The organism is Pseudoxanthomonas sp. CCNWLW251, assembly GCF_037402255.1.
Taxonomy (GTDB): Bacteria; Pseudomonadota; Gammaproteobacteria; order Xanthomonadales; family Xanthomonadaceae; genus Pseudoxanthomonas_A.
This window is the reverse complement of record NZ_JBBEGA010000006.1, coordinates 856-116,198: the sequence shown is the minus strand read 5'-3', so window position 1 is coordinate 116,198 and position 115,343 is coordinate 856. Positions and strand designations below refer to the sequence as shown.

The 115,343-nt window shown below is 67.2% G+C and carries 98 protein-coding genes (1 of these 98 running past the window's edge); 46 read left to right on the top strand and 52 right to left on the bottom strand.

The window, feature by feature from the left end; genetic code table 11:
• The 8 genes from phhA to WBN46_RS18420 all read left to right on the top strand — a co-directional run.
• Nucleotides 1-483, top strand: partial view of a phenylalanine 4-monooxygenase gene (gene phhA / locus WBN46_RS18455; RefSeq protein ID WP_337732851.1) — the 3' portion only. Its footprint begins 402 nt before the window's first position; 483 of the gene's 885 nt are visible here — the last part of the coding sequence; the start codon falls outside the window, past its left edge; the stop codon is at nt 481-483.
• A 45-nt stretch (nt 484-528) separates the two neighbouring features.
• Entirely contained in the window at nt 529-984 is a 456-nt protein-coding gene (gene azu, locus WBN46_RS18450; protein WP_337732850.1) for an azurin, read from the top strand.
• A 148-nt stretch (nt 985-1,132) separates the two neighbouring features.
• Complete coding sequence (gene acnD, locus WBN46_RS18445) at nt 1,133-3,748, top strand: Fe/S-dependent 2-methylisocitrate dehydratase AcnD (protein WP_337732849.1); 2,616 nt, start codon at nt 1,133-1,135, stop codon at nt 3,746-3,748.
• 43 nt (nt 3,749-3,791) lie between these two features.
• On the top strand, nt 3,792-4,256 hold the full coding sequence (locus WBN46_RS18440) for an SRPBCC family protein (RefSeq protein ID WP_337732848.1): 465 nt from the start codon (nt 3,792-3,794) through the stop codon (nt 4,254-4,256).
• A gap of 99 nt (nt 4,257-4,355) precedes the next feature.
• Nucleotides 4,356-4,874, top strand: coding sequence for a hypothetical protein (locus WBN46_RS18435; protein WP_337732847.1), 519 nt, complete (start codon nt 4,356-4,358; stop codon nt 4,872-4,874).
• A gap of 33 nt (nt 4,875-4,907) precedes the next feature.
• Complete coding sequence (prpF, locus tag WBN46_RS18430; RefSeq protein ID WP_337732846.1) at nt 4,908-6,101, top strand: 2-methylaconitate cis-trans isomerase PrpF; 1,194 nt, start codon at nt 4,908-4,910, stop codon at nt 6,099-6,101.
• An 84-nt stretch (nt 6,102-6,185) separates the two neighbouring features.
• On the top strand, nt 6,186-7,292 hold the full coding sequence (locus WBN46_RS18425) for a histidine kinase (protein ID WP_337732845.1): 1,107 nt from the start codon (nt 6,186-6,188) through the stop codon (nt 7,290-7,292).
• Nucleotides 7,289-7,918: a response regulator transcription factor gene (locus WBN46_RS18420; RefSeq protein WP_337732844.1), complete on the top strand. Its 630-nt coding sequence runs from the start codon at nt 7,289-7,291 to the stop codon at nt 7,916-7,918. Before WBN46_RS18425 ends, WBN46_RS18420 begins: the two co-directional genes overlap by 4 nt.
• A gap of 171 nt (nt 7,919-8,089) precedes the next feature.
• Here the strand turns inward: WBN46_RS18420 and WBN46_RS18415 are convergent, their stop codons facing one another.
• Nucleotides 8,090-9,325, bottom strand: coding sequence for a DUF4010 domain-containing protein (locus WBN46_RS18415; protein ID WP_337732843.1), 1,236 nt, complete (start codon nt 9,323-9,325; stop codon nt 8,090-8,092).
• Nucleotides 9,326-9,416: 91 nt separating this feature from the next.
• Between WBN46_RS18415 and WBN46_RS18410 the strand changes: the two genes are divergently transcribed.
• The gene (locus tag WBN46_RS18410; RefSeq protein WP_337732842.1) at nt 9,417-10,448 is read left to right on the top strand and encodes a class 1 fructose-bisphosphatase; all 1,032 of its coding nucleotides are present in this window, start codon (nt 9,417-9,419) and stop codon (nt 10,446-10,448) included.
• A gap of 34 nt (nt 10,449-10,482) precedes the next feature.
• The gene (locus tag WBN46_RS18405) at nt 10,483-11,196 is read left to right on the top strand and encodes a 2OG-Fe(II) oxygenase (RefSeq protein WP_337732841.1); all 714 of its coding nucleotides are present in this window, start codon (nt 10,483-10,485) and stop codon (nt 11,194-11,196) included.
• 16 nt (nt 11,197-11,212) lie between these two features.
• Here the strand turns inward: WBN46_RS18405 and WBN46_RS18400 are convergent, their stop codons facing one another.
• On the bottom strand, nt 11,213-11,746 hold the full coding sequence (locus WBN46_RS18400; RefSeq protein WP_337732840.1) for a nucleoside 2-deoxyribosyltransferase: 534 nt from the start codon (nt 11,744-11,746) through the stop codon (nt 11,213-11,215).
• Between the two features lie 92 nt (nt 11,747-11,838).
• Nucleotides 11,839-12,924 (bottom strand): PA0069 family radical SAM protein, encoded by a 1,086-nt coding sequence (locus WBN46_RS18395; RefSeq protein ID WP_337732839.1) that lies wholly within the window; start codon nt 12,922-12,924, stop codon nt 11,839-11,841.
• 57 nt (nt 12,925-12,981) lie between these two features.
• Here WBN46_RS18395 and cls point away from each other — a divergent pair, with 57 nt between their 5' ends.
• The 3 genes from cls to WBN46_RS18380 all read left to right on the top strand — a co-directional run bounded on the left by cls (nt 12,982) and on the right by WBN46_RS18380 (nt 15,525).
• Nucleotides 12,982-14,436 carry a cardiolipin synthase gene (gene cls / locus WBN46_RS18390; RefSeq protein WP_337732838.1) on the top strand — a complete coding sequence of 485 codons (1,455 nt, stop codon included), beginning with the start codon at nt 12,982-12,984 and terminating at the stop codon, nt 14,434-14,436.
• Between the two features lie 64 nt (nt 14,437-14,500).
• Complete coding sequence (locus WBN46_RS18385) at nt 14,501-14,761, top strand: hypothetical protein (RefSeq protein ID WP_337732837.1); 261 nt, start codon at nt 14,501-14,503, stop codon at nt 14,759-14,761.
• The gene (locus WBN46_RS18380) at nt 14,758-15,525 is read left to right on the top strand and encodes a pyridoxine 5'-phosphate synthase (protein ID WP_337732836.1); all 768 of its coding nucleotides are present in this window, start codon (nt 14,758-14,760) and stop codon (nt 15,523-15,525) included. The genes WBN46_RS18385 and WBN46_RS18380 overlap by 4 nt, the downstream gene beginning before the upstream one ends.
• Nucleotides 15,526-15,552: 27 nt before the next feature.
• On the opposite strand, the gene WBN46_RS18375 is transcribed toward WBN46_RS18380, so the two are convergent.
• From WBN46_RS18375 to dnaA, 12 genes are all read right to left on the bottom strand, one after another.
• Nucleotides 15,553-15,948 carry a biopolymer transporter ExbD gene (locus WBN46_RS18375; protein WP_337732835.1) on the bottom strand — a complete coding sequence of 132 codons (396 nt, stop codon included), beginning with the start codon at nt 15,946-15,948 and terminating at the stop codon, nt 15,553-15,555.
• Nucleotides 15,949-16,090: 142 nt separating this feature from the next.
• On the bottom strand, nt 16,091-16,501 hold the full coding sequence (locus WBN46_RS18370; protein WP_192203093.1) for a biopolymer transporter ExbD: 411 nt from the start codon (nt 16,499-16,501) through the stop codon (nt 16,091-16,093).
• A 3-nt stretch (nt 16,502-16,504) separates the two neighbouring features.
• A complete protein-coding gene (locus tag WBN46_RS18365; protein ID WP_192203091.1) occupies nt 16,505-16,933 on the bottom strand; it encodes a biopolymer transporter ExbD in 429 nt (142 codons plus the stop codon).
• 46 nt (nt 16,934-16,979) lie between these two features.
• Entirely contained in the window at nt 16,980-17,741 is a 762-nt protein-coding gene (gene exbB / locus WBN46_RS18360) for a TonB-system energizer ExbB (protein WP_142122860.1), read from the bottom strand.
• Nucleotides 17,742-17,838: 97 nt separating this feature from the next.
• On the bottom strand, nt 17,839-18,507 hold the full coding sequence (locus WBN46_RS18355; RefSeq protein ID WP_192203089.1) for an energy transducer TonB: 669 nt from the start codon (nt 18,505-18,507) through the stop codon (nt 17,839-17,841).
• Nucleotides 18,508-18,666: 159 nt separating this feature from the next.
• Complete coding sequence (locus WBN46_RS18350) at nt 18,667-19,860, bottom strand: tetratricopeptide repeat protein (protein ID WP_192203087.1); 1,194 nt, start codon at nt 19,858-19,860, stop codon at nt 18,667-18,669.
• A gap of 133 nt (nt 19,861-19,993) precedes the next feature.
• Complete coding sequence (locus WBN46_RS18345) at nt 19,994-20,800, bottom strand: M48 family metallopeptidase (RefSeq protein WP_337732834.1); 807 nt, start codon at nt 20,798-20,800, stop codon at nt 19,994-19,996.
• Nucleotides 20,801-20,870: 70 nt separating this feature from the next.
• Nucleotides 20,871-21,701: a CPBP family intramembrane glutamic endopeptidase gene (locus tag WBN46_RS18340; protein WP_337732833.1), complete on the bottom strand. Its 831-nt coding sequence runs from the start codon at nt 21,699-21,701 to the stop codon at nt 20,871-20,873.
• Nucleotides 21,702-21,712: 11 nt separating this feature from the next.
• Complete coding sequence (gyrB, locus tag WBN46_RS18335) at nt 21,713-24,160, bottom strand: DNA topoisomerase (ATP-hydrolyzing) subunit B (RefSeq protein ID WP_192203082.1); 2,448 nt, start codon at nt 24,158-24,160, stop codon at nt 21,713-21,715.
• Nucleotides 24,161-24,261: 101 nt separating this feature from the next.
• Entirely contained in the window at nt 24,262-25,380 is a 1,119-nt protein-coding gene (gene recF, locus WBN46_RS18330) for a DNA replication/repair protein RecF (RefSeq protein WP_337732832.1), read from the bottom strand.
• Nucleotides 25,381-25,582: 202 nt separating this feature from the next.
• Complete coding sequence (dnaN, locus tag WBN46_RS18325; protein WP_192203079.1) at nt 25,583-26,683, bottom strand: DNA polymerase III subunit beta; 1,101 nt, start codon at nt 26,681-26,683, stop codon at nt 25,583-25,585.
• A gap of 431 nt (nt 26,684-27,114) precedes the next feature.
• Complete coding sequence (dnaA, locus tag WBN46_RS18320; protein WP_192203228.1) at nt 27,115-28,446, bottom strand: chromosomal replication initiator protein DnaA; 1,332 nt, start codon at nt 28,444-28,446, stop codon at nt 27,115-27,117.
• Nucleotides 28,447-28,717: 271 nt separating this feature from the next.
• On the opposite strand from dnaA, the gene rpmH reads away from it, so the two are divergent.
• From rpmH to WBN46_RS18290, 6 genes are all read left to right on the top strand, one after another.
• Nucleotides 28,718-28,858, top strand: coding sequence for a 50S ribosomal protein L34 (rpmH, locus tag WBN46_RS18315; RefSeq protein ID WP_013536759.1), 141 nt, complete (start codon nt 28,718-28,720; stop codon nt 28,856-28,858).
• Nucleotides 28,859-28,945: 87 nt separating this feature from the next.
• On the top strand, nt 28,946-29,386 hold the full coding sequence (gene rnpA / locus WBN46_RS18310; RefSeq protein ID WP_337732831.1) for a ribonuclease P protein component: 441 nt from the start codon (nt 28,946-28,948) through the stop codon (nt 29,384-29,386).
• Nucleotides 29,387-29,399: 13 nt separating this feature from the next.
• Nucleotides 29,400-31,118 (top strand): membrane protein insertase YidC, encoded by a 1,719-nt coding sequence (gene yidC, locus WBN46_RS18305; RefSeq protein ID WP_337732830.1) that lies wholly within the window; start codon nt 29,400-29,402, stop codon nt 31,116-31,118.
• 88 nt (nt 31,119-31,206) lie between these two features.
• Nucleotides 31,207-32,547: a tRNA uridine-5-carboxymethylaminomethyl(34) synthesis GTPase MnmE gene (gene mnmE, locus WBN46_RS18300; RefSeq protein WP_337732829.1), complete on the top strand. Its 1,341-nt coding sequence runs from the start codon at nt 31,207-31,209 to the stop codon at nt 32,545-32,547.
• Between the two features lie 238 nt (nt 32,548-32,785).
• The gene (locus WBN46_RS18295) at nt 32,786-33,772 is read left to right on the top strand and encodes an energy transducer TonB (protein ID WP_192203072.1); all 987 of its coding nucleotides are present in this window, start codon (nt 32,786-32,788) and stop codon (nt 33,770-33,772) included.
• A gap of 145 nt (nt 33,773-33,917) precedes the next feature.
• Nucleotides 33,918-34,520, top strand: coding sequence for a porin family protein (locus WBN46_RS18290; protein ID WP_337732828.1), 603 nt, complete (start codon nt 33,918-33,920; stop codon nt 34,518-34,520).
• A 75-nt stretch (nt 34,521-34,595) separates the two neighbouring features.
• Here WBN46_RS18290 and WBN46_RS18285 read toward each other — a convergent pair whose 3' ends face one another.
• The 4 genes from WBN46_RS18285 to WBN46_RS18270 form a co-directional block, all read right to left on the bottom strand.
• Nucleotides 34,596-35,786, bottom strand: a complete 1,191-nt coding sequence (locus tag WBN46_RS18285; RefSeq protein WP_337732923.1) for an ABC transporter permease — start codon at nt 35,784-35,786, stop codon at nt 34,596-34,598.
• A 2-nt stretch (nt 35,787-35,788) separates the two neighbouring features.
• A complete protein-coding gene (locus WBN46_RS18280; protein WP_337732827.1) occupies nt 35,789-36,535 on the bottom strand; it encodes an ATP-binding cassette domain-containing protein in 747 nt (248 codons plus the stop codon).
• Between the two features lie 43 nt (nt 36,536-36,578).
• Complete coding sequence (locus tag WBN46_RS18275; RefSeq protein ID WP_337732826.1) at nt 36,579-38,087, bottom strand: alpha/beta fold hydrolase; 1,509 nt, start codon at nt 38,085-38,087, stop codon at nt 36,579-36,581.
• A 108-nt stretch (nt 38,088-38,195) separates the two neighbouring features.
• On the bottom strand, nt 38,196-38,948 hold the full coding sequence (locus tag WBN46_RS18270) for a ferredoxin--NADP reductase (RefSeq protein ID WP_337732825.1): 753 nt from the start codon (nt 38,946-38,948) through the stop codon (nt 38,196-38,198).
• A 99-nt stretch (nt 38,949-39,047) separates the two neighbouring features.
• Between WBN46_RS18270 and WBN46_RS18265 the strand changes: the two genes are divergently transcribed.
• From WBN46_RS18265 to WBN46_RS18250, 4 genes are all read left to right on the top strand, one after another.
• Nucleotides 39,048-40,019, top strand: coding sequence for an ABC transporter ATP-binding protein (locus tag WBN46_RS18265; protein WP_337732824.1), 972 nt, complete (start codon nt 39,048-39,050; stop codon nt 40,017-40,019).
• Nucleotides 40,016-40,825 carry an ABC transporter permease gene (locus WBN46_RS18260; RefSeq protein WP_337732823.1) on the top strand — a complete coding sequence of 270 codons (810 nt, stop codon included), beginning with the start codon at nt 40,016-40,018 and terminating at the stop codon, nt 40,823-40,825. The genes WBN46_RS18265 and WBN46_RS18260 overlap by 4 nt, the downstream gene beginning before the upstream one ends.
• Entirely contained in the window at nt 40,825-41,754 is a 930-nt protein-coding gene (panE, locus tag WBN46_RS18255) for a 2-dehydropantoate 2-reductase (RefSeq protein WP_337732822.1), read from the top strand. Before WBN46_RS18260 ends, panE begins: the two co-directional genes overlap by 1 nt.
• A gap of 68 nt (nt 41,755-41,822) precedes the next feature.
• On the top strand, nt 41,823-42,338 hold the full coding sequence (locus tag WBN46_RS18250; RefSeq protein WP_192203059.1) for a hypothetical protein: 516 nt from the start codon (nt 41,823-41,825) through the stop codon (nt 42,336-42,338).
• Nucleotides 42,339-42,342: 4 nt separating this feature from the next.
• On the opposite strand, the gene WBN46_RS18245 is transcribed toward WBN46_RS18250, so the two are convergent.
• On the bottom strand, nt 42,343-44,310 hold the full coding sequence (locus WBN46_RS18245) for a winged helix-turn-helix domain-containing protein (protein WP_337732821.1): 1,968 nt from the start codon (nt 44,308-44,310) through the stop codon (nt 42,343-42,345).
• 182 nt (nt 44,311-44,492) lie between these two features.
• Here WBN46_RS18245 and WBN46_RS18240 point away from each other — a divergent pair, with 182 nt between their 5' ends.
• Entirely contained in the window at nt 44,493-44,819 is a 327-nt protein-coding gene (locus WBN46_RS18240; RefSeq protein WP_337732820.1) for a hypothetical protein, read from the top strand.
• Between the two features lie 98 nt (nt 44,820-44,917).
• The gene (locus tag WBN46_RS18235) at nt 44,918-46,171 is read left to right on the top strand and encodes a vanadium-dependent haloperoxidase (RefSeq protein ID WP_337732819.1); all 1,254 of its coding nucleotides are present in this window, start codon (nt 44,918-44,920) and stop codon (nt 46,169-46,171) included.
• A 29-nt stretch (nt 46,172-46,200) separates the two neighbouring features.
• Here the strand turns inward: WBN46_RS18235 and WBN46_RS18230 are convergent, their stop codons facing one another.
• Nucleotides 46,201-47,010, bottom strand: a complete 810-nt coding sequence (locus WBN46_RS18230) for a TatD family hydrolase (protein ID WP_192203055.1) — start codon at nt 47,008-47,010, stop codon at nt 46,201-46,203.
• Nucleotides 47,011-47,216: 206 nt separating this feature from the next.
• Here WBN46_RS18230 and hrpB point away from each other — a divergent pair, with 206 nt between their 5' ends.
• Entirely contained in the window at nt 47,217-49,703 is a 2,487-nt protein-coding gene (gene hrpB, locus WBN46_RS18225) for an ATP-dependent helicase HrpB (protein WP_337732818.1), read from the top strand.
• Between the two features lie 99 nt (nt 49,704-49,802).
• On the top strand, nt 49,803-50,186 hold the full coding sequence (locus WBN46_RS18220; RefSeq protein WP_225591191.1) for a hypothetical protein: 384 nt from the start codon (nt 49,803-49,805) through the stop codon (nt 50,184-50,186).
• A 67-nt stretch (nt 50,187-50,253) separates the two neighbouring features.
• Here the strand turns inward: WBN46_RS18220 and WBN46_RS18215 are convergent, their stop codons facing one another.
• Both WBN46_RS18215 and WBN46_RS18210 read right to left on the bottom strand, forming a co-directional pair.
• Nucleotides 50,254-50,790 carry a pseudouridine synthase gene (locus WBN46_RS18215; protein WP_337732817.1) on the bottom strand — a complete coding sequence of 179 codons (537 nt, stop codon included), beginning with the start codon at nt 50,788-50,790 and terminating at the stop codon, nt 50,254-50,256.
• Nucleotides 50,791-50,850: 60 nt separating this feature from the next.
• A complete protein-coding gene (locus WBN46_RS18210; RefSeq protein ID WP_337732816.1) occupies nt 50,851-51,717 on the bottom strand; it encodes a methyltransferase in 867 nt (288 codons plus the stop codon).
• A 147-nt stretch (nt 51,718-51,864) separates the two neighbouring features.
• Between WBN46_RS18210 and WBN46_RS18205 the strand changes: the two genes are divergently transcribed.
• Nucleotides 51,865-52,893, top strand: a complete 1,029-nt coding sequence (locus WBN46_RS18205; protein ID WP_337732815.1) for an NADP-dependent oxidoreductase — start codon at nt 51,865-51,867, stop codon at nt 52,891-52,893.
• 11 nt (nt 52,894-52,904) lie between these two features.
• On the opposite strand, the gene WBN46_RS18200 is transcribed toward WBN46_RS18205, so the two are convergent.
• The 4 genes from WBN46_RS18200 to WBN46_RS18185 all read right to left on the bottom strand — a co-directional run bounded on the left by WBN46_RS18200 (nt 52,905) and on the right by WBN46_RS18185 (nt 59,203).
• Nucleotides 52,905-53,582, bottom strand: a complete 678-nt coding sequence (locus tag WBN46_RS18200; protein ID WP_337732814.1) for a hypothetical protein — start codon at nt 53,580-53,582, stop codon at nt 52,905-52,907.
• A gap of 230 nt (nt 53,583-53,812) precedes the next feature.
• Entirely contained in the window at nt 53,813-56,518 is a 2,706-nt protein-coding gene (locus WBN46_RS18195; protein ID WP_337732813.1) for a bifunctional acetate--CoA ligase family protein/GNAT family N-acetyltransferase, read from the bottom strand.
• Nucleotides 56,519-56,585: 67 nt separating this feature from the next.
• Nucleotides 56,586-58,295 (bottom strand): bifunctional isocitrate dehydrogenase kinase/phosphatase, encoded by a 1,710-nt coding sequence (aceK, locus tag WBN46_RS18190; protein WP_337732812.1) that lies wholly within the window; start codon nt 58,293-58,295, stop codon nt 56,586-56,588.
• Between the two features lie 29 nt (nt 58,296-58,324).
• Nucleotides 58,325-59,203, bottom strand: a complete 879-nt coding sequence (locus WBN46_RS18185; protein ID WP_337732811.1) for a LysR substrate-binding domain-containing protein — start codon at nt 59,201-59,203, stop codon at nt 58,325-58,327.
• A 109-nt stretch (nt 59,204-59,312) separates the two neighbouring features.
• Here WBN46_RS18185 and WBN46_RS18180 point away from each other — a divergent pair, with 109 nt between their 5' ends.
• On the top strand, nt 59,313-59,540 hold the full coding sequence (locus WBN46_RS18180) for a hypothetical protein (RefSeq protein ID WP_337732810.1): 228 nt from the start codon (nt 59,313-59,315) through the stop codon (nt 59,538-59,540).
• 140 nt (nt 59,541-59,680) lie between these two features.
• Here WBN46_RS18180 and WBN46_RS18175 read toward each other — a convergent pair whose 3' ends face one another.
• From WBN46_RS18175 to queF, 5 genes are all read right to left on the bottom strand, one after another.
• Entirely contained in the window at nt 59,681-60,028 is a 348-nt protein-coding gene (locus WBN46_RS18175; RefSeq protein WP_337732809.1) for a gamma-glutamylcyclotransferase family protein, read from the bottom strand.
• Between the two features lie 180 nt (nt 60,029-60,208).
• Nucleotides 60,209-62,440, bottom strand: a complete 2,232-nt coding sequence (locus WBN46_RS18170) for an NADP-dependent isocitrate dehydrogenase (protein WP_337732808.1) — start codon at nt 62,438-62,440, stop codon at nt 60,209-60,211.
• Nucleotides 62,441-62,682: 242 nt separating this feature from the next.
• Nucleotides 62,683-63,165, bottom strand: a complete 483-nt coding sequence (locus tag WBN46_RS18165) for a hypothetical protein (protein ID WP_337732807.1) — start codon at nt 63,163-63,165, stop codon at nt 62,683-62,685.
• Nucleotides 63,166-63,199: 34 nt separating this feature from the next.
• Nucleotides 63,200-63,505, bottom strand: a complete 306-nt coding sequence (locus tag WBN46_RS18160; RefSeq protein ID WP_142122826.1) for a LysM peptidoglycan-binding domain-containing protein — start codon at nt 63,503-63,505, stop codon at nt 63,200-63,202.
• A 107-nt stretch (nt 63,506-63,612) separates the two neighbouring features.
• The gene (gene queF, locus WBN46_RS18155; protein WP_337732806.1) at nt 63,613-64,428 is read right to left on the bottom strand and encodes an NADPH-dependent 7-cyano-7-deazaguanine reductase QueF; all 816 of its coding nucleotides are present in this window, start codon (nt 64,426-64,428) and stop codon (nt 63,613-63,615) included.
• Nucleotides 64,429-64,497: 69 nt separating this feature from the next.
• Between queF and WBN46_RS18150 the strand changes: the two genes are divergently transcribed.
• From WBN46_RS18150 to WBN46_RS18135, 4 genes are all read left to right on the top strand, one after another.
• A complete protein-coding gene (locus tag WBN46_RS18150) occupies nt 64,498-64,920 on the top strand; it encodes a protease inhibitor I42 family protein (RefSeq protein WP_337732805.1) in 423 nt (140 codons plus the stop codon).
• Between the two features lie 154 nt (nt 64,921-65,074).
• A complete protein-coding gene (locus WBN46_RS18145; protein ID WP_337732922.1) occupies nt 65,075-66,307 on the top strand; it encodes a lytic murein transglycosylase in 1,233 nt (410 codons plus the stop codon).
• Complete coding sequence (locus tag WBN46_RS18140) at nt 66,304-67,170, top strand: D-hexose-6-phosphate mutarotase (RefSeq protein WP_337732804.1); 867 nt, start codon at nt 66,304-66,306, stop codon at nt 67,168-67,170. Before WBN46_RS18145 ends, WBN46_RS18140 begins: the two co-directional genes overlap by 4 nt.
• A gap of 185 nt (nt 67,171-67,355) precedes the next feature.
• A complete protein-coding gene (locus WBN46_RS18135; RefSeq protein ID WP_337732803.1) occupies nt 67,356-68,606 on the top strand; it encodes a TCR/Tet family MFS transporter in 1,251 nt (416 codons plus the stop codon).
• Between the two features lie 59 nt (nt 68,607-68,665).
• Here WBN46_RS18135 and WBN46_RS18130 read toward each other — a convergent pair whose 3' ends face one another.
• From WBN46_RS18130 to WBN46_RS18060, 15 genes are all read right to left on the bottom strand, one after another.
• Entirely contained in the window at nt 68,666-69,118 is a 453-nt protein-coding gene (locus WBN46_RS18130) for a PepSY domain-containing protein (protein WP_192203032.1), read from the bottom strand.
• Between the two features lie 133 nt (nt 69,119-69,251).
• Nucleotides 69,252-70,427, bottom strand: a complete 1,176-nt coding sequence (locus tag WBN46_RS18125) for a benzoate/H(+) symporter BenE family transporter (protein ID WP_337732802.1) — start codon at nt 70,425-70,427, stop codon at nt 69,252-69,254.
• Nucleotides 70,428-70,546: 119 nt separating this feature from the next.
• Nucleotides 70,547-71,431: a methylglyoxal synthase gene (locus tag WBN46_RS18120; RefSeq protein ID WP_337732801.1), complete on the bottom strand. Its 885-nt coding sequence runs from the start codon at nt 71,429-71,431 to the stop codon at nt 70,547-70,549.
• 121 nt (nt 71,432-71,552) lie between these two features.
• A complete protein-coding gene (locus WBN46_RS18115; protein WP_337732800.1) occupies nt 71,553-72,998 on the bottom strand; it encodes an FAD-dependent oxidoreductase in 1,446 nt (481 codons plus the stop codon).
• 136 nt (nt 72,999-73,134) lie between these two features.
• Complete coding sequence (gltB, locus tag WBN46_RS18110; RefSeq protein WP_337732799.1) at nt 73,135-77,607, bottom strand: glutamate synthase large subunit; 4,473 nt, start codon at nt 77,605-77,607, stop codon at nt 73,135-73,137.
• Between the two features lie 240 nt (nt 77,608-77,847).
• Nucleotides 77,848-78,213 (bottom strand): I78 family peptidase inhibitor, encoded by a 366-nt coding sequence (locus WBN46_RS18105; protein ID WP_337732798.1) that lies wholly within the window; start codon nt 78,211-78,213, stop codon nt 77,848-77,850.
• Between the two features lie 58 nt (nt 78,214-78,271).
• Nucleotides 78,272-80,098: a carboxypeptidase regulatory-like domain-containing protein gene (locus WBN46_RS18100; RefSeq protein WP_337732797.1), complete on the bottom strand. Its 1,827-nt coding sequence runs from the start codon at nt 80,096-80,098 to the stop codon at nt 78,272-78,274.
• On the bottom strand, nt 80,095-82,266 hold the full coding sequence (locus tag WBN46_RS18095) for a hypothetical protein (RefSeq protein WP_337732796.1): 2,172 nt from the start codon (nt 82,264-82,266) through the stop codon (nt 80,095-80,097). The genes WBN46_RS18100 and WBN46_RS18095 overlap by 4 nt, the downstream gene beginning before the upstream one ends.
• A complete protein-coding gene (locus tag WBN46_RS18090; protein ID WP_337732795.1) occupies nt 82,263-83,429 on the bottom strand; it encodes a BatA domain-containing protein in 1,167 nt (388 codons plus the stop codon). The genes WBN46_RS18095 and WBN46_RS18090 overlap by 4 nt, the downstream gene beginning before the upstream one ends.
• Nucleotides 83,426-84,340 (bottom strand): DUF58 domain-containing protein, encoded by a 915-nt coding sequence (locus WBN46_RS18085; RefSeq protein WP_337732794.1) that lies wholly within the window; start codon nt 84,338-84,340, stop codon nt 83,426-83,428. Before WBN46_RS18085 ends, WBN46_RS18090 begins: the two co-directional genes overlap by 4 nt.
• Nucleotides 84,330-85,322 carry a MoxR family ATPase gene (locus tag WBN46_RS18080; protein ID WP_192203022.1) on the bottom strand — a complete coding sequence of 331 codons (993 nt, stop codon included), beginning with the start codon at nt 85,320-85,322 and terminating at the stop codon, nt 84,330-84,332. Before WBN46_RS18080 ends, WBN46_RS18085 begins: the two co-directional genes overlap by 11 nt.
• Before the next feature lie 107 nt (nt 85,323-85,429).
• A complete protein-coding gene (locus tag WBN46_RS18075; RefSeq protein WP_337732921.1) occupies nt 85,430-86,134 on the bottom strand; it encodes a DUF4159 domain-containing protein in 705 nt (234 codons plus the stop codon).
• 206 nt (nt 86,135-86,340) lie between these two features.
• On the bottom strand, nt 86,341-87,675 hold the full coding sequence (locus WBN46_RS18070; protein WP_192203021.1) for a TldD/PmbA family protein: 1,335 nt from the start codon (nt 87,673-87,675) through the stop codon (nt 86,341-86,343).
• Nucleotides 87,676-87,702: 27 nt separating this feature from the next.
• A complete protein-coding gene (locus WBN46_RS18065) occupies nt 87,703-89,337 on the bottom strand; it encodes a TldD/PmbA family protein (protein ID WP_337732793.1) in 1,635 nt (544 codons plus the stop codon).
• A 310-nt stretch (nt 89,338-89,647) separates the two neighbouring features.
• Nucleotides 89,648-91,276: a TldD/PmbA family protein gene (locus tag WBN46_RS18060; protein ID WP_337732792.1), complete on the bottom strand. Its 1,629-nt coding sequence runs from the start codon at nt 91,274-91,276 to the stop codon at nt 89,648-89,650.
• Nucleotides 91,277-91,400: 124 nt separating this feature from the next.
• Between WBN46_RS18060 and WBN46_RS18055 the strand changes: the two genes are divergently transcribed.
• Both WBN46_RS18055 and WBN46_RS18050 read left to right on the top strand, forming a co-directional pair.
• Nucleotides 91,401-92,234: an NYN domain-containing protein gene (locus WBN46_RS18055; protein WP_337732791.1), complete on the top strand. Its 834-nt coding sequence runs from the start codon at nt 91,401-91,403 to the stop codon at nt 92,232-92,234.
• Nucleotides 92,234-92,830, top strand: a complete 597-nt coding sequence (locus WBN46_RS18050) for a DUF938 domain-containing protein (protein ID WP_337732790.1) — start codon at nt 92,234-92,236, stop codon at nt 92,828-92,830. The genes WBN46_RS18055 and WBN46_RS18050 overlap by 1 nt, the downstream gene beginning before the upstream one ends.
• A 42-nt stretch (nt 92,831-92,872) precedes the next feature.
• Here the strand turns inward: WBN46_RS18050 and WBN46_RS18045 are convergent, their stop codons facing one another.
• The gene (locus WBN46_RS18045) at nt 92,873-96,598 is read right to left on the bottom strand and encodes an indolepyruvate ferredoxin oxidoreductase family protein (RefSeq protein ID WP_337732789.1); all 3,726 of its coding nucleotides are present in this window, start codon (nt 96,596-96,598) and stop codon (nt 92,873-92,875) included.
• 155 nt (nt 96,599-96,753) lie between these two features.
• On the opposite strand from WBN46_RS18045, the gene WBN46_RS18040 reads away from it, so the two are divergent.
• The 9 genes from WBN46_RS18040 (at nt 96,754) to WBN46_RS18000 (ending at nt 106,151) form a co-directional block, all read left to right on the top strand.
• Nucleotides 96,754-97,386 carry a tetratricopeptide repeat protein gene (locus WBN46_RS18040; protein WP_337732788.1) on the top strand — a complete coding sequence of 211 codons (633 nt, stop codon included), beginning with the start codon at nt 96,754-96,756 and terminating at the stop codon, nt 97,384-97,386.
• Nucleotides 97,387-97,437: 51 nt separating this feature from the next.
• On the top strand, nt 97,438-99,171 hold the full coding sequence (ggt, locus tag WBN46_RS18035; protein WP_337732787.1) for a gamma-glutamyltransferase: 1,734 nt from the start codon (nt 97,438-97,440) through the stop codon (nt 99,169-99,171).
• A gap of 312 nt (nt 99,172-99,483) precedes the next feature.
• On the top strand, nt 99,484-99,894 hold the full coding sequence (locus tag WBN46_RS18030) for a GntR family transcriptional regulator (RefSeq protein WP_337732786.1): 411 nt from the start codon (nt 99,484-99,486) through the stop codon (nt 99,892-99,894).
• Nucleotides 99,895-99,943: 49 nt separating this feature from the next.
• Nucleotides 99,944-100,852, top strand: a complete 909-nt coding sequence (locus WBN46_RS18025) for an ATP-binding cassette domain-containing protein (RefSeq protein ID WP_337732785.1) — start codon at nt 99,944-99,946, stop codon at nt 100,850-100,852.
• Between the two features lie 23 nt (nt 100,853-100,875).
• On the top strand, nt 100,876-102,693 hold the full coding sequence (locus WBN46_RS18020; RefSeq protein ID WP_337732784.1) for a hypothetical protein: 1,818 nt from the start codon (nt 100,876-100,878) through the stop codon (nt 102,691-102,693).
• Between the two features lie 47 nt (nt 102,694-102,740).
• Nucleotides 102,741-104,789 carry a prolyl oligopeptidase family serine peptidase gene (locus tag WBN46_RS18015; RefSeq protein ID WP_337732783.1) on the top strand — a complete coding sequence of 683 codons (2,049 nt, stop codon included), beginning with the start codon at nt 102,741-102,743 and terminating at the stop codon, nt 104,787-104,789.
• Between the two features lie 122 nt (nt 104,790-104,911).
• Nucleotides 104,912-105,142, top strand: coding sequence for a DUF1653 domain-containing protein (locus tag WBN46_RS18010; protein WP_337732782.1), 231 nt, complete (start codon nt 104,912-104,914; stop codon nt 105,140-105,142).
• Nucleotides 105,143-105,149: 7 nt separating this feature from the next.
• Nucleotides 105,150-105,695, top strand: coding sequence for a DUF1697 domain-containing protein (locus tag WBN46_RS18005; RefSeq protein ID WP_337732781.1), 546 nt, complete (start codon nt 105,150-105,152; stop codon nt 105,693-105,695).
• Nucleotides 105,696-105,728: 33 nt separating this feature from the next.
• A complete protein-coding gene (locus tag WBN46_RS18000) occupies nt 105,729-106,151 on the top strand; it encodes a hypothetical protein (RefSeq protein ID WP_337732780.1) in 423 nt (140 codons plus the stop codon).
• Nucleotides 106,152-106,617: 466 nt separating this feature from the next.
• Here the strand turns inward: WBN46_RS18000 and WBN46_RS17995 are convergent, their stop codons facing one another.
• From WBN46_RS17995 to zwf, 4 genes are all read right to left on the bottom strand, one after another.
• Nucleotides 106,618-108,342: an ExeM/NucH family extracellular endonuclease gene (locus WBN46_RS17995; protein WP_337732779.1), complete on the bottom strand. Its 1,725-nt coding sequence runs from the start codon at nt 108,340-108,342 to the stop codon at nt 106,618-106,620.
• 335 nt (nt 108,343-108,677) lie between these two features.
• Nucleotides 108,678-109,196 carry a c-type cytochrome gene (locus WBN46_RS17990; RefSeq protein WP_192203006.1) on the bottom strand — a complete coding sequence of 173 codons (519 nt, stop codon included), beginning with the start codon at nt 109,194-109,196 and terminating at the stop codon, nt 108,678-108,680.
• 166 nt (nt 109,197-109,362) lie between these two features.
• Complete coding sequence (gene pgl / locus WBN46_RS17985) at nt 109,363-110,076, bottom strand: 6-phosphogluconolactonase (RefSeq protein WP_337732778.1); 714 nt, start codon at nt 110,074-110,076, stop codon at nt 109,363-109,365.
• Nucleotides 110,077-110,161: 85 nt separating this feature from the next.
• On the bottom strand, nt 110,162-111,640 hold the full coding sequence (gene zwf, locus WBN46_RS17980) for a glucose-6-phosphate dehydrogenase (protein ID WP_337732777.1): 1,479 nt from the start codon (nt 111,638-111,640) through the stop codon (nt 110,162-110,164).
• 123 nt (nt 111,641-111,763) lie between these two features.
• On the opposite strand from zwf, the gene WBN46_RS17975 reads away from it, so the two are divergent.
• Nucleotides 111,764-112,513: a GntR family transcriptional regulator gene (locus WBN46_RS17975; protein WP_192203003.1), complete on the top strand. Its 750-nt coding sequence runs from the start codon at nt 111,764-111,766 to the stop codon at nt 112,511-112,513.
• Between the two features lie 591 nt (nt 112,514-113,104).
• The coding region (locus tag WBN46_RS17970) for an isopeptide-forming domain-containing fimbrial protein (protein WP_337732776.1) at nt 113,105-115,343 on the top strand (2,239 nt) is incomplete at its 3' end.

Sequence of the window (115,343 nt, the reverse complement as noted above, 5' to 3'; positions counted from 1 at the left end):
CTGTTCGGCCATGTGCCGCTGCTGATGAACCCGGTGTTCGCCGACTACATGGAAGCGTACGGCAAGGGCGGCGTGAAGGCGCACGGGATCGGTCCGGACGCATTGCAGCACCTGACCCGGCTGTACTGGTACACGGTGGAGTTCGGCCTGATCAACACGAAGGACGGCCTGCGCATCTACGGCGCGGGCATCGTGTCGTCGAAGGGCGAGTCGCTGTATTCGCTGGAATCGGATGCGCCCAACCGCATCGGCTTCGACCTGGAGCGGATCATGCGCACGCGCTACCGCATCGACACGTTCCAGAAGACCTACTTCGTCATCGACAGTTTCGAGCAGCTGATGAATGCGACCGCGCCGGACTTCACCCCGATCTACGCGCGGCTGGACGCGCAGGACGCGGTCCCCGCCGGCGACGTGCGTGATGGCGACAAGGTCTACACCCGCGGCACCGGCGAAGGCTGGGCGGACGGCGGCGACGTCTGACACGCGCCGTACAATCTCGGGCGTCCCCCTTTTCGTGGATGTCCGATGCTCCGACGCCTGCTCCCGCTGTTCGCCCTCTGCGCACTGCTGCCCCTCTCCGGCGCCGCGTTCGCCCGCAACTGCGCGGTGACCGTCGAAGCGACGGACATGATGAACTTCAACCTGAAGACCATCCGCGTGCCGGGCGACTGCGCGCAGCTGCGGGTGGTGCTGAAGCACACCGGTCGCATGCCGGCGCAGGCGATGGGCCATAACTGGGTACTGGCCGAAACACGCCATCATCGCGAGCTCGGCCTGGCCGGCGGCCGCATGAAACTGGCCGACGACTATCTGCCCCGCAACGACGCCCGCGTGATCGCCCACACGCCGGTGATCGGCGGCGGACAGACGACCGAGGTGGTGTTCCCGACCTCGCGACTGCGCAGGGGCGGCGACTACACCTTCTTCTGCACCTTCCCCGGGCACTGGAACATGATGAAGGGCAAGCTGGTGTTCGAATGACCCGCGCATGTTGATGGTCTTCATCAACGCATCGGTGATTTCTTGTCGGTAACAGGCGTTTTCCCGGCCATGGACACCTGCCTCCGGTAGCATGTCGTTACGCGCCGACCCGCATCGCGCGCACCCCGTTCACAGCTGACGGCATGCCATGAATACCGACTTCCGCACCTCGCTCCCGGGCACCACGCTCGACTATTTCGACGCGCACGCCGCCGTCGATGCCCTGCGCCCCGACGCCTGGGCCACGCTGTCGTACACCGCGCGCGTGCATGCGGAGAACATCGTGCGTCGCGCCGATCCCGCGCGCCGCGACGACTACCTGCGCCAGCTGATCGAGCGCCGCCGCGACCTGGATTTCCCGTGGTTCCCGGTGCGCGTGGTCTGCCACGACATCCTGGGCCAGACGGCGCTGGTGGACCTGGCCGGCCTGCGCGATGCGATCGCCGACATGGGCGGCGACCCCGCGCAGGTGAACCCGGTGGTGCCGGTGCAGTTGATCGTCGACCACTCGCTGGCGGTGGAATGCGGCGGCTACGACCCGGACGCGTTCGCCAAGAACCGCGCCATCGAGGACCGCCGCAACGAGGACCGTTTCCACTTCATCGACTGGACCAAGCACGCATTCAAGAACGTCGACGTGATCCCGCCGGGCAATGGGATCATGCATCAGATCAACCTGGAGAAGATGTCGCCGGTGATCTATGTGCAGGACGGCGTGGCCTTCCCCGATACCTGCGTGGGCACCGACAGCCACACGCCGCACGTGGACGCGCTGGGCGTGATCGCCGTCGGTGTCGGTGGACTGGAAGCGGAGAACGTCATGCTCGGCCGTGCATCGTGGATGCGTACGCCGGATATCGTGGGCGTCGAGCTGGGCGGCAAGCCTGCGCCCGGCATCACCGCCACCGACGTGGTGCTGGCGCTGACCGAATTCCTGCGCCAGTCGAAGGTCGTCGGCGCCTATCTGGAGTTCCGCGGCGAGGGCGCAGCGGCGCTGACCATCGGCGACCGCGCGACGATTTCCAACATGGCGCCCGAGTACGGCGCGACCGCGGCCATGTTCTTCATCGACGACAACACGCTGGACTACCTGCGCCTGACCGGCCGCACCGACGAGCAGGTGGCCCTGGTCGAAACGTATGCGAAGACCGCGGGACTGTGGGCCGACGACCTGAAGAGCGCGCTGTACGAGCGTACGCTGCACTTCGACCTGTCCACCGTGGTCCGCAACATGGCCGGGCCGTCGAATCCGCACAAGCGCCTGCCGACCAGCGCGCTGGTGGAGCGCGGCATCGCCGACGGAACCAAGCTGGAGGCGGGCAGGGCGGATGAAGCGCAGGGGCTGATGCCTGACGGCGCCGTGATCATCGCCGCCATCACCTCGTGCACCAACACTTCGAACCCGCGCAACGTCATTGCCGCCGCACTGCTGGCCCGCAATGCGAATGCGAGGGGCCTGGTGCGCAAGCCGTGGGTGAAGAGCTCGCTCGCGCCGGGCTCCAAGGCGGTACAGCTGTACCTGGAAGAGTCGGGCCTGCTGCCGGACCTGGAGAAGCTCGGTTTCGGCATCGTCGCCTTCGCCTGCACCACCTGCAACGGCATGAGTGGCGCGCTGGACCCGGCCATCCAGCAGGAGATCATCGACCGCGACCTGTACGCCACCGCCGTGCTGTCGGGCAACCGCAACTTCGACGGTCGCATCCACCCGTACGCCAAGCAGGCGTTCCTGGCCTCCCCACCGCTGGTGATCGCCTACGCCATTGCCGGCACGGTGCGCTTCGACATCGAAAAGGATGCGCTGGGCATCGATGCAGACGGGAGGCCGGTGACGTTGAAGGACATCTGGCCGAGCGACGAGGAAATCGACGCCATCGTCAAGGCGAGCGTGAAACCCGAGCAGTTCCGCAAGGTCTACGGGCCGATGTTCAACGTGCGTGTCGAGCACGGCGGCAAGGTCGAACCCCTGTACGCCTGGCGCCCGCAGAGCACCTACATCCGCCGTCCGCCCTACTGGGAAGGCGCGCTGGCTGGCGAGCGCACGCTGCGCGGGATGCGACCGCTGGCGGTGCTGGGCGACAACATCACCACCGACCACCTGTCGCCGTCGAACGCGATCCTGGCGTCCAGCGCCGCAGGCGAGTACCTGGCCAAGATGGGCCTGCCGGAAGAGGACTTCAATTCCTACGCCACGCATCGCGGCGACCATCTCACCGCGCAGCGCGCGACCTTCGCCAACCCGCAGCTGGTCAACGAAATGGCCGTGGTGGAGGGCGAGGTGAAGAAGGGATCGCTGGCCCGCATCGAACCGGACGGCCAGGTGACGCGCATGTGGGAAGCCATCGAAACCTACATGGCACGCAAGCAGCCGCTGGTGATCATCGCCGGCGCCGACTACGGACAGGGCAGTTCGCGTGACTGGGCAGCGAAGGGCGTGCGCCTGGCGGGCGTGGAAGCCATCGTGGCCGAGGGCTTCGAACGCATCCACCGCACCAACCTGATCGGCATGGGCGTGCTGCCGCTGGAGTTCAAGGCTGGCGAAACCCGCAAAACTTACGGCATCGACGGCACCGAGACCTTCGACGTGGTCGGCGAGCGCCGGCCGCGCGCGACATTGACGCTGATGGTCCACCGCGCGAACGGCCAGACCGTGCAGGTGCCGGTGACCTGCCGGCTGGATTCGGACGAAGAGGTCTCGATCTACGAAGCGGGTGGTGTGCTGCAGCGGTTCGCGCAGGATTTCCTGGACGCGTCGAAAGCGGCCTGACCCGTTCGTCGTATCGGTACACCCAACGCACAGGAGTCCGATCATGTCCGAGAACACCGCCCCCGGTACCGTCCGCCTGCATCGCGTGCTGCGCGCACCGCCTTCGCGCGTCTACCGCGCATTCCTCGATCCCGACGCGATGGTTAAGTGGCTGCCGCCGCACGGCTTCACCGGCAAGGTCCATTCGATGGATGCCCGCGTGGGCGGCGGCTACACGATGTCGTTCACCAACTTCGGCACCGGCTCCAGCCACTCCTTCGGCGGCACTTACGTGGAACTGGTGGAGAACGAATTGCTGCGTTACACCGACCAGTTCGACAACCCCGGCCTGCCCGGCCAGATGCACGTGACCGTCACGCTGAAGAAGAGCATCGCCGGCACCGAGCTCAATGTCGTGCAGGAAGGCATTCCCGCCGCGATCCCGGTCGATTTCTGCTACCAGGGTTGGCAGGAATCGCTGGAGATGCTGGCGAAGCTGGTGGAGCCGGAGATTCCGGACGGGGCGTGATGCTGTGACCAAGCAGTCATACGCGGTCATCAGGTGATAAGACCTTCTCAGCCACGCATTTTTTTCGCAGCACTGCCTCCGGTCGCATGGTCGGAGGACGTGCTGCAGCGTTTCATCTCCATTGGACTGATACGTGAGCTTGGAACAACCCTGTTTCCCTCCGGAAACTGGCACCAGTCCTTCTCGGAACGAATTTTCGATCCGACGACGAGGGATCGCGATGCGTTGCTGCGGGTCGGTGACCGTATCTCAGCACGCGCCTGCACGCTGCTGTTCAATCGCATCGAGGGGCCGGATCTCGCGGCTGCGAAGCAGCACTGTACATTGCGTGCCTACGGCAAGCCCAAAGCATTCCTAGAACTACTGGCGTCCGTTCAGCGTTCGCTGGCCGACGCAGGATTCAGCCAAATCGCGACCGGCGTAACGCCGCACATTACCCTGAGTTACAGGGCTACACGCACGTTCGACAGCGTCCCGCTAGCTCCGGCGATCTCTTGGACGATCGACACCTTGTGCCTGGTGATTGGTAGCGGGGATCCCTATAGGTACGAGGTTATCGGGCGCTGGCCATTGCTGTCCGAGCTTGATCCACCCGCAACGCAACCTTCCTTGTTCTGAGCTGTACCACCATCTAAGTCATCGGTGATTTCCATGTCCCAGGCCCCCCAGATCCGCATCCCCGCCACTTACATGCGCGGCGGCACGTCGAAAGGCGTGTTCTTCCGCCTGGAAGACCTGCCTGCACGCGCACAGGTGCCGGGGCCCGCGCGTGATGCCCTGCTGAGCCGCGTGATCGGTTCGCCCGATCCGTACGGCAAGCATACCGACGGCATGGGCGGGGCGACGTCGAGCACCAGCAAGGTGGTGATCATCTCGCCGAGCAGCCAGCCGGACCATGATGTGGACTATCTGTACGGACAGGTGCCGATCAACGAAGCCTTCATCGACTGGAGCGGCAACTGCGGCAACCTGTCGTCGGCGGTCGGACCGTTCGCGATCGCGAACGGCATGGTCGATCCGTCGCGCGTGCCACGCGACGGCGTGTGCACGGTGCGTATCTGGCAGGCCAACATCCAGAAGACCATCGTCGCGCACGTACAGGTCAGCGGCGGTGAGGTGCAGGAAACCGGCGACTTCGAACTGGATGGCGTGACATTCCCGGCGGCAGAAGTGCAGCTGGAGTTCATCGATCCGGCCGACGAAGGTGAAGGCGAGGGCGGTGGCGCCATGTTCCCCACCGGCAACCTCGTCGACGATCTTGATGTCCCCGGCGTGGGCATGTTCAAGGCCACGATGATCAACGCGGGCGTGCCGGTGGTGTTCGTCGAGGCCGCAGCGCTGGGCTACGACGGCACCGAGCTGCAGGGCGCGATCAACGAGGACAAGGCCGCACTGGCGAAACTGGAAGCGATCCGTGCCCACGGCGCAGTACACATGGGGCTGGTGGACGATGTGGCGAAGGCCGCCGCGCGACCGCTGACGCCGAAGGTCGCTTTTGTCGCGTCACCGAAGGATTACCTGTCTTCGAGCGGCAAGCCGGTGCGCGCGGCCGACATCGATCTGCTCGCGCGCGCCATGTCGATGGGCAAGCTGCACCACGCGATGATGGGCACTGCGTCGGTCGCCATCGCCGCCGCCGCCGCCGTCCCCGGAACGGTGGTCAATGCCGCGGCGGGCGGCGGATCACGCGAGGTGGTGGTGTTCGGTCATCCTTCGGGCACGCTGCGGGTCGGGGCGGAGCTGAAGCAGACGGACGGCCAATGGTCGGCCACCAAGGCCATCATGAGCCGCAGCGCGCGGGTGCTGATGGAAGGCACGGTGCGCGTGCCGGGTGACGTGTTCTGACAACGTCGTGTCGCTGACCTGCCGGAAGTCACCACTTTCGCCCGACCCATTGCCTCGGCGCCACGCGCACGACAGCATGCGCGCATGTGGCCAACCCTGAATCGACTTCGCGAACCCATGACGCTGGCGGGCGTGTTCACGCTCGCCGCCGTGTCGCTGGGCCTGCGCTTCCTGCCGCCGGAGGTGCTGCCAGCCGCGGCCGCCGCACTGGTGGCGTACGCGCTGGGATTCCTCCTGTTCGCGCTGGCACCGGACACCTGGGAGCGGCAGCGGCGGATCGCCCTGGTGACGATGGCCGGCCTTGCGCTGCTGCTGGCATGGTTGACGCCGCGCGTGGGCACCGCGCAAGTGTTGCTGGTGGTCTGGGTGGCATGCGCGGTCAACGTGCTGTCGCCGCGCGGGGTCGTCGGCGCCGCGCTGGTGTTGAACATGGCGTTCTACACGCTGATGGTACACCACGAATTCGGCGCGCCGCTGACGATGACGTTGATCAACATCGGCTTCCAGGCGCTCGCCGGCCTGTGCGTGCACTACGCCCGCCGCTCCGAGGAATCCCGCGACCAGTTGGCGCTGGTGAATGCGGACCTGCTGGCCACACGGGCGCTGCTGGCCGACAGCGCTCGTGACGCCGAACGGCTGCGCGTGGCGCGCGAGCTGCACGACGTGGCCGGTCACAAACTCACGGCGATGAAGCTCAACCTGCGGGCACTGGCCAGCGATCCCGTGTTCGCCGTGCGCGATGAAGTCCGCATCGCGCAACAGTTGTCCACCGAGTTGCTGGACGATATCCGCAACGTCGTGCAGGCCCTGCGCGATTCGCGCGGGCTGGACCTCCAGACCGCGATCCGCGCCCTCGCCGCACCGCTGCCACGGCCCACGCTGGATCTGCGTATCGCGGAAGACATCCGCATTACCGATCCGGCCGTGGCAGAGTCGCTGCTGCGCATCGTGCAGGAGTGCCTGACCAACGCCGCACGGCACGCGAACGCGGAGACGTTGATGGTTTCGCTGAGCAGGGAGGACGCTGACATGCGCCTGTGCATTGAGGACGATGGCAAGCTCAGGGGTGGTTTGCGCGAAGGCAATGGACTGTCGGGCATCCGCGAGCGCGTCGCGGCGCTGGGCGGCGATCTGCGCCTGGGCACCGCGCCTCGCGGTGGCCTGCGCCTGGACGTGAGGCTGCCCGCATGACCGTGCGGGTCGCCCTGGCCGATGACCAGGCCCTGGTGCGCGCCGGCCTGCGCGCCTTGTTGAAGGCGCAGCAGATCGAGGTGGTCTTCGAAGCCGACGATGGTGCCGACCTGCTGGCCAAGCTCAAGGCCCAGCCGGTGGACGTGGTGCTGAGCGACATCCGCATGCCCGGCACCGACGGCATCGAAGCCCTGCTGCAGCTGCGCGAGGGTGGCGACCGGACCCCGGTGCTGCTGCTGACGACCTTCGACGACAGCGACCTGCTGTTGCGTGCCACCCAGGCCGGTGCGCAGGGCTTCCTGCTGAAGGACGCCGCACCCGAAGACCTCCATGACGCCATCCAGCGCGTGGCCGCAGGCGAGACGCTGCTGCAGCCGGTGAGCACAGATCCCGTGCGTGCGCGCTTCCGCTTCCGCGACGAAGCGCCACCCAGCGATACGTTCAGTGAGCGCGAAGTGGCGATCCTGCGGCTGCTGGCGGGCGGCTATTCGAACAAGGAAATCGCGCGCACGCTGTTCCTGGCCGAAGGCACGGTGAAGAACTACGTCTCCACGATCCTCGACAAGCTCGGCACGCGCGACCGCACCCGCGCCGTGCTGAAGGCGATCACGCTGCGGATCATCTGAGTCCGCAGGGTGTTTGCAGGAGCGACGTGAGTCGCGACCGCACGCTCACCATCACCCGGATCTTTCAGTGACGCGGAACGGATCGGCAATCCCTTCTCGCGAAGGTGTCGTGTTCCACGGCGATTCGGTGCCCCGGTCGCGACTCACGTCGCTCCTACAGAAAAGCCAGGCTCAGAACACCACCATCGCCGCGCCCGCGGCCAGCGCCACCAGCAGACCCGCGGACACCCGCATGCCGTAGGCGGTCCCGCCGCTGACCCAGGCGATCACCGACTTGGCGATGAGGCTGGCCGCCAGCAACGCGAGCATCCACCAGCGTGCTTCCGCAGCCTCCAGTCCACCGCGCGAAAACTGGTTGGCCAGCGTTGCCACGGCTGCATGCAGTTCCGCGACCGCCGACAGCGCAGCGGCTGCCATCGCGCCCCGTGGTCCGATCCACGTCGCGAGCGCCGCCGCCACGAACGTCAACACACCTACCAGCAAGGCGAAACCGAGCGCCTGCCCGAAGCGGAACATGCGGCTCTCGGAGGTAGGGGGCTTCACGGATTCCTCGCGTCCCGCGCGCAGGCCCAGCAGGCCGCCCGCCAGCAGCACGGCACCGATCGCGCCGAGTTCCAGCAGCAGGTCGCGCACCAGGGCTGGGGATACCGCCCACAGGATGGGCACGCACAACGTCAGCGAGGCCAGATTCGCCAGCAGCGCGGCCGCGACAGCCGAGCGCAACAGGGCCGGTGTTTCCTTCGCCCGCTGTCCGAACCCGATGGTGGCCGCCGTCGACGACACATAGCCTGCAAAGAACCCCGCCGCCGCCAACCCCCAGCGATTGCCCACCACGCGCAGCACGACATGGCCCAGCGCACTGACCGCCATCACCAGTACCACGAGTTTCCAGATGGTGGCCAGGTTGATGGCGTCGAAAGGCCCGATCGGGCGGTCCGGCAGGATCGGCAGGATGACCAGCGCCGAAGCGAGCAGCAGCAGGCCGTCGAAGACCTCGCGTTCGCTGAAGGTGTCGCGGGTGAGTTCATGCAGCGGCTGCTTGGCATACAGCAGCACGGCCACCACCACCGCCAGCGCGGTGGCCAGCGCCGGTGCGCGCATCGCCATGGCGCCCAGCAGGAAGGTCAGCACCAGGGTCACTTCGCTCGTCAGGCCGGGATCGTCCTGGCGCGTGGCGTGGTAGGCCATCGCCGCCAGTACCCCGACGACGCCCAACCCGACCAGCAACACGGGCAGGCCCAGCCACGCCGCCACCGCCGCGCCCAGCGCCACCAGCGCATGCGTGCGCAGGCCGGCGATGGCATGCGCGCGACGACCGTGGCTGCGTTCGCGCACCAGGCCGATCAGCAGGCCCAGGCCCAGCGCCGAGGACAGCGCCAGCCAGGTCTCCGGGGTTGCTTCGTCCATTCCTTCCTCCAGACCCGTCAGCATAGCGAATGGTCTTGCATTGGTCCCATCAACCCGGACAATGCGCGCACCGTTCGCCGTGGATCCCATCATGCCCGCTCCCGTTCCGTCCGCCGTCTCGCTGAGCCGTTACCTGATCGAGGAGCAGCGCGCCGGACGCATCAGCGCCGACCTGCGCCAGCTGATCGCGGTGGTGGCCCGTGCCTGCACCAGCATCTCGATCGCGGTCAGCAAGGGTGCGCTGGGCGGCGTGCTGGGCGATGCCGGTACCGGCAACGTGCAGGGCGAGGCGCAGAAGAAGCTGGACGTGCTGAGCAACGACATCCTGCTGGAAGCCAACGCCTGGGGCGGCCACCTGGCCGCTTGCGCCTCGGAAGAGATGGACCACAGCCAGCCGATCCCGGACGCCTACCCGCGCGGGGGCTTCCTGCTGCTGTTCGATCCGCTGGACGGCAGCTCCAACATCGACGTCAACGTCTCGGTCGGCACCATCTTTTCGGTGCTGCGCAGCCCGGATGGCGTGACCACGCCGGGCGACGAGCACTTCCTCCAGCCCGGCCGTGACCAGGTAGCCGCCGGCTACTGCATCTACGGCCCCAGCACGATGCTGGTGCTGACCACGGGCAACGGCACCCATGCGTTCACCCTGGACCGCGAGCAGGGCGCCTTCGTGCTGACCCAGCGCGACATGCGCATCCCGGAGGAGACGAAGGAGTTCGCCATCAACATGTCGAACCAGCGCCACTGGGAAGCGCCGATGCAGGGTTACGTCAGCGACCTGCTCGCCGGCAAGGAGGGCCCGCGCGGCAAGGACTTCAACATGCGCTGGATCGCCAGCATGGTGGCGGACGTGCACCGCATCCTGACCCGCGGCGGCATCTTCATCTACCCGTGGGACCGCAAGGACCCGGGCAAGGCCGGCAAGCTGCGCCTGATGTACGAAGCCAACCCGATGGGCATGCTGGTGGAGCAGGCCGGCGGCGCGGCGAGCACCGGGCGCGAGGACATCCTGTCGCTGCGCCCGACACAGCTGCACCAGCGCGTACCGGTGTTCCTGGGATCGAGGAAGGAAGTCGAAGCCGCCGTCGGCTACCACCGCGCGCACGACACGGCCGCGGCGTGATCGCGATACGCAGGCCGGCGGCTAGAATCCAGGCATGACGCCGAACAGAGAGCCTGCCGACTTCATCGAGGTCTATCACGACGCCCTGGACGTGGAGACCTGTCGCGCCATCGTGGCGCGCTTCGATGCCAGCCGGCAGGACCGGCCAGGGCAGGTGGGTGGCGGACACCACCCGGAGCTCAAGCACAGCCGCGACATCAGCATCAGCGGGCAGGCCGACTGGCGCGATGTGGAACAGCGCCTCAACCTGGCCGTGCTCGCCGGGTTGAAGCAGTACCTGCGTACCTATCCCTTCAGCCTGATCGCGCCCTTGATGCTGCAGCAGCCGGGCGCCGACGGGCAGCTGCGCCGCCTGGGTTACGAGGACGTCGCCGGCATGGACGACGACGCGCTGATGAAGCTCATCATGGCGGTGTTCGTGCCGGGCCGGATCAACCTGCAGCGGTATCCCGCCGGCGAGGGTGGCTATCCGTACTGGCACTGCGAGCTGTTCCCGAAAGGCGCGGATGCCGAACCGCTGCACCGCCACGTGCTATGGACGCTCTATCTCAACGACGGCTTCGAGGCGGGCGAGACAGAATTCTTCCACCAGCAGCGCAGGATCGTGCCCCGCACCGGCAGCCTGCTGATCGCGCCGACGGCGTTCACCCACACGCACCGCGGCAACCGTCCGGTGGGCGGCGACAAATACATCGCGACCAGCTGGATCCTGTTCCAGCGCGCTGAACGCCTGTACGGCGGACGCTGAAGCGCGACAACGTCGCTCAGGCGACATCCCGCCGTGCATCGATGTCGCCGCGCAACCGCTGCAATGCCGCCTCCACACCGCCCACCACCATCACGCAGGGGACTGCGAGCATCAGGTTGAGCGGCAGGCCGAACTCTTCCAGTTGCCAGCCGTGAACGTCCATGCCGGCATCAGCCGCCAGGTACTGGGGACAACGGTGACGGATGCGTTCGGCAAGGCTGCCGCTGTCGGGCACATAGGCGTAGACCGGCTTGCCGCGGGCGACGGCATACCCGACTTCGAAGCACGTGCCGCTGTCCGGTTCCGCACCGCGGAAGAAATCGAGGTTGGCGAGCACCGCATCGGCGGCATCCAGCAGACCGATGTCGGCGCGGTAGATCCGGCGCGCGGTATCCCGTGCATCGCCTGTCGCGTGTCCAGCCACCTGCGCGTCCAGGGGAAACAGGCCCTCGAAGCCATGGCGTGCACACAACGCCTTGAGTCGTTCGCCGTGCGCAACCGCGTCGGGGCGGAAGATGTCCGGACCGGCGAGGTAGAGGGACGTGATCATCGGCGTGCATGCGGAGGAAGGCACACGGGATTGTCCATGCGCGCCTCCGGGGTTTCCCGTGACCGATCGTCGCAGCGCGCTCGCCGATGCCGTCAGAACAGTACGCCCTGGGGCGACGGTGTGCGTGGCGGCACGAAACGGCTGCAATCGAGCGGCGGATGCCGGCGCTCCCTGAAACCGGCCCGTTTGAGTGCCAGCGCGAACCGGCGCGCCAACAGATCGGCATAGACGCCTTCGCCACTCAATCTCTTCCCGAACTGGCTGTCGTAGTCCTTGCCGCCGCGCAGTTGCTGGATCGTGCTCATCACATGCGCGGCGCGGTCGGGTAGATGCGTCTGCAGCCAATCGCGAAACAAGGGAGCGACTTCATGCGGCAGGCGCAGCAACACATAGCCTGCGGCGGTGGCGCCATGTGCACTCGCCGCGTCCAGCACGGCTTCCAGCGCCTGGTCGTTCACCCACGGGATCACCGGCGCGAACATCACGCCAACGGGAATGCCGGCTTCGCTGAGGCGCTTCACGGCCTTCAGCCGGCTGTGCGGTGCGGACGCGCGCGGTTCGAGGCGTGAGGACAGCGCGTTGTCCAGCGTGGTGATGGAAAAGTACACATGCACCAGGTTTTCGCGGGCCATCGGGACGAGAAGATCCAGGTCACGCTCGACCAGCGCGTTCTTCGTGATCAGCGAGAACGGATGCCTGGTTTCGGCCAGCACCGCGATGATGCGACGTGTCAGTTGCAGCTTCCGTTCAACCGGCTGGTAGGCGTCGGTGTTGATGCCCAGCGAGATCGGGCGGACCCGATAACCGGGCTTCGCAAGCTCGCGCCTCAGCACCTCCGGCGCATTGGTCTTCGCGAAAATCCTGGTTTCGAAATCCAGTCCGGGCGACAGGTCGAGATAAGCGTGCGACGGGCGTGCGAAGCAGTAGCTGCAGCCGTGCTCACACCCCCGGTAGGGATTCAGCGACTGGTCGAAGGGGATGTCCGGCGACTGGTTGCGGGTCAGGACACTGCGCGCGACCTCCTCGCGCAGTTCGGTCTTCGGCGCGGACGTGATGTCGCCTTCGCCATCGGCATCATGCCAACCGTCGTCGACGGCTTCCGGCGTGGTCACCGCGAAGCGACCGGGCAGGTATCGGGCGGAACCACGTCCCTTCACGCTGGGCGGGGGTGTCGTCATGCGGACAGTTTGCACCGTGATCGTCGCAGGCTGCGCGACACCGAATAGAATCGCTGGATGACTGATGTGCTGAACGCCCTGTGGGAGTCTTTCACCTCGCTGCCGCATCTGCAGTTGTGGGTGACGGCCGCGTGGCTCTTGTACCTGGTGCCGCTGTGCGCCTGGATCGTGCTGCAGAAGCGGGAACCGGTGGCCACCCTGAGCTGGCTGCTGTCGCTGGCACTGCTGCCCTACGTGGGCTACCTGATCTACTTCCTGCTGGGGCCGCAACGGATCAAGCGCCACCAGTTGCGTCGTACGCGCTCGCGCGAAGGGCTCGACAGCTACGAGGTCTTCGCGCCTACCGACGGCAACAGTGCCGAGCTGCCCATGCTGGCGCAGAAGATCACCGGGCTTCCTCCCTCCACCGCGACCTCCGTGCAGCAGCTGGTCGATGGGTGCGCCACCTACCAGGCCATCGTCGACGCCATTGAAGCCGCAGACAACCACATCCACCTGGAGTACTACATCTTCAATGGCGACCGCACCGGCATGCGCGTGCTCGACGCATTGGCGGCGAAAGCGCGCCAGGGGGTGAAAGTCCGCCTGCTGTTGGACGCCGTAGGCTCCAACCGCCTGAAGAAGCGCGCACTGCAGGCACTGGTGGACGCCGGTGGCGAGTACGCGTGGTTCCACCCCACCCGCTTCCGGCCCTTCACCCGGCCATGGCTCAACCTGCGCACCCACCGCAAGATCGTGGTGGTGGACGGTCGCATCGCCTTCACCGGCGGCATCAACGTCACCGACGACGAAGACGAATCCTTGCGCGACGATGCCTACCGCGACCTGCACCTGCGCCTGGAGGGTGAGATCGTGCGCAGCATCCAGCAGGTGTTCGTGGAGGACTGGGTCTACGCGACCGGGCAGCAACGCAAGGATTTCCAGGGCACGCGGTTGTGGAGCGCGGGCGATGCGAACGTACGCGGCGGCATCGCCACGCAGGCGCTGGTGTCGGGACCGGATTCCGCATGGGAGCCGATCCACCGCTTGAAGGTCGCCGCCATCCACGAAGCGAAGCAGCGCGTGTGGCTGGTGACGCCCTACTTCGTGCCGGGTGAAGCGGCGCGGATGGCGCTGACGTCGGCGGCACTGGGTGGGCTGGATGTGAGGCTGGTGGTCCCGAAGGTGAGTGATTCGCGCCTGGTGACGCTCGCCGCGCGGTCCTACTTCGACGAGCTGCTGGCCGCAGGCGTGAAGGTCTACGAGTACGGCCCGCGGATGATGCACAGCAAGGCATTGCTCTGCGACGATGCCATGGCGATCATCGGCAGCGCCAACTTCGACCACCGCAGTTTCCGCCTCAACTTCGAGATCTCGATGATGTTCCGGGACCGGGGCGTCGCCGGCACGCTGGCGCAGTGGCTGGAAGCGGAAATCGCCGCCAGCGAACCGGTGAAGCTGCAGCGCGACCGTTCGCTCTGGCGGCACCGGCTGCCCGAGGCGCTGGCCCGCCTGATGTCGCCGTTGCTGTGAAGCAGGCCCGTTTTTGTGCCGTGCCGGAGGCGGTAATATGCCGCGACCAACCCGGGGGTGGACGATGCACTGGTTGTTCCTGTTGATGGCGGTCGGCGCCCTGTATGTCGGCTTTTCCGTGACCTCCACGGCGGTGATGGTGGTTTCCCTGCTCGCGTCGCTGGTACTGTTCCTGCTCTGGATCATGGGCTGGTACGCACGCCGCATCGGTGAGAGCAGCCGGGATCCGTCGCAGATGATCGATCCCACCGAGCTGCGCCGCCTGCGCGAGGTGGCCGAGGCGCGCCGCAACGCGATGCCACCCGCAGAGCCCCCCGCTTCGTGACCGCGCTCAGCGTCAACGTCAACAAGATCGCCGTGCTGCGCAATTCACGGGGAGGCACGGAGCCGGATGTGGTGCGCGCCGCGCGCACATGCCTGTCCGCAGGCGCGCATGGGATCACGGTGCATCCGCGGCCGGACCAGCGGCACATCCGCACGGCGGACGTGCATGCCCTGTCGGCACTGACGCGCGAGTGCGGCGTTGAACTGAACCTGGAGGGCAATCCTTTCGCCCCGCTCCGCGAGGGCTATCCCGGGTTCCTGGCCCTGTGCGATGCCGTGCGGCCGGCGCAGGCGACGCTGGTACCGGATGCCGACGGGCAGATCACGTCAGACCACGGCTTCGATTTCAGTCGCGACATGGATCGCCTGCAGCCGCTCGTTGCCGAACTGAAGGCCATGGGCTGTCGTGTCAGCCTGTTCGTCGACGCCGGTTGCGTGGGCCTGGCTGAAGCCGCGCGGGTTGGCGCGGACCGCGTCGAGATCTTTACCGGTCCCTTCGCCGAGGCCGCCGCGCGTGGCGACGCTGCAACCGCGCTGGCACTCTGCGCCCGGACCGCACGCGAAGCGCAGGCCCTGGGTCTGGGCGTCAATGCCGGGCACGATCTGAGCCAGGACAATCTGGGTGATTTCCTGACCGCCGTGCCCGGGGTCCTGGAGGTCTCCATCGGTCATGCGTTGATCGGTGAAGCGTTGTACGCCGGCCTCGAGCGCACGGTGGAGGCCTACCTGGCCATCCTGCAAACACCCGCCGGCGCCGCTCGCTGAGCGCCGACCGGCGCCATCACGCGCGCATCAGTTCCGCATCACGATATGGTCCAGGCCGCTCGCTTCGGCCTGTGCCAGGGCGCTGACCAGTTGCTGGTAGTCGGCGCCAGCGGAAGCATCCACCTGCAGTATCGTCCGGGGGTCGGCGACAAGGGCATCCTCGAGCCGGAGACGCAGCTCGGCGAGTGATACCGGGCGGTCGTCCAGCGTGTAGGTTCCCCCCAAACCGACCTTGAGGACGAGGTCGTTCGGCGGCTCGGTCCTTTCTCCCGGTACGGGCTGCGGCAGGATCGTGTCGATGGGCCGCGAAAGCAACGGCGCGGTGACGATGAAGATCACCAGCAGTACCAGCATCACGTCCACGAGCGGGGTGATGTTGATTTCGGCCAGTTCACGACGGCTTGCAGGAACGGAGAACGCCATGGCACACCTCCTTCTGTCAGGGACCGTGGTCCTGACGCTACGCCGGTCCCGGGGTTCAGACAAGAGGGGTGACCCGGCCTGTACAGGCGCAAAGAAAAACGCCGCCCGGGTGGGCGGCGTTCAAAGGTCTGTCGCGTCAGGATTACTGTACGAAACCGATCTTCATCATCTGCGCGTTCTTCGCGGCGGCCAACACCTTGGCCATCACGTCGTAGTGCGATTCCGAATTGGCTTCGATGCGCAGCTCCGGCTGATTGGTCGGATCGCGCTGTACTTCCTCTTCCATCTTCTGCTGGAGGTCGGCCACGTTCGCCGGGCTGTTGTTCCAGTAGACCGTGCCATCGGCCTCGATGCGCAGATCGATCGGCGGCGGCGGCTCACGCACCTGCGGCGGCGGGTTGATCACGCGCTGCGGCAGGGCCACTTCGATCGGGTACGTCATGATCGGCGCGGTCACGATGAAGATGATCAACAGCACCAGCATCACGTCCACGAGGGGCGTGACGTTGATGTCGGCCATGGGGCCCTTGCTTCCACCACTGCTGAATGCCATGGCTTACTGCCCCTTCTCTTTCGTGGCCACGTAGCCGATGTCCAGCATGCCCTGACCCTGCGCGATCTTGGTGACGTCGGCGATGGTGCCCATCTTCGTCGTCTTGTCGCCGCGCAGGTTGAGCTTCGGCTGCGGCTGCAGCTGGGCCACGCTGGACAGGCGGGATTCCAGGATCTCCTTGGTCACCGGCTCGTCGCCCCAGTACAGATCGCCATTCTCCTTGACGGAGATGGTGATCGGCGGGGTCGCCGGCGCGGTCTTGTCCGCCGGATCCTGTACCAGATTCGCTTCGGGCAGTTCGATCTTCACCTTGTGCGACATCAGAGGCGCCGTGATGATGAAGATGATCAGGAGCACCAACATCACGTCCACGAGGGGCGTGACGTTGATCTCGGCCATCGGGCCGCTGCTATTACCACTACTGAAAGCCATGACGGGCTCCGTCTAGAACGTTGCGTTGACTGCTTGTACCGCCGGCTCAGCGAACGCGCGAGCCGGTGGCGAAGAAGTCGTGCAGGTCGTGCGCGAACGTGTCGAACTTGGCGATGGTCGCCGAGTTGGTCTTGCTGAAGAAGTTGTACGCGAACACGGCCGGGATGGCGACGAACAGACCGATGGCGGTCATGATCAGCGCTTCACCCACCGGGCCGGCAACGGCGTCGATCGAGGCCTGGCCGGTTGCACCGATGCGGATCAGGGCGCCGTAGATGCCCCACACCGTACCCAGCAGACCCACGAACGGCGCGGTCGCACCGACGGTGGCCAGCAGCGTCATGCCACCCTGGAGATTGGTGCTCTCGCGGGTCACGGCCTGGCGCAGCGCGCGGTCGACGAACTCGGAGCGGCTCAGGGTTTCGCCCAGGCCTGCGGCGGAACCTTCGGCGCGCTGGTGGTGCGCGGCTGCCTGGGCAGCGTCAAGCGCGATCTTGGAGAACGGCTCGTTCTTCGGCTGCTCTTCCATCAGGCGGATGGCGTCCTGCGCGTTCGGCGTTTCCCAGAATGCGCTGGTGACGCGATCGGCCTGGCCCTTCAGGCGGCTGCTGCGCAGCACGTTGATGACCGTCCAGTACCAGGACATGGCCGACATGATGACGAGGGTGAGCAGCACGACCCACGAGACGATGAACTCGCCGGGCTTGCTGATCATTTCGCTGATCATGTGCTCGAAGCCCATCTGCGACAGGGCATTCGCGGCGTTGGTGCCCCCGGCGGCGGCGGCAAAAAGGGTTTCCTGCAGCATGACGCTTACCTTTATATAAGTGTTGATAGAGGGTGTTGCGGTTCTGAAAGGATGGAGCGTTGACGTTGGCCCAGGTGTTGGCTGCGGTCTTCCTTCATTAAAGCGTGAAATCCACCGGCACGCGGACCCGGCCAGCTGACTTCTGGCCGTTGACGACGGAAGCATTGAAGCGCCACTTGCGTGCGGCATCGATCGCTGCACGGTCGAGGTCGCGGTTGCGGCTCGACTTTTCCACCGACACGTTGGTGACGTTGCCGTTGGCGTCCACGTCGATGATCAGGATGACCGTACCGGTGATACCGGCGCGCGCAGCGGCGGGCGGGTAACGCGGCGGGTTCATGTTCTTCGACGAGATGTCCACGCTGGCACCGATGTCCGGCGTCGACGGCGGGTTAGAAGGCGGCGTCGGCGGCGTCACGATATCGGTCGGGCGCGGCTCGGCGATGTCGACCGGCGGTGCTTCCGGCGGCGGCGGCAGCGGGGTCGTCTTCGGCGGCGCCAGGTTCTTGACCGGCGGCGGCGGCGTGTCCTGCTTCGGCGGCGGCGGCGGCGGCGGCGGCGGGGGAGGCGGCGCGTCGACGATGACGACCGAGGTGCGGCGCTCTTCCTTCTTTTCAGCCGGCGGAGCAACCGCCGGGATCAACAGCGCAAGCAGGGCCGCTGCGTGCAATGCGATCACGAAGGCAATACCGATGATACGGGGCCAGTTGAGGCTGTTGTCCTCTTCTTCTTCCCGGTACCTGTTGATGACCAGTTGTTCAGCCATGCGCCAATTAACTCAAGGTTGTTACGAGCGCCGAGACGCCTCGTCGATTCTGGGCCCTGCCGGTGGTTTTCACCGACGGAACCCCCAGCTTATACCAATCCGGCGCCCCGATGCCATCATCCGTATGGATTAATTGGCCTTCGGTGTCATCGAATCCCGTTACGGCAGCGCGATGATCTTCTTCGCGTCGTCCGGCTTCTTCAAACCCTTCCCCAGCGCGGCGCGCGCAGCAACCTTGGCTTCCGGGATGCGGCCCTCCTGCCACAGGACGCGCGCCAGGTTCAGATAGGTTTCGCCATCCGCGGCGAGGGGCGCTGCCTTCTGCCACGCGTCGATGGCTTGCGGGATCTGCTCGGAGTAGTAGTACGCCTGCGCCAGGGCCAGGAAGGTCTGGTGGTCCGGCTTCAGCAAGCCCTTCTCCAAACCTTCGTTGACGACGGAAATGACGTCCTTCTCCCGGCCGTCCATGTTGGCGTAGGTCACGTAGAGCTGTCGGTATTCCTTTTCTTCGGTCAGCTGGCCAGCGGAACGCATCTTCTCCAGCGTGGTGGCGGCCTTGTCGTACTGGTCCGCCTGCTGGTAGGTCGCGACCAGGTTGAGCTGGGCCTTCTTGTCGGCCGGATTCTTGGCGGCCATCTGCTCGGCGATCTTCACCGCTTCGGCAGGCCGCTCGGCGGCGATGAGCGAGGCCAGCAGCAGACCGTACCAATTGTCCTTGGGCTCGGGCGTGGCGGCGATGGCCTGCTCGAGTACCGGGATGGCTTCGGCGTACTTCTCCATCTGGTACAGCGCTTGGCCTTTCTGGATCAGGTCGTCGGGCTTGTTGGATTTCGTCTCTGCGAGATAACGGTTGAGATTGGCCATGCCCGGCTCGAACTCGTCGTCCTGCAGCTGCAACTGGGCCAGCATCAGCATCGACTGGTAGTGGCCGTTGTTGTCCAGCGCGTTGAGGTCGATCACCTGCTGGAGCAGCTGCTTGGCTGTCGCCATGTCATCCAGGTTGTATGCCGCCTGCCCGCCCAGCTGGGCGGCCATGGCCTTGTCATATTCGTTCGCATTCGGTTCGGCCAGCAGCTCCTTGGCCAACGCCAGCGTCTCGGCGTCGTTGTCTTCCTTCTCGTAGGCCTTGAACAGCTTGCCCAGCTTGCCCTGCATCTTGCTGGAGGGCTTGGTCTTGGGGTCCTCGCGCGTCGCGTCGGGGTAACGGACTTCCGCTTTCTGGCTGCCTTCGCGCGAACCGCTCCGGTTGGCAGAACGGGCGGACTGCGCCACGGCATCGGCGACAACGCCGCCGCCAAAGGCGGCCAGCAGCATCATGCTGAGTAGGGTGTTCTTTTGCATGCGGAGCTTCATCTTCAAACCTCGTCAGGCCATCCGGGGGATGACGGTCCAACCCGCCTGCGTGCGGGGCCGGCAAAACTAACAGAAACCTGGTGCGTGCGGATACCGTTTCAGGTGTTGCGTAGCAGCAATACCGTGCCGTGTGTCAGCCGCATTTCGGCGCGTTTCCGGCCTTCCTGGCCGCCTCGTAGGTGGGTACGAGGGAGGGCGCATCGCGTTGCAGTTCGCGAATGCGGTTGGCGGGGTCGGGGTGCGTGGACAGCCACTGCGGTTGACGGCCACCGCTGGCGGCCATCATGTTCTGCCAGAGATCGACGGCCTGGCGAGGATCGAAGCCCGCCTGGGCCATGAGCCGCTGGCCGACCACATCCGCCTCGCTCTCCTGGGTGCGCGACCCTGGCAACAGGAAAGCCGCCTGTGCGGTCATGCCACCCAGCTGGTTCACCGTGCTGGCCGCACCCTCACCGTAGCGCGCACCGGCCAGCGCACCGAGGACGCCCAAGCCGGCCTGCGCTCCCATCTGACGGGTAATGCGCTCTTCGTGGTGGCGCGCGATCACGTGGCCGATCTCATGCCCGAGCACCGCCGCAAGCTGATCCTGGTTCTTGGCCACCGTGAAGATGCCGGTGTTCACGCCCACCTTGCCACCCGGCAGCGCGAACGCGTTGGGCTCTTTGTCCGAGAAAACAGCGGTTTCCCACGCGACGCTGCGTTGTTCGGGAGGCAGCTGGCGCACGAGTGCGTTGACCACGCAGGTGACGTAGCCGTTCTGTCGCGCGTCGCGACTCAAGGTTTCCTTCGCCTTGGTCTCGGCAAAGGCCTGTGCGCCCAACTGATCGAGTTGCGCCTGCGAGACGCCCCCAACCATCTGGGTCCGGCCGGTGGGCGAGGTCGTCGTGGCACACGACGTCAGACCGAGAATTGCGACGGTCCCGAGAATCCAGACTTTCATGCGCGCCCCCTGCGACCATTGCGTACAACGCGAGTCTGGGCAAACGCGTCTTAAACTTTCGTCAATCACATTAAGCCTGCGTCTGGCCGTAAATCTGCAAGACAGCCAGCGCAAGGGCGTTGTTCAGGATATGCGCGGCGATCGGCGCCCAAAGCGTGCCTGTCAACCGGTAGACCCCGGCAAACATGGCGCCCATGCCCGAATAGACCAGAACCAGGAAAAGTGTGCTGGTGAGGGGTTTTCCGTTGAGGCCCGGCATTTCATGGACGAGGGCGAACACGAGGCTGCTCAGCACCAGGCCCAGGACGGGCCAGCCCGCATGCCACAGTCGCCCGAACAGGACGCGGCGGAACAGCAGCTCCTCGTACATGGGCGCAAGGACGACAGCGAACAGGCCCAGGAACACGGGGTATTGCGCGAATCCGGCCTTGATCACGTCCAGGTTGCTCGGTTCCAGGTCCAGCCCCAGCGCGCGGCCGCATCCGCTCATGACTGCACTGAACAGAAAGGTCGAAATTCCCGTAGCAAGCGCCCAGAACCAGGTCCGGGGAAGACGCGTGTTGGCCCGTGACTGCTTCTGTTCGGTGATCGTTGCGCGTCGGCGCCAGAAGTACAGCAGCAGCGCCGTGCCGCCGGTGCTGACGAGCGTGGCCACGATGAGGAACAGGACGGGCGGAGCGCCCACATTCGCCTGCAGGGCCTGCGCGTCGATCATGCCGCCATGCGTGCGCGCCAACTGCACACCGCGCCAGCCGGCCCATCCCAGCAAACCCAGGAGCATGGCTGAGAACGAAAGCACCACCGCCAGCACGACATCCAGTGCGAACGCCGGCAGCACGCCGCGCAATGGACGTCCGCCGGGGACTCCCGCGTCGACCGGGGAGAAGGGGACCGGGCTCATCCGCCGAAACATCACACGTCGAGGTTGGAAACCTTCAGCGCGTTGTCTTCGATGAACTCACGACGCGGCTCCACCACGTCTCCCATCAACGTGCTGAAGATCTGGTCGGCGGCGACCGCGTCCTCGATGCGCACCTGCAAAAGACGACGCGTATCCGGATTCACCGTGGTATCCCACAGCTGCTCGGGATTCATTTCACCCAGGCCCTTGAAGCGCTGGATGCTGCGGCCCTTCTTGGCCTCTTCCAGCAACCATGCCTGTGCGTCGGCGAAGGTAACCACCGGCTGCGCCTTGTTGCCGCGGATGACCTGTGCGCCTTCGCGCACCAGTCCATGCAACAGCGCCGCCGCTTCGCGCAACGGACGCAGTTCGCCGGTCTCGAAGGCCGACAGCGACAGCACCTGCACCAGTTCCTCGCCCATGTGCCGACGCGTCGCGAGCAGCGCAGCGGGGCGTTGTTCGGTGGCGGGCTGCAGCGTCAGCGCATAGCGCGCACTGCCCAGGCTGCTCCGGTTGAGCTTGGCTTCCAGCGCGGCCAGTTCGTGCCGCTCGTCGATGTTCTTCTGCAGGTGCTCCGCATCGAGCGGGGTGAAATCGATCAGCGACTCCAGCAGCACCGGATCGTAACGGTGTGCGTTGCGTGAGATGGCATCACGAGCAGTGGTGAAGGCAAGCAGCAGCTTCTCCAGGGCTTCACCGGAGATCGGGGGCTCGCCATCGGCGGGAATCAGCGACGCGCCTTCGACCGCATTGTTGGCCAGGTACACGTTGAGCGCCGCATCGTCCTTCAGGTACAGCTCCTGCTTGCCCTGCTTGAGCTTGTAGAGCGGCGGCAGGCCGATGTAGATGTGGCCTCGTTCGATCAACTCCGGCATCTGCCGGTAGAAGAACGTCAGCAGCAGCGTGCGGATATGCGAACCGTCGACGTCGGCGTCGGTCATGATGATGATGCGGTGGTAACGCAGCTTGTCCGGGTTGTACTCGTCCTTGCCGATGCCGGTGCCGAGCGCGGTGATCAGCGTGCCGACTTCGGCAGAGGCGAGCATGCGATCGAAGCGCGCGCGTTCCACGTTGAGGATTTTTCCCCTCAATGGCAGCACCGCCTGGTTCTTGCGGTTGCGGCCCTGCTTGGCGGAACCGCCGGCCGAGTCACCCTCGACGATGAACAGTTCGGACAGTGCCGGATCCTTCTCCTGGCAGTCGGCCAGCTTGCCGGGCAGGCCGGCGATGTCCAGCGCCCCCTTGCGGCGGGTCAGGTCGCGGGCCTTGCGTGCGGCTTCGCGGGCACGCGCTGCGTCGACGATCTTGCTGGCGATGGCGCGGGCTTCGTGGGGGTGTTCCTGCAGGAACTCCTCCAAACGTGCGCCGAACGTGCTCTCAACGGCCGGCCTGACCTCGGAACTGACCAGTTTCTCCTTGGTCTGTGAGGAGAAGCTGGGGTCCGGCACCTTCACCGACAGCACCGCGATCATGCCTTCGCGCATGTCGTCGCCGGACAGATTGACCTTGGCCTGCTTGGCGATGCCGTTCTGTTCGATGTAGTTGGTCAGCGTGCGCGTCAGCGCGGCACGGAAGCCGATCAGGTGGGTACCGCCATCCTTCTGCGGGATGTTGTTGGTGAAGCAGAACATCGTTTCCTGGTAGGCGTCGGTCCACTGCAGGGCGACATCCACCACGATCCCGCTGGCTTCGCCGGTGACCGAGATGACATTCGGGTGCAGCGGTGTCTTCAGCTGCGCCAGGTGCTCCACGAAGCTGCGGATGCCGCCTTCGTACTCGAAGACATCCTGGCGGCCTTCGCCACGCTCGTCGATCAGGGTGATCTTGACGCCGGAGTTGAGGAACGACAGTTCGCGGAGGCGGCGCGCCAGGATGTCGTAATGGAACTCGACATCGCTGAAGATCTCGGCCGCCGGCAGGAAGCGCAGCGTGGTGCCGCGGCGCTCCGAAGCTTCCAGCTGCTTGAGCGGGTAGGTGGGCTCGCCCAGCGCGTATTCCTGCTGGTAGTGGTGGCCATCGCGCCAGATGTCCAGCCACAGGTGCGAGGACAGGGCATTGACGACGGATACGCCCACGCCGTGCAGGCCGCCGGAAACCTTGTAGCTGTTGTCGTCGAACTTGCCGCCCGCGTGGAGCACGGTGAGGATGACTTCCGCCGCCGAGACGCCTTCTTCCTTGTGGATATCGACCGGGATGCCGCGACCGTTGTCCGAGACCGAGACCGAGCCGTCTTCGTGGATCTTCACCACCACATTGTCGGCGTGACCGGCCAGCGCTTCGTCGATCGAGTTGTCGACGACCTCGAACACCATGTGATGCAGGCCGGTGCCGTCATGCACGTCGCCGATGTACATGCCGGGCCGCTTGCGGACCGCTTCCAGGCCCCGGAGGACGGTGATCTTGCTGGAGTCGTAGGTGCTGTTGCCGTTCGGTGCAGAAGAGGTCGTTTCGTCGGTCATTCGCTTCGGGTCGGCTGCATGGCAGGCGCCGCGTCACCGGGTCGGTGGGCGCCACGCGCGGGCCAAGGGATTCAATGCGGAATTATAGCACTGGTGGGCACTTAGCCCTCTTTGCCGCCAACCTGCTGCTGCCCGATGGCGCCCTGTTCCACGTGGAACACAGTGGGCGTAGCCTGCATGCCAGTGAGTCCGGAAGGGCTTTCGGTGCCGGTAATTAAGACCTGGGCACCGCAAGCCAGCAGCCGTTCCAGGATACGGCGCTGGTGATGCCGATCCAGCTCCGATGCCAGGTCATCCAGGGCGATGACCGGCCACTCGCCTCTCCGCGCAGCGAAATCCTCCGCTTGCGCCAGCAGGCAGCACAACGCGGTCAGTTTTGCCTGGCCGCGGGAAAGCGTTTCGCGGTGGGGCAGGCTGGAGTAGTCGATACGCCAGTCAGCCCGATGGGGGCCGACAGTGGTGTAACCCGCCGCGCGGTCCCGCTCCCGGGCGAGCAGCAACGCGTCCGCCAATGCCAGTTCGTGGCGCCGCCACCCGGGCTGGAACTGCAGGTCCGCGGAACCGAGCGACGGCGCCAGTTCCGTGGCAACCGCGGAGAGATGACCCTGCAAAGCTTCGAGATAGCGCAAGCGATGGCCCGTCAATGGCTCACCCGCTTCGGCCATCTCGTGATCCCAGGCATCGAGTTGGGCACCCCCTGCGCCTGACTTCAGCAGGGCATTTCGCTGCTTGAGCGCCCGGGCATACCGACGCCACAACGGCAGGAAGCTCCCCTCACCTCCCTGTTCCACGTGGAACAAGCCCCAATCGATGAAACGACGACGCGGTTCACCCCCACCGGTGACCAGGGCGTGGCTACCGGGCTCGAAGCTGACAACTGCGAGCGCGGCGCAAAGATCTCCGAGTTGAGCCACATTCTCGCCATCCAGCCGACCGGTCCATGTCTGGCCGGTATGGCGAAGGCCCGCGCGACGAAGACGCTCCTGGCCCGTTTCGCGCCACTCCACGAACACCTCGACGGCGTCGGCACCGGTTCGGACCAGGCCGTCCCGCACTCGGCCACGGAAGCTGCGTCCGTATGCCATCAGGTGGAGCGCTTCGAGCAGGCTGGTCTTGCCCGCGCCGTTATCGCCTGTGATCAGATTGAGCCCGGGTCCCGGGGCCACTGAAACCTGCTGGAATCGACGCAACCCGCTTACCTCCAGGCGGGTTACCTGCACGGGGAGGTCCCCTGCGTGCCCCAAGGCAACTGGGCACGGGAAAGGCGAGGGTGGAGCAAGGGGCAGGCGAGCGACAGCGGCATCGCAAGATTCTAGCGTGCGGTGTTGCCCGGAAGCCGGATCGCTCGAAATCGGCACCTGGAAACGACATCGCCCAGCGCGGGGCCGGGCGACTGGTGTGTTTCACGTGGAACAAGGCGGGTCAGAGACGCAATGGCATCACGACATGGCGCGACTTCTCGCTGCTCGCCTCACGCACCAGTGCCGAGGAATTGGCATCGCGCAGCTGCAGGACGATGTGCTCGTCGCGGAGGGCCGACAACGCGTCCAGCAGGTAGTTGACGTTGAACCCGATCGCCAGACCGTCCACCTTGGTGTCGGCTTCGATTTCTTCCTGGGCCTCTTCCTGCTCGGGATTATGAGCGCTGATCTTCAACTGGCCGGGAGAAACCTCGACACGGACGCCCCGGTACTTCTCGTTGGACAGGATGGCGGCGCGCTGCAGGGCGGCGCGCAGGACTTCACGATCCAGCAGGACTTCACGGTCCGCGCCAATCGGAATCACGGCGGCATAGTCAGGGAAGCGGCCATCGATCAACTTCGAGGTGAACGTCACATCATCCCGCTTGACCCGGATGTGGCTGCGGCCGACCTCCAGTTCCAGCGACCGATCGCCACCTTCCAGCAGTCGCTGCAGTTCGGTCACGCCCTTGCGGGGCACGATGATCTGACGCTTGCCCACGGGCGCGCCTTCCAGTTCCGCCTCGCACAGGGCGAGGCGATGGCCGTCGGTCGCCACGCAGCGCAGCGTCCGCTCGCTCAGGTCAAACAGCAGCCCGTTGAGGTAGTAGCGCACGTCCTGCTGGGCCATCGCGAACGAAGTGCGTTCAATCAGCTCCTTCAAGGTGGCTTCCGGCACCTCGATACGTTCGGTCGCTTCGACTTCGTCCACTGACGGGAAATCGTTCGCAGGCAGGGTCGCCAGCGTGAAACGGCTGCGGCCGGCCTGCACCGTGACCTTGTCGCCCGTCTGGCTCACCGTCACCTTGCTGCCGTCGGGCAGCGCCCGAATGATGTCGAACAGCTTGCGCGCCGGGATCGTGGTTTCACCGTCCTGCGCCTCATCGACACCGATACGGGAAATCATCTCCACTTCCAGGTCGGTACCGGTCAGCGAGAGCTGCCCGTTCTGCACCTGCACCAGGAAATTTGCCAATACCGGCAACGTCTGCCGGCGTTCGACCACATTGACCACCTGGGCCAAGGGCTTGAGGAAAGCTTCGCGCTGCAGACTGAAACGCATGAGTGTTGGGGCCCCTTCGCTTTGGATTTTTAAAGACTAAAAGCTTAAAAGCTGGTGGTGATGGTAGGGCCCGAAATCCGGGAAAACCCACATAACCATTTGAATTGAATCAATTTCTTCTTCTTCCAACCCGGTGGACAGGGGCGGGTGTGCCTATGCAGAAACCTGTGGACAACTTTCCGGCCTGATTCCACGCACATCTTATCCACAGAAGGCAGACCTGCTTGTCCACGATGTTATGCGTTGCCCCGTTTCGTCGCCCCACCTACAGTAACGCCACAGGTTGCGGCGGCGGCCTGGAGCAGCGACATCAACGACAGGAAGCGGCATGCCATACGCAGAGCCGGCACCTGCGGCGGACACGCGGGACAACGTGAAGCACTGGCCGGATACCCTGCGTCAACGCGGATGCGCCCCAGGGCGATCCTCGATTACTCGCTGAGTTTCCGGATCAGCTTGTCCCAGTCCTCGCGCAGCTTGCCGTCCGCTTCCATCAAGGTGCGGATCTGTCGGCAGGCGTGCAGCACGGTCGTGTGATCGCGACCGGCGAACGCGTCGCCAATTTCCGGCAGGCTGTGTTCGGTCAGTTCCTTGGCCAGGGCCATCGCCACCTGCCGCGGACGCGCCAGTGAACGCGTGCGCCGCTTGGACAGCAGGTCCTTGACTTGCAGACCGTAGTAGTCTGCCACGGTCTTCTGGATATTGGGGATGCTGATGGCCTGCTGCTGCGCGCGCAGCAGGTCGCGCAGGGTTTCCTGGGCGAACTCCGTGGTGATGGCGCGCCCGGTGAAGTTGGCGCGCGCCGCGAGCGTGTTGAGTGCGCCTTCCAGATCGCGCACGTTGCTGCGCATCTTCTTGGCCAGCAGGAACGCCACGTCGTCGGGGATCTGCGCACCGCGCTCGTGCGCCTTGGCCAGCACGATGGCCGCGCGCGTCTCGAAGTCCGGCGGGTCGATCGCCACGCTCAGGCCCCAGGCCAGGCGTGATTTAAGCCGGGGTTCCAGGCCTTCCACTTCGCGCGGATAGCGGTCGCAGGTCAGGATGATCTGCTGGCGGCCGTCGAACAGCGCATTGAAGGTGTGGAAGAACTCTTCCTGCGTGCGGTCCTTGCCGGCGAAAAACTGGATGTCGTCGATCAGCAACGCATCCACTTGCTGGAAGCGTCGCTTGAACTGGTCCATCGACTTTTCGATCAGTGCCTTGGTCATGGCGCTGAAGAACTGTTCGCTGCGAAGGTACAGCACGCGCGCATTCGGGTTCTGCCGGCGCATTTCATTGCCGGCCGCGAACATCAGGTGCGTCTTGCCAAGGCCGGTGCCGCCGTACAGCAACAATGGGTTATGCGAGCGATCGCCCGGCTTCTGTGCGGCCTGCCATGCGGCGGCGCGACCGAGCTGGTTGCTGCGGCCTTCGACGAAATTGTCGAAGGTGTAGTGCAGGTCCATGTTGCCGGCGAAAGGCTCGGCGGGCGCCGCAACGCCAACAGCGCCATGGCCTGTCGCGACCGGCGCGTTGATGTCGACCGGTTTGCTGCGCGAACCGATTTCCAGCGAAACGTCACCGTGGCCGACAAAGTAGTCCAGCAGCTCACGGATGCGGCCCAGGTAACGCTCGCGAACCTGCTCCACGATGAAGGCGTTGGGTGCGTACAGCACCATGGCATTGCTGCGCTGCTCGGCCTGCAAGGGCTTCAGCCAAGTGTGTACATCCTCGGCCGGCAGTTCGGCTTCCAGGCGTTCGAGGCAACGGGGCCAGGCATCCATCAGGTGGAACAACTCGCGTGTGGGGTAGAACAGGCCATCCCGCGTTGCCGGAGGCAGCACGGGGCGGAGTCAATGGGGTCAGCCAGACTACCACCGGCGTCGGGACCCGCCAACGATCCTGTGCATAAGATGTGGATGAAGCGCGTGAACGGCACCGTGTTCAGCCCGTTGCGAAGGACCATCGTGTCGAAAGCACCGGGGGAGTTGACCGTAAGCCGGTGGTTCCTATAGAATTTCCGGTTCTTTCCACCCGAACACGCCCGAGGGCCCCATGGCCACCAAGCGCACTTACCAACCCAGCAACCTGAAGCGCAAGCGCGACCATGGTTTTCGTGCCCGCATGAAGACCGCCGACGGCCGCAAGATCCTGGCCCGTCGTCGTGCCAAGGGCCGCAAGCGCCTGACCGCCTGATGGCTTGGCCGCACATCGCGGCCATGCATCCATGCGTTCACTGCATCACCAGGAGCCCGCCCGGTCACGAGCGGGCTTCTTGCTGAGATGAGCACCACTTTCCCGCGCGCCGCGCGCGTCCGCGCGCGAGCAGACTATGCGCGTGTGTTCGATCAGGCGCGCCGCACCTCCGATCCGATGCTGAGCCTGCACTGGCTGCCGGGCGAGGGGCCTGCACGCCTGGGGTTGGCGGTATCGCGCAAGGTCGATACGCGCGCCGTCATGCGAAACCGGATCAAGCGCCAGTTGCGCGAACACTTCCGTCGTCTGCGCGCGGGCCTTCCCGGCGGCGACTACGTGGTGGTCGCGCGCGCGCCGGCTGCCAAGGCGGATGCAGGCCAGCTGCGGGCGACCTTCGAACGCGTCCTCGTGCGTGCCGGCGCATTGCCGCCACCGGCACCGGGCGGCACAATGCCGCCGGGCTTGAATTCCCCTTCGCCGCCACCCACTCCTTCTTCTTCGACCAAACCGGTTTCCGACGCCGGTTGAGACTGCCTGCCTGATGAACCAGACCCGTGTATTCCTGATCTTCGCCTGGCTGATGGTGGCGACCTTGTTGTGGATGCAGTGGGGCCAGCAGAAGGCGGCCCCCGTGGCGCCCGCTGCGGCCACGCTCGCGACGGCAGCGCCCGCCGGCAGCACCGTGCCGACCGCGACCCCCAGTACCGGCACCGCACCCGATGCCAGCGGGACCGTGCCGACGGCGCCGATGGTGCCCGCCACGCCCGCGACGGTGGCGAAGACATCGACGACTGCACGGGTGACGGTGTCCACGGACGTGCTGCGCCTGGTCGTGGACGGGGGCAGCGTGCTGCAGGCAGACCTGCTGCATTACCCGCAGAGCAAGGCGCCGGGCAGTGGCCCGGTCCGCCTCATGAGCGAAGACCCCCAGCATTTCTACGTGGCCGAAAGCGGTTGGGTCAGCGGGCAGTCGAAGGCGCCCGACCACCATGCGTTCGTGCCCGAGAACGGTGCCGGCGATGTCGCGCTCGCCCAGGGCGCCGACAGTGTCCGCGTGCCGTTCCTGTGGCAGGGCCCGGACGGCGTGAGCATCCGCCGCACCTACACCTTCAAGCGCGCCAGCTATGAGGTGGAAGTACGCGACGAGGTCGTCAACGCGGGCACCGGCACCTGGCAGGGCACGGTCTACCGTCAGCTGCTGCGCACACCGCCGGAGGTCAAGAGCGGGATGACCAATCCGGAGTCCTTCAGTTTCAGCGGCGCCACCTGGTGGGACGGCGGCTACCAGCGCCGCAAGTTCAACGAGGACTATCTGGAAGACGGTCGCGTCGATGCGCAGGTGAAGGGTGGCTGGATCGCGATCCTGCAGCACCACTTCTTCACGGCATGGATTCCGCACACCGACGACACCACCACCATCTCGCTCGACAACCCGAATGGCGGCGCGCGCGCGTTGATCCGCGAGATGGGGCCGGGTGTGAATGTCGGCCCGGGCCAGCAGGCCACCACGACTGCCCGCTTGTGGATAGGTCCCAAGCTGGTCGACAAGATCCATGCGATCAACGCGCCCGGCATCGACCGCGTGGTCGACTACAGCCAGTTCGCGATCCTCGCGCTGCTGGGCCAGGGCCTGTTCTGGGTGCTGAACTTCCTGCATGGCTTCATCGGCAACTGGGGCTGGTCGATCATCGGCCTGGTGATCCTGGTGAAGCTGGCGCTGTATCCGCTGTCGGCGGCGCAGTACAAGAGCTTCGCCAAGATGCGCAAGTTCCAGCCGCGCATCCAGCAGTTGAAGGAGCGCTACGGCGACGACAAGCAGAAGTTCCAGGTCGCCATGATGGAGCTGTACAAGAAGGAGAAGATCAATCCGATGGGCGGCTGCCTGCCGATCCTCGTGCAGATGCCGGTGTTCCTGGCGCTGTACTGGGTGCTGGTGGAAACCGTCGAACTGCGCCAGGCGCCGTGGTTCGCGTGGATCCAGGATCTGACCGCGCGCGATCCGTACTTCATCCTGCCCGTGCTCAACATGCTGGTGATGTGGCTGACGCAGAAGCTGACGCCGGCGCCGGGCATGGACCCGATGCAGCAGAAGATGATGCAGTTCATGCCGCTGGTGTTCGGCGTGATGATGGCCTTCTTCCCGTCCGGCCTGGTGCTGTACTGGGTCACCAACGGCGCGCTGGGCCTGCTCCAGCAGTGGTGGATGACCAAGCGCCACGGCGAGTCGGCCACGCCACCGAAGGCCGCGACGGCGAAGTAATTGTCGCCCACCGCTGCGCCCCGAAGCCCGCCCTCCGGCGGGCTTCGTGTTTCCGCTACCCTGAAAGCTCACCCGCCGGCATTTGCCCATGAACAATGCACAGGACACCATCGTCGCCATTGCCAGCGCTCCGGGCGCGGGCGGTGTCGGCATCGTGCGTCTGTCCGGGCCTGTCGCGCAGGCCATCGCGAAGAATATCTGCGCGTGTACGCTGACTCCCCGGCATGCACACTACGTGCGTTTCCTCGATGAAGAACGCCGCGTCATCGACGACGGCATCGCGCTTTCGTTTCCTGCTCCCGCCAGTTTCACCGGCGAAGACGTGGTCGAGCTGCAGGCGCACGGCAGTCCCGTCGTGCTGCAGCAACTGGTGGCGCGCGCATGCGCACTGGGCGCGCGCATGGCACGGCCGGGCGAGTTCTCCGAACGCGCGTTCCTCAACCACAAACTCGATCTCGCCCAGGCCGAAGCCATCGCCGACCTGATTGCCGCCGCGGATACCCGCGCGGCGCGCGCGGCCCGGCGCTCGCTCGACGGCGTGTTCTCCACGCGCGTCGACGGCATCGGCCAGTCGCTGCTGGCCTTGCGCGTGCATGTGGAAGCCGCGATCGACTTCGCCGACGAATCGATCGACACGCTCGGAGGCGAGCAAGTGCGCGCACGTCTGGCGGATACCCGCGATTCGCTTGCCGGTCTGATCGCCGATGCGGAACGCGGGCGCAAGCTGCGCGACGGCATGCACGCCGTCATCGTCGGTCCGCCGAATGCCGGCAAGAGCTCGCTGCTCAATGCACTGGCGGGCAGCGAGCGGGCCATCGTCACCGACGTGGCGGGCACCACGCGCGATACTTTGCGCGAAACCATCCGGCTGGATGGCCTGGAACTGCATCTGGTGGATACCGCAGGCCTACGGGATGGCGGCGACGCGATCGAACGCGAGGGCATGCGGCGCGCGCGCGCGGAGCTCACGCGCGCCGATGTCGCGCTGGCGGTGGTCGATGCGCGCGATCCCGACGCCGGCCGCGCTGCGATCGCCGACAGCATCGCCGGTGTGCCCACGGTGCTCTGGATCCACAACAAGGCCGACCTGCTGGCCGAGGTGCCCGCGGATGACGACGCCAGCGTGCATGTCTCCGCCGCGACGGGCGCCGGCCTGGCGCGCCTTCACGAGCGCCTGCGCGCGCTGGCCGGAGAGCCGGCTGCCGCGGGAGGCGAAGGCGAGTTCTCGGCGCGTGCCCGTCATGTGGAAGCACTGCATCGCGCCTCCCTCCATGCGGCGTCCGCAGCGGAGCAACTGCGGTACGAACACCTGGAACTGGCGGCCGAGGAACTGCGGCTCGCCCATGACGCGCTGGGCGAAATCACCGGCCGCCTCAGCGCGGACGACATGCTGGGCCACATCTTCTCCACGTTCTGCATCGGCAAGTGACGCGCCTCCGTCCGGGTCTGACCAAAACTGTGACGTACGTCAAGTGTCGGTGATGAGGAGGCGACGTACCCTGACCACCGGGTAGGGGTACCCGGAAGGCATCGCGCCGTTTCCCGCCTGACCAAGTGTCGGCGTGCGGCGACGGGCCCACGTTGACAACCAACGTCCGATCCCGCGTCCTATGCGGGTCGGGGCTGTGTCGCCATCATTAGAAACGCACTTGGGGGAGTAGAAACTGATGTCCTTGATCAAAACGACCGGGCGCCTGCGTTACATCGCGCCGTTGCTGCTGATCGTCGCGGTGGCGGCGTGCTCGAAGAAGGAAGAACCCGCCGCGCCTGCCGCCGGTGCGGCTGCCACGCCCGCCGCACCGCCGCCGCCGGCCGTGTCTGCCGAGGTCCAGGCCATGAACGCCGATGCCCTGCGTGACGCCGCCACCAAGGCGCTGCGCGAGAACCGGATCTACGCGCCGGGTGGCGACAATGCGATGGAGTACTACCTCGCCCTGCGCGACAAACTGCCGAACGATCCCGGTGTCAGCAGCGCGCTGACCGACCTGATGCCGTACACGCTGATCGCCGCCGAGCAGAGCATCGCGCGCGAAGAGTTCACGGAGGCCCAGCGCCTGTCCGCCATCATCGAAAAGGCCGACCCCAAGGCGCCGGCGCTGCCGCGCCTGCAGCAGAGCATCGCCGCCGCGCAACAGGCGGTGGCCGAGCGCGCGGTCACCGACGATGCCAAGACCAAGGCTGACGATGAGGCGCGCCAGAAGGAACAGCAGCGCCTGGCCCAGCAGGCCGAACAACAACGCGCCAGCGAGGCCGCGGCGGCACAGCAACTGGCCCAGCAGCAGGAAGCGGCCCGCGCCGAGGCCGCTCGCCAGGAAGCCGAACGCCAGGCAGCCGCCCAGCGTGAAGCTGCGGAACGCCAGGCAGCCGCGACCCGTGCCGCCGTTCCCGCCGCTGCGCCGGCGCAATCGCTGCGTGCAGTCAGCACGCCGGCACCGCGCTATCCGCCTGAAGCCCTGCGCTCGGGCACCAGCGGTGAAGTGCTGGTGGAAATCACCGTGGGCACCGACGGATCGGTGACCAACGCACGCGTGGTGCGTGCCACCCCGGCGCGCGTCTTCGACCGCGAAGCGCTCAACGCAGTGCGACGCTGGCGCTTCGAACCGCTGGATGCGCCGGTCACCACGCGCCGCACGATTGGTTTCAGCCCCGGCTGATCCACGCTTCGGCGAGAAGAGAGAAGAGCCGGCCATGCGCCGGCTCTTTCTTTTTGTGAGACGAATGGTGATGCGAAGTGGGCCGCGCGCGCGACGCAGCGATTGAATGTGATGTGATCGCATGCAGTAGACAATCGTCTTCCCGGTGCTTGATGTGCACCGCCCGCATGGCGGGCAACACATCACACCCAAGGAAGGATTCCATGAAGCACGTTCTTTTCCTTGCGCACTGTTCCTCGCAACCCTGTCCGCGCCGACCATGGCCACCGAAGCCGGCCAGTGGTACGGCCGCTTCGAGATCGGCCACAGCGACCTCAAGCTGAGCGTCGATGGCCTCAGCGCCGACGACACCGATACGGCCTATGGCGTGCGCGTGGGCCACTACTTCCACCCCAGCTTCGCCGTGGAAGGTTTCTATTCCATCCTGGGCGATCGCTCGCTGGAAGGCGTGTCGTTCGACATGGATGCAGTGGGCATGGGCGTGGTGGGCAAGAAGAACTTCGGTGCCGACGACACCGGCTTCTTCATCGCCGGACGTGCGGGTGCACAGAGCGTCAATACCAAGCTCAGCGTGGATGGCCTTCGCCTGCGCGAACGGTCGACCAAACCCTACGTGGGCATTGGCGTGGGCTACGATTTCGATCACCACAACGGTCTCAGCCTGAACTACGACTACAACAAGGCCGACCTGTTCAACGCCGATGTGAAGGCACAGACGCTGACGCTGGGTTACGAATACCGCTTCTGAAGCAGCCCGAAGCGCGCACGAAAAACGGCCACCCGAAGGTGGCCGTTTTCTTTCGAAGGATCGAGACGGCAGGCACTATCCGGCGACGGCGAGCTTCTCCTGGTGGTACCTGCGCACGGCGGCGAACCACAACAGTGCAGCCACGCCGAACGCCGCAGCGATGTAGATGGCCCAGGTCTGCGGACCGATGTACTCGTTGCGGATGACCTTCAGCAGCAACTGGTTCTGTGCCAGGAACGGCACGGCGAACTGCCACGGCTGGCTCTTCAACGGGTTCGCCATCAGCGCGAACGTCGGGATCATCGGCAGCAGCATCAGCCAGGTCATGTGGCTCTGTGCCTCCTTCATGCTCTTGGCCGACGCCGCGAGATAGGTGAGCAGCGAGGTGCCGATGAACAGCATCGGCAGCAGGATCAGCAGCATCTTGCCCATCGACAGGAACGACACATTCAACTGGCGGCCCAGCGTGCCGGCGAACTGCGCGCTGAACTTGAACGCCAGCAACGTCAGCAGCAGGGTGGTCAGGCCGATCACGCACGCCGCCGCGATCTTGCCGCTCACCACCGCACTGCGCGGTGCCGGCGTGGCCAACAACGGCTCCAGCGACTGCCGCTCGCGCTCGCCGGCCGTTGCGTCGAGGATCAGGTAGGCGCCACCGATGAAGGACGTCAGGATCAGCAGGTAGGGCAAGAGTACCGACAGCAGCATGCCCTGCTTGGCCTCGGGCGTGGCCAGGTCCTGCATGCCGACGTTCACCGGCCGCGCGACGGACGCATCGACACCACGTGCCAGCAGACGCAGTGCGCCGACCTGCTGGCTGTAGGCCGAGAGCGCGGCATTGACGCGCTGGGTGGGAATGTCCGCGTCACGACGCGTGCTGTCGCGGATGATCTCCACCAGCGCGGGACGACCGTTGCGCCAGTCCTCCGCATAGCCGGGGCTGATGCGCAACGCGACATCGATCTCCTGCGTGCGGATCGCGGCATCGAGGTTGGCCGGCGCCTTCGCCGCCGTGATGCCGTTGGTGGCAAGGAACTTCACCAGGTTCGGTGCATGTTCGGCGCCCACCATCGGAACCTCCAGCGTCTTGTCGACCTGGGTGCGGATGCGGTTTTCGGTCAGGTAACCCATGCCCAGCATCAGTGCCGGATAGAGCAGCGGCCCCAGGAACAGTGCCAGCGCCAGCGTGCGGCGGTCACGGGAAAGGTCGCGCAATTCCTTGCGCATCACGGTGAACACCGTAGACAAAAGACGGGTACGGAACATGTTCATGCCAGCAGGCCCTCTTCCGAACCGATCACTTTGACGAACGCATCCTCCAGATTGTCCTCGCCTGCCTGTGCACGCAGCTCGTCGGCGGTGCCGGCGGCGACCACCGTGCCCTTGGCGATGATGACGATGCGGTCACACAGCGCCGCGACCTCCTGCATGATGTGGCTGGAGAAGATCACGCAACGGCCCTCTTCGCGCAGTTGGCGCAGGAAGCCCCGCATCGCGCGCGTGGTCATCACGTCCAGGCCATTGGTGGGCTCGTCGAGGATGACGTTGCGTGGATCGTGCACGAGTGCGCGTGCGATGGCGGTCTTCGTCCGCTGGCCCTGGCTGAAGCCTTCTGTCTGGCGGTCGAGGATGTCGCCCATGTCCAGCGCGTCGGACAGTGCCTTCGTGCGCTCGGCGATCTGCTTCGACGACAGCCCATGCAGTTCGCCGAAGTAGGCGATGTTCTCGCGCGCGGTCAGGCGCTTGTACACGCCGCGCGCATCCGGCAGAACGCCGAGCGCGCGCCGTACCGCGACAGGATCGCGCGCGGTGTCGATGCCGTCCACGGTGACCTTCCCGCGATCAGGTGTCATCAATGTGTAGAGCATGCGCATGGTGGTGGTCTTGCCGGCGCCGTTGGGGCCGAGCAGGCCGGTGATCTGGCCGTCGTGGGCGGTGAAGCTGACGCCGTCCACGGCGGTGACCGTGCCGGTCTTGGTCTTGAAGGACTTGTGCAGGTCGTTGGCGATGATCATTCGGTCATGTCCATTGAAGAAGGGCGGGCGCGCAGGGCGCGGCTCACGGCTCCCAGCCGTTGAAGCTGGTGAAAGGCGGTACATAGTCGAGGCTGTCGAGGCACTTCGCGTCCAGATCCTTGGCGCTCGCGGTCTCCAGGAAGCGGCCGAGGAGCTTGGGCATGCAGCCGACGGCGAACGTGCCGTGGCCCTGACCCTTCAATACCAGGTGGCGTCCATTCGACAGCGTGCGCAGCACCTGGTCGCCGTAGCGCGGCGGCGTGACCGGATCCAGCTCGCCGGAGGTCAGCAGTGTCGGGATGTCGGATGTCCACGCGGTGTGGAAGTCGGCCGGCCGCTTGCCCGTTGGCCACGCACCGCACTGCGTCTTCAGGGTGTCGCCCAGCAGGCTGCCAAGCACCGTGTCGGCGTCGCCGGGGTCGGCCTTCAGCAGGTCGGCGTCCTCGGCGCAGATCACCGACAGCTGCATGCCGTGCATGAACTGGTCGCCGACCTGCGTTTCCAGCAGCTTGGACAGCGACATCAACGAGCCGTAGCGGCCCTGCTGTGCTTCGTTCAACACCAGTGGCAGCAGTGCGGTGCCCTGCGGGAAGTAGGAGTACATGCGCGTGATGCCGGCGACGGTGCCTGCAGTGACTTCGCCAGTGACCAGTTCGCCGGTCGAGGGGTCGCGATACTCGGTACTCACCGGCGCGGCCGCCAGCCGCGTCATCAGCGTGCGCAGCTGTCCGCGCAGGTCATCGCCGAAGCGGTCCCTGCAGGTCTGCGTGGCCTGGCAGCGCTGGAACTGCAGCGCCAGCGCCGCGTCCAGGTTGCGCGCGTGCTCGCTGCCCAGTACCAGCTCGTTCGGCACCACACCGTCGATCACCACGCTGCGCGTGCTGTCCGGATGGCGCATGGCGTACTGCTGCGCCACGCGTGTGCCATAGGAGCCGCCGACCAGGTTGATCTTCGCCGCGCCCAGCGCCTTGCGCACGCTGTCCAGGTCGCGCACGGCATCGGTGGTGGTGTAGAAGCGCGGGTCGGCCTGCAGCGACGCGGCGCAGTCGCGTGCGAACGCGACCGCGGCGGTCTCGCTGAGGTCCTCCGCATCGCTGTAGGCATTGCGGCCCTTGTCGTCCTTGCACGACAGCGGGTTCGACTTGCCGGTGCCGCGCTGGTCGACCAGCACGATATGGCGCGACTTGCGTACCTCGCGGAAGGCGGCGTCGATGGCGGGCCAGACCTGCACTGCGGCCTGTCCGGGGCCACCGGCGAGGAAGAACACCGGATCGTCGGTGGCGGCCCCCTCATTGGTCGCCGGCAGCCACGCGATGTTGAGCGCGACCTTGCGGCCCGTGGGCTTGGCCGGGTCTTCGGCCACGTTGAAGGTCGCGCACTGCGCCTCCACCGTGGTGGTCAGGTGGGGCGCCGTCAGCGTGCACGGCTTGAAGGCGATATCGCCGTAGTGGCGCACGGCTTGCTGGTCGGGGCTGGTAGCGGTGCCCTGGCAGCCTGCCAGCAGCAGGACGCCCAGGGCCGGCGCGAGGGATCTACGAAGAGTGGAGTCCATGCATCTGTTCCGTTGTAGGCGGGTTCCAGCATGCCATGACGGTGCAGCGCGGCGGATGTGACCGGGCAAGTGCGGGCGCGATAGCGGAAGGTCGCTGCCCGGCAGGGACTACTTGCTGCTGACGTACTTCTCGCGGCGTATCTGGGGAATCGGCAGGCCGCAGCCTTTCAGCGCCTCGAAGCAGGCGTCCACCATGTCCGGGTTGCCGCACAGGTAGGCGATGTCGCGCGCCGGATCCGGCGCGAACTCCGCGAGGTGCTGCTGCACATAACCCTGGCGCACGTCAGGGTGCGGATGGGACGGCAGTTCACGCGAGAGGCAGGGCACGAAGCGGAAGCCGGGATGCGCATCGGCGAACGCACGGAACTCGTCGCCGTACAGCAGTTCGGTGGGCGTGCGGGCGCCCTGCAGCAGCACGACCTCCACGCCGCGTTCGGCGATCAGTGCTTCCAGTTGCGGCAGCATGGAACGGTACGGCGTGACGCCGGTGCCAGTGGCAATCAGGAGATAGCGCGCGTTGCGGTCGCCGGGCATCAGGCAGAAACGGCCGAAAGGGCCGCTGGCCTCCACGTGGCCGCCTTCCGGCAGGCCTTCGAACAACGCGGTCGCCGCCCCGCCCGGCACGTAGCTGACCGCGATCTCGACCGCTTCGCCCGGACCCATCGCATGGTCGTGGATGGTGGCCAGCGAATAGCTGCGCTTGGTCGCCGTGCCGTCGGCATAGGCGAAGTGCACCTGGATGAACTGGCCGGGGATGAAGTCCAGCGGCTGCCCGTCATCGCGGACGAAGCTGTAATGCCCGACGCTGGGTGCCAGCATGCGGCGTCCGACGAGCTTCAACGGGAAATGCACGATCGCCAAGGCGGCTGGAACACTGTGTGGCCCGGGGCGGCCCCGGCGGGACGCCTATAATAAGCGCTCGCATCCCCCGGGCGCCTTCGCGGCGCCACAAGGTATCCCATGGCGTCCGCAACAACGGCTCCGGCGGCGGCTCCCGCGCTGGCCATCACCGACCTGCGCAAGGTCTACGACACCGGCGTACAGGCCCTCAAGGGCGTGTCGCTGCAGGTCGAGCCCGGCGACTTCTTCGCGCTGCTCGGCCCCAACGGTGCAGGCAAGTCCACCCTCATCGGCATCGTCAGTTCGCTGGTCAACAAGAGCAGCGGGCAGGTCGACGTGTTCGGCGTGGACCTGGACCGTGACCGCGACGGCGCGATGCGCCTGCTGGGCCTGGTGCCGCAGGAGATCAACTTCAACATGTTCGAGAAGCCGCTCGACATCTGCGTGAACTACGCGGGCTTCTACGGCATCCCGCGCGCCGAAGCGCTGGTGCGGGCCGAAGAGGAACTCAAGCGCGCCCAGCTGTGGGAAAAGGCCCACGTCATGAGCCGCACCCTGTCGGGCGGCATGAAGCGCCGGCTGATGATCGCCCGCGCCATGATGACGCGCCCCCGCCTGCTGATCCTGGACGAACCGACCGCAGGCGTCGACATCGAGATCCGCCGCGGCATGTGGAAGACGCTGAAGGACATCAACGAGGCAGGCACCACGATCATCCTGACCACGCATTACCTGGAAGAGGCCGAGAGCCTCTGCCGCAACCTGGCCATCATCGACCGTGGCGTCATCGTCGAACAGGGGCCGATGCGCGCATTGCTGGCCAAGCTGGACGTGGAGGGCTTCCTGTTCGACATCGACGGCGAGCTGCCGGCGCAGCTGCCGGTGATCGAAGGCACCACGCTGTCCGCCACCGACAGTCACACCCTGGACTTGGACATGCCGCGTGCGATGGACCTCAACCGCGTCTTCACTGCCCTGGGCGACGCCGGCATCCGCGTGCGCTCCATGCGCACCAAGAGCAACCGGCTGGAGGAGCTGTTCGTGCGCCTGACCGGCGACGAAGCCGCCGCCAAGCGGGAGCAGGCCGCATGAGCGCCGTCGATCCGCAAGAGACGGCCATGACGACGCCGCTGCAGAAGAACCTCGTCGCGCTGGGCACCATCGTGCGCCGCGAAGTGAACCGCATCCTGCGCATCTGGGGCCAGACCCTGGTGCCGCCGGCCATCACCATGACGCTGTACTTCCTGATCTTCGGCGGCCTGATCGGCTCGAAGATCGGCGACATGGGCGGCTACACCTACATGGAGTTCATCGTGCCGGGCCTGGTGATGATGAGCATCATCCAGAACAGCTACGGCAACATCAGCTCCAGCTTCTTCGGCGCCAAGTTCGGCCGCCACGTGGAAGAACTGCTGGTCAGCCCGATGCCGAACTGGGTGATCCTGCTCGGCTACGTGGCCGGCGCTGTGCTGCGCGGCCTGATGGTGGGCGCCATCGTGCTGGTCATCGCGATGTTCTTCACCAAGGTCCGCGTGCCGCACCCGCTGGTGACCATCACCACCGTGCTGCTGGGCGCGACGATCTTTTCGCTGGCCGGCTTCGTCAATGCGGCGTACGCGAAGAAGTTCGATGACATCGCCATCGTGCCGACCTTCATCCTCACCCCGCTCACCTACCTGGGTGGCGTGTTCTATTCGGTGACCCTGCTGCCGCCGTGGGCCGAAGCGCTCACGCACGCCAACCCGATCTTCTACATGGTCAACGCGTTCCGCTACGGCCTGCTCGGCACCAGCGACGTGCCGCTGTGGGTGGCGTATGCGCTGATGATCGGGTTCGTCGTCGCGCTGGCATCGCTGGGCCTGTGGCTGCTGAAGAAGGGCGTGGGGCTGCGCAGCTGATGCGCGTGCTCGTGCTCGGCGCCGGCGGTACAGGCGGTTACTTCGGTGGTCGGCTGGCACAGGCGGGCGTCGATGTCGGTTTCCTCGTCCGTCCCGTGCGCGCGGTCCTGTTGCGGGATCGCGGCCTGCGCATCCGCAGCCCGCTGGGCGATGCCGATCTGCCCGTGCAGGTGCTGACGGCGGACGAACTGCCCCATGCCACACCGTTCGACCTGGTGCTGCTGAGCTGCAAGGCCTACGACCTGGACAGCGCGATGGACGCCATCGTGCCGGCGGTCGAGGCAGGTGCCCGCGTGCTGCCGCTGCTCAACGGCCTGCGCCATTACGAAGCCCTGGATGCACGCTTCGGTTTCCCGAACGTCCTCGGCGGCCTCTGCTTCATCAGCGCCACGCTGGGTGGCGAAGGCGAGATCCTGCATCTCGGCAAGCCGGCATCGATGACGTTCGGCGAACGCGAAGGTCAGTCGCCCGATGCGCGCCTGCAGGCGCTGGCCGCCGCCTGCGCGCAGGCCAGCATCGACCATCAGCACACGCCGGACATCGCACAGGCGCAATGGGTGAAGTACAGCTTCCTTGCCGCGCTCGCGGCGGGAACCTGCCTGATGCGTGCGCCGATCGGCACGATCGTGGCGGGCGAGGGCGGCAAGGAGTTCATGGCCGCCCTGCATGCCGAATGCGTCGCGGTCGCAGCCGCCAGCGCCCATCCGATCCCCGAGCCGGCGCATGCCGGCGCGCGCGACACGTTGACGATGCCGGGCTCACCGATGAAGGCGTCGATGCTGCGCGACCTGGAGGCGGGCCAGCGTGTCGAAGCCGCCCACATCGTCGGCGACATGGTCCATCGCGCGGCCTCGCACGGCATCGCCACGCCCCACCTGCAGGCCGCCTGGGCGCACCTGCAGGCCTACGAGGCACAGCGGGCGGCCTGAGCCGCAGGCTTCACGCCGCGCTGACGGCGCCTGCCTCCATCCTGCGCCACCTTCCCGGTGGCGCCACCATGAAGCACCTGCAGAAACTCTTCCTTGCCGGCCACCTGGCCATCATCGCCCTGTTCTTCTTCGCCGCCGCCGCGCTGGTCGTGCTGGCGGCCAGCGAGTTGTGGCATGGCGTGGTCATGGCGGGCGGAGACGCCGGCCTGCGCGACCGCTTCGACCGCATCCTGGAGAGCATCGGCATGCTGACCATCGGGCTGGTCGCGCTGGAGCTGGCGCAGACGGTGTTCGAGGAAGAGGTGCAGCGTGACGTCAAGGTCAGCGGACCCACGCGCGTGCGCCGTTACCTGTCGCGCTTCCTCGTGGTCATCGTCATCGCACTGTCGATCGAAACACTGGTGGCCACGTTCGAGCTGATGCACGAGGACGCGCGCCAGCTTCCGTACGTCATCGCGATAGGCGGCTCGGCGGCGTTGCTGCTGGTGGCGTGGGGCGTGTTCGTCCGCCTCAACCGCAGCGCCGAGGAACTGGAACCCGAAGCGATGGAGCAGGCGAAGTCGGAAGACCGCAAGGTCGACTGATGCCTCATTCGCACACCGCGCCGTCGCCCTGCGCACGGCACTGTGCCGGGAATCCGTGCGCCCGCCAGTAGGCGAGGATGCCGTTGTCGCGCAGGAACCGCTGGAACGCGGGATCGCGCCGCAGGTAGGCCAGGTCCTTCGTCCACAGCAGCAGGTCCCAGGTGGAGTAGCCTCGTTGGCGCACCTGGTTGAGGTCGTCGATCAGAGAAGCAGCGTTTGCGGGCGCGTCGGGTGCCAGTACGCGCGAGAAGTTGCCCATGCCGGTGGTTTTTTCGTACGCATCGAACGCGGCGATCGCGCGCGGCCATCGGGAAGGATCGATCAAGGCCTCCGACGTGGCGATGTATCCGGGCGCGAGTTGCTTCGCATACGCATCGGGGTGGTTTGGCCCGTCGATGTCTACCTTCGCGATCCGCAAAGCGCCTGCGTAGTCCTTGCGCCAGACGGCATTGAACCAGCGCGCATAGGCCGCGTAGGCGGGAAGGGGTTCCAGCAGGCGGTGCGCTTCGTCGTGCCGTCCCTGTGTATCCAGCACGCGTGCCAGCATGAAGCCGCCGTTGCGGCCCAGGGGATCGCGCGCGTGCAACTCGCGCGCCCCGGCTTCCGCGCGATCGAGGTACCCCAACCTGGCCAGCGAGAGCGTCATGCCGTAGGCCATCTCCGCGTTGCTGGGGTTCACCCGCAATGCCTGCTTCTGGAGGGACAGGCAGCGTTCCCAGTCGTCGGCGATGCAGGCATTGGCGGCGAGTACGAAGTACGGCTCGGCGAGGGTCGCGTCCAGGCGTTGGGCCAGTGTCGCCTCGCGGATGGCTTCCTCGCGCAGGGTGGCGGCCAGCGTCGGTCGCCGTTGGGCACGAATCTCGAGTGCCAGGGCGAGCCCGGCATGGGCGCGGGCATCGTCCGGGCGCTCGCGAAGCAGCACGCGGAATTCCCGCTCCGCACGCTCGGTCGATGTCTCGGGCGGCAGGTCGCGCAGGCTGACCAGCGCGCGCGCCATGTGGTAGCGACGCAGGAATTCGGCATCGCCGCTGCGCGACGGCGGGGTGGTCAGCCCCAGGCGGAGGGCGAGCGAACCTGCAACCGTCTCGGCAATCTCGCGTTGCAGCAGCAGCACTTCCGAGGCGTCGCGATCGAAATCCTTCGTCCACAACGCGCCGCCGCCGCGCGCGTCGACCAGGCGCAACCGCACGCGCAGGGATTGGCCGGCCTGCTGCAGGTTGCCTTCCAGTGCATGTGTGATGCCGAGCCGTTGCACCAGCGTCGCCGGGTCGGCCGAAGCATCGGTGGCCAGTTGGGTGGAGTCGCGCGCGATCACGCGCAGCCCTTGCACTTGCGCCAGGCTGCAGATCAGTTCCTCACCCAGGCCGTCGGCGATGATCCGCACGCTGTCGCCCTCGCCGATCGGCTTCAACGGCATGACCACCAGCGTGGGTGGCGCGGCGGCAGCGGCTGCCTTCGGTGGGGCCGGGTCAAGGTGCACGGCGTTCGCCGTCGAGCGGGTAGACCACCACCAGGCCGCGCCGATCGCACCCGCCGCGACGAGAAGCGCGGCGTACCAGAACACGGCAGGCGCGGTGCGGCGGCGCGCATCCGCGTTCGCGTCCGCATGCACCTCGGCTGCGGCTCCGGCAGGCTCGGTTGTCGGTGGCCCGGCGATGACCGGCATGTCGAAGCGGTAGCCCACGCCATGCAGGGTGTGCAGCAGCCGGGGATGGTGGGCGTCTTCGCCCAGTGCGTGGCGCAGCAGGGTCACGATCCGGTTCAGCACGCCGGGGGTGACGTGCCGGTGGCCCCAGACAGCGTCGAGGATCTCATCGCGGGTAAAGACGCGACCGGGATCGCCGACCAGCAGCGCCAGCACGCCGAATGCCTTCGGCTCCAGCGCCTGCTCTTCGCCCGCACGCCACAGGCGTCGGCCGGCCAAGTCGATCGTGGTGTCGCCGAAGTGCAGTGCGTGGTCGGGCGAGGACATGGCGGAGCAGCATCCCCGGGGTCGGTCTTCCTTCAACGCAGCGCGCGTGGCCGGTCGGCCTAAGCATTCCCCAAGGTTTCGCGGGGTATCTCCGCGCCTGCCTCAGCGTTTCCTCAAGACCGGTGGTCCCGAGGGGCGGACGCTGGTGGCCGACGCCCGACTTCCGGGCCGAGGAGAACGCCATGAACCCGTACGCCCCCATCGTCGCGCTGGTCGTCCTGTCCGTCGCCACGCCGTCCATTGCCGGGCCTGCCGGCGCCGACGAGACAATCGCGCCGCGCATCGTGATCGACTGCGCCCGCCCGCGCCTGCCGCCGCAGCATGAGGTCGGGGCCCTGCTGGGCCAGCACAACGCCAGCCAGGTCTACGCCAGCCGCGCCGTGCTGATGGGCGAGGCACGCCGTGCCTGCCGCCGCCAGGGTGCGCGCCCGCAGCGCGTGGTCTTCGAACGTGCCCCGTCCCGCCCGTCGGAGACGCGCCGCATGGCCGACAACCGGCGCAGCGAATGATGCGCCGGCCTGCATGCCCGTGCCGGACAGGCATCCTCCGGCATGGACTGATTGCCGCCCTGCAGGGCGGCCCTCCACCAACACGAAGGAAGTCCATCATGAACCTGATCTCCACCGCGGCCCGCCGCTTCACCGTCCGTCGGCGCCGCTTCGTCCTGCTCATCGCGGCCCTCGCGCCCGGCCTGGCCCAGGCCGACGCCGTCATCGACTGGAACACCACCGCCTGGCAGACCGCGACGGCGGCAGGCGCGCCGCCGATCCAGACGCGCGTCAATGCGATCACCCACCTGGCGATCCACGACGCGCTGAACTCGATCGAGTTGCGTTATGAACCCTATGCGGGCGCACACCCCGCCGCGCGCGGTGCCTCGCCGGAGGCGGCGGTGGCCACCGCCGCCTACATGACGCTGTCGATCACGGTGCCTTCGCAGGCGACCGCACTGGAGACGACATACGACACCTACCTGGCCGGACTCACGTGCCCGTCCGCATTTCCCGATTGCGTGAGCGACGGCATCGCCGTCGGTTCGGCCGCCGCCGCCGCGATCCTCGCGCTACGCGCGAACGATGGCGCGGCAACGCCGCATGCGCCGTACTCGGCACCGCTGCTGCCGGGCGTGTACCAGCCCACGGCACCCAATTTCGCGCCGCCGCAGTTCAGCAACTGGGGCAAGGTGAAACCGTTCGCGCTGAACCACGTCACCCAGTTCCGCGCGGGCCCGTCGCCCCTGCTGAACCTGCGCAGCGGCACCTACCGGCGCGAGTACCAGGAGGTGATGGCGGTCGGCAGCGCCGCGGTGCGCGGCGCGCCGCAGAACGTGGATTCATACGAAAGCCGTGCTGCGCGCTACTGGGCCGGTGGCGGCGCCAACGCCAATGCCATTGCCCAGCAGGTCGTCGCCGGCCGCGGCCTGGACCTGTGGCAGCACGCGCGCCTGTTCGCGCTGATGAACATGGCCCAGGCCGATGCATCCTTCGGTGTGTTCAACGGCAAGTACCACTACAACTTCTGGCGCCCGATCACCGCGATCCATGCGGCCGGCAACACGCAGTGGATGTCGTACCTCGCATCGCCGCCCTATCCGGACTATGCCAGCGGCCTGTCGGCGCTCACCGCGAGCGCGATGGAGGTGCTGCGACGCCTGCTGGGCACGGATGCCTTGCCGTACACGTACACGGCCGCCGGCATCGAACGCCATTTCGACACGCTGTCGCAGGCCGAACACGAGGCGGCGATGTCGCGCGTGTATGCCGGCATCCACTTCCGCACGGCATGCATGGACGGCCTGAAGCAGGGCAACAAGATCGGCAACTACGTGACCCGCCACTACCTGCGGCCACGCCGGCGCTGACGCGGGGATACCCGTCCGGGGCGTCGCCGTCAGGTGGCGTCCCGGCCCGCCGGGGGCAGCCGGAAGAACGCGCGCGCGGTCGCCGTCGTCGCCACAGCCGTGACCTCGATGTCCTCGCCGCGGTCGCGCGCCAGCTCGGCGACAATGTGGGCCAGGTACATCGGCTCGTTGCGGCGGTGCGAGGGTTGCGGCTTTACCGTGCGCGGCAGCAGGTAGGGTGCGTCGGTCTCGATCATCAGCCGGTTCGCCGGGATGTTCTTCACCAGTTCGCGCAGGTGCAGGCCGCGGCGCTCGTCGCACAGCCAGCCGGTGATGCCGATATGCCAGTCCTGGTCCAGGCAGTCGAACAGTTCCTTCTTCGTGCCGGTGAAGCAGTGCACCACGGCCGGGCCGAGCCTGCCGTCGAAGTTCTTCATCATCGCAACGAAGTCGTCGTGCGCGTCGCGCTGGTGCAGGAACAGCGGCTTGCCGGTGTCCACGGCGATCTGCAACTGGCGCTCGAATGCCTTGCGCTGGGCCGGGCGCGGCGAGAAATCGCGGAAATAGTCCAGCCCGCATTCGCCCACGGCGACGACCTCGGCGTGCGCCAGCAGCGCGCGCATCTCGGCATCGCATTCGTCGGTGTACTCGGTGGCGTGGTGCGGATGCACGCCGGCGGTGGCGAACAGTTCCCCGGGATGCGCCTGTGCCAGCCGCAATGCCATCGGCGAATGCTCGCGGCTCGCGCCCGTGACGACCTGCTGGACTACCCCGGCTTCGCGCGCGCGCTGCAGCACCGCGTTGCGGTCGTGGTCGAAGCTGTCGTGGGTCAGGTTGGCGCCGATGTCGATGAGATCCATGACGGCCATTTTAGTCGTTGGAACAGGCTGTTGTAGGAGCGACGTGAGTCGCGACCGGAAGAAAAGAGGGTCCGGACGGCCGAGCTCACAAGAACAGGGTCGTTTGGTAGCGTCGTGGCTGACCCCGTTGTGAGTGTGCAGAACCGTGCGGTCGCGACTCACGTCGCTCCTACAGTGGGACCGCATGCGTTTATCCTTTGCGCCGCATGCCGTCGCCCACGTTCCCGATCACGCCGCTGCTGCCGGACATCGTCCGCAGCCTGTCCGACCACCCGCGCCTTGTGCTGGAGGCGCCACCCGGCGCCGGCAAGACCACGCAGGTGCCGCTGGCGTTGCTTGACCAGCCCTGGCTGCAAGGGAAGAAGATCCTGATGCTGGAGCCGCGCCGCGTGGCCGCGCGCGCGGCAGCCGGCTTCATGGCGAAGCAGCGGGGTGAGGCCGTCGGCGACACGGTCGGTTACCGCATCCGGTTCGAGAACAAGGTCGGACCGAAGACCCGCGTCGAAGTCGTCACCGAGGGCATCCTGACCCGGATGATCCAGGAGGACCCGATGCTGGAGGAAGTCGGCGCGATCCTCTTCGACGAGTTCCACGAACGCCACCTCGCCGGCGACCTGGGCCTGGCGCTGGCACTGGACGTGCAGGCGCAGCTGCGCGAGGACCTGCGCATCGTAGTCATGTCCGCCACGCTCGATGGCGAGAAGCTCGCGCGGTTCCTCGACGCGCCGCGTCTGAGCAGCGAGGGTCGCGGTCATCCCGTCCAGGTCGCCCACTTCGCTGCCCGCCGGGACGAGACGATCGAGGTACAGGCGCGCCGGGCGATTGAACAGGCCGTGCAGGCGCATCCCGGCGACGTGCTGGTATTCCTGCCGGGCCAGCGCGAGATCGCGCGCGTGGCGACGATGCTGGCGGGCGTCCTGCCGCAGGACGTCGTCGTCCTCGCCCTGCATGGCGAACTGCCGGTGGAGAAACAATCCGAAGCCCTGCAATCCGATCCGCAGGGCCGCCGTCGCGTGGTGCTGGCCACCAATGTGGCCGAATCATCGGTGACGCTGCCGGGCGTGCGCGTGGTGGTCGACAGCGGACTGGCGCGCGAGCCGTCCTATGATCCGAACAGTGGCTTCTCGCGCCTGGAAGTGACCAGCATTTCGCAGGCGTCCGCGGATCAGCGCGCCGGTCGTGCCGGCCGCGTGGCCGAAGGCTGGGCCTACCGGCTGTGGCCGCCGTCGCAACGGCTCGATCCGCAGCGCCGTCCGGAGATCGCGTTGGTCGAACTGGGTTCGTTGGCATTGGAACTGGCCGCCTGGGGCAGTGACGACCTGCGCTTCGTCGATGCACCGCCGCCGGGCGCGCTGAACGCCGCGCGGGATCTGTTGGCTCGCCTTGGCGCGCTGAGCGCGTCGCAGGCCATCACCCCGCTGGGCAAGCGCATGCTGGCACTGGGCACCCATCCGCGCCTGGCCGCGATGCTGCTGTCGGCGACGGGAGCGGAGGATCGCGCGCTGGCCGCCGATCTGGCCGCGCTCGTCGAGGCGCGCGATCCCTTGCGCATGGGGGGCGATGCCCTGGCCGCACGCTGGCGGGCGCTGGCGGCGTTCCGCATGGGGCGTGCACCGCACGAAGCACATCGCACCGGACTGGCTGCCATCGATGCCGCCGCGAAGCAGTGGCGCCGCCGCATCCGCGAAGACGCACCGCCGCCCTCGTCCCTCGAAGCGCACCGTCTCGGCGATGTGCTCATGCATGCCTTTCCCGACCGCATCGGTACCCAGCATCCGCAGGATCCGCGTCGCTACCAACTGGCGAACGGGCGCACGGCGCGCCTGTTCGACGACAGCGCGCTGTTCGGCGAACCCTGGATCGTCGCCAGCGAACTGCGTTACGAAGCACGCGACGCCTTGATCCAGCGCGGCGCGCCCGTGGACGAGAAACGCCTGCGCACCGAGTTCGCCGACCGCTTCGTCACCGAGGACACCGTGCGCTGGGATGCGTCGCGTCGCGCGCTGGTGGCGCAACGCGAATCGCGCTTCGACCAGATCGTCTTCGATGCACGCCCGGCTGGACGCGTCGATCCCGCGCTCGCGGCGGCGGCATTGACGGACGCCGTGCGCGAACTGGGATTGGACGCGCTGCCCTGGCCCGAGTCGCTGCGGCAATGGCGCGAGCGTGTGCGCTGCCTGCGCGAGTGGATGCCGGAGCTGGGTCTTCCCGATGTCGGCGACGACGCGCTGATGGCCACGCTCGACGACTGGCTCAAGCCCGCATTCGTCGGCAAGACGCGGCTCGACGCGCTGGAAGAGGACGCGCTGGCAAATGCGCTGAAGTCAGGCGTGGACTGGTCGCTGCGGCAGCGCATCGATCAACTGGCGCCCGTACGCATCATCGTGCCGTCGGGCATGGAGCGCCGTATCGAGTACGCGCACGGCCACCCGCCGGTACTGGCGGTGAAGCTGCAGGAACTGTTCGGCCTCGCCGACACCCCGCGCGTGGCGGATGGTCGCGTGCCGGTGCTGCTGCACCTGTTGTCGCCGGGCGGCAAACCGCTGCAGGTCACCTCGGACCTGCGCAACTTCTGGAACTCCACCTACGCCGAGGTGAAGAAGGAAATGAAAGGGCGGTATCCGAAACATCCATGGCCGGATGATCCGTGGAGCGCGCAGGCGACCCATCGCGCCAAGCCTCGCGGCACCTGATCCGTTCAGCCGGGGGCCAGCCCGGCGGCGTAGTGCTAACGCGCCTTGAACATCCCTCCATGGACACTGATCCCGTTACCCACCTTCAGGGAAGGCATCATGAGCAAATTGACCACCATCACCGACCGCGCACTCGAACTGGCAAGCCAGGCGGGCACCAGTCTCAGGCACGCCGTGCCCAGTGCAGACAGGCTGCTGCAGACGGGAGCCGCGCTGGGCGTCGCCAGGACCGGCGGCAAGCTCGCAGTGAATTTCGTGCGGCGCAATCCTGCCGTCGCGGTGGCCACCGGCATTGGCGTGGGCCTGCTGGCGCTGGTCGCCTACCGCAAGCGCAAGCGCGACCAGGCCAATGCGCCTATCGAGGGCAAGTCGCGCCGCGTCGAAGCGCGCAAGGTCAACGGGGCTGGCAAGACCTCCACGGCGCGCAAGACCGGCACGCCGCGCAAACCCCGGAGCACGGCGTCGCATTCGGCGGAGAGCTGATCGACGCAGGGTGTTCTTGTGTCCGGTCCCGCATCGCTCCCACGGGGCGATGCGGTTCTTCCACGTCCTACACCTCGCGCCACTGGCCGGGCGCCAATCGGTCCAACCGCACGTCTCCCATTGCCACGCGGACCAACCGCAACGTCGGCACGCCTGCCGCCGCCGTCATGCGGCGAACCTGGCGATTGCGACCTTCGGTGATGGTCACTGCCAGCCATGTGTCCGGTACCGATTTGCGGTAGCGCACGGGCGGATCCCGTGGCCACAAGGCTGGCGCGGGTTCGAGGCGCTCGATCCGTGCGGGCCGCGTGGGGCCATCGTTCAACACCACGCCGTGGCGTAGCACCTCGAGTTGCCCATCAGTGGGCACCCCTTCCACCTGGACCCAATAGGTCTTCGGCTGCTTGTGGCGCGGATCGGTCAGCCGGTTCGCCAGCGTGCCGTCGTCGGTGAGCAGCAGCAGGCCTTCACTGTCGTAGTCCAGCCGCCCTGCGGCATACACGCCGGGCGGCAGGCCGAATTCCGCCAGCGTCCGCCGCGGCGGATCGCTGCGATCGGTGAACTGGCAGAGCACGTTGAACGGCTTGTTGAACGCAATCAGCATGGAAGACCAGGGAACCGCGGCGTCACGCCCATGCGGGACGTGGCGCCGTCGGCGGCGAGATCAGGATTGCGGCTTCACGAACCGCAGCGTCATGCGGTCGCTCTCGCCGATCGCCTGGTACTTCGCGCGGTCCGCTTCCGGATGGTTGTTGGACGGCGGCAGGGTCCACACGCCGTTCGGATGGTCCTTGGTGTCCTTCGGGTTCGCATTCACTTCGCTCTTCGCGTCCAGGCGGAAGCCCGCCGCTGCCGCCAGCGCGATGACCTGCGCCTCGCTGACATAGCCGGAGTCGTCGTCCGCCGCCACGTCCTGGTTCGCGCGGTGTTCCACCACGCCCAGCACGCCGCCGGGCTTGAGCACGTCGAAGAAGCCCTTGAACATGCCCTCCGCCTGCTGCGCGCTGCGCCAGTTGTGCACGTTGCGGAAGGTCAGCACGACATCGGCGGAGCCTGCGGTGCCGAATACCGGCGCGGCGGGGTTGTATTTCACCATCGTGGCCTTGTCGAACTGCGCGGGCCCGTCGGTGAACTTCTTCTGCAGGCCGTCCACGCTGCGCTGGTAGTAGTTGCGGCTCTTCTCGGCGACCGAGGCAGGATCGACCACGGCGGCGACATACTGGCCTCCCGCCTTCAGGTAGGGGCCGAGGATTTCCGCGTACCAACCGCCGCCGGGCGTGATCTCGACCACGGTCTGCGTCGGCGTCACGCCGAAGAACGACAGGGTTTCCTTCGGGTGGCGATGGACGTCGCGCGCTGCATTCTTCGGGTCACGCCATTCGCCTTTCAGCGCGGCGTCCAGCGCAACCGTATCGGCAGCGGACAGCGACTGCGTCGCATGGGCAGGCTTGGCCGGCGATGCAGCGAACAAGGGTTGCGAGGCAGCCAGCGCCGCCACGAGCGCCAGGGACAGCGGAATGCGAGTCGTCATGCGTGAGCCCTCCAGAAAGGTGCGCGGAGACTAGCACGCGGCATGTTCAGCCGGCATGGCGGCCACCGCAGGCCGTGCACGCTTCATCGCATCCGGACGTGCAGCGGCGAGTAGACTGGCGGGCGTCGGCGGCCATGGAGACAGGATGTGGAAACAGAGAATGCGATCCATACCACCCGCGTCGTGCTGGCCGCACGCCCACAAGGCGAACCGACCCTCGAAGACTTCCGTCTGGAACAAGCGGCGATGCCTGCCCCCGCGGAAGGCGAAGTGATGCTGCGCAACCGCTATCTGTCGCTTGACCCGTACATGCGCGGGCGCATGAACGCAGGCCGGTCGTATGCGAAACCGATCGAGATCGGCGAGGTCATGGATGGCGGCACGGTGTCGGAAGTGATCGTCTCGCGCCACCCCGACCTGCAGCCCGGCGACATGGTGCTGGCGCACGGCGGTTGGCAGACGCATGCCGTGGCCGATGGCAGGACACTCAAGCGCAAGCTGGATGCGCGCGTCGCACCGCTGACCACCGCGCTGGGCGTGTATGGCATGCCGGGGTTCACCGCCTATGTCGGCCTGCACGAGATCGGCCAGCCGAAGCCAGGCGAAACCGTGGTGGTCGCCGCGGCCAGCGGACCGGTCGGTGCGACCGTGGGCCAGATCGCGAAGCTGCAGGGCGCCCGTACCGTCGGCATCGCCGGCGGCGAACGCAAGTGTGCCTACCTGCGCGACGAACTCGGTTTCGATGTCGCGCTGGACCATCGCGCGCCGGATTTCGCGGCGCGACTGCGCGCGGCATGTCCGGACGGCATCGACGTCTATTTCGAGAATGTCGGTGGTGCGGTGTTCGACGCCGTGTTGCCGCTGCTCAACGACTTCGCCCGCATCCCGGTCTGCGGGCTGGTGGCGCACTACAACGACAAGACGTTGCCGGGTGGCCCCGATCGCGTGGCGTTGCTGATGAGCCAGATCCTGACCCGCCACCTGACCGTGCGCGGTTTCATCCAGCACGATTTCATCGCACTGTATCCACAGTTCCTGCGCGAGATGGGCGCATGGCTCGTCGACGGGAAGATCCGCTACCGCGAGGACATCGTGGAAGGGCTGGAAAACGCTCCGCGCGCACTGATAGGCCTGTTGCGCGGCGAGAACTTCGGCAAGGTGGTGGTAAAGCTTTAAGGATCACCCACTCAGCGCTCGATGCCGTTCTCCGCTTCGTACGCCTGCATCGTCGTAATAGTGTCCAGCAGGTACGCGTACCATGCTTTCTCGATGGCCTCGATCGGGCCGATCAAGCGCTCGAAGTCGGACGTCGACGCACCCCGTGCGAGCAGCTGCTTGTAGGCTGCGGCGTACCGGCCGTTCTCGTAGTGGAACAGGAAGTGCGTCAGGCCCCAGTAGTGCAGGTAATACAGATTGACGTGCTGGTTGATGTCGGGGCCGCTGCTTTCAAGCAGGTCGCGTAGCGGGATGAAGCGGACGGCTCCGACGTCGGCCTCCAGGCTCCCGGTGAGCTTCATGCGCGACAACCACCAGATCGGGTAGGTGTCCGGGTCGCTCCTCCCCGGCGTCAGTACGCCGTTCTCAAGCCAGCTCGCACCCAGATAGCCTGCGACCCCTTCATTGGCCCACGCGGGCAAGCGCCAGCCTGCGACTTCAGTGTTCAGTTGGTGCACGGCCTCGTGCAGCATCCAGTGATGTGGGTTCGCGCTCCCAACGGCGTAGTACGCGTAGCAGGCGGGACGCAGGTAATAAGCTTCTGCCCATGGGCGACTGCGGTTGTTGCGCGCGAACTCGTCCGCGTCGCGATAGAGCACCAGGGTCAAGGGCGTGGTCGACGGCGCCACCTGGTCCGCGAACAGCGACATGTAGGCGGCGTGCAAACTCTCCGCGGCGGAGGCGACTTCTTGGGTCTGTGTAGGCGTCGCGGTGCTGTGCACACGATAGTGGGCGGTCTGCAGCAGCTGGGCGCCCGCGGGGATCAATGCGCGGGGCGCAGACGTGGGTGGGCGCGCAGGTTGCGTGGACGTCCATGCCAGCATGCCGGCGGCCGACGTTGCCAGCATAAAGGAGGCTGCAATGATCGCGGTGCGGCGCTTCACGTAGATGCAGGCACCGGCAGGCTGACGTTCATCAGCGTCGGATCGTCGGGATCCAGCTTCACCTGGAAGCCGAGGCTCTCGCACATCGCCAGCATGGTGCGGTTCTCGCGCAGCACTTGGCCTTCGATGAGCTTCAGGCCCTGCCACTGCGCGTACTCGATCATGATCTGCATCAGCTTCCAGCCGATGCCGTGGCCCTTGAGGTCGGAGCGCACGAGGATGCCGTATTCGCCCTTCTCGTAATTCGCGTCGGCGTGCAGGCGCACCGCGCCGAGCATCTCGTGCGTGTCCGGATGCACCGCGACCAGCGCGATCGAGCGCGCGTAGTCCAGCTGGGTGAGCCGCGCGATGAATTCATGGCTGAAGTGGCGCACCGACTGGAAGAAACGCAGGCGCAGGTCCTCGTCGGTGACGTGGGTGAAGAATGCGCGGAACATCGCATCGTCTTCGGGCCGCACGGGACGCACCAGCGCCGGCTGGCCATCCGCGAGCAGGATCGTGCGTTCCCACTCCGTGGGATACGGGAAGATCGCGAAGCGCGGATGGCCACGGCCCTTGTGCAGCACCCGACCGCGCGCGACCGCGATGCGCGCGTCCACCGCCACCACGCCATCGCGGTCGGCCAGCAGCGGGTTGATGTCCAGTTGCTGGATCTCCGGGATGTCGGCGGCGAGTTGCGCCAGCTTGACCAGCACCAGCGCGACCGCGCGTTCGTCGGCCGCCGGCACGTCGCGGTAGGCCTTCAGCACGCGCGACACGCGGGTGCGCGCGATCAGTTCGTGGGCCAGGCGCAGGTCCAGCGGCGGCAGGGCGACGGCCTGGTCGTTGATCACTTCGACCGCGGTGCCGCCGCGACCGAAGGCGATCACCGGCCCGAACACCGGATCGTCGGCGATGCCGGCAATCAGCTCGCGCGCCTTGGGCCGCAGGACCGTCGGCTGCACCAGCACGCCTTCGATGCGGGCGTCCGGCCGCCGTTCGCGCGCGCGCTGCAGGATGTTCGCGGCCGCTTCGCGCACCGCGTTGGCATGGGGCAGGTTGAGGCGGACGCCATCGACATCGGACTTGTGTGGAATGTCGGGAGAAAGGATCTTCACCGCGACCGTGGTGCCCTCGGCCAGCAACGGCGCGGCGATGCGCGCGGCGTCCTCGGCATCGGCGGCCCGCCACACGGGGGCCATCGGGATGCCATAGGCGGCGAGCAGCCGCGTCGTCGCCAGCGGATCCAGCCAGGTCTGTCCGGCATCGAGTGCAGCATCGACCAGGGCTCGCGCGGTGGCGACGTCCGGACTGAAATCTTCCGGCAGGCTGGGCGGCGTCTCCATCAGCGCGGCCTGCACCTCGCGGTGGCGGACCAGGTGCATGAAGCCGGCGACGGCGTCGGATTCGTTCGGATAGCGCGGCACCTGCGCGGCGTCGAGCACGGCTTCGGCCTGCGGATCGTTGCCCAGCCACACAGTGAAGACCGGCTTGCGCGGCCCCTGCGCCGGGCGGTGCGAAAGCACGCGGGTGACCGCGTCGGCCGCCTCCGAGGACGAGGACAGCACCGTCGGCACGTTGACCGCAAGCAATGCGTCGTTGCCCGGATCGGCGAGCAGGGCTTCGATGGTGGCGGCGTAACGGTCTGCATCGATGTCGGTCAGCAGGTCGACCGGATTGGTGCGCGACCAGCCCACCGGCAGGATGCGATCCAGTGCATCGCGCGTGGCGTCGGACAGCGTGGCCAGCGTGCCGCCCTGTTCGTACAGGTGATCGACGGACAGTGCGCCGACGCCACCTCCGTTGGTCAGGATGGCGAGCCGCCGGCCCTGGAACGGGCGCACCTGGCCCAGCGTGCGCGCGGCGGCGAACAGTTCGTGCAGGGAGCGCACGCGCAGCAGTCCGGCACGACGGAATGCGGCGCCATAGACCGCGTTGGGGCGTGCCAGGTTCTGCGTGTGCGTGCTGCCGGCCGGCGTGACCTGCGCGCGTCCGCTGTGGCCGGATTTCACCACCACCACCGGCTTGGTGCGTGCGGCGGCGCGTGCGGCCGACATGAACTTGCGTGCGTCGCGGATGGCTTCCACGTACAGCAGGATGGCGCGCGTGCGGTGGTCGGTGGCGAAGTAATCCAGCAGGTCGGCGAAGTCCACGTCCAGCGCATCGCCCAACGACACCACGGCGGAAAAGCCGACCGGCTGGCTCATGCTCCATTCCACCAGGCCGCCGGAGATGGCACCCGACTGCGAAATCAGCGCGAGGTCACCCGCCTTCGGGAAGCGGCTGGCCAGGCTGGCGTTGAGGCGCGCATGCGGGGCGATCACGCCAAGGCAATTCGGACCCAGTACGCGCAGGCCTTTCTCGCGCGTGAGGGCTTCGAGTTGCGCGGCGGGCGAACCCGGGCCGCTGCCCATCGCCGCGGTCAGCACCACCACCGCGCCGGCACCCTTCTCGGCCGCCTCGGCTGCGAGCTGCGGCACGGTCGCGGCAGGCGTGGCGATCACCACCAGGTCCGGTGTCCACGGCAGGTCGCGCAGATGCCGCACGGTCGCAATGCCGTCCATCGGCGTCGGGTGTTTGTTCACCAGCCCGATCTGGCCCTCGAAGCCACCGGCGCGCAGGTTCTCGATCACCGCACGACCGACCGAACGTGGTCGCGACTGGCTGCCGACCACCGCCACGGCGCGTGGCCTGAAGATCGAATCGAGGCGGTAGGTACTCATGGCGGGAAGCCGTTCTCCACGTGGCGACTAGGGTAGCGCGATGCCCGTTGCGGGGGCACGCGTGCCATCACGCGAGCCTCAACGCATCCGGATACGGCGCAGTATCCGGGTAATCACCGGCACCGAGATGCGACTGGAGGTCGCGCCACCATGCCGGGCGGAACAGATCGGCATGCGCCGCCTTCAGCGCCTTCGCCAGCGCATCGGGCAGGCCGAGGAACTGCGGAAACCGCTCGGGGAACACGTCGCCCGCGTCCACGTGGAACCACGGAGCATCCGCCATCTGTTCCTCGTACGTGGTCGGCTGCGGCCAGTCGCGGAACCGGCAGTCGGTGACCAGGCGCAGTTCGTCGTAGTCGTAGAACACCACGCGGCCATGGCGCGACACGCCGAAGTTCTTCAGCAGCATGTCGCCGGGGAAAATGTTGTTGCGGGCCATGTCCTTGATCGCCTGGCCATAGTCGAGTGCGGCGGCGCGCGCGGCATCGGCTTTCTGCTCGCGCAGATACAGGTTCAGCGGCCGCAGCCGTCGCTGCACGTAGCACAGGTGGATGACCAGGTCCTCGCCATCCTCGCTGAGGCTCTGGCCGCAGCTTTCGCGCAGCTCGCGCAGCAGCTCCGGTGAAAAGCGCGCGCGCGGAAAGCGCAGGAACCGGAATGCCTGTGTATCCAGCAGACGGCCGACGCGGTCCAGGTGGAAGACCAGGTCGTACTTGTCCTCCACGTCCTGCCGGCTCATCGCCTTGGGATAGGCGAAGCGGTCGCGGATCACCTTGAACACCAGCGGATAGCTCGGCAGCGTGAACACCGCCATCACCATCCCCGGCGTGCCCTCGGCATGCACCAGCCGTTCGTCGGGATGCGCGGCGAAGTGATGGAAGAAGGTGCGGTAGCGCTCGGTCTTGCCCTGCTTGGCGCGACCCAGCACGGTGTAGATCTCGTCGATCGGCTTGCCCGGCAACAGCGAACGCAGGAACACCACCGCATCGCCCACGGTGGTCAGGTCGGCATGGAAGTAGCTGCGCGAGGTGCCGAACAGGTGTGCCACATCGCCGCGATGGGTCAGCACCGCTTCGGCCTTCAGCTGTCCGCCGTCGTTGATCAGGGCGATGACGCAGGGCGAGAACCGGTGTTCGCCGAAGACGCGGCCGACCAGGTAGGCGCGCCGCTCGCGGTAGAACACGGTGTCGAGCAGCTCGATGCCGCGCACCGGATTCGCGCCCCAGTGCGCAAGATCGTCCTGCAGGCGCACGGCAATGGCGGCGGCACAGCGGGTGCGATGCGCGTAAGGCACCTCGAACCCGTAGTCCGCCAGCACGCGCGCGAACGTATCCGTGGGACGCTGCTCGGACACGGCATAACTGTGGCGCGCGACGGGATGGGTGATGGCGTCGGTCGGCTCCACGTCCAGCGCCACGAACTCGAGTGCGGGATCCACGCCGCGGGTGCGGAAGAAGCGCCCGCTCAGCGTGTTGTAGAACGTCTTGTAGAGCTCCCGGTCGATCTGTCCGGTGATGAGCTGCTCGAACGCGGTGCGTGCCGCGATCCACGATGCGCGGTCGTGCGCCTGCCCCAGCAGCACGGACTGCAGCCGCAGCGCACATTCGGCGATGCACTGGTCGTACAGTTCGATGCGCTCCACCGCATCGGTGCGCGCACCGGACCAGTCCGCCGTCTCGAAACGGACCTTCGCCCGCCGCGTGATCTCCGCGAAGCGTGCGTGGTAATCCGCGAATGCATCGTGGATCAGGCGGGCGATGGCGTCGGCATGGACCATGACGCGATGTTAGCCGCCGCGCACTGGAGTCATCGCTCCACCGCGACGCCGGCCTGTTCCAGCAACCATCCGCGCACCGTGCGGAAGCCGGGATGCGCCAGGCTGCGCTCGGGATAGACCAGGTAGTGGGCGAAATCGGCCTGCAGGCGCTTCTTCGTCAGCGTCACCAGCCGGCCTGCCTTCACCAGCGGCTCGGCCAGCGTCCAGCGCGCGAGCGCGACGCCGACGCCCTGCGCGGCGGCCTGGTGCAGGGTTTCGGTGTCGTCGAACTGCGCCACGTAGCGCGCGGGCGGCTGCCCGCCGAAGTGTTCGAACCAGTCCTTCCAGCGATTGGCGGGATCACCGAGCAGCGGCAGCTTCGCCATCTGGTCCGGCGCCGGCTTGCCGTGCCGTTTCACCAGCGCCGGGCTGGCCACCGGCGTGATCCATTCGTGAAACAGGAACTCCGCGTGCACGTTCGGCCATCGACCACCGCCCAGGCGCAATGCAAGGTCCACCGGTTCGCGCTCGAAATCGACCACGTGCGTGCTCGATTGCAGGTTGAGGCCCAACTCGGGATGTTCCGCCAGGAACTCCGGCAGGCGTGGCACCAGCCACGCCGTGGCCATCGACGGAATTAGGCTGAGCGTGACCATGTGGTCGTTGCGCAACGTCGCGCGACGCAGTGCGTGCTCGATGGTGTCGAGCGGACCGGAGATGGCGTCGAACAGCCGCTGCCCGTCCGGGGTGAGCTCCACGCCGCGCGGGCCGCGCGCGAGCAGCTTGTGGCCCAGTCGCTGTTCCAGCAGCCGCATGCGATGGCTCAGCGCACTGACGGTGAGGTGCATGGCTTCCGCCGCACGCGTCAGGTTGCGCAGGCGGGCAGCGGTGACGAACGCATCCACCTGGTCCAGCGGTAGCCGACTCATCTTGAATCCACCTCAAGTCTGGGTTGCAGAGCTTTCGCTTTTTCAGGGCCGATGATGCCTCTACCTTGGTAGTCCTTCAAGCCGGACGCCGGCGCAACGGAGCAAAGCCATGCAATCCGAAACCAGGCAGCAATGGTGGCAGCAGCTGGGAGGCATGAGTCAGGGCATGCTGTTCCTGCAGGGTCATGTCGTCCATTCCATCGCGCCTCCGCAGGCACAGGAAGACCACCGCCACCACGTGCATGATGCGGCGGGCAAGGTCCGGCACCGGCTTGCGCTGGAACGACTCAGCGCGCGTCGGCTGCGCACGATGACCTCGCTGTCGTTGTTCCGCTGACCAGCGTCAAGGAAGATCGCCCTGTAGGAGCGACGTAAGTCGCGACCGGAATCCTTCCGTTCTCGCAAACTGTCCGGCGGCGAAGCCGTGCGGTCGCGACTTAGGCCGCTCCCACAACGGATGGCGGAATGCGCTCTGACTCACGCCTTCACGTACACCCAGGCGTCGCGGCCGGACGCCAGGCGCACTTGCACGCGCCGGTAATCGGCGACCTCGTAGCGGTCGGCGGCCGCGAGTTCTTCGGTACTGATGCGGAAGACGGTGCCGGCGACTGCGTCGGACGGATCGTCGCTGGGGCTGACGATGGGATGGAAGCGTTCGCCGCTGGCGGCCAGCACGTCGGGGTCGGTGATCTCCACCAGCGTCTGCGTGTAGCCGGTCATCGCATCGGATTCGCCCTCGAGCCGGCGGCCGAACGACGACCGCTGCACGCTCTCCAGCTGCAGCGTGCCGTACGAGAACAGCAGGATGTCACGGGTGTCTTCCATCGTGTCGCAACCGGTCTGTAGGAAGGGCTGACCAGCCCTTCGGCTGTTGAAAACCAGCTCCGACGGCCGATCCAACGTTGTTCCTGTCGGGGCTGACGTCCTCCTACAGTGGAGATCGCAGACTGGAAACACAACGCCCGGCAAAAGCCGGGCGTTGGAGGCAGCGGTGACGCGCTGGACTCAGGCCGACAGTGTCGCCAGTGCGTCGTTGAGGGTCTTGCTGGGGCGCATCGCGGCCGCGGTCTTCGCCAGGTCCGGGTGGTAGTAGCCACCGATATCCAGTGCCTTGCCCTGCGCACCGTTCAGTTCGGCAAGGATGGTCGCTTCGTTGTCGGCCAGCAGCGTTGCCAGAGGGGCGAACTTCGCCTTCAGCTCCGCATTCTCGTCCTGGGCGGCCAAGGCCTGCGCCCAGTACAGGGCCAGGTAGAAGTGGCTGCCGCGATTGTCGAGTTCGCCCACCTTGCGTGCCGGCGAGCGGTTCTCGTCGAGGATGCGGCCGTTGGCCACGTCCAGCGCGTTGGCCAGCACCTTGGCCGGCGTGTTGAGGTAGCGCTGGCCCAGGTGTTCCAGCGATGCTGCCAGCGCGAGGAATTCGCCCAGCGAATCCCAGCGCAGGTAATCCTCTTCCAGGAACTGCTGCACGTGCTTCGGCGCGGAGCCGCCAGCACCGGTCTCGAACAGGCCGCCACCGGCCATCAGCGGCACGATCGACAGCATCTTCGCGCTGGTGCCCAGTTCCATGATCGGGAACAGGTCGGTCAGGTAGTCGCGCAGCACGTTGCCGGTCACCGAGATGGTGTCCTCGCCCTTGCGGGTACGCTCCAGCGACACCTTCATGGCCTCAACCGGCGGCAGGATGCGGATGTCCAGCGTGTCGATGGTGTAGTCCTTCAGGTACTGCTCCACCTTGGCGATCACCTGCGCGTCGTGCGCGCGGGCCTTGTCCAGCCAGAAGATCGCCGGCGTCTTGCTCAGGCGCGCGCGGCCGACGGCCAGCTTCACCCAGTCCTGGATCGGCGCGTCCTTGGTCTGGCACATGCGCCAGATGTCGCCGGCTTCCACTTTCTGCTCGAACACGACCTTGCCGGCGTCGTCAGTGACGCGCACGGTGCCGTCGGTCGGGATCTGGAAGGTCTTGTCGTGGCTGCCGTATTCCTCGGCCTTCTGCGCCATCAGGCCGACGTTGGGCACGCTGCCCATCGTGGCCGGGTCGAACGCGCCGTTGGCTCGGCAGTCGTCGATCACGGCCTGGTAGATGCCGGCGTAGCAGCGGTCGGGGATGACGGCCTTGGTGTCCTGCAGCTTGCCCTCGGCATTCCACATCTTGCCGGAGTCGCGGATCATCGCCGGCATCGAGGCATCGACGATCACGTCGCTCGGCACGTGCAGGTTGGTGATGCCCTTGTCGGAGTTGACCATCGCCACGGCGGCGCTGTCGGCATAGACGGCCTGCAGGTCGGTCTTGATGGCCTCCTGCTGCTCCGCCGGCAGTGCACCCAGGCGGCCGTACAGGTCGCCGATACCGTTGTTGGCATCGAAACCGATCTGCTCCAGCACGGTGGCATGCTTGGCCAGCGCGGCCTGGTAGAACTCGTTGACGGCCACGCCGAACATGATGGGGTCGGAGACCTTCATCATCGTGGCCTTCAGGTGCAGCGAGAACAGCACGCCCTTCGCCTTGGCATCCGCGATCTCGGCGGCGATGAACGCGGCCAGCGCCTTGCGGCTCATCGAGGCGGCATCGACGATCTCGCCAGCCTTCACCTTCACCTTGTCCTTCAGCACGGTGACCGTGCCGTCGTTGGCGACCAGTTCGATCTTCAGCGCGCCATCCGCAGCCAGCGTGGCGGACTGTTCGCTGCCGAAGAAGTCACCGGATGCCATGTGCGCGACGTGCGATGCCGAATCCTTGCTCCACGCGCCCATGCGGTGCGGATGCTTGCGGGCGAAGTTCTTGACCGACAATGGTGCGCGGCGGTCGGAGTTGCCTTCGCGCAGCACCGGGTTGACGGCACTGCCCTTGACCTTGTCGTAGCGTGCCTTGGCGTCCTTTTCCTTGTCGTCCTTCGGCTCGTCCGGGTAGTCCGGCAGCGGGTAGCCCTGTGCCTGCAGTTCCTTGATCGCGGCCTTCAGCTGCGGCACCGAGGCGCTGATGTTGGGCAGCTTGATGATGTTGGCTTCCGGCTGCGTCGCCAGCTGGCCCAGCTCGGCCAGGTCGTCGCTGATCTTCTGCGCGTCGCGCAGGTACTCGGGGAACTGCGACAGCAAGCGGCCGGCCAGCGAGATGTCACGGGTTTCCACGGCGATGCCGGCGGGTTTGGTGAATGCCTCGACGATCGGCAGCAGCGACTGGGTGGCGAGGAACGGGGCTTCGTCGGTGAGGGTGTAGATGATGCGGGGCGTATCCGACATGGGGATCAGGACTCTCGACAAGGGGCGATGGGGAAATCAGCGCGCCATTGTCGCGCGCCGCCGCACGCAGGGCAAAACGAGGGGGTATGGATGGTGTGCCCGGCTGTCCCGGGACAGCGGCGGGTGTCCGGAAGGTTGCGACTGGAACCGCCCGTGGTAGGCGCCAGACAAAAAAAGCGGGCGTGGATTCCTCCACGCCCGAGCTTGCCCCACACATGTGGGAGAGAGACTTGCCTTGCGGATTACTTGACTTCGATTTCCTGGGTCATGCCGACCGGCTGGCCATTCAAGGTCACGTCGACCTTGTACTTGCCGGCGGGCCAAGCGTTGGCGTTGGTGAACTCGATGTTGGTCGTATCCACGCCGCCCGCCACCACAGTTGCCGTCTGCTGACCGGCCACCTGACCGTCCTGGAACGTCAACTTTGCGTCGATCGCGGCATTGGCTGGCGTTGCGGCATCGGTCTTCACCGAGACGATAATCTTGTCCTTGACGCCAAACATGCCGACGGCAGCCACGGACTTGTCAGCTGCGGCGGTACTGCCCACCGTGACACTGGTGGCGCTGACCGGTGCCGGGGCGGGCTCAACGGGTGCAGGTGCGGGTGCTGGCTCCACGACGGCTGGCGGCGCGACGACGGGTTCTTCCTTCTTCTTGCAGCCGACCAGGGCGACGGTACCGACCAGCGCGGCGGCCAGTGCGTAGGACATACGATTCTGCTTCATGGGTTCGATCCTTGTGGATGAAGTGGAGTGGCGATCAGGCGTCGGCGGGCTTCGGCGGCAGCTTGATGACCTGCCCGGGGAAGATGCGGTCGGGATCGTCGATGGTGTCGCGGTTGGCTTCGAAGATCTGCTTCCACGCGTTGGCGCTACCGAGATGCTCTTTAGCGATCTTGGAGAGGGTGTCGCCCTTCTCGATGGTGTAGGTCTGCTCTCCGACGATTTCGGCAGTGCTGTCTACGCGAGCCGTTACACCGGAGAAATCAGCTTTCTCAACTTGGGGAGCCGTGCTGTCTACGCTGGCGGTGACGCCAGAGAAGTCGGCCTTCTTTTCTGTGCTCATTGCAACCACCCTTCTTGGCGGGCTGTGGGATGAGCAAGACTTGCACGCGCCCTGTTAAGAATCCATAGCGCGAGTGTGAAAACAGCTCTATTGTTACGTGAGTAACTTTACTGTCGTACGTCGCGCTTCATGAGCGGTGCAGCCACGTCGGGCGTCGCCCGCCATGGATTTATGTCCAAACCGCCGCGCCGCGTGTATCGCGCTTCGACGGACAGCGACGAAGGACGGCAGTGCGCCTGCACGTCGTGGAAGATGCGTTCGACGCACTGCTCGTGGAATTCGGCGTGATCACGGAAGCTGACCAGGTAGCGCAGCAGCTCGACACGGTCGATGCGTGGGCCGCGATAGCGGATGACCAAGGTCGCCCAATCCGGCTGCCCGGTGACCGGACAGTTCGACTTCAGCAATCCGGACGACAGCACTTCCTCGACCTGTTCTTCCGGATCGGCGGCCAGGAACTCGGCACGCGGCGGGCCGTAGTGGTCGATCTCCACGTCCAGCTCATCGATCGATTCACCCTCGGGTGCTTCCGCCATCGGTGGAAGGCCGAGCACCACGCCCACATCCGCGCCGGCCCGCGCCGACAGGTCCGTGGCGATGCGTTCCAGCACGGCGGCATCGCTGTTGAAGCGCGTGCTGTTGAGGGAGTTGAGGTACAGCTTGAGCGACTTCGACTCGATCAGGCATGGCGAGGTGCACGGGACGGTCAGGGTGGCCGTCGCGACACGGGGCTTGCCCCGGGCGTCCAGCCAACTCAGTTCGTACGCATGCCAGCGGTCATGGCCGACGAAGGGGAGCGCATCGGCGGCGATGCCGATCTCGTCGCGCGCGGCCTGGCGCGGGATCGGGAACAGCAGGGTGGGGTCGTAATGCGCGGGATACGCGACCTCGCGACCCAGCGAGGAATCCTGGGGGGTGCTCATGCGGCCATTCTACGGACGGCGCCTAAAGACCGGGTGTATAACGGCGGCGTCTCCAGGGAGGACGCGACGATGAAGTGGTTGCCGACGCTGTGCCTGTGCACGCTGTTGTCCGCCTGCGCCAGCGGGACGGCCATCGGCAGCGACCCGCCCACGGATGCGCTGCCCGACGACGGCCTGGTCCGCCCGCAAGGCGACGCGCCGGTGACGATGCGCGTGGGTCAGGTGCTGGAGATCGCCCTGACGGCCAATGCCAGTACGGGTTACCAGTGGGAATTCGCTTCCGATGGTTCCCCTGTGCTGGCGAAGACCACGGGGCCGGCCACGCCACCGCCGATGGATACCCAACCGCCGATGCCGGGTGCGCCATCCATCGCGCGCTGGTGGTTCCGCGCGGAGAAGCCGGGCGAGGCCACGGTGAGGATGGTCTATCGGCGGTCGTGGGAAACAGTGCTGCCGGTGGAAGTGGTCGAATACCAGGTGGTCGTTCGCTGACGCTTCGATTGCCGCATGCGGGCGGCAACGCAGGTCACAAGCGTCATGACTGACCGGCTTGGCTTCGATGTCTTCGCAAGGCAAAGTGATCGCTCCCCCGAAGGCCAGGGAGGCCGTCATGACCTCGCATGCATCCGTTCTCTGGCTGGCGTTGATGGTCGCGGCCCCTGTGGCAGCGCAGACACCACCGGCCACTCCACCGGTCACCCCGCCGGTCGCCGCCGACCCGGCATTCACCGCCTGCATGGCCAGCCTGCGCGGCGTTGCCGAGAAGCAGGGCATCACCACGACCACCTTCGACACCCATGCGCAACAGCTGGCTGCCGACATGAGCGTGCTGGATCTGCTGGATGCGCAGCCGGAGTTCACCACACCGCTGTGGGACTACCTGGCGGCATTGGTCGATGAGCAGCGCGTGGCGGATGGAACAACGATGCTGGCGACGCACCGCGAACTGCTGGAGCGCGTGGCGACTGCCTACGGGGTCGATGCCGCCACCGTCGTCGCCGTGTGGGGCGTGGAGAGCGACTACGGCCGCGTGTTCGGCAAGCGGCCGCTGCTGGTATCGCTGTCCACGCTGTCGTGCTTCGGGCGGCGCCAGGCATTCTTCCGCGGCGAATTCCTGACCACGTTGAAGCTGTTGCAGGCTGGCGACGTGCGCGCCGATGGATTGACCGGCTCGTGGGCGGGCGCGTTCGGGCATACGCAGTTCATGCCCAGCACCTACGAACGCATTGCCGTGGATTTCGATGCCGACGGCCGCCGCAATCTCATCGACAGCATTCCCGACGCCTTGGCCTCGACAGCGAATTACCTGGTGAAGTCCGGCTGGCGCACGGGCGAACCCTGGGGTTACGAAGTGAAGCTGCCCGCCGGCTTCGACTTTGCCCAGGCCGGACGCACGAACCGCAGGCCACTGACCGAGTGGGTGACGCAAGGCATCGCCCGCGTCGATGGCCAGCCGTTGCCGGCGGATGATCGCGCCGCGGCCGTGCTGGTGCCGACCGGCATCGGCGGCCCCGCCTTCCTCGTGTTCAAGAACTACGATGCGATCTATTCCTACAACGCCGCGGAGAGCTACGCGCTGGCGATCGCGCTGCTGGCCGACCGCCTGCGTGGCGGCGCGGGGCTGGTCGCCGCGTGGCCGACGGATGATCCGGGCCTCGGACGTCCGGAGCGACGCGCACTGCAGACCTTGTTGCTGGCGCGTGGCCACGCGATCGGAACGGCCGATGGCATGATCGGTACGCAGACCCGACGCGCCATCGTCCTGGAGCAGCAACGTCTCGGTCTGCAGCCTGCAGACGGTCGTGCCGGCGCGAAGATACTCGCCGCCCTGCGGGCGGAAGGGCCGCCCGTAACGCTGCCGGAGTCCGTCATCCCGTGAGTGCACTGCCCGAAGGCGTTACCCGCGAGGTCTGGCAGGGCCTGGATGTGTTGCGGGTGGACACGCCATTCTCCATCGCGCGCCTGAGCCTGCACGGTGGACAGGTCGTGTCGTTCGAGCCGGACGGATTCGACGACCTGCTGTGGGTGTCGCCGATCACCGCGATGCCACCCAAGGCGATCCGCGGCGGGGTGCCGGTGTGCTGGCCGTACTTCGGACGGCAGGGGCAGCCGGATGACGCACCCCAGCACGGCCATGCACGCATCTCGCGCTGGCCGCTGACCGACGTGCGGCGCGAAGGCGATGGCAGTGTGGTACTCAAGCTCGCCTTGCCGGTGCGCGATGGCGTGCCGCTGGAACTCCAGATGTCGGTGCATGTCGGCCGTGAGCTGCGGCAGAGCATCGATACCCTGCATCGTGGCGACGCACCGTATCGATTGACGCAGGCGCTGCACACCTATTTCCGCGTGGCGGACGCCACCCGGGTCCAGGTCACCGGTCTCGATGGCCTGCGCTACGCGGACAAGTACGACGGCGACACGCACGTGCAATCCGGCGCCTGGTCGCTGCACGACCCGCGCGATCCCGGCCGCAGCGACCGCATCTACGCCGGCACCGGCCACCGCTTCGATCTCCTCGACCCGGCGGCAAGCAGGCGCATCCGCCTGGACACGTTCGGCAGCCGGTCGCTGGTGGTGTGGAATCCGGGTGAAGCCGGTGCACGCGACATCGCCGATCTGCCCGACGATGGTTGGCGGAACTTTGTCTGCCTGGAACCCGCGAATGCCGGCGAGGACGCCATCGAACTGGATCCCGGGCAGCGCCACCGGCTGAGCCACGTGATCTCGGCAGGCTCGTTGTAGGAGCGACGTGAGTCGCGACCGCGGACCGTCCGCGGCAACTTCTTTTGACGGCAGGCACGATTCCTGCGGCCCGTCGATCTTCGTTCGCGCAAGGCTCGCGGTCGCGACTCACGTCGCTCCTGCAGGTGCGGCCATGGAGCGTGGCATGGCCTACACTTGCGCACCCTTCCGCCCGTCTCGCTCCCGTGAACGCCGAATCGCACGCACAACCCGGCCGCCGCGCCGCGCTGATCTTCATCTTCATCACCGTGCTGATCGACGTGCTGTCGTTCGGCGTGATCATTCCCGTGCTGCCCGGCCTGGTCCGGCAGTTCACCGGCGGCGACTTCGCACAGGCGGCGTGGTGGGTGGGCGTGTTCGGCATGCTGTTCGCGGCCATCCAGTTCGTCTGCACGCCGATCCAGGGAACGCTCTCCGACCGCTTCGGCCGTCGACCGGTGATCCTGCTTTCGTGCCTGGGGCTGGGCATCGATTTCATCCTGATGGCGCTCGCGCAGTCGCTGCCGTGGTTGCTGGTGGCGCGCATCTTCTCGGGCGTGTTCTCGGCCAGTTTCACTACGGCCAATGCCTACATCGCCGACATCACGCCGCCGGAAGGGCGCGCGAAGGCCTTCGGCATGATCGGCGCCGCGTTCGGTGTCGGTTTCATCATCGGCCCGATCATCGGTGGCGAGCTGGGTGCCATCGACCTGCGCCTGCCGTTCTGGTTCGCGGCAGGACTGGCGCTGCTGAATTTCCTGTACGGCTTCTTCGTGCTGCCGGAATCCTTGCCGAAGGAGAAGCGCACCGCGACATTCGACTGGGCGCACGCCAACCCGGTGGGATCGATGGTGCTGCTGAAGCGCTACCCGCAGGTGTTCGGATTGGCTGCCGTAGTGCTGATCGCCAACCTGGCGCACTACGTCTATCCGAGCGTGTTCGTGCTGTTCGCGGAATACCAATACCGCTGGAGCGAGCGCCAGGTCAGTTGGGTGCTGGCCGCGGTGGGCGTGTTCAGCGTGATCGTGCAGGCCGGCCTGGTGGGGCGCGTGGTGCCGAAGTTCGGTGAGCGCCGCACGTTGCTGTTCGGCCTGGCCTGTGGCGTGGTCGGCTTCTTCATCTACGGGGTCGCGGACGTCGGCTGGATGTTCCTGGTCGGATTGCCGATCAGTGCGCTGTGGGGCCTCGCGGGTCCGGCCACGCAGGCGCTGATTACGCAACAGGTGGGTGCCGACGTGCAGGGTCGCATCCAGGGGGCGTTGATGAGCCTGGTGAGCCTGGCCGGCATCGTCGGCCCGATGATGTTCGCCGGCACGTTCGCGTTGTTCATCGGCAAGCAGGCGCCCGCGCACCTGCCCGGCGCGCCGTGGCTGCTGGCGGCGCTGCTGCTGGCCGTCGGCTGGCTGGTGGGCTGGCGCTTCGCGCGGCCCTCGCGAACGCCCGCAGCCGCCCCGTGACGAAAAAGGAAAGCCGCCCGGGGGCGGCTTTCCTGTAGGGGACGACGCAGACCGGGGGGTCAGTCGTTTTCGACGTGGATGATCTCGCCGGTGTTGGCGGCCAGATGGATCTCCACATCGTTGCCGTCGGCGCGTTCGGCCTCGGCCTTCCACACGCCGTCATCGAAATCCACATCGTGGATCTTGGAGTAGCCGGCGGCTGTCAGCTTCGCCTTCACGTCGTTCTCGCTGAGGTTGGATACCAGTTTCTCGGCGACCACGTCGCCACTGGCGGGGTTCACGCGTACATCCACGCGGTCACCGTTGGCGCTGGTGGCATCGGTCTCCCACTGGCCGTCTTCGAAATCGAGATCGTCGATGTTGGTGTAGCCCTTCTCGGTCAGCAGCGCGCGCACCTGCGGCTCCTTCAACGCATCCTTGCCGGCGGTGGGGGCCGGCGCCTGCGCAAAGGCGGCACCGGAAAGGGCGGCGAGCGTGGCCAGGGTCAACAGGCGGTGGCGGGTGGTCTGCATGGGATTCTCCTGCAAGGGTGTAGCGGCGATGCTGCCCACGCCCGCATCACCCAGAGGTGAATTCCATGGCTTCAAACTGAACGCTCCACGCCGCTTTCACCTGCATGAGTGGCGTGCGAACGCAGAGTGGCCGCTATGCGCGCCGCCACACGAGCAACGTGACCACGCCTGCGACCAGCCCCCAGAAGGCGGATCCGATGCCGGCCAGCGACAGCCCGGAGGCGGTCACCAGGAAGGTGACCAGCGCGGGTTCGCGATCGGACTCCTCGCGCAGCGCGGCCGCAAGACTGTTGCCGATGGTGCCCAGCAGCGCGATGCCGGCGATGGCCAGGATCAGTTCCTTCGGGAACGCGGCGAACAGCGCCGCCACCGTGGCACCGAACAGGCCGACGATGACGTAGAACACGCCCGCGGCGATGGCGGCCACGTAGCGCCGTGACGCATCCTCATGCGCTTCGCGGCCCATGCAGATCGCGGCGGTGATCGCCGCCAGGTTCAACGCGAACGCGCCGAACGGTGCCAGCAGCAGGTTGGCGACGCCGGTCCAGCCGACGACGGGCGAGATCGGGATCGGATACCCCGACGCGCGGATCACCGCCACGCCCGGCACGTTCTGGGAGGCCATCGTCACGATGAACAACGGGAGCGCGATGCCGACAACCGCAGCCAGGGAGAAGGTGGGTGCGAGGAAGATCGGCTTCGCCAGTTCCAGCGCAAGCCCGTTCACGCGCAGCAATCCGAGCCCGGCGGCGAAGGCAATGCCGACCAGCAGGGTCAGGATCACCGCATAGCGCGGCAGCAGGCGACGCGCGAGCAGGTAGACGACGAACATCGTCAGCACCATGCCCAGCTGCGTCTTCATCGCGCCGAACGCCTCCAGGCCGAAGCGCAGCAGCACGCCGGCCAGCATGCCGGATGCGAGCGACACCGGGATGCGGCTGATCATCCGTTCGAAGAAGCCGGAGAAGCCCGCCAGGCAGATCAACAACGCCGACAGCATGAAGGCGCCCACGGCATCGGACAGCGGCAGCCCCGCGGCGCTGCTGATCAGCATGGCGGCCCCCGGCGTGGACCATGCGGTCACCACCGGCATGCGGTAGCGCAACGACAGGCCGATGCAGGTCAGGCCCATGCCCAGGCCGAGCGCCCACATCCAGGAGCTGATCTGCGCCGGCGACGCGCCCAGCGATTGGGCCGCCTGGAACACGATGACGGCAGAGCTGGCGAAGCCGACCAGCACGGTGACGAAACCGGCGGCGATGGCGGAGAGGGAGAGGTCTTTGAGCAGGTGGCGTGGAGAGGCCGTCATACGCGATTGCTATCCCTGTAGGGGCGACGTGAGTCGCGACCATGAAAATGAAACTACCACCATTCTGCCGGCGCGCTCGATAGCGGGAGCCGTGCGACGCCACGGCATGCGGTCGCGACTTACGTCGCTCCTGCAAGAGCCAGGCGCTTGTTCACCGCCTCACACCATCGTCGCGCCACGGCCAGCGACGTGGTGCAGACCGCCTCGTCGGTGACGGTGGTGACAGCGCGCTCCAGCAGCTGGATGTCGGCCTCGTGCTGGCGTGCGACGTGCGGGTTCTCGAAGAAGATCACGCGCTGGCAGCGGTGTTCCAGCACGCGGTCGGCGATCTGCGCGTCGCCGCCGAGCGGGCCGCTCTGGAAGCGCTCCACCCACGGCGTGTCCGTCGGCCAGCCGCGGCTCCATGCCAGCTCGTTGAGCTGCTGGCCGGTGGTGCCGGTGGCCATGCGGTGGGCGAAACGCGACAGCACGTCGAAATGGTCGTCGGCGAACGCGACCATCTGCGGTTTCATCGCATCGTGCGCGATCAGGGCCAACGTTTGCGTTTCCAGTGCATGGAAACGGTCCGCCCCGCGGTCCGGTGCGAAACCGGCGTGGATGCGTTCCATCTCGACCCAGTCGCGTGCCGAGGCCACGGTGGAGAGGAACGGTTTGCCGTGGATGACGCACTGCCGCTTCAGCGCGGTGGCCTCGGGGAAGATCGAGGACGGATCGACCGGATCGATGAAATAGATCGCACCATCCAGACTGCGTTCCGCCCCTTCCAATCCGACGACTTCCGCCACCAGTTTCATCAATCCGCCATCGCGGCCGTACGGATAGCGCTTGAGGCCGTCGTAGCCCCGCAGCATGCCGGCGGCGGCGATCGCATCATGCGTGCGACCCACCGCATGCAGGGCCAGCCGCAGTTCGCGGATGCCGGCTTCGCTGGCGCGCAGCCAGCGGAACAGCGCGGCATCTTCGGTGTGGTGATGCAGGCGGTTGGCAGCCAGGCCCAGGCGCATGGTCGGATCGTGTGGGAGGTGAGCCGCGAGTCTAGCGTAGGGCGGGCTCTAGCCCGCCATCGCAATCACCCTGCACGGCAGGGTTTACCAAGTGGCGAGGTGGGCCCGCGCCACCCGCGCGCTATGCCAGCAACAACGTCGCGATGCTTGCCGCGGCATCGCGGCCCTCGGCCACGGCCGTGACCACCAGGTCCGCGCCACGCACCGCATCACCGCCAGCGAACAGCTTCGGATTCGTCGTCTGGAAAGGAAGGCGCTCGCCGCCGCCGACCACGATGCGCCCGTTCGGCGTCCCTTCCACGCCCTGTTCGGCCAGCCACGCCGGCACGCTGGGCGAGAAGCCGAACGCGATGATCACCACGTCGGCCTCCAGCACCGACTCGCTGCCTTCGATCGGCACCGCGCTCTGGCGCCCGCGTTCGTCCGGCTCGCCGAGTTTCGTCTCGACGACCTGCACGCCGGCCACCGTGCCGTCGTCGCCGGCCACGACGCCCAGCGGCTGGCGGTTGAACAGGAAGCGCACGCCTTCCTCGCGCGCATTCGCCACTTCGCGTGCGGAGCCGGGCATGTTCGCTTCATCGCGGCGATATGCGCAGGTGACCTTGGCTGCGCCCAGGCGGATTGCACTGCGCACGCAGTCCATGCCGGTGTCGCCGCCACCCAGCACTACCACGCGCTTGCCGTGCAGGTCGGGCAACGCCAGCTTGTCTTCCCAGCCCGCGATCGGGCGACCCCACGGATCGCTGCCACCGACGATGCGGCCGTTCTGCACCAGGAAGGGCAGGGCAGGCAGCACGCCTTCCAGATCCTGTCCCGGCAACCCGCCATCGGTGTAGCGATAGGCGCCGGTGCCCAGGAAGACGGCGTCGTACTCGTCCAGCAATTGCGCCAGCGTCACGTCGCGGCCCACGTCAACGCCCAGCCGGAATTCGACGCCCATGCCTTCCAGCACCTCGCGGCGCTGCGCGATGACGCTCTTGTCCAGTTTGAAGCTGGGGATGCCGAACTGCAGCAGACCGCCGATCTGTTCGTAGCGGTCGTACACCACGGCGTGGATGCCGGCGCGTGCGAGACGGTCGGCGCACCCCAGCCCCGCAGGCCCGGCGCCGATCACGGCCACGCGCTTGCCGGTCGGCTTCACGTCGCTCAGGTCCGGGCGCCAGCCATTCGCCAGCGCGGTGTCGACGATGTACTTCTCCGCCGCACCGATGGTGACCGCGCCGAATTCCTCCAGCGTGCAGCTGCCTTCGCAAAGACGGTCCTGTGGACACACGCGGCCACAGACTTCAGGCAGGGGATTGGTGGAATGGCACAGCTCGGCCGCTTCCTCGATGCGGTTCTCCTGCAGCAGCTGCAGCCATTGCGGGATGGCGTTGTGCACCGGGCACTTCCAGCTGCAATACGGATTGCCGCAGTCCAGGCAACGGCCCGCCTGGTACTGGGCTTCCTCCTTGCCGAACTTGCCGTACAGCTCGCCCCAGTCGCCGCCCGTGCGCAGTTCCAGCGGAATCCGCTGCGGCATCGTGCGCGGCAGGTCGAGGAACTGGAATACCTGCTTCTTGCTCATGGGGTGCGGCTCTTCATCAATAGATTTCTGCCGTCATCCCAGCTAACGCTGGGATCCAGCTTGCCTCGCGCGGCCATCTTCGGAGGCAAGATCAAAATGGATTCCGGCGTTCGCCGGAATGACGGTCCGGGGCGCATCACGCAGCCCTCCGCAAGGTCTCGTTCAACGAGTCGATGCTCGCCGCCTTCGGCTTCACCAGCCAGAACTTGCCCACGTAGTCGCGGAACTCGTCGAGGATCTGTTGCGCCCAGATGCTGCCGGTCAGTTCGCGGTGGCGGCTGATCAGCGTGTGCAGGTGCTGGCGATGGCTTTCGAAGCCTTCCGGACTGATGCGGTGGATGTCGATCAGCTCATGGTTGTAGCGGTCGACGAAATCGCGGTCCAGGTCCAGCACGTAGGCCAGGCCCCCGGTGAAGCCCGCGCCGAAGTTCAGGCCCACCTTGCCCAGCACCAGCACGATGCCGTCGGTCATGTACTCGCAGCAGTGGTCGCCGGCGCCTTCGATCACCGCCAGCGCGCCGGAGTTGCGTACGCCGAAGCGCTCGCCTGCGCGTCCAGCCGCGAACAGTTCGCCGCCCGTGGCGCCATACAGGCAGGTGTTGCCGATGATCGGCGTGTTGCGTGCCTCGAAGCGCGCGCCACGCGGCGGACGCACGACCAGCCGCCCGCCGGCCATGCCCTTGCCCACGTAGTCGTTGGCTTCGCCTTCCAGTTCCATCAGCAGGCCACCGGCGTTGAAGGCGCCGAAACTCTGCCCCGCGGTGCCGCGGAAGCGCAGGTTCAACGGCGCGTCGGCCATGCCGTGATTGCCGTGCACGCGGGCGATGGTGCCGGACAACCGAGTGCCGATGCTGCGGTCGGTGTTGTGGATCAGGAAGCGGTGGTCGCCGCCGGTCTTCTTCCGGATCGGTTCGGCCAGCAGGCCATCCAGCTGCGTGGCCAGGCTGTCGGGCGATTCGTACAGGCGCTGCGCCGCACAGCTGTTGCTGTCGAACTGCGCATGCTTGAGCAGGCGTGACAAGTCGATGTTGACACCCTGGCGGGGCGACACGTCGATCTGCTGCAGCAGGTCGGTGCGGCCGACGATTTCGTCCAGCGAGCGCGCGCCCAGGTACGACAGCCACTGCCGCACTTCTTCGGACAGCAGGCGGAAGAAGTTCTCCACGCGCTCGGGCAGGCCGGTGAAGTACTGCGAGCGCAGGCGCTCGTCCTGCGTGGCCACGCCGGTGGCGCAGTTGTTGAGGTGGCAGATGCGCAGGTACTTGCAGCCCAGCACGATCATCGGGCCGGTGCCGAAGCCGAAGCTGTCGGCACCCAGCAGCGCGGCCTTGACCACGTCCAGACCGGTCTTCAGGCCACCATCGGTCTGCAGCACGGTGCGGTCGCGCAGCTGGTTGACCACCAGCGCGTGGTGCGCCTCGGCCACGCCGAGCTCCCACGGCACGCCGGCGTAGCGGATGGAACTGACCGGGCTGGCGCCCGTACCGCCGTCATGGCCGGAAATCGTGATGAGGTCCGCGCCGGCCTTCACCACGCCGGCGGCAATCGTACCCACGCCTGCGTGCGACACCAGCTTCACCGACACCAGCGCGGTCGGGTTGACCTGCTTGAGGTCGAAGATCAGCTGGGCGAGATCTTCGATGGAATAGATGTCGTGGTGCGGGGGCGGCGAGATCAGGCCGATGCCCGGCTTCGCGTAGCGCAAGCGCGCGATCAGTTCGTTGACCTTGTGACCGGGCAGCTGGCCGCCTTCGCCGGGTTTGGCGCCCTGCGCCACCTTGATCTGCAGGACTTCGGCGTTGACCAGGTACTCCGGCGTCACGCCGAAGCGGCCGGAAGCGACCTGCTTGATCTTGCTGCGCTTCTCGGTGCCGTAGCGCACCGGGTCTTCGCCGCCTTCGCCGGAGTTGCTGCGTCCGCCCAGGCGGTTCATCGCGATGGCGAGCGCCTCGTGCGCCTCCGGCGACAGCGCGCCCAGCGAGATTGCCGCGGTGTCGAAGCGGCGCAGCAGGTCGGTGGCATCGGCGACCTCGTCGAGGGGCGTCGGCGTGTCGGCCTTCTTCAACTGCAGCAGGTCGCGCAGCGCGGACGGCGGGCGCGAGTTCACCACGTCGGCGTAGGCCTGCCAGTCGCGGGTATCGCCGGTGCGCGCCGCGCGCTGCAGCGTCATCACCACGTCGGGGTTGTACATGTGGTACTCGCCACCGTGCACGTACTTCAGCAGGCCCCCGATTTCCGGCGATTCGCGGTCGTTCCAGGCGCGTGCTTCCAGTTGGCGGGCCTCGATGTCGAGCCGCTCGAAGCCGACGCCGCCGATGCGCGCGGGCGTTTCGGCGAAGCACAGGTCCACGACGTCGGCATCCAGCCCGACGATCTCGAACAGCTGCGCGCCGCGATAGCTGCTGATCGTGCAGATGCCCATCTTCGAGATGATCTTCGACAGGCCCTTGTAGATGCCCTTGCGGTAGCTGCGGCCGATCTGCGCCTGCTCGCCGCCTTTCTTGATCTGCAGGATGCCGCGCCGGCCCAGGTCGAACAGGGTCTGGTAGGCGAGGTAGGGATACACGGCGGTGGCGCCGACGCCGATCAGGCAGGCGATGTGGTGCGGATCGCGCGCGGTGCCGGTCTCGACGATCAGGTTGACGTCGCAGCGCAGGCCTTCGCGGCACAGGTGGTGGTGCACCGCGCCCGTGGCCAGCAGCGCGTGCACCATCGGCCGGCCCTGCTGCGGACGGCGGTCGCTCAGCACCACCATCACCATGCCTTCGCGCGCGGCCTGCGCCACTTCCGTGCTGATACGTTCGATGGCGGCCTTGACGCCTTCCGCCGGGTCGTACGACAGGTCGATGTAGCGATGCTTCTGGTCGTACGGCGCCATCTTCACGATCTGGCGCAGCTTGCGCTGCGACAGTACCGGCGAATTGAGGATGATGTGGTGCACCGTCTCCGGGCCGGCATGGAAGATGTTGGTCTCCTTGCCGAGCTGGGTGGTCAGCGACATCACGCAGTCTTCGCGCAGCGGATCGATCGGCGGGTTGGTCACCTGCGCGAACGCCTGGCGGAAATAGTCGTACAGCGGCCGCGTCTGCCGGCTCAGCACCGCCATCGGGGTGTCGTCGCCCATCGAGCCGGTGGCTTCCTGCTCGGTCTCCGCGAGCGGGCGCAGTACCTGTTCCACTTCTTCGTCGGTGAGCTGGAACAGCTTGTGGTAGCCGCGCAGCGTCTTTTCGTCGAACGGTGCGTCGGTCAGCGACGGATCGATCAGTTCGGTCTGCAGGTAGGTGACGCCCTGGTGCAGCCACTGCTTGTACGGGGCGCGGCCGCGATTGATGCGGTCCACTGCTTCGCTGTCCAGCAGGTCGCCGCGCTTGAGGTCGATGGCCATCATCTCGCCCGGGCCGAGCTTGCCCTTGCGGGTCACGCGTTCGGCGGGCACTTCCCACACGCCGGCTTCGCTGGCGACGATGAAATGACGGTCGCTGGTGAGCATCCAGCGCGCGGGGCGCAGGCCGTTGCGGTCGAGCGTGCACGCCGCGTAGCGCGCGTCCATCGAGACGATGCCGGCCGGGCCGTCCCACGGCTCGGTATTGAGGCCGTAGAACTCGTAGAACGCAGCGAGGTCGGCGTCCTTGAATTCCAGCGACTGGGTGGCCGGCGGCACCAGGATGCGCAGCGCCTGGATCAGCTCCATGCCACCGGCGACCAGCAGTTCCAGCATGTTGTCCAGGCTCTGCGAATCGGAGCCGTGCATCGAGATGACGGGGTCGAACTCGCCGATGTCGAAGCGCGGCGTCTTCCACACCTTGCTGCGCGCCTGCGCCCAGCGGCGGTTGCCCTCGATGGTGTTGATCTCGCCGTTGTGCGCCAGCAGGCGGAACGGATGCGCCAGCGGCCAGCGCGGCAGCGTGTTGGTGGAGAAGCGCTGGTGGAAGACCACCGCGCTGCTGGCCAGTTCGGTACGCTGCAGGTCCGGATAGAACACCGCCAGCTTGTCCGGCAGCACCATGCCCTTGTAGCCGATGGCGTGCGGCGACAGCGTCACCACGTAGAAATCCGGCACGCTCTTGCGCAGCTGCTGTTCGCTGCGGCGACGGGCGAGGAACAGGGCCAGCGAGAAAGCGTCGTCGTTCTGGTCGGCGCCCGCTTCGACATACAGCTGTTCGATGCGGGGCAGGGTGTCCTTGGCCAGTTGTCCGCAGACGGCATCGTTGGTCGGCGGCACGCGCCAGCCTTTCACGGCGACGCCGGTACGGAACAGCTCGGCTTCCAGGGTGGCGCGGCACTGCGCGGCCTGCGCCTCGTCGTGGGGCAGGAACACCAGGCCCGCAGCGAAGCGCGCGCCCAGGGCGATGCTGGCTTCGGCGGCGAGCGCACGGAGGAACGCGTCCGGTTTGCGGATCAGCAGGCCGCAGCCGTCGCCGGTCAGCCCGTCGGCGGCGACGCCGCCACGATGGGTCATGCGCGACAGCGCGGCGATGGCGGTATCGACCAGAGCCCGCGAGGGCTGGTCGTCGAGTTGCGCGATCATGCCGAAGCCGCAGGCATCGCGCTCGTCGTTGGGGTCGTACAGACCGGGGTCAAAGCCGCCTTGGCGATTGCGAGGGGCCATGTGTTGCCTCAAACCGGAGTGACGGCGACACCGTGCCCTGCCCGCGCAGCGGCACTTCGAAATGTCACCGGAAACCCGACTAAAACACAGTTGTTGCGATGCCGCAACAACACCTATTGCACGCCACTCGTTGGTTGCAAAGGCAACTTTTCCGGGCGTCGCGCCGCGCCTCGCGGACAAGAAAAAACCGCCTGCGCGAAGCAGGCGGTCCGGGGGCACTGCAGGATGGCCGGGCGTGGGTCAGCCGCAGTTGACCGAGGTCGCGACGCCCTTGTCGTCGAGGATGATGTTGAGGCGGTCGGGATTGAAGTCCATCGTCGCGGCGTCACCCGGTTTCAGGCTGCGCACGGCACTGGACTTGCTGTCGGTGCGCGCCTGTTCGATGTCCTTCTCGGCCGGTGTCTTGCCGATGATCCATTGCGCCTGGGTGTCGTCGCAGCTGCCGGCGAGTTCGGCCGGTGCAGGCGTGGCGGCGGGAGGCGTGGCGGCTTCGCTGGCCGCGGCCTGCGACTGTTCCGCGGCCGCCGTCTGTTCATCGGTATCGGGTGCGGAACAGGCCGCCAGCGAGAGGGTCAGCAGCAGGGCGGGGATGGCGGCTCGGATCATGCGGAACTCCGGACAATGGGACTGAAGGAAGGATTACGCACCTGACATTCGATACTCGTTAACCGGCCGCCGGGCGACGCCGTTCCAGCCACCACAGCAGGCCCGCTGTCGCCAGCCAACCCAGGAACCACGGCCAGGCCGGACCGCGCGGACCCTGCGCCGCAGGCGCACGCGTCAGGTGGCGCGCGCGTGGCGCCGCAGCGAGGTGTTCGGTACGCGTGCGCAGGTCCATGGCGTGCAGGTGCGGCGCGTCGTCCGCGGCGCGGACGTGGAAAGGCGTGCTGTCTTCGCCCACGTTCAACTGGTGCCATCCGGTAAGGCGTGGCCAGTAGCCGGCGCAGCGCGCATCGCCGGTGGCCGGGTCGCGCTGCAGTCGGGTGACGGTGCCGTCGGGGGCGGTGATGCGCGCACCATCGGCGAGGTGGCAGAACGCGGCGCGCTGCGGGGCGCGGATCTGTGCAGGGATCTGAGATGCTGTGCGCGTGCCGGCGCGGGCGAGCGTGCCGAATGCCTGCGACCACAGGGACGCGTGCAGGTCGGGATGCCCCGCCAGCACCAGTGCGTACGTGTCGACCGGCGTCCACACCCCGATGCGACCCCGTCCTTCGCTGCGCCACCATGCGATTGCCGCGTCGCTGGCATCGCGCACCAACGGAATCGCGTCCGTCGACACCACGCGCACATCACGTCGTGTCAGCACGGGCAGGCCACCGGTGATCGCGTCGCTGTCGACAGGCGTGTCCGCGTTACCCACGCCGCGTCGTGCGCGCCAGGCGTCGTCATCCGGCGCGGCCCGCGGCAGGTGGAACTCGGCTTCATCGTCGCCCGTCAGGGACACGCCCAGCGTCCGTTGCGTCGCCGGTGGCACCGTTCCGTCGATGCGCAGCAACACGCCCAGGCCATCGCGTACCGCAGCGGCCAACGCCGCGCGCTGGCCGTCGCCCAGTGCCGCTGCGCTGCGCGCATCCAGCACGACCAGGTCGAAGCGGCGCAGCGTATCGGCCGTCATCGGCAGTGGCGCATCACCCAGTTGAAGGCCGCCGCCCAGGCTGACCTGCAGGTGCAGGTCGATCCCCGCATCGGTGGCCCAGCGACGCAGGTACTTCCATTCGGCATTGGGCGCCCCGGCGAGTGCCCACACGCGAGGGGGCGCCGCCGCCTGCGTCCACACCGGCAAGCCCACGGCATCGATCACTGCGTGGCGCGCATCCAGCATCTCCACCCGGAACAACGCGGGGCCGGGCAGCCGCGCCAGTCCCGTCAGATGGAAGTTGCCGCGCGCATCGACGGCGGTCGCGTCGATACGCTGGCCTGCGGGGTCGCGCAGCACCACGGTCGCCGGTGAAGCGCCGTTCACCCGCCCGCTGACGGCGAAGGGCGCGCCTGGTGTGGCGATGGCGACGGGCGACAGTGCCACGATGCCGCGTGGCAACGGTGCGGGCGAAAAGGTGATCGTCCGGCCACCGACCGCGTCGCGATCACGCGCTTCCAGTCCGGCACCGACGATGTGCAGCGTCTGCGCATCCGGACGCCGGCGAAGGGCCGTGCCAAGGTCTGGCGCACGCTCCGCATCCGCCATCGCCGGCGCTTCCGGGAGCGCGATGCGCGGCTGGCCCTGCCATGGGGCGGGCAGGGCGACGCGGTCGGCCTGCGCCGTCATCACCACCAGCATGCCGGGGGTTGCGGTCTGGCGGGGTGGCAGGAGCGTGAAGAAGAGCAGCGCCGCGAAGACCGGTTGCAACGCGCACAGCATCGCAAAGCGCAGCGACGTGCCATGCCGGTCGGCGGCAGTGCGCCGCCAGTGTGTCAGGCGCACCCACGCGATCACGACAGCGAGCGCCAGCAGCGTGGACAGCAGCAGCGGCAGCGAGGTGTCCAGGCTCATCGCACCGGCTCCGGTTGCAGGGCGTCGAGATAGCGGCGGCCCACGTCATCCAGCGCATCACGCCGCGGCACCTGCGCGGGCGGTTGCGCCGACGCCGACCATAGCAGCGCACGCAGCCGGGCCCGGCACGCGGCACAGCCCGGTTCGCCCCGCACCTCGTCGATGGCGGCGAACAGATCGAGCGCGTCGGGCATGCGTGCCTCGTTCGCACGCAACCAGACCTGCAGTGCATCCAGGTCGGCCGCATCGGCGGGAACGCCATCGTGGGCGAGCGACCGCCATGCGCGTGCCGGCGCCGACTCCGCGCCCTCGGGCGCGCGTTCGAGGCTTCCCAGCGGGCGCGGCGCGAGGCCCGTGCGATCACCGCCCATGCGGCGCGTCTCGTCGATCGGCGGCAGTTCCGGCCCTACGCGCGCCAGGTAGATGCGCGTGGCCTGCTGCACCTGCTTGATGTACTCGAGTGCCTTGTAGGCAAAGGGCAACGCCCTGTCGGGCTGACCCTGGCGCAGGTGCAGTTCCGACTGCCACATCTGGTCCAGCGCCTTCTTCAGCGTCGCGCGGGTTTCCGGATCCAGCAGAGTCGCCGCTTCGGCGTGGTCGTGCGTGTGGCCATAGGCCTCCAGCACGTCGGCTTCGCGGCCGAACGAAGCCCCGGTCGCGCTGGTGGCCTGTTCATGGCCGTGTCCGTCGTCCGTCCCGCCCGCTTCGCTGGCGTGATCGTGCCCGTCGTCGTCCGTGTGGGTTTCGCCGTCATTCGTGGGTGGCGGTTGCGGCTCGCCCTCGGCCTCTTCGCCGAGGAACTGGCCATAGCGCAGGCGCAGGATGCGCTGGTCCACGCCGATCGCGTCTGAGCGGGTGACGAATTTTTCCGACGGCATCGTGCGCTTCTGCTTCTGCAGCGCCTCGGCGTCGATGATGATCTGGCGCTGGCTGCGGAAGTAGGCGGGCATCACCTTCTTCACCATGCCCTCCAGGCCCGTGCTTTCGGCGCCCAGGTCGGCCGGCCAGCGCAGGATCAAACCGGGACTCTGCGCGGCCTGCGGCGACGGCGTGCGGTTGTCGTGCACGGTCAGTTGCGCGATCAGGTCGTCACCCACCGCCATGCCGAGTGCTTTCAGGTCCAGAGAGGCGCCAAAGCGCCGTGCGTTCGCCGGGCCCGTGCCACGCACCGTCATCACCTGCTCCTTGAAGGCAATGTTCTCGCCGCTGCCCTGGGCCAGCGTCAGCTTGAGCGTGGCGGCAGGCGCGATGCCGTAGTCGTCGCGCGCCTCGAAGGCCAGCGCCCAGCGTGTCTGTCCCACGCTGACGAGACTCAGGCCGCGATCCGGGGCCAGCACCCGCACCTCCGGCGCGCGATCGGGGATGGCATCCAGCCGGCGCAGCTTCGATGGCGGCTGCGCCTCGGTGCCGGCGGCGACCACGCGGTACAGCGTGGACTTGGCCAGCACGTGCGTCGCGCGCCAGGTGTCGCCGTCGCGGTCCAGCACGATGCGCTGGCCATCGTGGAAGACAAGATGCGCCTGCGTCGGTTGCGGGTCGAAGCGTAGCGTCCACGTGAGCCGCGAGCCTGCGGGCGCCTTCGCGTCCAGCGTGGCCTCGTCGCGGGGCGATTGGCCGGTGTACGACGGCGGCGCCACGTGCAACCGTTGCGCGACCAGGCGCGGAACACCGGGGATCACCGGCGCGACATCGTCCGCGGGTGCGAGCGCGCCGGCGCCCGGCGTGCGCGCGGGCCAGAGCGCCGCCGCGACGATCACGATCGCCGCGACGCACCACATCGCGACGATGCGGGCCCATGGCCACGGTGCGCGCAGGTCCGGCGCCGGCTGCATGCGCAAGCGTTCGCGCACGCGGGCCTGCTGCAACTGCTGCAACGGCGTCAGCGGTGCCTGCGGTGCAAGCAGCAGGTCGCTGCTGTCGTCGAGGTCCCTGCGTCGCGCATCCAGTTGGCGCACCAGCCAGGCGTTGTCGAAGGCGCGCGTCCGGCGCCAGGCGAGCAGCGCCAGCACCGCGATTCCCGCCACGGTGACCGCGATCGCCAGCGCGGGCGGTGCGAGGCGCCACAGCACGCCGCCCAGCGCAACGGGCATGGCCGCGCCCAGCAGCAGCTGGCCCGCGCCTACGTGGCGGCGGACCTGGGCGAGGCGGTCGAAGGCCGACAGCGTCATGGCGCCGGGCTCCGCGTGCGTCGCGTCGCCATCCAGCGCTCCACCAGCACGAGCAGCGCGATCAGCAGCGCCAGCCAGGGCTGCAGGTCGCGCGGCGCGACGGGGTAGGCCGCACCGCCGCCGACGGGCGCGTAGTCACCGGCGGGCACGCGCGTCGGCGGCACGACGGGCGCATCGAACAACGCGCGCAAGCGGCGCGGGAAATCCGCTTCGACGAGAGCCGGCATCGCGTCGGGTCGCAGTGGCCGGGTGAAGCGCAGCACGCGACCCTGGCCGTGCACCGCCGCTTCGACCAGCGGCGCGCCATCGGCATCGCGCCAGGCCACCGACGTCATTGCGACGCCATCCAGCGTGCTCTCCCGGGCCAGCAACGCAGTGCCGCCGGCCGAGATCCATTGCACGACCGGCGCCGGCACCGGCCCGGGCGCCAGCCAGACCAGCGGATGCGACGGCGCGGGCAACGGCGCGCCGGTCGTGCCGATCTGCGCGGCCGCAGTTCCCGTTGCGTTGGTCGGTTGCCATGCGCGCGCGGCGGCGCGCAGGTAGCGCAGCCCGCGGTCGTCGTCGGCTTCGTGGCGAACGACCAGCGCAAGCGGTGCCGCGGCGGCGGCGGGCGTCGCCTGCATCGCGCCCTCGACAATCTTCCAGGTCACCGTGCGCGACAACGCGGGTCGCTCGGCATCCGCCCCCTGCAGCGTCGCTGGAACGAGGACCGTCAACGCGACGCCGGGCGGCAGTTCCGCGTCCAGCTGCCGCAGCAGGCTGCCGACGGCGGGCGTGCCGGACGGCGCCGGTTCTTCCAGCGCCGGGAAGCCCGGCGCCAGCCAGTGCAGCCGCGTGCGGGGTTCCTTCGCCTGCGCTTGCGCCACGGCGGCCTCCACGCCCGGCACGACGACGATCCACGGGCGCGTATCGTCCAGGCCCGACAGCACGGGCCGCGCCAGCCAGAGTGCGAGCAGCGCAAGCAGCAACAGGCGCAGCAACAGCAACGGCCATTCGTCGAAGCGGATGCGGTGGCGCGGCTTCGGTTTCTGCCGCAACCAGCGCAGTGCGGCGAAGTCGGTCGGCTTCTGCTCGTGCCTGCGCGCCAGGTGCAGCAGCAGGGGAAGCGCCAACGCGGCGAGTGCGGCAAAGCCGGCCGGCAGCAGGAACGCCAGGCTCATGCGTACTCCGCGGCATCGCGTGCGCCGAAAAGCCGTCGCAGCGGCAGGTCCAGCGGCTGGTCCATCACGTAACGGGCATGGCGGATACCGCTGGCGTCCAGCCGCGCATCCAGTGCGCGCTGCGCGTCGGCGAAGCGTTGCAGGTAGTCGCCGCGCAGAGCCACCGCATCGCCCAGCAGCTCCTCGCCGGATTCCGGATCGCGGAAACGATGGCCGCCATTGAACGGGAAGTCGCGTTCCTCGGTCGTCAGCAGCTGGATCGCCAGCACCTCGCGCCTTGCGGACGCCAGGCGTTCGGCCAGCGCAAGCATCGCATCGTCGAACCAGTCGCTGAGTGCCAGCACCAGGTCGCCCGCGCCGATGCGCTCGAACACCGGCGCCAACGTGTCGACGGCGGGAAACATGCCGCTGGCATGCAATCCATGCAGCGCGAGGAGCAGCTGGTCGCGCTGGCGCGCCCCGTTGCCCGGCGCCACCAGGCGCACGCCGCCGCCATGCAGCACCAGGAGACCGAAGCGGTCGCCCTGGCGCAGCGCCAGTTCGGCGATGCAGGCGACCAGTGCACGCGCGGCATCGAAGCGTGTACCGCGCGTGCCGTCGCCCTGTGCCATCGAGGCGGTGGCGTCGAGCATGATCCATACCGTCAGCGGACTCTCCCGCTCCGCCTCGCGCACGAAGAAGCGGTCCGAGCGCGCATACAGTTTCCAGTCGATCTGGCGCAGCTCGTCGCCGGGTTCGTATGCGCGGTATTGGGCGAACTCCAGGCCCGCGCCGCGGCTGCGGCTGTGGTGCAGCCCGATGCCTTGCGTGCCGATGGCGCGACGTGCGGTCAGCCGCAGGTCCTTCAACCGGCTGCGGACGTCGGCGGGGATCAGGTCGTGCGCCACGATGCCGTCGGGATCAGGCGGCAAGCGGCACGCCGCGCAGCAGCGCGGCGATCACGTCGTCGGCGCCCACCTGTTCGGCTTCGGCGGCGAACGACAGCAGCAGGCGGTGGCGCATCACCGGCTTGGCCAAGGCGGCGATATCCTCGCGCGTCGCCGCCAGGCGGCCGTGCAGCAGCGCGCGGGCCTTGGCCGCCAGCACCAGCGATTGGCCGGCGCGCGGACCGGCGCCCCAGCGCACGTACTTGCGTACCTCGTCGGGCACGCCGTCGCCGGGGCGGCTGGCGCGCACGAGCCTGGTGATCCAGCGCAGCAGATCCTCGCTGACATGCACGTCGCGCACGTGCTGCTGCAGGGCCAGCACCTCGGTGCCGTCCATCACCCGTGGCACGTCGCCACCGGCGCGACCGGTCGTCTGCGCCAGGATGTCGTGCTCTTCCTGTTCGGTCGGATACTCGACCCGGATGTGCAGCAGGAAACGGTCCAGCTGCGCCTCCGGCAGCGGATACGTGCCGGCCTGTTCCAGCGGATTCTGCGTGGCCAGCACGAAGAACGGCGAAGGCAGTGCGTGCGTGGTGCCGGCATAGCTGACGGTACGTTCCTGCATCGCCTCCAGCAGTGCGGCCTGCGTCTTCGGCGGCGTGCGGTTCAACTCGTCGGCCAGCAGCAGGTTGGTGAAGATGGGGCCGGGCTGGAAACGGAAATGGCGGTGGCCGGTGCCGTGGTCCTCTTCCAGAAGCTCGGTGCCCAGAATGTCGCTGGGCATCAGGTCGGGCGTGAACTGCACGCGGCGGAACTGCAGGTGCAGCGCCTGGCCCAGCGAACGCACCAGCAGCGTCTTGCCCAGTCCCGGCACGCCTTCCAGCAGGCAGTGGCCACCGGCCAGCAGGCCGATCAGCAACTGCTCCACCACGTCCTGCTGGCCGACGATGGCCTGGCCGATGGCGGCACGGAGTTCGCCCAGTTTGGCGAGCTGTTGCTGGAGGTCGGATTCGGTGATGGGGGGCATTGGCGTGTTCGTCGGAAGGAGGGATGTAGGAGGGGCTTCAGCCCCGATGCTCTTCTGCGGGTTCACGGTCAGGGCTGGAAGCCCCTCCTACAGAGGTGGTTTGGTGATCATGTCGTCAACGCATAGATCACGAGATTGACGCCGAACTTCGTGTTGTCCTCGGCCAGGAAGCGCTTGTTGCGCCAGTCGTAGTCCCACTCGCAGCCGTAGTCCTTGTTGCTGTAGAGCACGCCGAGGCGACCGTTGATCTCGATGCCCTGCAGGTACTCGTGCACCAGGTCGTCGCCCCAGCCGTTGAGTTCGAAGCTGGTGGCCGGCGGGCCGTCGAACTTGAAGAAGCTGCGGTAGACGGCATGCGTGTTCGGCAGTTTCTTCATCGCCTTCGCGCCGAAGATCGACGCCATCTGCGCTTCGAACGACTTGGCGAACAGGCCGTCGATGTCATGGTTGCAGTCGTCCACGAACACGAAGCCGCCATTGCGCACGTAACGCTCGAAGTTGCGACGCTCCGCTGGGCTGAACTCCACCAGCTTGTGCCCGGCCAGGTAGCAGAACGGCGCCGTCAGCATGCGCGGGTCGGACAGCGCCAGCACGTGTTCCTTCGGGTCCACACGCAGGGTGGTGTAGTCGATCAGCGAGGTGATGAGGTTGGACGGCATGCGCGCGTCCACGTCCCAGTCGCCGGAGTCGTACTTCAGGCGGGTGAACCAAAAGTCGTAGTTGCCGGCAGCGCGCGCGCTGCGCATCGGCCCGGCCAGCAGGGCGCCCGCCAGGCCGCCGGCCATGAGTCGCAGGAAGCCGGCGCGTGTCATCGTCACGGGAAACCACCCCTTCCCCCGCGTGCGGGGGAAGGTTGGGATAGGGGCGAGGGCAAGAGCACGAGGGGTTTCATCGAAGGATGCGGAGCACGAAGGAGAGGGCTTTGGTGCGCTCCGTAGCGCGGAACGCGTGCGATTTCGTCGGGCCCCCACCCCAGCCCTCCCCCGCGGGCGGGGGAGGGAGCAGATCGCGCTCGCGTTTACACCGCGTCCGACAGCGACGTGAACGTGAAGTCGCGCAGCTTCATCGGCGGGATCATCATCACGAAGCTGGACTCGTCGCCAGCCACGCGCACCGGCTTGCCGAGCTCTTCGATGTTGTTGAGCATGATCACTGGCGATTCGTTGAAGCGGAAGTTCTTCACCGGGTGCTTGATCTGTCCGTTCTCGATGTAGAACGTGCCGTCGCGGGTCAGGCCGGTCAGCAGCACGGTCTGCGGGTCGACCATGCGGATGTACCACGTGCGCGTGACCAGGATGCCCTTCTGCGTACCGGCGACCAGCTCGGCGGTGGACTTGGTGCCGCCAGCCACCAGCAGGTTGCCCGGCGAACCGATCGCACGCTTGCCCTGCTTCTGGGCCCAGAAGCGCGAGTACTCCAGGTTGACCACCTTGCCATTTTCGACGATGGCCATCTTCTCGCGCGGCAGGCCTTCGCTGTCCCACGGCATCACTTCCGCACCGGGGTGCCACGGGTCGGCGCTGATGTTCACGCGGGGATCGTAGACCTGCTCGCCCAGCTTGTTGCCGCCGCCCTTCTTGGACAGGAAGCTGCGGCCTTCGTCAGCCTGGCGCGCATCGAAGAAGTTCATCATGAAGGAGATCAGGCCGGCCGCCGCCGCGGGCTCCAGGATGACCGTGTACTTGCCCGGTTCCAGCGCCTTCGCTTCGGCCGATTCACTGGCCTTGCGCATCGCAGTGCGGATGTCGCTGTCGGCCTTGAAGGTGTTCGCATCCTTCAGGTTGCGGCCCACCCAGCCGGAACCCCGGCCGTCTTCGGTGCGTACCGTGCAGGTGTAGTTGAACGCGGTGGCCTTCTGGTAGCCGAAGTTGCCCTTGCTGTTGGCGAAGGCGACGAAGCTCTGGCCGTCTTCCAGGAAGCCGGCGGCGATCAACTTCTCCGCCTTGCACGGACCGATCGAGTCGGCGGCTACCTGCGCGCGGAACTCCGGCGTGATGGCGGCGGTGGATTCGCTGAACGTGGGGCTGGGCTTGTAGGTCTGCTTCTCGACGGCCGGCATGAATTCCGGGTTCTCCGGCGCCAGGCGGGCGAGGTCTTCCGCCCGACGGACCACGCGCTCCAGCGAGGCGTCGTCGAACTCGTTGATCGTCGCCACGCCGGTGCGCTTGCCGAACGCCACCTGCACGGCCAGGTCGGTATTGCTGACGATGCCGCTGGTGGACACATTGTTGAGGGCGAAACGGATGTTGCCTTCGATCGAGCCGGTGAGGGACGCGGTGCACTCATCGGCCTTGGACAGCGCGATGACCTTGTCCAGGATGGCCTTGGCCTGCGCTTCGGTGAGGATGCTCATGTTCTGGTGATCTCCTTAAAGCGCCGGTCAGCCGAGCGAGCGGGCGGTGTTGATGACGTTGATGCCGTTGAAGCGCGCGGTGGACGAACCGTGCGAGACGGCGGACACCTGGCCGGGCTGGCCCTTGCCGTCGAAGAACGAACCGCCCAGGCGGTAGTCGCTTTCGTCGCAGACGGCGGCGCAGGCGTTCCAGAACTCCGGCGTGCGGATCTGGTAGGCCACGTCCTCGATCTGCTGGGTGATCTTGCCGTTCTTGATCTCGTAGAACAGCTGGCCGCCGAACTGCGCGTTGTAGCGCTGCTGGTCGATGGAGAACGAACCGTCGCCGATGATGTAGATGCCGTTCTCGACATCCTTGACCATGTCGGCGACCGAGAGCTTCTGCTTGCCTGCCGCCAGCGACACGTTGGCCATGCGCTGGAACTGAACGCTGCTCCACGAGTCGGCGTAGCAGCAGCCGTCGGATTCGGTCTTGCCCAGGATGTGCGCCTGGTCGCGGATGGTCTGGTAGTCCACCAGCTTGCCGGCGCTGACCAGGTCCCAGCGCTTGGTCTTGACGCCTTCGTCGTCGTAGCCGACCGCGCCCAGGCTGCCGGGCTGGGTCTTGTCGGCGAACAGGTTGACTAGCTCGCTGCCGTACTGGAAGCGCTGCTCGCGCTTGTCCAGGGTGGCGAAGCTGGTGCCGGCGTAGTTGGCCTCGTAGCCCAGCACGCGATCCAGTTCCAGCGGATGGCCGACGGATTCGTGGATGGTCAGCCAGGTGTGCGACGGGTCCAGCACCAGGTCGTACTTGCCCGGCTTCACAGAAGGCGCGGTCAGCTTGGCGCGCGCCTGCTTGGCCGAGGCGATGGCGTCTTCCTTCATGTCGTAGGACAGGCCGTAGTTGATCACCCCGTTGGGCGTGGTGAACTTCTGCGACGCGTCGCCGTCCAGGTACTCGTAGCCCAGGCCCATCGGCGAGGACAGGCCGTCGCGGGTACGGAACTTGCCGCTGGCCTTGTCGATGGCGGTCACGGTCATCGGTACCCAGATGCGGTGCACGTCCTGGTCGATGTACGAGCCGTCGGTGCTGGCGAAATACTTCTGCTCGTTGACCAGGAACATCATCGAGTTGACGAAGTCCGCGCCTGCGTTGATCGCGGCGGCGTTCACGCCCAGCAGCAGGTCGACCTTGTCCTTGATCGGCACCTCCATCGCGTTCTTCTTGATCGGCGTCTTCCACGCCACTTCACCGAAGCCCGGCGCCTTGGCCAGTTGCACCGGCGCGGTTTGGGTCTTGCTGTTGGCCTTGGCGATGGCGGCCGCCTGGCGCGCGGCGCTGGCCACGCCTTCGGCGGTGAGCGTGTTGGTGGCGGCGAAGCCCCAGGCGCCGTTGGCGATCACGCGGATGCCGGCACCGGTGGACTCGGTGTTCACCACGTTCTGCACCTTGTCCTCGCGGGTGATCACGAACTGGCGCAGGTAGCGGCCGATGCGGACGTCGCAGTAGGTCGCGCCGGCCTGCTTGGCCGCCGCCAGTGCGGCATCGGCAAGGCGCTTCTTGAAGGCGACGTCCAGGGTGGACTGCAGTTGCTCGGCGGCGATCGCCTTGCCGAAGAAGGACGGCACCATCAGGCCGCCTACGCTGAGGCCGGTCAGGGCCAGAAAGTCACGACGTTGCAAGGCTGTTCTCCACCGGTTGGGCCTGCATGGGCAGGCGGGGACTGCGACGGACGCGTTGTGGCCCGCGCCATCCCCGCGCAGGTCGTCCCCGATTCTTGCCTTGCGTGCCGACAGCGTCAAATGACTTTCGGCATAGATGCGACCTTCGTCGGACTCGACGGCGCAGGAAGATGCGAAGCAGCGCGCCCCAGGGTGGGGGCACCTGCCGTCATCCCAGCGCACGCTGGGATCCATTGGCTTTTGAGGCTCTGCCGGGCACGACGTGAGGATCAAGGTGGATCCCAGCGTGCGCTGGGATGACGGTAGCCCACTACCCGAGTGACCGCGCCGTATTGATGATGTTGACGCCGTTGAAGCGCGTGGTCGCCGATCCATGCGACACCGCTGACACCTGGCTGGGCTGGCCCTTGCCGTCGAAGAACGAACCGCCGAGGCGGAAGTCGCGTGCATCGCAGATCGCCGTGCAGGCATTCCAGAACTCCGGCGTGCGGATCTGGTAGGCGGCGTCCTCGATCTGCCGCGTCACCTCGCCGTTCTTTATCTCGAAGTACAGCTGTCCGCCGAACTGCGCGTTGTAACGCTGCTGGTCGATGGAGTAGGAGCCACGACCGTGGATATAGAGGCCGTTCTCCACATCCTTGACCATGTCGGCGACGGTCAGCGGCACCTTGCCTGGTGCCAGCGAGACGTTGGCCATGCGCTGGAATTGCACGCTGCTCCACGAATCGGCGTAGCTGCAGCCGTGCGAGGCGTCCTCGCCGAGGATGTGCACTTCGTCGCGGGTCGCCTGGTAGTTCACCAGCACGCCGTCCTTGACCAGGTCCCAGCGGCGGGTCTTCACGCCTTCGTCGTCGTAGCCGACCGCGCCGAGGCTGCGCGGCTCGGTCTTGTCGGCGGTGAAGTTGACGATCGGGCTGCCCCACTGGAACTTCTGTTCGCGCTTGTCCAGCGTGGCGAAGCTGGTACCGGCGTAGTTGGCCTCATAGCCGAGCACGCGGTCCAGCTCGAGCGGGTGGCCGACGTTCTCGTGGATGGTCAGGAACAGGTTGGACGGGTCCAGCACGAGGTCGTACTTGCCCGGCTTCACCGACGGCGCAGTCAGCTTGGCGCGCGCCTGCTTCGCCGCCGCCACGATGTCCTCGCGCAGGTCGTACGACGCGCCGTAGGCCACCACGCCGCCGGGCAACGCGATCTTGTCGGCGGGATTGGCGTCCAGGTATTCGTAGCCCATGCCCATCGGCGCGGACAGCCCGTCGCGCGTCTTGAACCGGCCGGTCGCCTTGTCCACCACCGTCACCGTGAACGGCACCCAGATGCGGTGCACGTCCTGGTCGATCCAGGAGCCATCGGTGCTGGCGAAGTACTTCTGTTCGTTGATCACGAACATGCGCGACGCCGCGAAGCTGGCCCCGGCGGCGAGTGCGGTGGCGTTGGCACCCAGCAGCAGGTCCACCTTCTCCTTCACCGGCACCGCCATCGCGTTCTTCACGATCGGGGTGCGCCACGCTACCTCGCCCACGCCCTTCAACGGCGCCAGCTGCACAGGCTTGTCCTGGATGCGGGCGTTCGCACGCGCGATGGCCACCGCCTGCCGTGCCGCCGTCGCGACGCCGTCGGGTGTCTGGTCGTGGGTCGCGGCGAAACCCCATGCACCCTGCGCAATCACGCGCACGCCGATGCCGGAGGATTCGGTGTTCACCACATTCTGCACCTTGTCTTCGCGGGTGATCAGCGACTGTCGCAGGTAGCGGCCGATACGGACATCGCAATAGCTCGCGCCTGCTGCCGTGGCGGCCGCCAGCGCGATATCGGCCAGGCGCTTTTTCTTCGCCGCGTCACCGGGTTCCAGCAACGCCTCCGCGGCGATCACGCGCGTGCCGGGCAGGGCCAGTCCGGCGAAGGTCAGTCCGCCCAGGGCGAGGAAGTCGCGTCGTTGCATGTCGGGGTCCGGAAGCGAAAGCCCCCGGACTGTCGTCGGCATGCAGCGCAGCGTCAAGTGACGCCGGTCATGCCGTGCACACGTGGTGCACAATGCGCCTCATCCCGCACAGGAATCGCCCCGCATGAAATCCCGCCCGGTCGCCCGGTCAGAGAACGACGAAGAGCAGCCGCGGCTGGCGGTGCTGATCGATGCCGACAATGCCCAGCCTTCGGTCATCGAAGGACTGCTCGCGGAAGTGGCCAAGTACGGGGTGGCCAGCGTGAAGCGGATCTACGGCGACTTCACCAGCACGCGCATGACCCAGTGGAAGCAGGCGCTGCTGAAGCATTCGATCAACCCGGTGCAGCAGTTCGCCTACACCAGCGGCAAGAACGCCACCGACAGTTCGCTGATCATCGACGCGATGGACCTGATGTATACGCGGCGCTTCGATGGCGTGTGCCTGGTCTCCAGCGACAGCGACTTCACCCGCCTGGCGCAACGGCTGCGCGAAGAAGGCCTGACCGTGTACGGCTTCGGCGAACGCAAGACGCCGGACGCGTTCGTGCAGGCTTGCGACAAGTTCATCTATGTCGAGGTGCTGCGCAGTGAAGTGTCCGCACCACCGCCGCCACCGGCCAAGCCCGCGAAGAAGGCCGCCAGGCCGGCCGCGAAGAAGCCCGTCGCCCAGGCCGAGCCGACCGCCGCACCCGCAGTGGAGCAGGGCCGGCATGAGTCGTTGCCGCTGCGGCTGATCCGCCAGGCCATCGAAGAGGCCAGCGACGACCAGGGCTGGGCGTTCCTCGGCAGTGTCGGCAGCTACCTCAGCAAGGTGCGCCCGGATTTCGACACCCGCCTTTACGGCCACAAGAAGCTCAGCGATCTGATGAAAGCGCATCCGCGCCATTTCACGGTCGAGGAGCGCGCGGGCGAAGGCGGCGCGAAGCGCTTCTACGTGCGCGCAGCGGGCGGATGATGGCGGAAAAGCCCTTCGCACCTTCCTGCGAACGCAACCAGGGGCCGATCCTCGAGGTACTCCTGCGTCACTTTGCAGGCACCCGCCGTGTGCTGGAAATCGGCAGCGGCACCGGCCAGCATGCGGTCCACTTCGCCGCGGCGATGCCGTGGCTGTCGTGGCAGGCCAGCGATCGCGCCGACAACCTGCCGGGCATCGCGCTGTGGCGCGACGATGCTGGCCTGCCCAATACGCCGCCTGCGATTGAGCTGGATGTCGACGGCCCTTGGCCCGACGCGACGTTCGATGCCGTCTTCACCGCCAACAGCCTGCACATCATGGGCTGGGCACAGGTGCAGGCGTTCTTCGCCGGCATCGCCGCCGTGCTGGAGGACGGTGGGCTGCTGGTCGTCTACGGCCCGTTCAACTATGGCGGCGATTTCACCAGCGACAGCAACCGCGCGTTCGAGCAGTGGCTGAAGGACCGCGATCCCGCCTCCGGCATCCGCGACTTCGAGGCGGTCGATGCGCTGGCGTGCGGCATCGGACTGCTGCGGGTGGAGGACAACGCCATGCCGGCGAACAACCGCTGCCTGGTGTGGCGACGGAGCGCGTGACCGACCAGTAGAGAAAACCCCGCCGGAGCGGGGTTTTCATCGTCAGGCCGCCTGCACGATATGCAGCGCCTTCGGGTTGCGCCAGATGCCGAGCAGTTCGGCCTCGCGCGCCTTGGCGGCATGCAGGTGCTTTTCCTTGACGTGGCCGTAGCCGCGGATGTGCTCGGGGATGCTGGCGATCTCGACCGCCAGTTCCAGGCGGTCGGCGTCCAATGCCGCCAGCAGGTCGCTGATCGTGTTCTCGTAGTCGGCGATCAGCTGGCGCTCGCCCTTGCGCTCGTCGGTATAGCCGAACACATCGAACGTGCCGCCGCGCAGGAAGCGCAGCTTCGCCAGCAGGCCGAAGGCCTTGAACATCCACGGGCCATATTCCTTCTTCATCAGGCGGCCATGCGCGTCCTTCCTGGCGAACAGCGGCGGCGCGAGGTGGAAGTGCACCTCGTAGTCGCCGTCGAACTGCTGCTGCAGGCGGCGCTTGAAATCGCCGCTGGTGTACAGGCGCGCCACTTCGTACTCGTCCTTGTACGCCATCAGCTTGAAGAAGTAGCGGGCCACGGCCTCGGTCAATGCCGTCGAACCCGGCGCCTTGATGTTCTCGGCCGAGCGCACCTTGGCCACCAGGTCGGTGTAGCGGCGCGCGTACGCAGCATCCTGGTACTCGATGAGGAAGGCCGAGCGCCGTGCGACCAGTTCATCCAGCGAGCGTGACAGGCGCAGGTCGTCCAGTGGCAGGAAGGCGACGTTGTCGCCACCGCCGGCGCCGCTGTCCGGCAAACCGCGCAATTCGCTTTCGTTGCCTGGATTGCGCGGGGCGGCATTCGCGCCCCACTCGGTGCTTTCCCATTCGCCCGGCGGCAGGATCTGCAGCGTGCCCGGCGTGCGCTCGCTCTCGGTCTGCGTGTTGTGGATCAGGCCGGCGGCTTCCTGCACCGCCTGCGGGTTGACCACGGCCAGTCGGCCCCACGCGAACGCCGTCTTGTTCATTTCGATGGCGGCGCCGTTGAGTTCGACGGCGCGCATGATCGCGTCGAACGAGATCGGGACCAGGCCCTGCTGCCACGCATAGCCCAGCATGAAGAGGTTGCTGGCGATCGCATCGCCCATCAGCGCGGTCGCCACCTGCGTGGCATCGACCAGCATCGGCTCGCGGCCACCCAGCGCTACCTTCACGCCGGCGATGATGTCGGTGGCGGGGAACTCCATGTCCGGGTGCGTGGTGAACGTGCCGGGCATGGCTTCGTAGGTGTTCAGCACTACCTGCGAGCGCTCGCCACGGACCTTCGACAGCACCCAGTAGTCGTTGACCACCACCATGTCGCAGCCCAGCACCAGGTCGGCTTCGCCGGCGGCGATGCGCACGGCGTGGATGTCCTCCGGCGTGCGCGCAATGCGGATGTGCGTGGTCACCGCGCCGCCCTTCTGCGCCAGGCCGGTCTGGTCGAGCACGCTGGCACCCTTGCCTTCCAGGTGGCCGGCCATGCCGAGCAACGCGCCGATGGTCACCACGCCGGTACCACCGACGCCGGTGATGAGGATGTTCCAGGGCTGCGCCAGGTCGGACTTCACCACCGGGGCAGGCAGCGAGGCCAGCAGGTCGGCCGCATTGGCTTTCTTGCCCTTGCGCGGCGTGCCGCCGTGCACGGTGACGAAGCTGGGGCAGAAGCCGTCGACGCAGCGGAAGTCCTTGTTGCAGTTCGACTGGTCGATCTCGCGCTTGCGGCCGAACTCGGTTTCCTTCGGCAGCACCGACACGCAGAAGCTCTTCACGCCGCAGTCGCCGCAGCCTTCGCAGACCAGCGTGTTGACCATCGTGCGCTTGGCCGGGTCCGGCAGCTTGCCGCGCTTGCGGCGGCGACGCTTCTCGGTGGCGCAGACCTGGTCGTAGATCAGGATGGACACGCCCTTGACCGTGCGCAGCTGCTTCTGCACCTCGTCCAGGCGGCCACGGTCGAAGAACTCCACGCCGGTCGGGAAGAGTTCGCGCTTGCCCCACTTGCCGATCTCGTCACTGACCACGACGATCGTGTCCACGCCCTCGGCGCGCATCATGTGCGCGATCTGCGGCACCGACAGCGTGCCGTCCACCGGCTGGCCGCCGGTCATCGCCACGGCGTCGTTGTAGAGGATCTTGTAGGTGATGTTCACCCCGGTGGCCACCGACTGGCGCACCGCCAGCGAGCCGGAGTGGAAGAACGTGCCGTCGCCCAGGTTCTGGAAGACGTGCTCGGTCTCGGTGAACGGCGCCTGCCCGGACCACGTCACGCCTTCGCCGCCCATGTGCGTGAAGGTGTCGGTGTCGCGGTCCATCCACGTCACCATGTAGTGGCAGCCGATGCCGCCGAGCGCGCGCGAGCCCTCCGGCACCACCGTCGAGGTGTTGTGCGGGCAACCGCTGCAGTAATGCGGCACGCGCGGGAAGTTCGCGCGCGGCAGCGCCATCTCGGCTTCCTTCTCCTCCATCCAGCGCAGGCGCTGTTCGATGGATTCCGTGAAAGTGCTTGATGGAAGCGGGAAGCGCAGGATGCGGCGACCGATGACGCCGGCGATGGTGGCCGGGGTCAGTTCGCCGGTGGACGGCAGGATCCACTCGCCGGCCTCGTCGTATTTGCCGACGATGGACGGGCGCGTGCCCGCATTCGCCGGCCAGTTGTAGAAGTACTCCTTCATCTGCCGCTCGATGAAGGCACGCTTCTCCTCCACCACCACGATGTCTTCCAGTCCCTTGGCGAACTCGGTGATGCCCACCGGCTCCAGCGGCCAGGTCATGCCGACCTTGTAGACCCGGATGCCGATGTCGGCGCAGGCCTGCTCGTCCAGGCCCAGGTACTCCAGCGCCTGCAGTACGTCCAGGTAGCTCTTGCCGGTGGTGACAATGCCCAGCCGCGCGCGCGGCGAGTCCAGCACGATCCGGTCCACCTGGTTGGCCCGCGCGAATGCCTGCGCCGCGGCGACTGCGTACTTGTGCAGGCGCATTTCCTGGTCGAGCGGCGGATTCGGCCAGCGGATGTTGAGGCCCCCAGCCGGCATGGCGAAGTCCTCCGGCATCACGATCTGCCGCGCGAACGGATCCACCTGCACCGAGGCCGACGATTCCACCGTCTCGGCGATCGTCTTGAAGCCGATCCAGCGGCCGGTGTAGCGGCTCATCGCCCAGCCCACCAGACCGAGGTCGAGGATGTCCTGCACACCGGCGGGATTCAGCACCGGCATCATCGCACTGACGAATTCGTCTTCCGAGCCGTGCGGCAGCGTGGAGCTGCGGCAGTTGTGGTCGTCGGCGGCCAGCGCCAGCACGCCACCGAACTTCGACGTACCCGCCGCATTGCCGTGCTTGAACACGTCGCCGCAGCGGTCTACGCCGGGGCCCTTGCCGTACCACATCGAATACACGCCATCGACCTTGGCGCCCGGGAACAGGTTGGTCTGCTGCGTGCCCCACACCATGGTCGCGCCCAGGTCCTCGTTGAGGCCCGGGATGAACTTCACCGCCGCCGCCTCCAGGTGCTTGCGCGCGCGCCACAGCTCCAGGTCGAAGCCGCCCAGCGGCGAGCCGCGGTAGCCACTGATGAAGCCGGCAGTGTTCAGCCCCGCCGCCTGATCGCGCAGCCGCTGCATCAGCGGCAGGCGCACCAGCGCCTGCACGCCACTCAGGTAGATGCGCCCGTCGGTGCGGGTGTACTTGTGTTCCAGCGTGTAATCGCTGTCGATCACCCCGATCTGCGGCGTGTTGGCGGACGAGGGCGAGGTGAGTTCGGCGGTGCTGGTCATGGCGGGCCCAAAGCGGCTGGCGTGGCCCGAAAACCCCTCGGGCATGAAGGCGCGCATTGTAACAGCGGCTTTTTCTGTGACGCGCGTCACTCCGTCGTTGTGCGTTGCAGCGGTTAGGATGACAGCCGGGGGAACACTGTTGTCTGGGGGATGTCGTGAAATCCGGTAAGTATTTGCTGCTGGCCACCGTGCTGGCATTGAGCGTTTTTTCGGCGCAAGCGCAGAATGTGCCGAAGCCGAAGGAATTCTATTTCGACGAAGACCGCGCGGCGGCGCCCGTGGTGGCGATCACCGGCGTGGAAGGCGACGCGTTGATCGACCAGCTGATGAAGGCGCGCGAACGCGGTCGCAAGACGCTGGAAGCTACCGCGCAGCTGGCGCATGTCGCCAGCGCGGGCGGGCGCGCCGATCTGGGTGCGCAGCTCTACCAGCAGGCCCTGGCTGGCGCACAGTCCGGCAGTCATACGTGGCGGTCCATCCGCTGGAACTATGGCTGGGACCTCTATCGGCAGGGCCAATACCAGGAGGCATTGGACCAGTGGAGCCCGCTGGTGGGCGCCGTGGGCGGGGCCTCGTGGGTGCCGCCCACCTTCGCGCTGGCCCTGTGGAAACTGGGCCGCAAGGACGAAGCCGTGCAGTGGTTCGGGGCTGCCGTGCGGACCGAGCCCACGCAGTGGACCGATGCGCGCAACTTCGCCGCGCAGCTGCCCGACTGGCGGCAGGAAGACCGCGACACGCTGGCCGAAGTGCTGGGGGCGTGGCAGGTCAATCCGCCCACCTGGCCGTAATGCGTAATATCGGCGGCTGAAGGCGCGCGCGGTGCGCGCCATCGCCCGACGATGATGCGTACTCTCCTGATGTCCTGCCTGGCGACGGCGCTTGCCGCCGCCGCCGCGCTGCCCGCTTCCTCCGCCGACCGCATTGCCGGTCGCGCGTTCGCCACGCGTTCGGACGTCATCGCGCCGCATGCGATGGCCGCCACCTCGCATCCGCTGGCCACGCAGATCGCACTGGATGTGATGAAGCGGGGCGGCACGGCGATGGACGCCGCCATCGCCGCCAACGCTGCGCTCGGCCTGATGGAGCCCACCGGCAATGGCATCGGCGGCGACCTGTTCGCCATCGTCTGGGATCCGAAGACGAAGAAGCTGCACGGTTACAACGGCTCGGGACGTTCGCCGAAGTCGCTGACGCTGGACTACTTCAAGCAACAGGGCATCACCGACATCCCGCCGCATGGACCGTTGCCGGTCAGCGTGCCGGGCACCGTGGATGCCTGGTTCGCGCTGCACGGGCGCTTCGGCAAGCTGCCGGTGAAGGAGCTGCTCGCGCCCACCATCCGCTATGCGCGCGAAGGCCACCCGGTGCACCAGACGATCGCCTACTACTGGGAGCGCTCGGTGCCGAGGCTGTCGAAGTTCCCCGGGTTCACCGAGCAGCTCACCATTGGCGGGCGTGCACCGCGCACCGGCGAGATGTGGAAGAACCCCTACCTGGCCGACACGCTGCAGAAGATCGCCGACGGTGGCCGCGATGCGTTCTACAAGGGCGACATCGCCCGAGCCATCGATGCGTACTTCAAGGCCAACGGCGGTTTCCTGTCGTACGAGGACATGGCGACGCACACGGGCGAGTGGGTCGAACCCGTCAGCACCAACTACCGCGGCTACGACGTCTGGGAACTGCCGCCGAACGGACAGGGCATCGCCGCCCTGCAGATGCTCAACGTGCTGGAAGGCTACGACTTCAGCAGGATTCCCTTCGGCAGCCCCGAGCACGTCCACCTGCTGGTGGAAGCCAAGAAGCTGGCTTTCGCCGACCGCGCGCGCTGGTATGCCGATCCTGCCTTCCAGCCCGCACCGGTCGCGCGCCTGATTTCCAAGCCGTATGCACGCGAGCGCGCGAAACTGGTCTCGCCCGACAAGGCGCTGCGCGAAGTGCACCCCGGCACGCCGAAGGAACTCGACGAAGGCGACACCATCTACATGACCGTCGCCGACAAGGACGGCATGATGGTCTCGCTGATCCAGTCCAATTACCGCGGCATGGGCAGCGGCATGACGCCGACCGGCCTGGGTTTCATCCTGCAGGACCGTGGCGAGATGTTCGTGCTGCAGGGCTGCGAGGGCGCCGCGCCGCATCCCAACTGCTACGCGCCGGGCAAGCGCCCTTTCCACACCATCATCCCCGCCTTCATTACCAAGGACGGGCTGCCGTGGGTCAGCTTCGGCGTGATGGGCGGCGCGATGCAGCCGCAGGGCCATGTGCAGGTGGTGATGAACCTGGTCGACTTCGGCATGACCCTGCAGGAAGCCGGCGACGCCCCGCGCGTGCAGCACGACGGTTCCACCGAACCGGTCGGCAGCGCCACCGCGATGAGCGACGGCGGCGTGGTGCAGCTGGAATCCGGCTTCCCCTACGAAACCGTGCGCGCGCTGATGGACAAGGGCCACCACGTCGAATGGGCCCTCGGCCCGTATGGCGGCTACCAGGCGATCAAGCGCGACCCGGAGACCGGTGTGTATTACGGCGCCAGCGAGAGCCGCAAGGATGGGCAGGCGGCGGGGTACTGACACCGCGTAGCCCGCCGAGACACTTCACCGCATCCAGCTCATCCAATGAACGGGAAGATGCCTGGCAGCACGGGTTTCCGGCTGAACGGAAGCGGCCCGGGTCCACATCGGTGGTCCGGTGACGATGCCGTAGCGCACGCGGTTCTCCGTTTGGAGCTGGCTGCGGGAGGGCTGTGACCGGGTGGCGGCGTACCGATGATGCGGGCGAATCCCCGCTTCGATCCTGGAAATCCCGGTTTCGTCGCAAGCCGGCTTGACGGCTCGGGGCTGTTTGTACTGTACTAGTTCAAATAGTACAGATAGGACGGCACGATGGCTCGACCCCAGGCTCTGATGATCCAGATCGCCACCGGCGACCCGCGCCCGATCGGCCGCCAGATCGTCGACGCGGTGCGGATGAAGATCGCCACCGGCGAGTTGAAGGCCGGCGATCAGCTGCCCAGCGTACGCGGGCTGGCCCAGCAGTTGACCATCAACCCGAACACGGTGGCCAAGGCCTACACCGAGCTGACCACCGAGGGCTGGCTGGAGTCGCGGCAGGGCATGGGCCTGTACGTGGCCGCGCCGCGCCAGCGCCTGTCCGACGACGAACGCGAACGGCGCTTCGACGATGCCATCGGCCGCTTCGTCAACGACGTGATCCCCCTCGGCTTCCCGCCTGACGAGGTGCAGGCGCGGGTCGAGCACGAATTCCGCCAACTGGTTCCCCGCAGGATCGCCTGAGCGCGATCCCATCGAATCGTTTCCCGTTGAAGTCGCATCGAGCACCCACATGAGCCACGACTACGTCATCGAGACGCGCGCGCTGAGCAAGCGCTACGGCCGCAAGCTGGCGCTGGACAACCTCGACCTGCGCATCCCGCGCGGGCGCATCCACGCCATCGTCGGCGCCAACGGCGCCGGCAAGTCCACCCTGTTCCGCATCCTGATGGGCTTCATGCCGCCGAGCGCGGGCGAGGCGCGCATCCTCGACAAGGACAGCCAGCAACTCACGCCCGCCGATCGCGCGCGCATCGGCTTCGTCAACGAGGAACACACCCTCGCCAACTGGATGCGGGTGTCGCAGGTCACGGCGATGCAGAAGCACCAGTATCCGCGCTGGAACCAGCAGGCCTACGACAGCGTGATCGGCCATTACCACGTGCTGCCGGAACAGAAGGTCGGCCAGTTGTCGCGCGGCGAACGCGCCGGCTTCAACCTCGCGCTGGCGCTGGCGCAGGGCCCGGAACTGCTGGTGCTGGACGAGCCGACACTGGGCCTGGACGTGGTCGCCAAGCGCGCGTTCCTGGAGTCGCTGCTGTACAGCAATGCCGCCGACGACTGCACGGTGATCTATTGCTCGCACCAGATGGAGGAGATCGAGCGCGTCGCCGACAACCTGATCATCCTCGAACGCGGCCAGCTGAAGAACATGTCGGCGCCGGAAGACTTCACCGCACGCGTGAGCCACTGGGTCGCCGACGTGCCGTTCAAGGGCCCCGAGCGGCATACCGTGCCGGGACTGCTGGAAGTGCAGCGCCTCGACGGCCTTCACCACTACCTGGTGCTGGACCAGGACGACGGCTTCGAGCGCTTCCTGCGCGAAGCCGGCGCCCGCAACGTGCAATCGATGCCGGTCAGCCTGGACCGCGCGGTCAACGCCTTCCTTGCCAAGAACCACGCCGCGCCGGCTGCCGCCTGAGCGCGCGACACGAGGACATTCCCATGATCGATCTCTTCAGGGGCGAGCTGCTGCGCTTCCGCCTGTGGGCGGCCATAGCCGCCGCCATCAACCTGGCTGTGCTGGGCTTCCTTAGTCGCATGGTCGACCTCGCCCAGCAACCGATCTTTGTCTACCAGGTGTTCGCCGCGGTGTACGCCCTGGCCGGCGTCTTGCTGGGCCTGTACCAGATGGGCACGTACCGCAAGCCGAACCAGTGGCTCAACCTGCTGCACCGCCCGCTGCATCGACTACGGATCGCCGGTGCCCTGAGCGGCGCCAGCGTCGTGCTGCTGCTCGCCGCCGTAGCAATTCCGGTCGTGCTGGTCTGCCTCTACCAGGACACGATGACCGCGCGTGTGGTCGATACGCGGCATTGGCTGCTGCCGGTCGCGGGCGGGTTGATCGCAGTGTCCGGCTACCTGGCCGGCGCCTATGCGATGGTCGGCAACCGCCGTTATTCGTTCGCCGCCTTCCTGCTGCCGAACCTGTTCATGTATGCGCAGGCCTCCGGCATGGCGATGCTGGGCGTGCAACTCGTGGTCATCGCCTTCCTCGCGGTACTGCTGGCAGTCGCGTTCAAACCGGATCCCGCCGTGCAGCCGCGCAATCCGCTGGCGGTGCTGGCGGTTGCGCTGCCGGTGCAGGTGGGTGCGTATTTCCTGATCTGGATGCTGGGTTTCGGCATCGAACTGTTGTGGACGGTGAGCGGCACGCATCCGCTCAACATGCCCGCGCCGCCGAGCGGCGGCTACATCGAAGCCGAGCGCGCCGAGGGCAAGGACATCCTGCTGCTGGGGCTCGAGGGCAGCCGCGATCCCGAAGCCGCGCTGTGGCGCGAGCAGATCGCGTTGTCAGACGTGTACACCACCTATCCGCTGCGCAACCTGCCGGTGCAAGGCAGCCTGACCAACCTGTCCCCGCTGGAATTCGCCGATGGCGACAACAATGTCTTCCTGGTGTTCAGCCACGACCGCGAACGTTTCGTCACCCGCGGCCTGCGCGACCAGCGCCCGATCGGCGAACTGGGGGTGGGCGAGAAACAGACTGAATTCCCGGCACCGACCATGCCGTACGGCACCACCTACCTGTACAACGCGCATGCGGCCTACCAGTACGACAACGACCAGCAGCGGATGTTCGAACGCGTCCGCTTGCCGCATGGCGAGGTGATGGCCAGTCCGCCCGCGCCCGCCGGCGACAACATCCTGGTGCTCAGCGACCGCGCCGCGTACTTCTATCCCGGCCGCGAGGCGATGAACAGCCTCGACCTGCTGCAGCCGCTGTTGCGCGTGGCGATGCCGGGCCATGTGGGCAACCTCAGCCGGATGGACATGATCGAGTTGCTGGATGGCTACCTGGTATCGCTGACCTATACCTGGGGCGTGTGGTCGGGCGAAATGCAGCATCCGTTCCAGCAGGTGCTGCGGATCGACAGCCATGGCAACGTGCGCACGGTCGCGCATCGCGCACTGAACGTCGATCTGCCGCCGGTCTACACCACGCGCATCTGGTGGCTGTCGCCAGTCCTGCGCACGCTGTGCCTGCGCGCGCAGGAGCTGTTCGCAGCAAAGGACCCGCTGCGCACCGCGCCGCAGCCGGTGCCGCGCACGATGGTCGGGCTGGCGCTGGCCTGCTGCGTGGTGTCGCTGCTTGGTGCGATAGGGGTGAGTGGACGGCAATCGCATTCACCACGCGCGCGCTGGGCCTGGGTGCTGCTGTGCGGCGTGGTCGGACTGCCCGCGCTGGCCAGCCTGTGGCTGATGTATCCGATGCGCGAACGGCTGGATGACCTGCGGCTCGTGCAGCCCGCCGCCGCCTGACCAACATTCCAAGGGCCCGTCGCGAGCGGGCCCTGCAGGAGACGAAGATGAAGACGTTCCCGAAATTATTGGGGGCGCTGGCATGCAGCGCCTTCTTGTGGACGGCGACGCCCACCCGCGCCGACGACGCGCTGGCCTTGCGCGCCGCAATCGCTGCCGAACGTGCCCGCGCGCCGGCGTCGCAGTATCCGCGCACCGCGTTCGAAGCCTCGCGTGCGCTGCAATCGGTGCGGCTGTCGCCCGACGGCCGCCACGTCGCCTACCTGCGCCAGCTCGGCCAGCAACGCAGTCTGTGGCTGCTGCCAACTGCCGGCGGCGCTGCGCGGCAACTGCTGCCGCGCACCGAAGCGGACGAGCTGTACTGGTCGCGCGATGGCCGCTGGCTGTTCGCCAAGGCGCGCCGAACGCTGGTGACACTGGAGATTGGCGGTCGCGGCGGTATGCGCATCGCCCTCGACAACCCGCGCGGCATGCTGCGGGTCGATCCTTCGCAACCGGCGGCGGTGGTGCTGCGCGAACGCGTGCGCATGCCCACCGGCGAACGCTGGCGGGTGGTGCGCAGGGACGCGCGCGGCAAGCGCACGCTGCTGTGGGAAGACCAACGCTTCATCCACGACGTGGCGCTGGATGCGCGTGGCCGGCTGGTGGCGCTGATGCGTTTCGATGGCGACCACGACGCGCTGTACCGCGTCGACGGCAATGGCCGCCTGCGCGAAGCGCTGCGCTGGACCACCATCCGCGACCAGGCCCAACTGCTGGCGGCGACGCCACAGGGCGACCTGTTCCTGGACAGCGATGCGGGCGGCAACTTCCGCCGCGTGCTGCGGCTGGATCGCGATGGCGTCCTGCATACCGTGCATGCGGATCCGCGCGGCGAAGCCGACCTCGACCGGGTGGTGCTCGATCCGGCCACGCAACAGCCGGCGATCGTGGGTTATCGCAGCATCGTGGCCGCGACCTACGGGCTCGGCGCCGCACAGCCGCAGGTGGCGGCGATCACCAGGAAATTCCCGGGCCGCGACATCGGCATCACTATCGGCAACGGCCCCGGTGCCGGATGGCTGGTGTCCGAGCGCGCCAGCACCCTGCGCGATGCGCGCTGGTACCTGTACGACCCGCGCAGCGGGGGCCTCCGCCGCATCCTCGAGCAGGAGGCGAAGGTGTCGCCGCCGCCGCCGGAAACGGCGCTGGCGCGCAAGCTGCCGTTCGCCTACCGCGCCTCCGATGGCAGGCGCGTGCACGGGTTCCTGTTGCTCCCGCCTGGCGCCGATCCTGCACGCGTGCCGCTGGTCGCGTTCGTGCACGGCGGGCCGATCAACCATTTCCGGGCCGACTACGACGGCATCGCCCAGTTGCTCGCCAATCGGGGCTATGCGGTGTTCGAGTCCAACTTCCGCGGCTCCACCGGGCACGGCCGCGACTACGCGCTGTCGCCGCGCGGCGACTACGGCAATGGCCGCGTGCAGCAGGACATCGTCGAAGGCGTGCGCTGGCTGCTGGCGCAGGGGATCGGCGACAAGGACCGGGTCGGCATCGCCGGGCATTCGTTCGGCGGTTATTCGACCCTGCTCGGCGTGACCTTCCAGCCTGATCTGTTCAAGGTCGGTGTGGCGGGCGCACCGCCGGCGGACATGGGCTGGTCGATGCGCTGGCTATACGAGTACGGCAACCAGGGGGCGCGTGCGGATCGCTCGCTGGCGACGACGATGCGCCTGCTCGGCCTGGACCTCGACAAGCCGGCGAGCTACGCCCACTTGCGCGTGCAGTCGCCGCTCGCCAACGCCGGCAAACTGCGGCGGCCGGTGCTGCTGATCGCCGGCGGCGAGGACCGCACGGTGCCGATCCGCGAAGTGATCCACTACGCCGCCGTGCTGCGTCGCCTCGGTAAGGACGTCAGCCTGTACGTCGAAGCGGACGGCGGCCATTCGCCGACCGAGCCCCTCCCGCGCGAGGCCTACGTCTACCTGATGGAAGCGATGCTGCACCGCCATCTCGGCGGCGCCAAGCCGGAACCGCCGAGCCCCGCGCTGCACGCATACCTGAAGTCGGCGTTGCGCATCGCGGACAAGGATGACGGCTTGCTGGCGGAGCGTTGATGCATTCCCTTGGCCCATTTCCCTTTCGTGCGACAGGCGTACGCACGATGACCGGGTGTAGCCGCATGCAATCGGATAGACGCATAGTGCCCCCATTCTTCGAATCGAATCCGGACATGCCCATGGCTACGCTCCCCGCCCTCCCCGAACTCGCCCCCGGCCTCTACCGCCACTACAAGGGCAACGACTACGAAGTCGTCGCGGTGGCGCGGCACAGCGAGACACTGGAACCGGTGGTGGTGTATCACGCGCTGTATGGCGAAGGCGGGTTGTGGGTGCGGCCCTACGCGATGTTCTGCGAGGAGGTGGTGGTGGATGGGCGTAGCGTGCGGCGCTTTGCGCCGGTCGAATGAGGCGCGCGTGACCACCTACATCGCCCTGCTCCGCGGCATCAATGTCGGCAAGGCCAAGCGCATCGCGATGGCGGACCTGCGCGCGCTGCTGGAAGGGCTGGGCCATACCGACGTCGCCACGCTGCTCAACAGCGGCAACGTGGTGTTCCGCTCCAGCAAGAAGACACCCGCGAAGATCGCGGCGGAGATTTCCGCCGCCATCGCCACGCAGCTCGGGATCGACGTGCCGGTCATCGTGAAATCGGCGAAGGACCTGGCCGCGATCATCGACGGCAACGCGCTGGTCGATGCGGCCGCCGATCCCTCGCGCTTGCTCGTCGCGTTCGTGCAGGAGGCGGATGCGCTGCCGGCGCTGTCCGCCATCGCGCCGCGGGTGGTGCCGCCGGAAGAATTCCTGGTCGGTCGCGAAGCCGCCTACCTGCACTGCGCGAACGGCATCCTCGAAAGCAAGGCCGGCGAAGCGCTGGTGGGCAAGGCGGGCAAGGCCGCCACTACCCGCAACTGGGCCACCGTGTTGAAGCTGCAGGCGCTGGTGGACAAGATCGGTGCCTGACGTCCGTCCTCTCCTCTTCCGATGCCGCCGCCCATGACGATCGACCGCTTTCGTCTGTTCCTGGTCGCCTCCCTGATCCTCTCCATCGCGTCCATCGCCACGGTCTTCCTGCCTGACGGATACTCGCAGAGGCTGGCCGATGCCTATGCCAGCGAGCCGCTGCCGTGGTTGTTCCGGAACGAATACGTGGCGAGCGGAGTAGGGGTCGTGGCGGTGGCACTCGTGATCGCGGGGTACATGGGCCTCTTCATGCTGAAGCGTTGGGGCCGCGCGCTGTCGCTGGGCATCACCGTGCTCGGCTTTCCGCTCTACCTGCTGGCGGGTCCCACGTTGCTGTCGCCGCTCGAATCGATGCTGACCGATGCGTCGACGCTGCTCTGGGGCGCGTGCCTGGCGCTGGCGTATTACTCGCCGGTTGCCGCGAGGATCGAGGGCGGCTCGCGTTTCGCAGAATAGGTTGGGGTGAACGGAGTGAAGCCCAACGATCATGGCAACGACGTGTCCGCGCGTTGGGGTTCGCACGCCCACCCCAACCGATGGGTCTGATCGACACGCTGGACCGCTGAGGGGAGCGTAGAGGCGCTCTCGGCGTTCTTTTGTTCCATGACGAGGCATTTTTCTTCGACATTCGAGGCTCTACTGCCACGCCAGCAAGGCGCTTCTCCTTGCCATGGAACAGAACAGCCTCGTCACCTCACGTCAGCGGCTTGTCATCGCACACACACGCCTCGGATGGCGCACCTCGAGGGTGCGGCATCTCACGGCAATGCGTCGTCGACACGTCGCCATGGCGCACCGATGCCTCACCAACGAAGTAAGAAGCCTCGTCAGCTCACCTCAGCGCTTCGTCATCGCACCTGAAAGCCTCGATGTCGCCCGACAAAACGTGCGCGTCGACGCCGGGCGCGCCGACGGAACGGTGTCAGAGATCGAACCCCAGCAGCAGCGGATCGTGGTCGGAACTGCGGTAGGGCGTGGACGCATCACCGTCGACGTAGCCCTGCGCGTCCTGCTCGTCGGCATTGATATGCCATTCGGCCGCACCGCGTAGCTGTTTCGCCAGCGAGGGGCTGAGCAGGGCGTGGTCGAGGCGGCCGGTCAGGCCGTTGTAGACGTAGCTGTAAGGCTGTTCGACGCCCGCCTGCTTGAACGCATCCACCCAGCCGGCGTCATCACGCAGCCAGCGCACCGGTGCTTCCATCGCGTAGGCGTTGAAGTCGCCGAGCATGACGATGCGGTCGCTGCGTGTGCGGGTGGGGTCGGTCTTCAGCCACGCGTCGAGGCGTTGCGCCGAATCCAGGCGCAGCGCATTCCAGCAGCCGGCGCCGTCCTTCTGGTCGGTGTCCGGGCCGATGGCTTCCGAGCAGCCCTTGGACTTCAGGTGGTTGGCGACCACGACGAAGGGCTTGCCGGTGCCGCGCACGAAGGCCTGCGCCAGCGGGCTGCGGCTGCGTTCGCCGAAAGGACCTTCCAGCAGCGTGGCGGGTTTGCCGGTGGGCTTAACCTTGTCGCTGCGGTAGATGATGCCGACGCGGATGGTGTCCGGACCCGGACCCTGCTTCGCATCGACGAAGCGCCACGTGCCACCGCCGGTGTTCAGTGCGGCGACCAGCTGCGCGAGGCTGGAGTCGGCGCCGTAGCCGTCGTTCTCCAGTTCCATCAATGCGGCGATGTCGGGGTCGAGGCCGCGGATGGTGGCGACCAGCTTCGCCATCTGCGCCTTCAGCTGCTCCGATGTCTTCGCGCCGCGCTCGGTGGGGAAGCCGCCGCCGTTGCCGTCGCCGTTGAAGAGGTTTTCCAGGTTGAACGCGGCCACGCGCACGTTGCCGGCGACCTGCGGCGCAGCCGGGCGTTGCGGCGCGGCGATCGTCGGCGCGGCGGTGAGTTGCAGGCGCCAACTGCCCAGGCGCTGTTCGACGATGCCCTGCACGCCGGTCAGCACGGTGCCGGTGCGCAGCGGCTGACCATCCTTGACGTACCAGACGGCGACGGGGTCGCGCGTGGCGCTGCCGTCGTCCAATACCAGGGTGCGGCGTGCATTGTCGGCGGCGAGGCGCTTGGCCTCCGGGCTACCGGGCGCGACGCGCTCGCTGGGTTGCCACAGGCGGCCATCGAAACTGGTGATCAGTTCGCCGAAACGTTCGAGCGTATGCGTGCCACTGAGCGTGAGTGGCGCGTCGATGCGCACGAGCATGCCCTCCAGCGCTTCCCAGTCGGCGGGCTGCGCACTGAGCACGGTCGGTGCGACGCTGCCCTTGCCGCGCGGCTGGATGACCGGTGCATGCAGCGCGGTCTGCGTGGCGTCGCCGCCGGCCTTGCGTTCGCCGACGATGCCGCTCACGCGGACACGGTCGCCAGCACCGAGCGACGGCGGTGGCACGCCTTCATCGAGCGCGACGAACAGCGCATCGGAGGTCTTCGAATTACCGTCACCGGCGTCCTGCAGGAAGAAGCCGCCGAGGCCCTCGAGGAACGCGCCGCTGACGACGCCTTCGACAGTGACGGTCTGGCCATCGAGCTCGCTGCGCGCGCTTTCACCCTGCACCTGGCCGATGGGCATGACGCGCTCCTTCGGTGTGGCCGCGCAGGCCGGCAGGGCGAGGGTGGCGAGCAGGGCGAGGGTGAGCAGCGAGCGGGGGGACGTCATCGGGGGCGACCACTGAAGCGAGGCGGCAAGGGTAAACGGAATGGGTGACGGGCAGGTTTTCCCTCTCCTCCGCTCGTGGGAAGAGAGGGTGCGGAAAGTCTGCCCCGGACCTGATCCGGGGTGGGCGAGGGGCGCTGGTGCCGTGGAGCGTGCGTTACCCCCGTGCGTCGAGCGGTCGGGGTGGCGCCGGACAGCAGGAAATGGACCTCGCTCGCCCCTCATCCGCTTTCGGCAGCTTCTCCCCGCAAACGGGGAGAAGGAATGTCCCCCACGGTTCTTGTCGTCCCAAACAAAAACGCCGCCCGGAGGCGGCGTTTCGTGGAAGGCGCGGGGCCTTACTTGCTGTTGGCCAGCATCCAGTCGACCGTGGCGTGCACCTGCTCGTCGGTCAGGGCCGGGTTGCCGCCCTTGGGGGGCATGATGCCGCCGTCCGGACCGGTGAAGCCCTCGATGGCGTGCTTGTACAGCGTATCCACGCCCTTGGCGGCGCGCGCGCCCATGCCGGCGGCGGTCAGCATGGGAGCCTTGCCCACGCCGTTGGTGTGGCAGGCGCCGCAGAGGTTCTTGTAGATCTCGCCGCCATCGAGCGTGCCGCCATAGGCGACCTGCGAAGCGGCGGCGGCCTGGGCGGCGGCTGCAGCGGCAGCCTGGGCGGCGGCACCGGTTTCACCGGCATAGACGGCGCCGGCCGGGGCGATGCGCGCCTCGGTGATCTGCACGGCCTTGGGGTTCACTTCCGGCGGCAGCGTGTCGTGCAGGAAGTACGCGCCGACGATCAGACCGCCGGTGACCAGCACCAGGAAGCCGATCACCATCGAGAAATGCTTGAGGAATTCGAGGTCGTAGTTACGCACTTTCCACCTTTGGCAGCACGGCCTCAAGGCCGCGCATGGCTACGAAAACGGGGGCCGACGGAGTGCGCGGTGCGCGATCCAGGCGGGACCGGGCGCCGGAGCGCCGCGGGTAGGGGGGCATTATAAGCAGTGCGGCCCGCTTTGCCTCAACACCGGCACGTGCCGATCACTGCGCCAGATAGACCTGCAGTGGCGCGCGCAGGGCCTGCATCAGCGTGCGGATCGGGTAGCCGGCGCCCGCGCCCTGGCCTGACAGGGCCTGCTGGAGCACCTGGCGCTTCTCGCCGCCTTCGATGTGCAGATACAGATGGCCGGCATCGCGCAGCACGGGAAGCGTCAGGGTGATGCGGGGCTCCCCGGCACCGGGCGCGCGCATCGGCAGTACGGTGGTCGTGGTGGCGGGGTCAGTGGCTTGGGCGAGCAGGTCGCCACCGGGGAAGAACGATGCCGTGTGCCCATCGCCGCCCATGCCGAGCACGGCCACGTCCAGCGGTATCGGCAGCGTGGCGGCAATGGCCGGGAGCGCTTCCTCGGGCGTGGCGGTGGGCCGGTGCAGCGGAAGGAAGCGGGCACCGGCAGCTGCGTTCTGCAGCAGGTGTTCCTTCACCAGTCGAGCATTGGAGCGGTCGTTGTCGTCGGGCACCCAGCGTTCGTCCACGAGGGTGACGGTGACGTTCGCCCAGTCCAGCGGTTGTCGGGACAGCGCCTGCAGGAAGCGGCGCGGGGTGGTGCCGCCGGACAGGGCGACGCTGGCGGTGCCCCGCTGCGCCAGCGCAGCGCGCAGGTCGTCGGCAACGGACAGTGCGAGGGCATCGGCGACTGCTTCGCCGTCGGGGAAGGGGTGCAGTTGGACCTGCAGCGAGAGATCGGTGGGGGGCATGGCGCGACTCGGGAGTGGGTGCTTCCCGGGGGAAGGCAGGCCGGCAGGTGGCCGGGGGGAGGCCCCGCGCAGGCGGGGCCGGGCGTCAGACGGTGTCTTCGTGCCAGGTGCGGCCGTCGCGTTCGACCAGGGCCACGGCGGCGCTGGGGCCCCACGAGCCGGCGGTGTAGGGCTTGGGGGCTTCGCGCAGGTTTTCCCACGCGGCCAGGATCGGGTCGACCCACTTCCAGGCGGCTTCCACTTCGTCGCGGCGCATGAAGAGCGTCTGGTTGCCGCGCACCACGTCCATCAGCAGGCGCTCGTAGGCTTCCGGCTGATGCACGCCGAAGGCTTCGGCGAAGCTCATGTCCAGCGGCACGTGCTGCAGCCGCAGGCCACCGGGGCCCGGGTCCTTGATCATCAGCCACAGCTTGACGCCTTCGTCCGGCTGCAGGCGCAGCACCAGCTTGTTGCCCATCACCGGGCCGGCGCTGTCGTCGAAGATGGAATGCGGCACGTGCTTGAAGGCGATGACGATCTCGGACACGCGCTCGGACAACCGCTTCCCGGTGCGCAGGTAGAACGGCACGCCGGCCCAGCGCCAGTTGTCCACTTCGGCCTTGATGGCCACGAAGGTCTCGGTGCGCGAATCGTCGCGGCCCAGTTCGTCCAGGTAGCCGGGCACGGCCGCGCCATTGCTGGCGCCGGCGCGGTACTGGCCACGCACGGTCAGCTGGCCGGCGTCCTCGGCGGTGATCGGGCGCAGCGAACGCAGCACCTTCAGTTTCTCGTCGCGCACGGCGTCGGCCTGCAGCGCGGCGGGGGGTTCCATGGCGACCATGCACAGCAGCTGCAGCAGGTGGTTCTGCACCATGTCGCGCAGCGCGCCGGAGGTGTCGTAGTAGCCGGCGCGCTTCTCCAGGCCGACGGTCTCGGCTACGGTGATCTGCACGTGGTCGATGCGGCTGGCATTCCACAGCGGTTCGAACAGGATGTTGGCGAAGCGCAGCGCCAGCAGGTTCTGGACGGTTTCCTTGCCCAGGTAATGGTCGATGCGGAAGATCTGGCTTTCGGCGAACGCACTGCCGACGGCGTCGTTGATGACTGCGGCACTGGCCGAGTCGTGGCCGATCGGCTTCTCGATCACCACCCGGGCGTTGCCGGTGTTCAGGCCGTGCGTGCGCAGGCGGTCGCAGATGTTCACGAACAGCGTGGGGCTGGTGGACAGGTAGAACACGCGGATGCGGTCGCCGGTGGTCTGCAGGCGGGCGGCGAAGTCATCCCAGCCCTCGTCCTTGGTGGCATCCAGGGCCAGATAGCCCAGCTTCTCGAGGAACGCCGGCAGCTTGGACTTCAGCGATTCGTCGTTGCCGCAGGCGCGGGCCAGTGCGTCACCGACCTTCGCCCGATACTCGGCATCGCCCTGCTTGTCGCGGGCCACGCCGATGATGCGGCTGTCTTCCGGGATCTGGCCGTCGGCATAGCGCCGCAGCAGGCCCGGCAGCAGCTTGCGCAGCGCCAGGTCGCCGGTGCCGCCGAAGATGACGAGATCGAAGGTATCGACGGGCAGGGTCTTCGCGGTCACGGGCGTCTCGGTGAAGCGGGAATGAGTGGTAACAATACCACCGGGGTACCACGGCGCGCCAACAGGTCCGGCCCTGTAACGCAATTGTTGCAGCATTGGTACTCCACTGGTATCTTGACTCGTATGCAAAAGAACCTGCTCGAGGAATACCAGCGATTGCAGACCGGCGAGTCCACGCGTGCGGTGGCCTATCTGCGCTTGCGTCGCGCGCTGCAGAACCTGATGGATGCCGGCGTGTTGCGGCCCGGGCAGGCCCTGCCGAGCGAACGGGACCTGGCCCAACTGCTGGACCTGTCGCGGGTGACCATCCGCAAGGCGCTGGCGGGTCTGATCGAAAGTGGTCTGCTGGTGCAGCGGCAGGGAGCGGGCACTTTCGTGGCCGAGCGCATCCTGCGCCAGTTCTCCCGCCTGACCAGCTTCACCGACGACCTGCGCGAGCGCGGGCTCAACCCGCAAGTGAAGTTCCTCGAGCGCTCGGTGGGCGAGGTGACCCCGGAAGAATCCATGGCGCTGAACCTGTCACCGGGCAGCGGCGTGGTACGCATGTACCGCCTGCGCCACGTGGACGGGGCGCCGATCGCCATCGAACGGACCCTGGTGCCGTACCTCCTGCTGCCGGACCCGGACAGCGTGACCACATCCTTGTATGAGGCACTGGATGCCTATGGCCATCGGCCGCGGCGCGCCCTCCAGCGCCTGCGTGCCGTCGCCCTGGACGAAGAGGCGGCCCGGCACCTCGAACTGCCGGTCGGGGCGCCGGGCTTGCTGGTCGAGCGCCGCGCCTTCCTTGAGGATGGTCGGGTCGTCGAATCCACCCGGTCCTTCTACCGTGGCGACGCTTACGACTTCGTCGCCGAACTCCAGAGCGACTGACCCGCCCCGGCCCGTTTGACCGGCCGGACTGCAAGGTCCGCTTTTTCCCATCGCGTCCCCGCATCCCTTTGCCTGCAGGCCGTCAGTGTCTGCGGGCACGCGCTGCGTGGCCCTTTCCCGGCCGCCGCCTGTCTGTCGGCGGGGGCCATTGGTCGGTCATGTCGGTTTTCGGGCGCTTGACGCATCTCGTTATGTGATGAAGTTCACACGTTTACCTATTGACGCCAACTTGTTGACGTTAAGAAATGGTGAATGTGTAATGTATGTCTCATTTGGTTGTGACAAATGTCCTCTTTCGGGGATGCAATGCGATTTGTGACGTAATCCCGCTCCGACAGGGCTGTCCTGGCCCAGGTCGAGGGGAGTTGCGACTTTCAAGACAGCCTTGGGGGAGGCAGTCCCTGGCTGGCTTTTCTCCCGATCCAGCGTAAGGGACCACCCGTGTACGTCTCGACTCAATTCCGCCATATGGCCCAGAAGAGCCGCTCCCTCCTCGTTCTGGGGGTGCTGGCCATGTGTGGCGCGCTCACGGCACCGGTGCTTGCCCAAACGCAGGTCGCCAACACGGCGACAGTCGCTCCTCCTTCTGGCGTGACGGATCCCACACCGGGCAACAACACGTCAACGGCGACGGTCAACGTACTGGCGCTGCCCCGCCTCACGCTGGTCAAGAACGTCCTCAACAACGATGGCGGTACCGCCGTAGCCACTGCCTGGACCCTGACGGCAACGGGATCCGCCCAGACAGTGAGCGGAACCAGCGGCAGCGCTGCGGTCACCAATGTCGCGGTGCCGGTCGGTACCTATGCATTGAGCGAAGCGGGCGGCCCCGCTGGCTACACCGCCGGGACCTACAGCTGCGTCGTCAACGGTGGGGCGGCCATCGTTTCCGATTCGATCGCCCTGGCTGGCGGGGATATCGCGACCTGCACGATCACCAACGACGACCAGGCGGCAACACTGACGCTGGTCAAGACGGTGGTCAATGTCGGGGGCGGCACGGCGACAGTTAGCGACTTCCCGCTGACGGCCACGGGACCGACCACGATCACCGGCGTCAGCGGCACCGCGGCCGTGACCAATGCGGCGGTCAATGCCGGCGTCTACACACTCTCGGAAGTGACTGCGGCCAACTACACGGGCGGCAGTTGGAGTTGCACGGCCGGCACGCTGTCGGGCAACCAGCTGACACTCGCGAACGGGCAGTCGGCGACGTGCACCATCGTCAACACCTTCCAGCCCGCACCCGCACTGATGTTGGACAAAACGGCCTCGCCGACGACGGTGTCGGCGGCGGGCCAGACGGTGGCGTACTCGTTCCTGGTGAGCAACACCGGCAACGTGACGATCACGGGGCTGCAGATCAACGAGACCGCCTTCAGCGGCACGGGTACGGCGCCGGTGATCACCTGCCCGGTGACCACGCTGGCCCCGACCGAAAGCACGACGTGCACGGCCACCTATACGGTGACCCAGCAGGACATCGATGCCGGTTCGATCACCAACACGGCCACGGCCTCGGGTACCAACCCGGCGGGCGGTACCACCACGTCGCCTGCGGATAGCGCGACGGTGACGTCGACCGCGACGCCCAACGTCTCGGTAGTGAAGACCGGTCCTGCGTCGGTGGATGTGGACAGCAGCTTCCAGTACACGCTGACGCTGACCAATAGCGGCGGCAGCACGACTGGCACGAACCTGATCGTGCAGGACCAACTGCCGGCGGGCATGCGGGCCACAGCCGCCTCGGGCGCGACGTGCACCAACCTCAACGTGCTGGGCGCGCTGCTGACCTGCACCGTGCCGGGCCCGATTGCGCCGGGCGGCAGTTCGGTGGTGACCCTGACGGTGACGGCGCCGCCGAGTACCGGCTTCGCGCCCTCCACGGAGAGGTACACCAACTACGCCGCCACCAACCCGTCGGGCACGGGCAACCCGGGCACGCCGCCGGGTGAGGGCTGCGTCAACAGCGCGACAACCAGCTGCAGCAGCGTCGATACGGATGTCCTGTCGCCGCACCTGCAGTTCTACAAGTTCGCCAGTGCCACTAGCTTCAGCATCGGCGTGCCGGCGAGCTACACGCTGCAGGTCAACAACAGTGGTTCGACGGCGACGACGGCGGTAGCGACCATCACCGATGTGGTGCCGTCCAGTTTGACCCTTGGTACCTTGCCGGCCGGTTGTACGGCGGCGGGCCAGACGGTGACGTGCACCATCCCGGCCGGATTGGCAGCGGGCAGCACGACCGACTTCATCATTCCGGTAACGCCGACGGAAGCGGCGGTGCCTGAAGTCACCAACACGGCCAGCGTGAGCGGCGGTGGCGATCCGGGTTGCCCGGCCCAGCCGCGCTGCGAGAACGGCGTGACCACTCCCGTCTTGGCGCCAGTGGTGACCTACGCCAAGACGGCGATCCCGACCGGCCCGGTGGCGGTGGGTGACACGATCACCTACACGCTGACGGCGACGGTGAGCAGCTCGCAGCTGACCAGCGCGCTGGTGCTGACCGACACGCTGGGCACGGGCCTGACCTTCGGGTCGGTGACCAATGCCGGCGCGTACACGGCGAACACGGCGGGTGCGCCGGTGCTGACGTTCACGCTGCCTGCGGGCACGGTGCCGGGCACCTACACGGTGAGCTACACGGCGACGGTGAATGCCGCGGCCACGGGCACGGTGAACAACGCGGTGGTGGGCGACCAGGGCACCTGCTCGGCCGACTGCGACGTGGAGGTGCCGGTGACGGCGCCTGCGGTGACCTACGCCAAGACGGCGATCCCGACCGGCCCGGTGGCGGTGGGTGACACGATCACCTACACGCTGACGGCGA

Coding starts and splice junctions, on each gene's coding strand:
- azu (WP_337732850.1), top strand. CDS start 529: ATGCTCCGACGCCTGCTCCCGCTGTTCGCCCTCTGCGCACTGCTGCCC.
- acnD (WP_337732849.1), top strand. CDS start 1,133: ATGAATACCGACTTCCGCACCTCGCTCCCGGGCACCACGCTCGACTAT.
- WBN46_RS18440 (WP_337732848.1), top strand. CDS start 3,792: ATGTCCGAGAACACCGCCCCCGGTACCGTCCGCCTGCATCGCGTGCTG.
- prpF (WP_337732846.1), top strand. CDS start 4,908: ATGTCCCAGGCCCCCCAGATCCGCATCCCCGCCACTTACATGCGCGGC.
- WBN46_RS18425 (WP_337732845.1), top strand. CDS start 6,186: ATGTGGCCAACCCTGAATCGACTTCGCGAACCCATGACGCTGGCGGGC.
- WBN46_RS18420 (WP_337732844.1), top strand. CDS start 7,289: ATGACCGTGCGGGTCGCCCTGGCCGATGACCAGGCCCTGGTGCGCGCC.
- WBN46_RS18415 (WP_337732843.1), bottom strand. CDS start 9,325: ATGGACGAAGCAACCCCGGAGACCTGGCTGGCGCTGTCCTCGGCGCTG.
- WBN46_RS18410 (WP_337732842.1), top strand. CDS start 9,417: ATGCCCGCTCCCGTTCCGTCCGCCGTCTCGCTGAGCCGTTACCTGATC.
- WBN46_RS18405 (WP_337732841.1), top strand. CDS start 10,483: ATGACGCCGAACAGAGAGCCTGCCGACTTCATCGAGGTCTATCACGAC.
- WBN46_RS18400 (WP_337732840.1), bottom strand. CDS start 11,746: ATGATCACGTCCCTCTACCTCGCCGGTCCGGACATCTTCCGCCCCGAC.
- WBN46_RS18395 (WP_337732839.1), bottom strand. CDS start 12,924: ATGACGACACCCCCGCCCAGCGTGAAGGGACGTGGTTCCGCCCGATAC.
- cls (WP_337732838.1), top strand. CDS start 12,982: ATGACTGATGTGCTGAACGCCCTGTGGGAGTCTTTCACCTCGCTGCCG.
- WBN46_RS18385 (WP_337732837.1), top strand. CDS start 14,501: ATGCACTGGTTGTTCCTGTTGATGGCGGTCGGCGCCCTGTATGTCGGC.
- WBN46_RS18375 (WP_337732835.1), bottom strand. CDS start 15,948: ATGGCGTTCTCCGTTCCTGCAAGCCGTCGTGAACTGGCCGAAATCAAC.
- WBN46_RS18370 (WP_192203093.1), bottom strand. CDS start 16,501: ATGGCATTCAGCAGTGGTGGAAGCAAGGGCCCCATGGCCGACATCAAC.
- WBN46_RS18365 (WP_192203091.1), bottom strand. CDS start 16,933: ATGGCTTTCAGTAGTGGTAATAGCAGCGGCCCGATGGCCGAGATCAAC.
- exbB (WP_142122860.1), bottom strand. CDS start 17,741: ATGCTGCAGGAAACCCTTTTTGCCGCCGCCGCCGGGGGCACCAACGCC.
- WBN46_RS18355 (WP_192203089.1), bottom strand. CDS start 18,507: ATGGCTGAACAACTGGTCATCAACAGGTACCGGGAAGAAGAAGAGGAC.
- WBN46_RS18350 (WP_192203087.1), bottom strand. CDS start 19,860: ATGAAGCTCCGCATGCAAAAGAACACCCTACTCAGCATGATGCTGCTG.
- WBN46_RS18345 (WP_337732834.1), bottom strand. CDS start 20,800: ATGAAAGTCTGGATTCTCGGGACCGTCGCAATTCTCGGTCTGACGTCG.
- WBN46_RS18340 (WP_337732833.1), bottom strand. CDS start 21,701: ATGAGCCCGGTCCCCTTCTCCCCGGTCGACGCGGGAGTCCCCGGCGGA.
- gyrB (WP_192203082.1), bottom strand. CDS start 24,160: ATGACCGACGAAACGACCTCTTCTGCACCGAACGGCAACAGCACCTAC.
- dnaN (WP_192203079.1), bottom strand. CDS start 26,683: ATGCGTTTCAGTCTGCAGCGCGAAGCTTTCCTCAAGCCCTTGGCCCAG.
- dnaA (WP_192203228.1), bottom strand. CDS start 28,446: ATGGATGCCTGGCCCCGTTGCCTCGAACGCCTGGAAGCCGAACTGCCG.
- rpmH (WP_013536759.1), top strand. CDS start 28,718: ATGGCCACCAAGCGCACTTACCAACCCAGCAACCTGAAGCGCAAGCGC.
- rnpA (WP_337732831.1), top strand. CDS start 28,946: ATGAGCACCACTTTCCCGCGCGCCGCGCGCGTCCGCGCGCGAGCAGAC.
- yidC (WP_337732830.1), top strand. CDS start 29,400: ATGAACCAGACCCGTGTATTCCTGATCTTCGCCTGGCTGATGGTGGCG.
- mnmE (WP_337732829.1), top strand. CDS start 31,207: ATGAACAATGCACAGGACACCATCGTCGCCATTGCCAGCGCTCCGGGC.
- WBN46_RS18295 (WP_192203072.1), top strand. CDS start 32,786: ATGTCCTTGATCAAAACGACCGGGCGCCTGCGTTACATCGCGCCGTTG.
- WBN46_RS18285 (WP_337732923.1), bottom strand. CDS start 35,786: ATGTTCCGTACCCGTCTTTTGTCTACGGTGTTCACCGTGATGCGCAAG.
- WBN46_RS18280 (WP_337732827.1), bottom strand. CDS start 36,535: ATGATCATCGCCAACGACCTGCACAAGTCCTTCAAGACCAAGACCGGC.
- WBN46_RS18275 (WP_337732826.1), bottom strand. CDS start 38,087: ATGGACTCCACTCTTCGTAGATCCCTCGCGCCGGCCCTGGGCGTCCTG.
- WBN46_RS18265 (WP_337732824.1), top strand. CDS start 39,048: ATGGCGTCCGCAACAACGGCTCCGGCGGCGGCTCCCGCGCTGGCCATC.
- WBN46_RS18260 (WP_337732823.1), top strand. CDS start 40,016: ATGAGCGCCGTCGATCCGCAAGAGACGGCCATGACGACGCCGCTGCAG.
- panE (WP_337732822.1), top strand. CDS start 40,825: ATGCGCGTGCTCGTGCTCGGCGCCGGCGGTACAGGCGGTTACTTCGGT.
- WBN46_RS18250 (WP_192203059.1), top strand. CDS start 41,823: ATGAAGCACCTGCAGAAACTCTTCCTTGCCGGCCACCTGGCCATCATC.
- WBN46_RS18245 (WP_337732821.1), bottom strand. CDS start 44,310: ATGTCCTCGCCCGACCACGCACTGCACTTCGGCGACACCACGATCGAC.
- WBN46_RS18240 (WP_337732820.1), top strand. CDS start 44,493: ATGAACCCGTACGCCCCCATCGTCGCGCTGGTCGTCCTGTCCGTCGCC.
- WBN46_RS18235 (WP_337732819.1), top strand. CDS start 44,918: ATGAACCTGATCTCCACCGCGGCCCGCCGCTTCACCGTCCGTCGGCGC.
- WBN46_RS18230 (WP_192203055.1), bottom strand. CDS start 47,010: ATGGATCTCATCGACATCGGCGCCAACCTGACCCACGACAGCTTCGAC.
- hrpB (WP_337732818.1), top strand. CDS start 47,217: ATGCCGTCGCCCACGTTCCCGATCACGCCGCTGCTGCCGGACATCGTC.
- WBN46_RS18220 (WP_225591191.1), top strand. CDS start 49,803: ATGAGCAAATTGACCACCATCACCGACCGCGCACTCGAACTGGCAAGC.
- WBN46_RS18215 (WP_337732817.1), bottom strand. CDS start 50,790: ATGCTGATTGCGTTCAACAAGCCGTTCAACGTGCTCTGCCAGTTCACC.
- WBN46_RS18210 (WP_337732816.1), bottom strand. CDS start 51,717: ATGACGACTCGCATTCCGCTGTCCCTGGCGCTCGTGGCGGCGCTGGCT.
- WBN46_RS18200 (WP_337732814.1), bottom strand. CDS start 53,582: ATGTCGCTGTTCGCGGACCAGGTGGCGCCGTCGACCACGCCCTTGACC.
- WBN46_RS18195 (WP_337732813.1), bottom strand. CDS start 56,518: ATGAGTACCTACCGCCTCGATTCGATCTTCAGGCCACGCGCCGTGGCG.
- aceK (WP_337732812.1), bottom strand. CDS start 58,295: ATGGTCCATGCCGACGCCATCGCCCGCCTGATCCACGATGCATTCGCG.
- WBN46_RS18185 (WP_337732811.1), bottom strand. CDS start 59,203: ATGAGTCGGCTACCGCTGGACCAGGTGGATGCGTTCGTCACCGCTGCC.
- WBN46_RS18180 (WP_337732810.1), top strand. CDS start 59,313: ATGCAATCCGAAACCAGGCAGCAATGGTGGCAGCAGCTGGGAGGCATG.
- WBN46_RS18175 (WP_337732809.1), bottom strand. CDS start 60,028: ATGGAAGACACCCGTGACATCCTGCTGTTCTCGTACGGCACGCTGCAG.
- WBN46_RS18170 (WP_337732808.1), bottom strand. CDS start 62,440: ATGTCGGATACGCCCCGCATCATCTACACCCTCACCGACGAAGCCCCG.
- WBN46_RS18165 (WP_337732807.1), bottom strand. CDS start 63,165: ATGAAGCAGAATCGTATGTCCTACGCACTGGCCGCCGCGCTGGTCGGT.
- WBN46_RS18160 (WP_142122826.1), bottom strand. CDS start 63,505: ATGAGCACAGAAAAGAAGGCCGACTTCTCTGGCGTCACCGCCAGCGTA.
- queF (WP_337732806.1), bottom strand. CDS start 64,428: ATGAGCACCCCCCAGGATTCCTCGCTGGGTCGCGAGGTCGCGTATCCC.
- WBN46_RS18150 (WP_337732805.1), top strand. CDS start 64,498: ATGAAGTGGTTGCCGACGCTGTGCCTGTGCACGCTGTTGTCCGCCTGC.
- WBN46_RS18145 (WP_337732922.1), top strand. CDS start 65,075: ATGGTCGCGGCCCCTGTGGCAGCGCAGACACCACCGGCCACTCCACCG.
- WBN46_RS18130 (WP_192203032.1), bottom strand. CDS start 69,118: ATGCAGACCACCCGCCACCGCCTGTTGACCCTGGCCACGCTCGCCGCC.
- WBN46_RS18125 (WP_337732802.1), bottom strand. CDS start 70,427: ATGACGGCCTCTCCACGCCACCTGCTCAAAGACCTCTCCCTCTCCGCC.
- WBN46_RS18120 (WP_337732801.1), bottom strand. CDS start 71,431: ATGCGCCTGGGCCTGGCTGCCAACCGCCTGCATCACCACACCGAAGAT.
- WBN46_RS18115 (WP_337732800.1), bottom strand. CDS start 72,998: ATGAGCAAGAAGCAGGTATTCCAGTTCCTCGACCTGCCGCGCACGATG.
- gltB (WP_337732799.1), bottom strand. CDS start 77,607: ATGGCCCCTCGCAATCGCCAAGGCGGCTTTGACCCCGGTCTGTACGAC.
- WBN46_RS18105 (WP_337732798.1), bottom strand. CDS start 78,213: ATGATCCGAGCCGCCATCCCCGCCCTGCTGCTGACCCTCTCGCTGGCG.
- WBN46_RS18100 (WP_337732797.1), bottom strand. CDS start 80,098: ATGAGCCTGGACACCTCGCTGCCGCTGCTGCTGTCCACGCTGCTGGCG.
- WBN46_RS18095 (WP_337732796.1), bottom strand. CDS start 82,266: ATGACGCTGTCGGCCTTCGACCGCCTCGCCCAGGTCCGCCGCCACGTA.
- WBN46_RS18090 (WP_337732795.1), bottom strand. CDS start 83,429: ATGAGCCTGGCGTTCCTGCTGCCGGCCGGCTTTGCCGCACTCGCCGCG.
- WBN46_RS18080 (WP_192203022.1), bottom strand. CDS start 85,322: ATGCCCCCCATCACCGAATCCGACCTCCAGCAACAGCTCGCCAAACTG.
- WBN46_RS18075 (WP_337732921.1), bottom strand. CDS start 86,134: ATGACACGCGCCGGCTTCCTGCGACTCATGGCCGGCGGCCTGGCGGGC.
- WBN46_RS18070 (WP_192203021.1), bottom strand. CDS start 87,675: ATGAGCATCCTCACCGAAGCGCAGGCCAAGGCCATCCTGGACAAGGTC.
- WBN46_RS18060 (WP_337732792.1), bottom strand. CDS start 91,276: ATGCAACGACGCGACTTCCTCGCCCTGGGCGGACTGACCTTCGCCGGA.
- WBN46_RS18055 (WP_337732791.1), top strand. CDS start 91,401: ATGAAATCCCGCCCGGTCGCCCGGTCAGAGAACGACGAAGAGCAGCCG.
- WBN46_RS18050 (WP_337732790.1), top strand. CDS start 92,234: ATGGCGGAAAAGCCCTTCGCACCTTCCTGCGAACGCAACCAGGGGCCG.
- WBN46_RS18045 (WP_337732789.1), bottom strand. CDS start 96,598: ATGACCAGCACCGCCGAACTCACCTCGCCCTCGTCCGCCAACACGCCG.
- ggt (WP_337732787.1), top strand. CDS start 97,438: ATGATGCGTACTCTCCTGATGTCCTGCCTGGCGACGGCGCTTGCCGCC.
- WBN46_RS18030 (WP_337732786.1), top strand. CDS start 99,484: ATGGCTCGACCCCAGGCTCTGATGATCCAGATCGCCACCGGCGACCCG.
- WBN46_RS18025 (WP_337732785.1), top strand. CDS start 99,944: ATGAGCCACGACTACGTCATCGAGACGCGCGCGCTGAGCAAGCGCTAC.
- WBN46_RS18020 (WP_337732784.1), top strand. CDS start 100,876: ATGATCGATCTCTTCAGGGGCGAGCTGCTGCGCTTCCGCCTGTGGGCG.
- WBN46_RS18015 (WP_337732783.1), top strand. CDS start 102,741: ATGAAGACGTTCCCGAAATTATTGGGGGCGCTGGCATGCAGCGCCTTC.
- WBN46_RS18010 (WP_337732782.1), top strand. CDS start 104,912: ATGGCTACGCTCCCCGCCCTCCCCGAACTCGCCCCCGGCCTCTACCGC.
- WBN46_RS18000 (WP_337732780.1), top strand. CDS start 105,729: ATGACGATCGACCGCTTTCGTCTGTTCCTGGTCGCCTCCCTGATCCTC.
- WBN46_RS17995 (WP_337732779.1), bottom strand. CDS start 108,342: ATGACGTCCCCCCGCTCGCTGCTCACCCTCGCCCTGCTCGCCACCCTC.
- pgl (WP_337732778.1), bottom strand. CDS start 110,076: ATGCCCCCCACCGATCTCTCGCTGCAGGTCCAACTGCACCCCTTCCCC.
- WBN46_RS17975 (WP_192203003.1), top strand. CDS start 111,764: ATGCAAAAGAACCTGCTCGAGGAATACCAGCGATTGCAGACCGGCGAG.